The 114,126-nt window shown below is 58.2% G+C and carries 110 protein-coding genes, 2 tRNA genes, 3 rRNA genes and 1 riboswitch (2 of these 116 cut by a window edge); of the genes, 40 read left to right on the top strand and 75 right to left on the bottom strand.

The genetic code is table 11. The features are described 5' to 3' along the window. The 4 genes from secD to queA all read right to left on the bottom strand — a co-directional run. Positions 1-365 carry the beginning of a protein translocase subunit SecD gene (gene secD / locus BCF11_RS15230; RefSeq protein ID WP_098495473.1) on the bottom strand. Its footprint begins 1,501 nt before the window's first position, so the window shows 365 of its 1,866 coding nt (coding positions 1-365); its start codon is at positions 363-365; the stop codon falls past the left edge of the window. Positions 366-558: 193 nt separating this feature from the next. Beyond that, a complete protein-coding gene (yajC, locus tag BCF11_RS15225; RefSeq protein ID WP_061937298.1) occupies positions 559-912 on the bottom strand; it encodes a preprotein translocase subunit YajC in 354 nt (117 codons plus the stop codon). A 220-nt stretch (positions 913-1,132) separates the two neighbouring features. Continuing rightward, complete coding sequence (gene tgt, locus BCF11_RS15220) at positions 1,133-2,260, bottom strand: tRNA guanosine(34) transglycosylase Tgt (protein ID WP_061937295.1); 1,128 nt, start codon at positions 2,258-2,260, stop codon at positions 1,133-1,135. A gap of 24 nt (positions 2,261-2,284) precedes the next feature. Continuing rightward, positions 2,285-3,304, bottom strand: coding sequence for a tRNA preQ1(34) S-adenosylmethionine ribosyltransferase-isomerase QueA (queA, locus tag BCF11_RS15215; RefSeq protein WP_098495472.1), 1,020 nt, complete (start codon positions 3,302-3,304; stop codon positions 2,285-2,287). Positions 3,305-3,489: 185 nt separating this feature from the next. On the opposite strand from queA, the gene recG reads away from it, so the two are divergent. The 4 genes from recG (at position 3,490) to BCF11_RS15195 (ending at position 8,000) form a co-directional block, all read left to right on the top strand. Beyond that, positions 3,490-5,619, top strand: coding sequence for an ATP-dependent DNA helicase RecG (recG, locus tag BCF11_RS15210; protein WP_098495471.1), 2,130 nt, complete (start codon positions 3,490-3,492; stop codon positions 5,617-5,619). A 96-nt stretch (positions 5,620-5,715) separates the two neighbouring features. Next, positions 5,716-6,663, top strand: coding sequence for a LysR substrate-binding domain-containing protein (locus tag BCF11_RS15205; protein WP_098495470.1), 948 nt, complete (start codon positions 5,716-5,718; stop codon positions 6,661-6,663). Between the two features lie 91 nt (positions 6,664-6,754). Continuing rightward, entirely contained in the window at positions 6,755-7,609 is an 855-nt protein-coding gene (gene ubiA, locus BCF11_RS15200; protein ID WP_098495469.1) for a 4-hydroxybenzoate octaprenyltransferase, read from the top strand. A gap of 70 nt (positions 7,610-7,679) precedes the next feature. Then, a complete protein-coding gene (locus tag BCF11_RS15195) occupies positions 7,680-8,000 on the top strand; it encodes a YqjD family protein (RefSeq protein WP_098495468.1) in 321 nt (106 codons plus the stop codon). Positions 8,001-8,117: 117 nt separating this feature from the next. Here BCF11_RS15195 and proC read toward each other — a convergent pair whose 3' ends face one another. Together proC and BCF11_RS15185 are read right to left on the bottom strand one after the other, a co-directional pair. Then, positions 8,118-8,942: a pyrroline-5-carboxylate reductase gene (gene proC, locus BCF11_RS15190; RefSeq protein WP_098495467.1), complete on the bottom strand. Its 825-nt coding sequence runs from the start codon at positions 8,940-8,942 to the stop codon at positions 8,118-8,120. Between the two features lie 2 nt (positions 8,943-8,944). Then, a complete protein-coding gene (locus BCF11_RS15185) occupies positions 8,945-9,688 on the bottom strand; it encodes a YggS family pyridoxal phosphate-dependent enzyme (RefSeq protein WP_098495466.1) in 744 nt (247 codons plus the stop codon). A 185-nt stretch (positions 9,689-9,873) separates the two neighbouring features. On the opposite strand from BCF11_RS15185, the gene BCF11_RS15180 reads away from it, so the two are divergent. From BCF11_RS15180 to BCF11_RS15170, 3 genes are all read left to right on the top strand, one after another. Beyond that, positions 9,874-10,917 carry a type IV pilus twitching motility protein PilT gene (locus BCF11_RS15180; protein ID WP_098495465.1) on the top strand — a complete coding sequence of 348 codons (1,044 nt, stop codon included), beginning with the start codon at positions 9,874-9,876 and terminating at the stop codon, positions 10,915-10,917. A gap of 131 nt (positions 10,918-11,048) precedes the next feature. After that, entirely contained in the window at positions 11,049-12,185 is a 1,137-nt protein-coding gene (locus BCF11_RS15175; protein WP_061937269.1) for a PilT/PilU family type 4a pilus ATPase, read from the top strand. Continuing rightward, positions 12,182-12,682 (top strand): glutathione peroxidase, encoded by a 501-nt coding sequence (locus tag BCF11_RS15170; RefSeq protein WP_143751337.1) that lies wholly within the window; start codon positions 12,182-12,184, stop codon positions 12,680-12,682. Before BCF11_RS15175 ends, BCF11_RS15170 begins: the two co-directional genes overlap by 4 nt. 63 nt (positions 12,683-12,745) lie before the next feature. Here BCF11_RS15170 and BCF11_RS15165 read toward each other — a convergent pair whose 3' ends face one another. The 4 genes from BCF11_RS15165 to BCF11_RS15150 form a co-directional block, all read right to left on the bottom strand. After that, positions 12,746-13,459: an MIP/aquaporin family protein gene (locus tag BCF11_RS15165; protein ID WP_098495464.1), complete on the bottom strand. Its 714-nt coding sequence runs from the start codon at positions 13,457-13,459 to the stop codon at positions 12,746-12,748. A gap of 92 nt (positions 13,460-13,551) precedes the next feature. Continuing rightward, complete coding sequence (glpK, locus tag BCF11_RS15160; RefSeq protein WP_098495463.1) at positions 13,552-15,048, bottom strand: glycerol kinase GlpK; 1,497 nt, start codon at positions 15,046-15,048, stop codon at positions 13,552-13,554. 146 nt (positions 15,049-15,194) lie between these two features. Next, complete coding sequence (glpD, locus tag BCF11_RS15155; RefSeq protein ID WP_233212495.1) at positions 15,195-16,730, bottom strand: glycerol-3-phosphate dehydrogenase; 1,536 nt, start codon at positions 16,728-16,730, stop codon at positions 15,195-15,197. Between the two features lie 384 nt (positions 16,731-17,114). Next, on the bottom strand, positions 17,115-17,906 hold the full coding sequence (locus BCF11_RS15150; protein WP_098495462.1) for a DeoR/GlpR family DNA-binding transcription regulator: 792 nt from the start codon (positions 17,904-17,906) through the stop codon (positions 17,115-17,117). A gap of 172 nt (positions 17,907-18,078) precedes the next feature. Here BCF11_RS15150 and BCF11_RS15145 point away from each other — a divergent pair, with 172 nt between their 5' ends. From BCF11_RS15145 to BCF11_RS15115, 7 genes are all read left to right on the top strand, one after another. After that, positions 18,079-19,152, top strand: coding sequence for a LacI family DNA-binding transcriptional regulator (locus BCF11_RS15145; RefSeq protein ID WP_098495461.1), 1,074 nt, complete (start codon positions 18,079-18,081; stop codon positions 19,150-19,152). Between the two features lie 182 nt (positions 19,153-19,334). Further along, positions 19,335-20,684 (top strand): glucarate dehydratase, encoded by a 1,350-nt coding sequence (gene gudD / locus BCF11_RS15140; RefSeq protein ID WP_098495460.1) that lies wholly within the window; start codon positions 19,335-19,337, stop codon positions 20,682-20,684. 100 nt (positions 20,685-20,784) lie between these two features. Next, positions 20,785-21,672 (top strand): SMP-30/gluconolactonase/LRE family protein, encoded by an 888-nt coding sequence (locus BCF11_RS15135; RefSeq protein WP_158229204.1) that lies wholly within the window; start codon positions 20,785-20,787, stop codon positions 21,670-21,672. After that, positions 21,672-22,457, top strand: coding sequence for an NAD(P)-dependent oxidoreductase (locus BCF11_RS15130; RefSeq protein ID WP_098495458.1), 786 nt, complete (start codon positions 21,672-21,674; stop codon positions 22,455-22,457). Before BCF11_RS15135 ends, BCF11_RS15130 begins: the two co-directional genes overlap by 1 nt. A 160-nt stretch (positions 22,458-22,617) precedes the next feature. Further along, positions 22,618-23,895, top strand: a complete 1,278-nt coding sequence (locus tag BCF11_RS15125) for an MFS transporter (protein WP_098495457.1) — start codon at positions 22,618-22,620, stop codon at positions 23,893-23,895. Between the two features lie 22 nt (positions 23,896-23,917). Beyond that, the gene (locus tag BCF11_RS15120) at positions 23,918-26,389 is read left to right on the top strand and encodes a TIM-barrel domain-containing protein (RefSeq protein WP_098495456.1); all 2,472 of its coding nucleotides are present in this window, start codon (positions 23,918-23,920) and stop codon (positions 26,387-26,389) included. 16 nt (positions 26,390-26,405) lie between these two features. Beyond that, positions 26,406-27,587 carry a porin gene (locus BCF11_RS15115; RefSeq protein WP_098495455.1) on the top strand — a complete coding sequence of 394 codons (1,182 nt, stop codon included), beginning with the start codon at positions 26,406-26,408 and terminating at the stop codon, positions 27,585-27,587. Between the two features lie 31 nt (positions 27,588-27,618). Here BCF11_RS15115 and glcF read toward each other — a convergent pair whose 3' ends face one another. The 5 genes from glcF to BCF11_RS15090 all read right to left on the bottom strand — a co-directional run bounded on the left by glcF (position 27,619) and on the right by BCF11_RS15090 (position 34,294). Beyond that, positions 27,619-28,857 (bottom strand): glycolate oxidase subunit GlcF, encoded by a 1,239-nt coding sequence (gene glcF / locus BCF11_RS15110; protein ID WP_098495454.1) that lies wholly within the window; start codon positions 28,855-28,857, stop codon positions 27,619-27,621. A gap of 18 nt (positions 28,858-28,875) precedes the next feature. Beyond that, the gene (gene glcE, locus BCF11_RS15105) at positions 28,876-29,961 is read right to left on the bottom strand and encodes a glycolate oxidase subunit GlcE (protein WP_098495453.1); all 1,086 of its coding nucleotides are present in this window, start codon (positions 29,959-29,961) and stop codon (positions 28,876-28,878) included. 8 nt (positions 29,962-29,969) lie between these two features. Then, a complete protein-coding gene (locus BCF11_RS15100) occupies positions 29,970-31,493 on the bottom strand; it encodes an FAD-linked oxidase C-terminal domain-containing protein (RefSeq protein WP_098495452.1) in 1,524 nt (507 codons plus the stop codon). Between the two features lie 157 nt (positions 31,494-31,650). After that, a complete protein-coding gene (locus BCF11_RS15095) occupies positions 31,651-32,538 on the bottom strand; it encodes a LysR substrate-binding domain-containing protein (RefSeq protein WP_098497519.1) in 888 nt (295 codons plus the stop codon). A 346-nt stretch (positions 32,539-32,884) separates the two neighbouring features. Beyond that, entirely contained in the window at positions 32,885-34,294 is a 1,410-nt protein-coding gene (locus BCF11_RS15090) for an FAD-binding oxidoreductase (RefSeq protein WP_098495451.1), read from the bottom strand. Positions 34,295-34,394: 100 nt separating this feature from the next. Between BCF11_RS15090 and BCF11_RS28165 the strand changes: the two genes are divergently transcribed. From BCF11_RS28165 to BCF11_RS15070, 3 genes are all read left to right on the top strand, one after another. Beyond that, a complete protein-coding gene (locus tag BCF11_RS28165) occupies positions 34,395-36,191 on the top strand; it encodes a histidine phosphatase family protein (RefSeq protein ID WP_199110875.1) in 1,797 nt (598 codons plus the stop codon). A gap of 44 nt (positions 36,192-36,235) precedes the next feature. Next, positions 36,236-36,814, top strand: coding sequence for a cytochrome b (locus BCF11_RS15075; RefSeq protein ID WP_199110873.1), 579 nt, complete (start codon positions 36,236-36,238; stop codon positions 36,812-36,814). A gap of 196 nt (positions 36,815-37,010) precedes the next feature. Next, positions 37,011-37,568: a cob(I)yrinic acid a,c-diamide adenosyltransferase gene (locus tag BCF11_RS15070; protein ID WP_098495448.1), complete on the top strand. Its 558-nt coding sequence runs from the start codon at positions 37,011-37,013 to the stop codon at positions 37,566-37,568. A 54-nt stretch (positions 37,569-37,622) separates the two neighbouring features. Here BCF11_RS15070 and folE2 read toward each other — a convergent pair whose 3' ends face one another. From folE2 to BCF11_RS15050, 4 genes are all read right to left on the bottom strand, one after another. Continuing rightward, the gene (gene folE2, locus BCF11_RS15065; RefSeq protein WP_098495447.1) at positions 37,623-38,426 is read right to left on the bottom strand and encodes a GTP cyclohydrolase FolE2; all 804 of its coding nucleotides are present in this window, start codon (positions 38,424-38,426) and stop codon (positions 37,623-37,625) included. Positions 38,427-38,534: 108 nt separating this feature from the next. Then, positions 38,535-40,406 (bottom strand): 1-deoxy-D-xylulose-5-phosphate synthase, encoded by a 1,872-nt coding sequence (gene dxs, locus BCF11_RS15060; protein ID WP_098495446.1) that lies wholly within the window; start codon positions 40,404-40,406, stop codon positions 38,535-38,537. Between the two features lie 12 nt (positions 40,407-40,418). Next, entirely contained in the window at positions 40,419-41,354 is a 936-nt protein-coding gene (locus BCF11_RS15055) for a polyprenyl synthetase family protein (protein ID WP_098495445.1), read from the bottom strand. Next, on the bottom strand, positions 41,351-41,614 hold the full coding sequence (locus tag BCF11_RS15050; protein ID WP_061937211.1) for an exodeoxyribonuclease VII small subunit: 264 nt from the start codon (positions 41,612-41,614) through the stop codon (positions 41,351-41,353). The genes BCF11_RS15055 and BCF11_RS15050 overlap by 4 nt, the downstream gene beginning before the upstream one ends. Before the next feature lie 234 nt (positions 41,615-41,848). Between BCF11_RS15050 and BCF11_RS15045 the strand changes: the two genes are divergently transcribed. The 3 genes from BCF11_RS15045 to BCF11_RS15035 all read left to right on the top strand — a co-directional run bounded on the left by BCF11_RS15045 (position 41,849) and on the right by BCF11_RS15035 (position 44,935). After that, positions 41,849-42,952, top strand: coding sequence for an aromatic ring-hydroxylating dioxygenase subunit alpha (locus BCF11_RS15045; RefSeq protein ID WP_098495444.1), 1,104 nt, complete (start codon positions 41,849-41,851; stop codon positions 42,950-42,952). 145 nt (positions 42,953-43,097) lie between these two features. Beyond that, entirely contained in the window at positions 43,098-44,021 is a 924-nt protein-coding gene (locus tag BCF11_RS15040) for a DMT family transporter (RefSeq protein ID WP_098495443.1), read from the top strand. 47 nt (positions 44,022-44,068) lie between these two features. Further along, on the top strand, positions 44,069-44,935 hold the full coding sequence (locus BCF11_RS15035; RefSeq protein ID WP_098495442.1) for a sulfurtransferase: 867 nt from the start codon (positions 44,069-44,071) through the stop codon (positions 44,933-44,935). A gap of 77 nt (positions 44,936-45,012) precedes the next feature. On the opposite strand, the gene BCF11_RS15030 is transcribed toward BCF11_RS15035, so the two are convergent. The 3 genes from BCF11_RS15030 to polA all read right to left on the bottom strand — a co-directional run bounded on the left by BCF11_RS15030 (position 45,013) and on the right by polA (position 49,653). Continuing rightward, positions 45,013-45,756: a ZIP family metal transporter gene (locus BCF11_RS15030; protein WP_233212682.1), complete on the bottom strand. Its 744-nt coding sequence runs from the start codon at positions 45,754-45,756 to the stop codon at positions 45,013-45,015. Positions 45,757-45,956: 200 nt separating this feature from the next. After that, complete coding sequence (locus BCF11_RS15025; protein ID WP_098495440.1) at positions 45,957-46,841, bottom strand: dienelactone hydrolase family protein; 885 nt, start codon at positions 46,839-46,841, stop codon at positions 45,957-45,959. A gap of 40 nt (positions 46,842-46,881) precedes the next feature. Then, positions 46,882-49,653 (bottom strand): DNA polymerase I, encoded by a 2,772-nt coding sequence (polA, locus tag BCF11_RS15020; RefSeq protein ID WP_098495439.1) that lies wholly within the window; start codon positions 49,651-49,653, stop codon positions 46,882-46,884. Here polA and BCF11_RS15015 point away from each other — a divergent pair, their 5' ends adjacent. The 4 genes from BCF11_RS15015 (at position 49,654) to BCF11_RS15000 (ending at position 52,790) form a co-directional block, all read left to right on the top strand. Next, positions 49,654-50,391: a TIGR00730 family Rossman fold protein gene (locus BCF11_RS15015; protein ID WP_098495438.1), complete on the top strand. Its 738-nt coding sequence runs from the start codon at positions 49,654-49,656 to the stop codon at positions 50,389-50,391. A gap of 94 nt (positions 50,392-50,485) precedes the next feature. Further along, on the top strand, positions 50,486-50,923 hold the full coding sequence (locus tag BCF11_RS15010) for a hypothetical protein (protein WP_098495437.1): 438 nt from the start codon (positions 50,486-50,488) through the stop codon (positions 50,921-50,923). A gap of 101 nt (positions 50,924-51,024) precedes the next feature. Next, entirely contained in the window at positions 51,025-51,981 is a 957-nt protein-coding gene (locus BCF11_RS15005) for a homoserine kinase (RefSeq protein ID WP_098495436.1), read from the top strand. Between the two features lie 11 nt (positions 51,982-51,992). Beyond that, positions 51,993-52,790 (top strand): BPSS1780 family membrane protein, encoded by a 798-nt coding sequence (locus BCF11_RS15000; RefSeq protein WP_098495435.1) that lies wholly within the window; start codon positions 51,993-51,995, stop codon positions 52,788-52,790. A gap of 117 nt (positions 52,791-52,907) precedes the next feature. Here BCF11_RS15000 and BCF11_RS14995 read toward each other — a convergent pair whose 3' ends face one another. Continuing rightward, the gene (locus tag BCF11_RS14995; protein ID WP_098495434.1) at positions 52,908-55,187 is read right to left on the bottom strand and encodes a UvrD-helicase domain-containing protein; all 2,280 of its coding nucleotides are present in this window, start codon (positions 55,185-55,187) and stop codon (positions 52,908-52,910) included. A gap of 167 nt (positions 55,188-55,354) precedes the next feature. Here BCF11_RS14995 and BCF11_RS14990 point away from each other — a divergent pair, with 167 nt between their 5' ends. The 3 genes from BCF11_RS14990 (at position 55,355) to BCF11_RS14980 (ending at position 58,445) form a co-directional block, all read left to right on the top strand. Then, positions 55,355-56,566, top strand: a complete 1,212-nt coding sequence (locus BCF11_RS14990; protein WP_098495433.1) for an MFS transporter — start codon at positions 55,355-55,357, stop codon at positions 56,564-56,566. 186 nt (positions 56,567-56,752) lie between these two features. After that, positions 56,753-57,955, top strand: coding sequence for an ISL3 family transposase (locus BCF11_RS14985; RefSeq protein ID WP_098494061.1), 1,203 nt, complete (start codon positions 56,753-56,755; stop codon positions 57,953-57,955). Continuing rightward, the gene (locus BCF11_RS14980; protein ID WP_098495432.1) at positions 57,948-58,445 is read left to right on the top strand and encodes a Dps family protein; all 498 of its coding nucleotides are present in this window, start codon (positions 57,948-57,950) and stop codon (positions 58,443-58,445) included. The genes BCF11_RS14985 and BCF11_RS14980 overlap by 8 nt, the downstream gene beginning before the upstream one ends. A gap of 15 nt (positions 58,446-58,460) precedes the next feature. Here the strand turns inward: BCF11_RS14980 and thiE are convergent, their stop codons facing one another. From thiE to thiC, 5 genes are all read right to left on the bottom strand, one after another. Then, positions 58,461-59,075 carry a thiamine phosphate synthase gene (gene thiE / locus BCF11_RS14975; RefSeq protein ID WP_098495431.1) on the bottom strand — a complete coding sequence of 205 codons (615 nt, stop codon included), beginning with the start codon at positions 59,073-59,075 and terminating at the stop codon, positions 58,461-58,463. Between the two features lie 10 nt (positions 59,076-59,085). Beyond that, positions 59,086-59,895 carry a hydroxymethylpyrimidine/phosphomethylpyrimidine kinase gene (locus BCF11_RS14970; RefSeq protein WP_098495430.1) on the bottom strand — a complete coding sequence of 270 codons (810 nt, stop codon included), beginning with the start codon at positions 59,893-59,895 and terminating at the stop codon, positions 59,086-59,088. A gap of 14 nt (positions 59,896-59,909) precedes the next feature. Then, positions 59,910-60,722 carry a thiazole synthase gene (locus BCF11_RS14965; protein WP_098495429.1) on the bottom strand — a complete coding sequence of 271 codons (813 nt, stop codon included), beginning with the start codon at positions 60,720-60,722 and terminating at the stop codon, positions 59,910-59,912. 115 nt (positions 60,723-60,837) lie between these two features. Further along, complete coding sequence (thiS, locus tag BCF11_RS14960; RefSeq protein ID WP_098495428.1) at positions 60,838-61,038, bottom strand: sulfur carrier protein ThiS; 201 nt, start codon at positions 61,036-61,038, stop codon at positions 60,838-60,840. A gap of 7 nt (positions 61,039-61,045) precedes the next feature. After that, positions 61,046-62,968 carry a phosphomethylpyrimidine synthase ThiC gene (gene thiC, locus BCF11_RS14955; protein WP_098495427.1) on the bottom strand — a complete coding sequence of 641 codons (1,923 nt, stop codon included), beginning with the start codon at positions 62,966-62,968 and terminating at the stop codon, positions 61,046-61,048. Positions 62,969-63,063: 95 nt separating this feature from the next. Continuing rightward, positions 63,064-63,171, bottom strand: a riboswitch (TPP riboswitch). 248 nt (positions 63,172-63,419) lie between these two features. On the opposite strand from thiC, the gene BCF11_RS14950 reads away from it, so the two are divergent. Next, positions 63,420-66,254, top strand: coding sequence for a valine--tRNA ligase (locus BCF11_RS14950; RefSeq protein ID WP_098495426.1), 2,835 nt, complete (start codon positions 63,420-63,422; stop codon positions 66,252-66,254). 102 nt (positions 66,255-66,356) lie between these two features. Next, positions 66,357-66,791, top strand: coding sequence for a DUF2147 domain-containing protein (locus tag BCF11_RS14945; RefSeq protein WP_369827857.1), 435 nt, complete (start codon positions 66,357-66,359; stop codon positions 66,789-66,791). 150 nt (positions 66,792-66,941) lie between these two features. Here the strand turns inward: BCF11_RS14945 and BCF11_RS14940 are convergent, their stop codons facing one another. The 10 genes from BCF11_RS14940 to BCF11_RS14895 form a co-directional block, all read right to left on the bottom strand. Continuing rightward, on the bottom strand, positions 66,942-67,784 hold the full coding sequence (locus BCF11_RS14940) for a 2-keto-4-pentenoate hydratase (protein ID WP_199110871.1): 843 nt from the start codon (positions 67,782-67,784) through the stop codon (positions 66,942-66,944). A 150-nt stretch (positions 67,785-67,934) separates the two neighbouring features. Further along, positions 67,935-68,387 (bottom strand): YaiI/YqxD family protein, encoded by a 453-nt coding sequence (locus BCF11_RS14935; protein WP_098495423.1) that lies wholly within the window; start codon positions 68,385-68,387, stop codon positions 67,935-67,937. 43 nt (positions 68,388-68,430) lie between these two features. Then, positions 68,431-69,489, bottom strand: a complete 1,059-nt coding sequence (gene ruvB, locus BCF11_RS14930) for a Holliday junction branch migration DNA helicase RuvB (RefSeq protein ID WP_098495422.1) — start codon at positions 69,487-69,489, stop codon at positions 68,431-68,433. A gap of 92 nt (positions 69,490-69,581) precedes the next feature. Further along, positions 69,582-70,160, bottom strand: coding sequence for a Holliday junction branch migration protein RuvA (gene ruvA, locus BCF11_RS14925; RefSeq protein WP_098495421.1), 579 nt, complete (start codon positions 70,158-70,160; stop codon positions 69,582-69,584). 169 nt (positions 70,161-70,329) lie between these two features. Further along, positions 70,330-70,442 (bottom strand): 5S ribosomal RNA (gene rrf / locus BCF11_RS14920). 193 nt (positions 70,443-70,635) lie between these two features. After that, a 23S ribosomal RNA gene (locus tag BCF11_RS14915) occupies positions 70,636-73,508 on the bottom strand. 331 nt (positions 73,509-73,839) lie between these two features. Next, positions 73,840-73,915 (bottom strand) — tRNA-Ala (locus tag BCF11_RS14910). 9 nt (positions 73,916-73,924) lie between these two features. Then, positions 73,925-74,001: transfer RNA gene (locus tag BCF11_RS14905), tRNA-Ile, on the bottom strand. Between the two features lie 123 nt (positions 74,002-74,124). Continuing rightward, positions 74,125-75,657: ribosomal RNA gene (locus BCF11_RS14900) — 16S ribosomal RNA — on the bottom strand. Together the 16S, 23S and 5S rRNA genes with 2 tRNA genes alongside form the textbook arrangement of a ribosomal RNA operon. A 486-nt stretch (positions 75,658-76,143) precedes the next feature. Next, complete coding sequence (locus BCF11_RS14895) at positions 76,144-76,920, bottom strand: enoyl-CoA hydratase (RefSeq protein ID WP_098495420.1); 777 nt, start codon at positions 76,918-76,920, stop codon at positions 76,144-76,146. A gap of 232 nt (positions 76,921-77,152) precedes the next feature. Between BCF11_RS14895 and BCF11_RS14890 the strand changes: the two genes are divergently transcribed. After that, entirely contained in the window at positions 77,153-77,590 is a 438-nt protein-coding gene (locus tag BCF11_RS14890; protein WP_098495419.1) for a universal stress protein, read from the top strand. 129 nt (positions 77,591-77,719) lie between these two features. Here BCF11_RS14890 and BCF11_RS14885 read toward each other — a convergent pair whose 3' ends face one another. Both BCF11_RS14885 and apaG read right to left on the bottom strand, forming a co-directional pair. Beyond that, positions 77,720-78,916: a murein transglycosylase A gene (locus BCF11_RS14885; protein WP_098495418.1), complete on the bottom strand. Its 1,197-nt coding sequence runs from the start codon at positions 78,914-78,916 to the stop codon at positions 77,720-77,722. A gap of 184 nt (positions 78,917-79,100) precedes the next feature. After that, positions 79,101-79,475 carry a Co2+/Mg2+ efflux protein ApaG gene (gene apaG / locus BCF11_RS14880; RefSeq protein ID WP_098495417.1) on the bottom strand — a complete coding sequence of 125 codons (375 nt, stop codon included), beginning with the start codon at positions 79,473-79,475 and terminating at the stop codon, positions 79,101-79,103. A 315-nt stretch (positions 79,476-79,790) separates the two neighbouring features. On the opposite strand from apaG, the gene rpe reads away from it, so the two are divergent. The 3 genes from rpe to trpE all read left to right on the top strand — a co-directional run bounded on the left by rpe (position 79,791) and on the right by trpE (position 82,924). Beyond that, on the top strand, positions 79,791-80,456 hold the full coding sequence (gene rpe, locus BCF11_RS14875; protein WP_098495416.1) for a ribulose-phosphate 3-epimerase: 666 nt from the start codon (positions 79,791-79,793) through the stop codon (positions 80,454-80,456). After that, a complete protein-coding gene (locus BCF11_RS14870; protein WP_098495415.1) occupies positions 80,453-81,151 on the top strand; it encodes a phosphoglycolate phosphatase in 699 nt (232 codons plus the stop codon). Before rpe ends, BCF11_RS14870 begins: the two co-directional genes overlap by 4 nt. Positions 81,152-81,409: 258 nt before the next feature. Continuing rightward, positions 81,410-82,924, top strand: a complete 1,515-nt coding sequence (trpE, locus tag BCF11_RS14865) for an anthranilate synthase component I (RefSeq protein ID WP_098495414.1) — start codon at positions 81,410-81,412, stop codon at positions 82,922-82,924. Positions 82,925-82,979: 55 nt separating this feature from the next. Here the strand turns inward: trpE and BCF11_RS14860 are convergent, their stop codons facing one another. After that, entirely contained in the window at positions 82,980-83,180 is a 201-nt protein-coding gene (locus BCF11_RS14860; protein ID WP_098497518.1) for a DUF1059 domain-containing protein, read from the bottom strand. 802 nt (positions 83,181-83,982) lie between these two features. Here BCF11_RS14860 and BCF11_RS14855 point away from each other — a divergent pair. Next, a complete protein-coding gene (locus tag BCF11_RS14855) occupies positions 83,983-85,203 on the top strand; it encodes an integrase arm-type DNA-binding domain-containing protein (RefSeq protein ID WP_098495413.1) in 1,221 nt (406 codons plus the stop codon). A gap of 68 nt (positions 85,204-85,271) precedes the next feature. Here the strand turns inward: BCF11_RS14855 and BCF11_RS14850 are convergent, their stop codons facing one another. From BCF11_RS14850 to BCF11_RS28010, 9 genes are all read right to left on the bottom strand, one after another. Continuing rightward, positions 85,272-85,778, bottom strand: coding sequence for a hypothetical protein (locus BCF11_RS14850; RefSeq protein WP_098495412.1), 507 nt, complete (start codon positions 85,776-85,778; stop codon positions 85,272-85,274). Then, a complete protein-coding gene (locus BCF11_RS14845) occupies positions 85,775-86,368 on the bottom strand; it encodes a type II TA system antitoxin MqsA family protein (RefSeq protein ID WP_098495411.1) in 594 nt (197 codons plus the stop codon). Before BCF11_RS14845 ends, BCF11_RS14850 begins: the two co-directional genes overlap by 4 nt. Positions 86,369-87,114: 746 nt before the next feature. Next, positions 87,115-87,315 carry an AlpA family transcriptional regulator gene (locus tag BCF11_RS14840; RefSeq protein ID WP_098495410.1) on the bottom strand — a complete coding sequence of 67 codons (201 nt, stop codon included), beginning with the start codon at positions 87,313-87,315 and terminating at the stop codon, positions 87,115-87,117. 227 nt (positions 87,316-87,542) lie between these two features. Further along, entirely contained in the window at positions 87,543-89,510 is a 1,968-nt protein-coding gene (locus BCF11_RS14835) for a replication endonuclease (protein ID WP_098495409.1), read from the bottom strand. Continuing rightward, positions 89,507-89,845 (bottom strand): hypothetical protein, encoded by a 339-nt coding sequence (locus BCF11_RS14830; RefSeq protein WP_098495408.1) that lies wholly within the window; start codon positions 89,843-89,845, stop codon positions 89,507-89,509. Before BCF11_RS14830 ends, BCF11_RS14835 begins: the two co-directional genes overlap by 4 nt. A gap of 107 nt (positions 89,846-89,952) precedes the next feature. Continuing rightward, positions 89,953-90,171: a hypothetical protein gene (locus BCF11_RS14825; RefSeq protein WP_098495407.1), complete on the bottom strand. Its 219-nt coding sequence runs from the start codon at positions 90,169-90,171 to the stop codon at positions 89,953-89,955. Between the two features lie 2 nt (positions 90,172-90,173). Next, positions 90,174-90,572 (bottom strand): hypothetical protein, encoded by a 399-nt coding sequence (locus tag BCF11_RS14820; protein WP_098495406.1) that lies wholly within the window; start codon positions 90,570-90,572, stop codon positions 90,174-90,176. Positions 90,573-90,706: 134 nt separating this feature from the next. After that, positions 90,707-90,964, bottom strand: a complete 258-nt coding sequence (locus BCF11_RS14815) for an ogr/Delta-like zinc finger family protein (RefSeq protein ID WP_098495405.1) — start codon at positions 90,962-90,964, stop codon at positions 90,707-90,709. 10 nt (positions 90,965-90,974) lie between these two features. Further along, on the bottom strand, positions 90,975-91,127 hold the full coding sequence (locus BCF11_RS28010) for a hypothetical protein (protein ID WP_158229203.1): 153 nt from the start codon (positions 91,125-91,127) through the stop codon (positions 90,975-90,977). A 127-nt stretch (positions 91,128-91,254) separates the two neighbouring features. Here BCF11_RS28010 and BCF11_RS14810 point away from each other — a divergent pair, with 127 nt between their 5' ends. After that, positions 91,255-91,716, top strand: a complete 462-nt coding sequence (locus BCF11_RS14810) for a helix-turn-helix domain-containing protein (RefSeq protein ID WP_098495404.1) — start codon at positions 91,255-91,257, stop codon at positions 91,714-91,716. A 320-nt stretch (positions 91,717-92,036) separates the two neighbouring features. Here the strand turns inward: BCF11_RS14810 and BCF11_RS14805 are convergent, their stop codons facing one another. Genes BCF11_RS14805 through BCF11_RS14745 form a run of 13 tightly spaced genes read right to left on the bottom strand, consistent with a single transcriptional unit; the run spans position 92,037 to position 104,017 of the window. Further along, positions 92,037-93,302, bottom strand: a complete 1,266-nt coding sequence (locus BCF11_RS14805) for a contractile injection system protein, VgrG/Pvc8 family (RefSeq protein WP_098495403.1) — start codon at positions 93,300-93,302, stop codon at positions 92,037-92,039. Next, positions 93,302-93,829 (bottom strand): phage tail protein, encoded by a 528-nt coding sequence (locus BCF11_RS14800; protein ID WP_098495402.1) that lies wholly within the window; start codon positions 93,827-93,829, stop codon positions 93,302-93,304. Before BCF11_RS14800 ends, BCF11_RS14805 begins: the two co-directional genes overlap by 1 nt. An 11-nt stretch (positions 93,830-93,840) precedes the next feature. Next, positions 93,841-96,561, bottom strand: a complete 2,721-nt coding sequence (locus BCF11_RS14795) for a phage tail tape measure protein (RefSeq protein ID WP_098495401.1) — start codon at positions 96,559-96,561, stop codon at positions 93,841-93,843. Between the two features lie 9 nt (positions 96,562-96,570). After that, positions 96,571-96,687 (bottom strand): GpE family phage tail protein, encoded by a 117-nt coding sequence (locus BCF11_RS14790; RefSeq protein WP_098495400.1) that lies wholly within the window; start codon positions 96,685-96,687, stop codon positions 96,571-96,573. Between the two features lie 8 nt (positions 96,688-96,695). Next, positions 96,696-97,019 carry a phage tail assembly protein gene (locus tag BCF11_RS14785; RefSeq protein WP_098495399.1) on the bottom strand — a complete coding sequence of 108 codons (324 nt, stop codon included), beginning with the start codon at positions 97,017-97,019 and terminating at the stop codon, positions 96,696-96,698. Positions 97,020-97,075: 56 nt separating this feature from the next. Beyond that, complete coding sequence (locus BCF11_RS14780) at positions 97,076-97,585, bottom strand: phage major tail tube protein (protein WP_061943063.1); 510 nt, start codon at positions 97,583-97,585, stop codon at positions 97,076-97,078. A gap of 27 nt (positions 97,586-97,612) precedes the next feature. Next, positions 97,613-98,785: a phage tail sheath protein gene (locus BCF11_RS14775; protein ID WP_098495398.1), complete on the bottom strand. Its 1,173-nt coding sequence runs from the start codon at positions 98,783-98,785 to the stop codon at positions 97,613-97,615. Positions 98,786-98,812: 27 nt separating this feature from the next. Next, on the bottom strand, positions 98,813-99,403 hold the full coding sequence (locus BCF11_RS14770; protein ID WP_158229202.1) for a tail fiber assembly protein: 591 nt from the start codon (positions 99,401-99,403) through the stop codon (positions 98,813-98,815). Next, positions 99,403-101,562, bottom strand: coding sequence for a hypothetical protein (locus BCF11_RS14765; protein WP_098495397.1), 2,160 nt, complete (start codon positions 101,560-101,562; stop codon positions 99,403-99,405). The genes BCF11_RS14770 and BCF11_RS14765 overlap by 1 nt, the downstream gene beginning before the upstream one ends. A gap of 4 nt (positions 101,563-101,566) precedes the next feature. Then, positions 101,567-102,124 carry a phage tail protein I gene (locus BCF11_RS14760; protein WP_098495396.1) on the bottom strand — a complete coding sequence of 186 codons (558 nt, stop codon included), beginning with the start codon at positions 102,122-102,124 and terminating at the stop codon, positions 101,567-101,569. Continuing rightward, a complete protein-coding gene (locus BCF11_RS14755) occupies positions 102,121-103,011 on the bottom strand; it encodes a baseplate J/gp47 family protein (protein ID WP_098495395.1) in 891 nt (296 codons plus the stop codon). The genes BCF11_RS14760 and BCF11_RS14755 overlap by 4 nt, the downstream gene beginning before the upstream one ends. Further along, on the bottom strand, positions 103,008-103,343 hold the full coding sequence (locus BCF11_RS14750; protein ID WP_098497516.1) for a GPW/gp25 family protein: 336 nt from the start codon (positions 103,341-103,343) through the stop codon (positions 103,008-103,010). Before BCF11_RS14750 ends, BCF11_RS14755 begins: the two co-directional genes overlap by 4 nt. Beyond that, positions 103,343-104,017 carry a phage baseplate assembly protein V gene (locus BCF11_RS14745; RefSeq protein ID WP_098495394.1) on the bottom strand — a complete coding sequence of 225 codons (675 nt, stop codon included), beginning with the start codon at positions 104,015-104,017 and terminating at the stop codon, positions 103,343-103,345. Before BCF11_RS14745 ends, BCF11_RS14750 begins: the two co-directional genes overlap by 1 nt. A gap of 248 nt (positions 104,018-104,265) precedes the next feature. Here BCF11_RS14745 and BCF11_RS14740 point away from each other — a divergent pair, with 248 nt between their 5' ends. From BCF11_RS14740 to BCF11_RS14730, 3 genes are all read left to right on the top strand, one after another. Further along, positions 104,266-104,478, top strand: coding sequence for a Com family DNA-binding transcriptional regulator (locus BCF11_RS14740; RefSeq protein WP_098497515.1), 213 nt, complete (start codon positions 104,266-104,268; stop codon positions 104,476-104,478). After that, positions 104,423-105,217, top strand: a complete 795-nt coding sequence (locus BCF11_RS14735) for a DNA adenine methylase (protein WP_098495393.1) — start codon at positions 104,423-104,425, stop codon at positions 105,215-105,217. The genes BCF11_RS14740 and BCF11_RS14735 overlap by 56 nt, the downstream gene beginning before the upstream one ends. Positions 105,218-105,385: 168 nt before the next feature. Beyond that, positions 105,386-105,670: a hypothetical protein gene (locus tag BCF11_RS14730; RefSeq protein WP_098495392.1), complete on the top strand. Its 285-nt coding sequence runs from the start codon at positions 105,386-105,388 to the stop codon at positions 105,668-105,670. Between the two features lie 39 nt (positions 105,671-105,709). Here the strand turns inward: BCF11_RS14730 and BCF11_RS14725 are convergent, their stop codons facing one another. The 12 genes from BCF11_RS14725 to BCF11_RS14675 form a co-directional block, all read right to left on the bottom strand. Next, entirely contained in the window at positions 105,710-106,177 is a 468-nt protein-coding gene (locus tag BCF11_RS14725) for a phage virion morphogenesis protein (RefSeq protein ID WP_098495391.1), read from the bottom strand. Further along, positions 106,174-106,662 (bottom strand): phage tail protein, encoded by a 489-nt coding sequence (locus tag BCF11_RS14720; protein ID WP_098495390.1) that lies wholly within the window; start codon positions 106,660-106,662, stop codon positions 106,174-106,176. Before BCF11_RS14720 ends, BCF11_RS14725 begins: the two co-directional genes overlap by 4 nt. Continuing rightward, a complete protein-coding gene (gene lysC, locus BCF11_RS28330; protein ID WP_233212494.1) occupies positions 106,640-106,867 on the bottom strand; it encodes an Rz1-like lysis system protein LysC in 228 nt (75 codons plus the stop codon). The genes BCF11_RS14720 and lysC overlap by 23 nt, the downstream gene beginning before the upstream one ends. Further along, on the bottom strand, positions 106,761-107,183 hold the full coding sequence (lysB, locus tag BCF11_RS14715; RefSeq protein WP_098495389.1) for an Rz-like lysis system protein LysB: 423 nt from the start codon (positions 107,181-107,183) through the stop codon (positions 106,761-106,763). The genes lysC and lysB overlap by 107 nt, the downstream gene beginning before the upstream one ends. Beyond that, positions 107,174-107,638 (bottom strand): D-Ala-D-Ala carboxypeptidase family metallohydrolase, encoded by a 465-nt coding sequence (locus BCF11_RS14710; RefSeq protein WP_098495388.1) that lies wholly within the window; start codon positions 107,636-107,638, stop codon positions 107,174-107,176. Before BCF11_RS14710 ends, lysB begins: the two co-directional genes overlap by 10 nt. Then, positions 107,635-107,904, bottom strand: coding sequence for a phage holin family protein (locus tag BCF11_RS14705; protein ID WP_098495387.1), 270 nt, complete (start codon positions 107,902-107,904; stop codon positions 107,635-107,637). The genes BCF11_RS14710 and BCF11_RS14705 overlap by 4 nt, the downstream gene beginning before the upstream one ends. Beyond that, positions 107,897-108,253 (bottom strand): putative holin, encoded by a 357-nt coding sequence (locus BCF11_RS14700; RefSeq protein ID WP_098495386.1) that lies wholly within the window; start codon positions 108,251-108,253, stop codon positions 107,897-107,899. Before BCF11_RS14700 ends, BCF11_RS14705 begins: the two co-directional genes overlap by 8 nt. Positions 108,254-108,268: 15 nt before the next feature. Further along, a complete protein-coding gene (locus BCF11_RS14695) occupies positions 108,269-108,478 on the bottom strand; it encodes a tail protein X (protein WP_098495385.1) in 210 nt (69 codons plus the stop codon). Further along, positions 108,478-108,972, bottom strand: a complete 495-nt coding sequence (locus BCF11_RS14690; RefSeq protein WP_098495384.1) for a head completion/stabilization protein — start codon at positions 108,970-108,972, stop codon at positions 108,478-108,480. Before BCF11_RS14690 ends, BCF11_RS14695 begins: the two co-directional genes overlap by 1 nt. Before the next feature lie 113 nt (positions 108,973-109,085). Next, a complete protein-coding gene (gene gpM / locus BCF11_RS14685) occupies positions 109,086-109,799 on the bottom strand; it encodes a phage terminase small subunit (RefSeq protein WP_098495383.1) in 714 nt (237 codons plus the stop codon). A 1-nt stretch (position 109,800) separates the two neighbouring features. Continuing rightward, positions 109,801-110,805 carry a phage major capsid protein, P2 family gene (locus tag BCF11_RS14680; protein ID WP_098495382.1) on the bottom strand — a complete coding sequence of 335 codons (1,005 nt, stop codon included), beginning with the start codon at positions 110,803-110,805 and terminating at the stop codon, positions 109,801-109,803. A gap of 60 nt (positions 110,806-110,865) precedes the next feature. Beyond that, positions 110,866-111,681 (bottom strand): GPO family capsid scaffolding protein, encoded by an 816-nt coding sequence (locus BCF11_RS14675; RefSeq protein WP_098495381.1) that lies wholly within the window; start codon positions 111,679-111,681, stop codon positions 110,866-110,868. 239 nt (positions 111,682-111,920) lie between these two features. Between BCF11_RS14675 and BCF11_RS14670 the strand changes: the two genes are divergently transcribed. Both BCF11_RS14670 and BCF11_RS14665 read left to right on the top strand, forming a co-directional pair. Next, positions 111,921-113,654 (top strand): terminase ATPase subunit family protein, encoded by a 1,734-nt coding sequence (locus BCF11_RS14670; protein WP_233212681.1) that lies wholly within the window; start codon positions 111,921-111,923, stop codon positions 113,652-113,654. Further along, a protein-coding gene (locus BCF11_RS14665; protein WP_098495379.1) for a phage portal protein crosses the window boundary here: on the top strand, positions 113,651-114,126 show its start. Its footprint extends 589 nt past the window's final position; 476 of the gene's 1,065 nt are visible here — the first part of the coding sequence; its start codon is at positions 113,651-113,653; the stop codon falls past the right edge of the window. The genes BCF11_RS14670 and BCF11_RS14665 overlap by 4 nt, the downstream gene beginning before the upstream one ends.

The raw sequence follows: 114,126 nt of genomic DNA, 5'->3' as shown, positions 1-114,126 counted from the left end.
AGCCAGTGCGGCGTGTTCGGCACCAGGTTGAAGGCGACCACGTAGACCGGATCGGTCGGATCTGTATTCAGGTTTTGCTCCAGCAAAGCCTTGGCCTTGAACTGGGTGTCGGTATCGTGGAAACGGGCGCGCACCGTGCCTTGGGCGCCGGCGTTCTCAAACGTGACGCTGTCCGTCGGCAAATTGCCCTGCTTCAGCACTTGCGACACCCGGTCGGCGAGCGAACTGTCGACCTTGAGGGTCGATTTACCGCTGCTTACCTGTACCGCCGGCGATTCGCCAAAAAGATTCGGTATGGTGTACAGCACGCCAAACAGCAGCGCGATGACGATCAGAATATATTTCCAGAGAGGATAGCGATTCATATTGATTCAGCGTTCTGTGTGAGTCTCAGAGGGAGTCTCTTGCTTGCATGGTTAATGCAGCCGATGCCCTGCGTGCAATGTCTTGTAGTACTGCGCTTGGGCATTGCGCCGCCAGGCTCTTTTTTTATTCCGGACTATACATTTGAAGAGAGCACCCGCCTGGATGCTCTCGTTCCATCAGTCTGGCGCCTGCTTACAGTGCCGTCTTGATCGTGCCCTTTGGCAGCAATGTAGTGACCGAACCCTTTTGCACCACGACTTCAGTACCGCTGGCGATTTCCAGGGTGATGTAGCCGTCGGCAACCTTGGTGATCTTGCCCAGCATGCCGCCGGCCGTCACCACTTCATCGCCCTTGCCGAGCGCTTCCATCATTGCTTTCTGTTCTTTCTGACGCTTCATTTGCGGACGGATCATCAGGAAGTACAGCACCACGAACATCAGGATGATTGGCAAAAAGCTGGTCAGGTTGCCGCTCAGACCCAGCGGGCCGGTGGCAGCAGTAGCCGCAGGTGCAGTTTGCGCGTAAGCGCTAGAAATAATTGACACGAGTTGCTCCAGGTAATAGTTTGAAAATAGCCCAGCATTCTAGCATTGGGTAACGGCATGCAACCGTCCAGCCGCTCCCCGGCGCTATATATTGCCGGGAAAATCGGCCCAACCCGCCGCCACTATAGTAGCGCCAGTAGATTGGACCAGTGGGCTTAGAGCCGTTTACCGGAAAATAGTTGCAAAATACATACTTCCCATCAAGCAAATCTTATACGCCTTATACGCCGCGCGCCCGGTCCAGATGGAACTGGGTCACAAATACGCTGAACTGCCCCACATCCAGCGCTGCCCGGATATTTTTCATCAAATCCAGGTAGTAATGCAGATTGTGTATCGTATTCAGGCGCGCGCCAAGGATTTCGCCGGTGCGATGCAAATGATGCAAGTACGCACGCGAGAAGTTGCGGCAGGCATAGCAGCCGCAGGTCTCGTCCAGCGGCTTTTCATCGTCCTTGTAGCGGGCATTCTTGATCTTCAGGTCGCCGAAACGGGTAAACAGCCAACCATTGCGGGCATTCCGCGTCGGCATCACGCAATCGAACATGTCGACCCCGTTTTCGACGCCGGCCACCAGGTCTTCCGGCGTGCCGACGCCCATCAGATAGTGCGGCTTGTCGGCCGGCAGGCGCGGGCCGATATGTTCCAGCACGCGCATCATTTCTTCCTTCGGCTCACCGACCGACAGGCCGCCGATGGCGATGCCATGGAAACCGACATCTTCGAGGCCGGCCAGCGATTCGTCGCGCAGGTTTTCAAACATGCCGCCCTGGACGATGCCGAACAGCGCGTTCGGATTTTCCAGCTGGTCGAATTCGTTCTTGGAACGCTTGGCCCAGCGCAGCGACATGCGCATCGATTGCGCCGCTTCCTCGCTAGTGGCGGGACGGCCGTCGATTTCGTAGGGCGTGCATTCGTCGAACTGCATCACGATGTCGGAATTCAGCGATTTCTGGATCTGCATCGACACCTCGGGCGAGAGGAACAGCTTGTCGCCGTTGATCGGCGAGGAAAACTTCACGCCCTCTTCGGTAATCTTGCGCATCGCGCCCAGCGAAAACACCTGGAAACCGCCGGAATCGGTCAGGATCGGCTTGTCCCAGGCCATGAATTTGTGCAGGCCGCTGAACTTGTCGATGACGTCGGTGCCTGGCCGCAGCCATAAATGAAAAGTGTTGCCGAGGATGATCTGCGCCTCGATCTCGACCAGCTCCAGCGGCGACATCGCCTTCACCGAGCCGTAAGTGCCGACCGGCATGAAAATCGGCGTTTCGACCGTGCCGTGGTTCAGTTTCAGACGTCCGCGGCGGGCTTTGCCTTCGGTTTTTATCAGGGTAAATTCAAGCATGGATGGTATTTTCAACAATCAAAATTAAACGGTATAAGTAAGCAGCATTGCGTCGCCGTAGCTAAAGAAGCGATAGTGCTGGGCGATGGCATGGACATAGGCGGCACGTATGCGGTCATAGCCGGCAAAAGCCGAGACCAGCATCAGCAAAGTCGATTTCGGCAAATGGAAATTCGTGATCAGGCGGTCCACAGTCTTGAAGCGGTAACCCGGGGTTATGAACAACGCGGTATCGGCGCTGCCGGCCTGCAGGGCGCCGGATTGCGACGCCGATTCCAGCGCCCGCAGGCTGGTGGTGCCGACTGCGACCACTTTGCCGCCGGCCGCCTTGGTGCCGCGCACCGCGTCCACCGTGGCCTGGCTGATGGTGTACCACTCGCTGTGCATCTTGTGTTCCGCCAGGTTTTCGCTGCGCACCGGCTGGAAGGTGCCGGCGCCTACGTGCAGCGTGACATAGGCGAAGACTATGCCCTTCTGGCGCAATTGTTCCAACAATGCCTGGTCAAAATGCAAACCCGCGGTCGGCGCAGCCACGGCGCCCGCATGTTTGGCGTAGACGGTTTGATAACGGGTCTCATCGAAAGCATCGGCATCGTGCTCGATATACGGCGGCAGCGGCAAGCGGCCATGGGCCTCGATCAATTCGAACACATCGGCGGGAAATTGCAGCGTATAGAATTCGCCGACCCGCTCGCCCACCGTGACGTCGAAAGCATCGGCCAGGCGAATCCTGGCGCCGGCCGGCGGCGATTTCGAGGCGCGTACCTGGGCGTGCACGGTGCGGTCGTCCACCACGCGCTCAACCAGCACCTCGACCTTGCCGCCGGTTTCCTTGATGCCGAAGAAGCGCGCCTTGAGCACGCGGGTATCGTTAAACACCAGCAAATCGCCGGCATTCAGCTGTTCGACAATGTCGGTAAATTGACGATCTATCAATTGTTCGCCATCCAGGTGCAGCAGGCGCGAGGCGCTGCGCTCGGACAGCGGCGTTTGCGCGATCAGTTCAGGCGGCAGGTCGAAATCGTAGTCGGAAAGAGAGTGCATGCTCGGATAAATAATGAAAAATGACGCTCGGGTTGCCATTACAGCTATAGGCTTTACAATGGCAAACGCTGAAATCCGTCCATGACAAGGATACAGCGGCTTGATAAGCAAGCCAGTGAGCAAACCCGCTATTTTACGCCCTGCCAGCCTCAGCCCCCCGTTAACAGTTCGATAAACAGCCCGATATGCCAGCTCCAAAGCGAAAACCTGCTGCCAAACCCGCCTCCGTCCCAGCCGCGAACACCCGCGCCAGCAAGCTGGAGAAGCTCGGTTTGCGCACCGACATGGACCTGGTTTTGCACCTGCCGCTGCGCTACGAAGACGAAACCGAGATTGTCAGCATCCGGCAGGCCGGCATGATGGGCGCCAGCATCGCCCAGGTAGAAGGGGTAGTCAGCTCTTGCGAGATCCAGTACCGGCCGCGCCGCCAGCTGATCGTCACGATCGCCGACGACAGCGGCCAGCTGGTGATGCGCTTCCTGAATTTCTACGGCAGCCAGACCAAGCAGCTGGCGGTCGGCACGCGGGTCCGTGCGCGCGGCGAAATCCGCCACGGCTTTTTCGGCGCCGAGGTAGTCCATCCGAATTATAAAGTGGTGCTGGAAGGCGCGCCGCTGCCCGACGTCCTGACGCCGGTGTATCCGGCCGGCGAAGGCCTGTCGCAGGTGTTCCTGCGTAAGGCGATCGCCGACGCCATGCAGAACATCGAGTGGCGCGACACCTTGTCGCCGGCGCAGCTGGCGGCGCAGCAGCTCAGCCCGTTCGAAGACGCCGTGCGCCTGCTGCACAATCCGCCGCCCGAAGTGGATGAACACGCGCTGGAAGACCGTTCGCATCCAGCCTGGGTCAGAATGAAATTCGACGAGCTGCTGGCCCAGCAGCTCTCTTTGAAACGCGCCCAGGTTGCGCGCCGCGCCAAGAATGCGCGGGCCTTGCCGCTGGTCGGACAATTGTCGGCGGCCTTCCTCGCAACCTTGCCGTTTACCTTGACCAAGGCACAGCAGCGGGTGGTGGCCGAGATCAGCCAGGACTTGCGCGCCTCGTTCCCGATGCAGCGCCTGCTGCAAGGCGATGTCGGCAGCGGCAAGACCGTGGTGGCGGCGCTGGCGGCGGCGCAGGCCATCGACAGCGGCTACCAGGCGGTGCTGATGGCGCCCACCGAAATCCTGGCCGACCAGCATTTCCGCAAGATCGCTGCCTGGATGGAACCGCTCGGGGTGCAGGTCGCCTGGCTTACCGGCAGCCTGAAAAAGAAGGAAAAACTGGCGGCGCAAGCCATGATCGAATCCGGTGCGGCGCAGCTGGTGATCGGCACCCACGCCCTGATACAGGACAGCGTACAGTTCGCCAAGCTGGGGCTGGTGATCGTCGATGAACAGCACCGCTTCGGCGTCGGCCAGCGGCTGGCGTTGCGCAACAAGACCACTTCCGAGAACGGCGGCGAGGATGCCCCACCGGCAACGGTGCAAGCCGCGGCGGTGGTGCCGCATCAGCTGATGATGAGCGCCACGCCGATCCCGCGCACGCTGGCGATGACCTACTATGCCGACCTGGAAATTTCAGTGATCGACGAACTACCGCCCGGCCGCACGCCCATCGTCACGCGCGCGGTCGACCAGATCCGGCGCGATGAAGTGATCGCGCGCGTCCACGCCGCCGTGCAGGACGGCCGCCAGGCATACTGGGTCTGCCCGTTGATCGAAGAATCGGAAGCCTTGCAGCTGCAGACTGCCACCGAGACCTATGCCATGCTGGCGGAAGCGCTGCCCGACCTGCGCGTCGGCCTGGTGCATGGCCGCCTCAAGCAGGCCGAGAAGCAGGAAGTGATGGATGCCTTCAGCGCCGGCGAATGCCATGTGCTGGTGGCCACCACGGTGATTGAAGTCGGGGTCGATGTGCCGAACGCCTCGCTGATGGTGATCGAGCATGCGGAACGCTTCGGCCTGTCGCAGCTGCACCAGCTGCGCGGCCGGGTTGGACGCGGTTCTGCAGCCAGCGTATGCTTGTTGTTATACCAAAGCCCGCTTGGCCATATTGCCAAGCAGCGCTTGATGACCATGCGCGAGACCACCGACGGCTTTGAAATCGCCCGGCGCGACCTGGAAATCCGCGGTCCCGGCGAATTCCTGGGCGCACGGCAGTCGGGCCAGGCCATGCTGCGCTTCGCCGACCTGATGACCGACCAGTGGCTGGTCGACCGCGCGCGCGAGCTGGCGCATACGCTGCTGCAGGAACCGACGCCGGCCAACAACGCCACCGTCAGCGCCCATCTGGCGCGCTGGCTGGGCGGGCGGGAAGACTTTCTCAAGGTGTAGCGGAGGCTGCGTTTGCAGCAAGGATTACCGGAGCGCAGGAACGGCATTGAAACACGGAGATACATGCTCTCTTAAAAAATATGCGAAGATAACAACATGACTCTGACCGAACTCAAATATATCGTCGCGGTAGCGCGCGTAAAGCACTTTGGCCATGCCGCGGAAGCTTGCTTCGTGGCGCAGCCGACTCTCTCCGTCGCCATCAAGAAGTTGGAAGACGAGCTGGGCGTGGTGATCTTCGAAAGAGGCGGCACCGAGATTTCGGTGACGCCGCTGGGCGTGCAGATCGTGGCGCAGGCGGAACGGGTGCTGGAGCAAACCGCCACCATCCGCGAAATCGCCAACCAGAACAAGGATCCGCTGGCCGGACCGCTGCGCCTCGGCATCATCTACACCGTCGGTCCCTACCTGCTGCCGCCGCTGGTGAAAACCATGATCGAGCAAGTGCCGCAGATGCCGCTGGTGCTGCAGGAAAATTTCACCGTCCGCCTGCTGGAGCTGCTGCGCCAGGGCGAACTGGACGCCGCCATCATCGCCCTGCCGTTTCCCGAGCATGGCCTGATGGTGCAGCCGCTGTACGACGAACCGTTCGTGGTAGCGCTGCCCAAGCACCATGCCTGGGCCGAGCGCGCCAGCATCAGCGCCCAGGACCTGAAATCGGAAACCATGCTGTTGCTGGGCAACGGCCATTGCTTCCGCGACCAGGTACTGGAAGTGTGCCCGGAAATGTCGCGCTTCTCGACCGCCGGCGACGGCATCGCCCGCACCTTTGAAGGCTCTTCGCTGGAAACCATACGCCACATGGTGGCTTCCGGCATCGGCATCACCGTGCTGCCGCAAGCGTCCGTGCCCGACCTGGACGCCAAGGACGGCATGCTGCGTTATGTTCCGTTCACTGACCCCGGGCCTTCACGCCGGGTGGTGATCGTCTGGCGCAAGAGCTTTACCCGCCACGCCGCCATCGAGGCCGTGCAAAAGGCCGTGCTGGCCTGCGGCCTGAAAGGCGTGAGCCTGCTGCATGACGCGCTAGCCATCGAAGGCTGAAGCGGCCCCGGCCGCCGTCTTCAGCGAGACCTTTTACAGGTCTCTTTTTTTGATCATCCAGATCGCAATATATCGTCATGAATCTAGCGCAATGAATCGCCTCAAACTCTACTTCCAGCTGGTCCGCCTGAACAAACCGATCGGCATCCTGCTGCTGCTGTGGCCGACCCTGGCCGCCCTGTGGCTGGCGGCCGGCGGCAAGCCGGCCTGGACGCTGGTGGCGATCTTCTGCGCCGGCACCGCGCTGATGCGTTCGGCCGGCTGCGCCATCAACGATTACGTCGACCGCGACTTCGACAAGCATGTCAAACGCACCGCCGAACGGCCGCTCACCAGCGGCAAGATCGCCGCCTGGGAAGCCGTCATGGTCGCGCTGCTGCTGACCTTGCTGTCGCTGCTGCTGATCCTGCCGCTCAACACGCTGACCAAGGAATTGTCGGTGATCGCGGTGATCGTCGCCGGCAGCTATCCCTACTTCAAGCGCTTCTTCGCGATTCCGCAAGCCTACCTTGGCATCGCCTTCGGCTTCGGCATCCCGATGGGCTTTGCCGCCGTCCAGGGCACGGTGCCAATGGCGGCCTGGCTGCTGCTGGTCGCCAATGTATTCTGGGCGGTGGCCTACGATACCGAATACGCCATGGTCGACCGCGACGACGACCTCAAGATCGGCATCCGCACCTCGGCGATCACTTTCGGCCGTTACGACGTGCTGGCGATCATGCTTTGTTATGCGGCCAGTTTGGGTTTAGTATTTGCTGTAGGCTGGCAATACGGCCTGCGCGGCTGGTTCTGCGCCGGCGTGCTGCTGGCGGCCGCTTGTGCGCTCTATCACTACCGCCTGATCCGCAACCGCGACCGGGACGGCTGCTTTGCCGCTTTTCGCCACAACAACTGGCTGGGGGCGGCGGTATTTGCAGGCATTGCGCTGGACTACGCCCTGCGCTAAGAACCCTGCGTTATTTTATGTGATATATTAGACAACATCTTTCCCCGCAATCCACATTGAAGAGGCAAACATGGCTACTACCGATAACGTTACAGAAATGCGCGACAATCTGGCAGGCGAACTCAAATCGGTCATCAAGGATGCAGAAAACCTGCTCGACGATACCCATGAGCACGCTGAAACCAAGTACAACCAGGCTCGCGCCAAGCTGAAAGCGGCGCTGGAAACCGCCAAATCGGAATTGCCGAAAGCGACCAAGAAAGCGGTGGAAAAGACTAGGCACGCAGCCCACGTGACCGACGAATACGTTGGCGACAATCCATGGAAGGCCGTCAGCGTGGCAGCCGTTATTGGCTTGCTGGCCGGCCTGGCGATCGGCCGCAACAGATAAGATCCCCTGCTTTCAGCAGTACCCTAAAAAAAACAGCGCCCATCGCAATACGATGGGCGCTGTTTTTTTGTGGAGTGAGCAGGTTTTTCGCCCACGCGTGGGACAAATGCCCCTACGTCAGTCGCGCCCGAACTCGTCACCCAGCTCCTGCCCGCGCGCCGCCGCCGCCTTGATGGCGTTGACGATGGCTTGCTTGACACCGGCATGCTCCATGCTGGTCAAAGCAGCGTAGGTGGTGCCGCCTTTCGAAGTCACCCGCTCGCGCAGCAGGGCAACCGGCTCCGTCGATTGCGCCGCCAGCTGCGCCGCGCCGGTAAAGGTGGCCTTGGCCAGTTCGATGCCCTGCTCCGCGGTCAGTCCCAGTTCCTGGGCCGCCTGCTGCATCGCTTCGATGAAATAGAACACATAGGCCGGGCCGCTGCCGGACACCGCCGTCACCGCATCGATCTTCGCCTCATCGTCCAGCCACACCGTGCTGCCGACTGCCTGCATGATCAGGTCGGCGGTTTCGCGCTGCTGCGGCGACACGCCGGCGCCGGCGACCATGCCAGTGATGCCCTTGCCGATCAGCGCCGGCGTATTCGGCATGCAGCGCACGATGACGTCATGGCCGCCCAGCCAGCGCGACATGTCGGCGGCGCGGATGCCGGCGGCGATCGACAGCACCATTTGCGTAGTGAGGTAGGGCCGCAGCTGGCCGATCACCTGCTTCATCTGCTGCGGCTTGACCGCCAGCACGATGACGTCGCTGACGCTGACCATGGCGTCGATCTCGCTGGCCGGCGTGACGCCGAAGCGCTGCGTCAAACTCTGCAATGCCTCCAGGTTGGGATCGATGACATGGATATTGCCGCCGTCGGTGACCTTGCCTGCCAAGCCGCCGATCAGTGCGGCCGCCATATTGCCGCCGCCGATGAAACTGATGTTCAACTGTTTTTTCATGTTCATGATTGAATGGTCCGCTCACGTTGTCCAAAAATTGCACTGCCGACGCGCACGATGGTGGCGCCTTCTTCGATCGCCACCGCCATATCGGCCGACATGCCCATCGATAGAGTATCCAGTTGCGCGGCATGCGCCGGCAACCCGGCTTGTAATTGCTGCAGCAATTCGCGCGTCTGGCGGAACGCCGCATGCTGTTTCTGCAGATCCTGGGTCGGCTCGGGAATCGCCATCAGGCCGCGCAACGCCAGCCGCGGCAATCCGATGATGGTGCGTGCCGCGTCCAGCACCTGGTCCGGCGCCATGCCGCTCTTGCTGGCTTCGCCGCTGATATTCACTTGCAGGCAGATATTCAGCGGCGGCAGGTGCGGCGGCCGCTGCTCCGACAGGCGCTGGGCGATTTTTTCACGCTCCACGGTATGGACCCAGGAAAAATTTTCCGCGATCGGGCGCGTCTTGTTGCTTTGGATCGGACCGATAAAGTGCCATTCCAGCAAGGTCTCGGCCGCAGAGCCGCGCTCAGCCTGCAGCGTGAGATCGACTGCCGCCATCTTGGCCACGGCTTCCTGCAGATAGTTTTCGCCAAAGGCGCGCTGGCCGGCGGCGATTGCCTCCAGCACCATGTCGGCGCCGAAGGTCTTGGACACCGCCAGCAAGGCGACACTGTCAGGCCGGCGCGACACCGCGGCGGCGGCAGCTTGAATACTGGCATGGACGGCTTGCAACTTCTGGGACATTAAGGACATAATCGGAGACTTTGGAAATTGCCGTAAAGAACTACTAACTTGTACCACCAAACACCGGCAGTTGGCTTGTTTGGAAACTTTTTTCAGGATTTTGCCGCTGGCGAGATCGAGAAGAAAGCGCTACAAGGTAGCACGCGGCTCCAAAGATGCCTTTCAACAAACAAAATTCAGCACAGGGATTATAAATGGACATTTCCGAACTTCTGGCATTTTCGGTGAAGAATAAGGCATCCGATTTGCATCTATCCGCAGGCTTGCCGCCGATGATCCGGGTTCATGGAGATGTACGCCGCATCAACCTGCCGCCGCTCGAACACAAAGACGTGCACTCGATGATCTATGACATCATGAACGACGGCCAGCGCAAGGCTTACGAAGAACACCTGGAGTGCGATTTCTCATTCGAAATCCCGGGCCTGGCGCGCTTCCGCGTCAATGCCTTCAACCAGGACCGCGGCGCCGCCGCCGTGCTGCGGACCATTCCTTCCACCGTGCTGACGCTGGAGCAGCTCAATGCGCCGCGCATCTTTGCCGAACTGTCGCTCAAGCCGCGCGGCCTGGTGCTGGTCACCGGCCCGACCGGTTCCGGCAAATCGACCACGCTGGCAGCGATGGTGAACCACGTCAATGAAAACGAATACGCACACATCCTGACCATCGAAGACCCGATCGAATTCGTGCATCAGTCCAACAAATGCCTGATCAACCAACGCGAAGTCGGTCCGCATACCCATTCGTTCAGCAATGCGCTGCGCTCGGCCTTGCGGGAAGACCCGGACGTGATCCTGGTCGGTGAGTTGCGCGACCTGGAGACCATCCGCCTAGCCATGACTGCAGCAGAAACCGGTCACCTGGTGTTCGGCACATTGCACACTTCGTCCGCCGCCAAAACCATCGACCGTATCGTCGACGTCTTCCCGGCGGAAGAAAAAGAAATGGTGCGCGCCATGCTGTCGGAATCGCTGCAGGCGGTGATTTCGCAAAGCCTGCTGAAAACCAAGGACGGCTCCGGCCGCGTCGCCGCCCATGAAATCATGCTGGGCACGCCGGCGATCCGCAACCTGATCCGCGAAAGCAAGATCGCCCAGATGTATTCGGCGATCCAGACCGGCAGCAACATGGGCATGCAGACCCTGGATAGCAACCTGACCGATCTGGTCAAGCGCAATGTGATTTCGCTGGCGACAGCGCGTGCCGCGGCCAAGACGCCGGATAATTTCCCTGGCTAAAAATAGCTTGCCGCTGGCGGCGCTGGCCACCCGTTGCAGCCGCCACGCAATGTAATTAAAAAAGGCGGATGATGTGTCATGCAGTTCACACCGCTCCGCCCTGACACTGTTATTGTTTTACTAGGATAGACATGGAACGCGATCAAGCAACCAAATTCATGCACGACCTGCTGCGCCTGATGGTCAGCAAGCGAGGCTCCGATCTGTTCATCACCGCAGACTTCCCGCCCGCCTTCAAGATCGACGGCAAGATCACGCCGGTCTCGAACCAGGCGCTGACCGCCGTCCACACGCTGGAACTGGCGCGCGCCATCATGAGCGACAAGCAGGCGGCGGATTTCGAAGAAACCAAGGAATGTAATTTCGCCATCAGCCCGGGCGGCCTTGGGCGCTTCCGCGCTTCCGCCTTCATCCAGCAGGGCCGGGTCGGCATGGTGTTGCGGACGATTACCACCGACATCCCGAAATTCGAAGACCTGGGCCTGCCGCCAACGCTCAAGGAAGTGGCCATGACCAAGCGCGGCCTGGTGATCATGGTCGGCGCCACCGGTTCCGGCAAGTCGACCACGCTAGCGGCGATGATCGGCTACCGCAATGAAAACAGCTACGGCCACATCATCACGATTGAAGATCCGGTGGAATACATCCATCCGCACAAGAACTGCATCGTGACCCAGCGCGAAGTCGGCGTCGATACAGAAAACTGGGGCGTGGCCCTGAAGAACACCCTGCGCCAGGCGCCGGACGTGATCCTGATCGGCGAAATCCGCGACCGCGAAACCATGGACTACGCCATCGCCTTCGCCGAAACCGGCCACCTATGCCTGGCCACCCTGCATGCCAACAGCTCCAACCAGGCGCTCGACCGCATCATCAACTTCTTCCCGGAAGAGCGCCGGCCGCAGCTGCTGATGGACTTGTCGCTCAACCTGAAAGGCATCGTTTCGCAACGCCTGGTGCCGCTGAAAACGGTGAAGGGACGCGCGGTCGCAGTTGAGATCCTGCTGAATTCGCCATTGATTTCCGACCTGATCTTCAAGGGCGACGTCCATGAAATCAAGGAAATCATGAAGAAGTCGCGCGAGCTCGGCATGCAGACTTTCGACCAGGCCCTGTTCGATTTGTATGAAGACGATAAAATCAGCTATGAAGACGCTTTGCGCAACGCCGATTCGGTCAATGACCTGCGGCTTTCCATCAAACTGCGCGGCAAGGACGCAAAAGACCGCGACCTGTCTGCCGGCACTGAACATCTGGGGATCGTATGAGCAAGGACACTAGCGGCACAAAGATCTATGACTTTACCGTCAATCAGCTGGACGGCAAGCCCAGCTCGCTGGAAGCTTACCGCGGCAAGGTGCTGCTGATCGTGAACACCGCCAGCAACTGCGGCTTCACACCGCAGTACAAGGGCCTGGAAGAGGTTTACCAGAAATACCATGCGCAAGGTTTTGAAGTGCTGGGTTTTCCCTGCAATCAATTCGGCGCGCAGGAACCGGGTACCGCCGAAGAGATCGGCGCTTTTTGCGAAAAGAACTTCGGCGTCACTTTTCCCTTGTTCGAGAAAATCGACGTCAACGGCGACCACGCCGCACCGCTCTACCAGTACCTGAAGAACGCGGCGCCCGGCTTGCTGGGCAGCGAAGGCATCAAGTGGAATTTCACCAAGTTCCTGGTGGACAAGGACGGCGCGATTGTCGACCGTTTTGCGCCGCAAACCAAGCCGGAATCGCTGGCTGCGGATATAGAAAAGCTGCTGGGATAAAAAAACAGCCTGGGTCAGAACTGTCTGACCCAGGCTGCATTCTGTTGCGTTCGACTGGCCTTCTTAGTGCGCCATCTGCAGGCCGTACACCAGCGCCGCCAGCACCCCGCCGCAAATCGAACCGAGCACCGGCACCAGGGCATAGCCCCAGTCGCTGTCGCGCTTGCCTGGAATCGGCAGCAAGGCGTGCATCAGGCGTGGTCCCAGATCGCGCGCCGGATTGATCGCGTAACCCGTGGTGCCGCCCAGTGAAACACCGATGCTCATCACCAGCAACGCTACCGGCAATGCATCCAGCGCGCCTAGGCCCATCTTCGGCGACGCGATATTCAATACGCAATACACCAGCACGAAGGTACCGACCACTTCCGACACGATGTTGCCGAATTTGTTGCGGATCGCCGGCGCGGTGCAGAAAGCCGCCAGCTTGAGATTGCCGTCCTCGGTTTCGGCAAAGTGATTGCGGTACACCAGCCACACCAGGAAGGCGCCCATCATGCCGCCCAACATTTGTGACAGGATATAGCCCGGTACGGTACCCCAGGCGAACTTGCCGGCCACCGCCAGCGCCAGCGTCACCGCCGGATTCAGGTGGGCGCCGCTGGAAGACGCCGCGACGAACACGCCGACAAATACCGCCATCGCCCAGCCGACGGTGATCACGATCAGGCCACTACCGTGGCCGTGGGTTTTACTCAACAAGACGTTGGCAACCACACCGTTGCCAAGCAGGACAATCAGGGCAGTGCCCACGAATTCAGCTAAAAAGGGAGTCATGACGAACTCTTTCGGTAATAGGAGGGGGAGGAACAGAGCAATTCCTTGCTCTGTCCTGCTGCTCATTCAATAACGGGAAATCCGGTTTCAGGTCAGGAATCTGCCCACACCGTGGCCGCTGCAATCGCGCGCTGCCAGCCTTTGATGCTGCTCTGCACTTCTTCCGCCGGCAGCGCCGGCTTGAAACGCTGGTCGAGCTGCCACTGTCCTTGCACATCGGCTGTGCTGCTCCAGTAGCCGACTGCCAGGCCAGCCAGATAGGCGGCGCCGAGCGCAGTGGTTTCCGTGACTTTCGGACGCACCACATCGACACCAAGGATGTCCGACTGGAATTGCATCAACAGGTTGTTGGCTGTGGCGCCGCCATCGACCCGCAGTTCCGGAATCACGATACCGGCATCGGCTTCCATCGCCTTCAGCACGTCCATGGTCTGGTAGGCGATGCTGTCCAGCGCCGCGCGGGCGTAGTGGGCTGACGTGGTGCCGCGGGTGATGCCGAAAATGGTGCCGCGCGCATGCGGGTTCCAGTGTGGCGCGCCGAGACCGGCGAAGGCCGGCACCAGGTAGACGCCGTCGCTGCTCTTGACGCTGCGCGCCAGTGCTTCGATTTCGGTGGAAGTCTTGATGATGCCGAGGCCGTCGCGCAGCCACTGCACCACCGCGCCGCCGATGAAGATGCTGCCTTCCAGCGCATAGCTGACTTCGTTGCCGATCTTCCAGGCCACCGTGGTCAGCAGGTTGTTCTTGGAAATGATCGGCTTGGTGCCGGTGTTCATTACCATGAAGCAGCCGGTGCCGTAAGTATTCTTGACCATGCCAGGCTTGGTGCACATCTGGCCGAACAGGGCAGCTTGCTGGTCGCCGGCGATGCCGGCAATCGGAATTTCCGAACCGAAGCCGGACACTTCCGTGTGACCATAGACTTCGCTGGAAGAACGCACTTCCGGCAGCATGCTGCGCGGCACGCCCATGATTTCCAGCAGTTCGTCGTCCCACTGCATGGTGTGGATATTGAACAGCATGGTGCGCGAAGCATTGGAGACGTCGGTCACATGCAGTTTGCCGCGCGTCATGTTCCATACCAGCCAGGTGTCCACCGTACCGAACAGCAGACGGCCCTGGTCGGCCAGTTGCTGGGCGCCTTCGACATTATTCAGGATCCAGCGGATCTTGGTGCCGGAAAAATAGGAATCGACCAGCAGGCCGGTCTTGGCGCGGATGGAGTCCGCCAGACCGTCAGCCTTCAGCTGGTCGCAGAAAGCGGCAGTGCGGCGATCCTGCCAGACGATGGCGTTGTAGATGGCCTTGCCGGTTTCGCGGTCCCAGACGATCGTGGTTTCTCGCTGATTGGTGATGCCGATGGCGGCGATCGAAGTGCCGTTGAGGCCGACGTTGGTGGAAGCTTCGGCAGCAACGCCAACCTGGGTCGACCAGATTTCCTGCGGATCATGCTCGACCCAGCCCGGCTGCGGATAAATCTGGCGAAATTCTTTCTGCGCTGAAGAAACGATATTGCCCTGGCGATCGAACAGGATGGCGCGCGAGCTGGTAGTCCCTTGATCCAGGGCTAAAATGTATTTATCTTTCAACTTGTCTACTCCAAGGTTGGTAAATCCGCCTGTGCGGATCGGGGCGACTTTGATCCGGCCAAGCGGCTGGATCCGTCTGTTTTATCTACCGGCTGCGCAAGCAGTAATGCTGCCTGCAGCGCCGGGGCAATACCGGGGGTGAATCGTCAGGCTCGCATGGCGGCAACCGGCGCCGGCACTTGCGTCTGCTCCTGCAGCCACGTACGCAGCCTGTCTACAGCTACAGCATCAAGGCGCAATCCCAGCTTGGAACGACGCCACAGAATATCTTCCACCGTCAAAGCCCATTCATTGCGCATCAGGTAGCGCACTTCCGCTTCATACAGGTCGGCGCCGAACAGTTCGCCCAGCGCGGCGACGTCGTGAATGCCGTCCAGCAGGCGCGCCGTGCGGGTGCCGTAGGCGCGCGCATAGCGGGTCGCCAGCGAGGCCGGCAGCCAGGCATGGCGCTGCTGGAAAATCCGCAGGAACTCTGCAAAGTCGGCGTTGGCGATATCGCCGCCCGGCAGCGCTTCATGCGCGGTCCAGTGCGATTTCATATAGCCGAACAGCGGCTGCAGGTGCTCCATTACTTCTTCCGCCAGCCGGCGGTAAGTGGTGATCTTGCCGCCGAATACCGACAGCACCGGCGCCAGGCCGGGTTCGTTTCTCAGTTCCAGCTTGTAATCGCGGGTGACGGCGGATGGATTGGCGACTTCTTCTTCCAGCAAAGGACGCACGCCCGCATACGACCACACTACTTGCTGCGGCGTCACCGCCACTTCGAAATAGCGGTTCACGGATTCGCACAGATAGGCGGTTTCTTCCTCGGAAATCCCGACCTTGCCCGGATCGGCGCTGTATTCCACGTCGGTGGTGCCGATCAGCGTGAAGTCGTTTTCGTAAGGAATCGCAAAGACGATGCGCTTGTCCGGATTCTGGAAAATGTAGGCGTGGTCGTGATCGAACAAACGCTTGGTGACGATATGGCTGCCCTTGACCAGGCGAATGTGATGCTGCGCCGGCGTATTCAGGGCGCCGTTCAAAAGGCTGGCGACCCATGGGCCGGCGGCGTTGACGATGCAACGCGCCCGCACTTCGCTGGTCTCGCCGGTCTCAGTCGACAACAGAGTGGCGTCCCAGTACTGGCTGCCTTGGCGCGCCTGGATCATGCGGGTCCGGGTGAGGATGGTGGCGCCGCGCTCCTTGGCGTCCATGGCGTTAAGCACCACCAGGCGCGCGTCTTGCACCCAGGCGTCGGAATAGACGAAGCCCTTGGTCAGGGACTTCTTGAGCGGCGCACCGGCCACGTGCTTGCGGAAATCGATAGTGCGCGACCCCTCCAGCAATTCACGCTTGCTGAGGTTATCGTACAGAAACAGGCCGGCGCGTATCATCCAGGCCGGCCGCAGGCTCGATACATGCGGCATGACGAAGCGCAGCGGCGCGATGATATGCGGCGCCATGCGCAGCAGCAGCTCGCGCTCCTGCAGGGCCTTGCGCACCAGGCTGAATTCGTAATGTTCAAGGTAACGGAGGCCGCCGTGGATCAGCTTGGTGCTGGCGGAAGAAGTGTGCGAAGCCAGATCGTCCTGCTCGCAAAGCAACACGCTGAGGCCGCGGCCGACCGCGTCGCGCGCAATCCCGGCGCCGTTAACGCCGCCGCCCACTACCAGCAAATCTACAATTTCACCTGATGCCACAGCTATCTCCTTGTGTCGGTAACGCACTCATCGGACAAACACCGTATTGCTATTTAGCAAAGCCAGCATGTTCGCAATGTCACCGCACATCATAAAATATTTATATTCGAAAGTATATTGTTCGAATTCGAACATAGATAATCATTTATATTTATCAATAGTAATTATTTGATAGAGATAAACTTAAACAAGGATAGTTAATTTCAATCTCGCCTATGGCGGCGCCGAGGCGTTGAGACGTCAAACCGCGGACCAAGGGCTAGCGGATCCAGACCGGCTGGACCGCTACATCGAAGTCGAAAATAAAGGGAAGTAGGAATGTCGCCGCCACGCAACAGCATCAGCGATGAGCGGGCTTGCCGCCAGGGCGCTTGGCCAGGTCAGCTAGGAGGCGTTGCTGCCGGCTACGAACACATCGATTTTCGCATCGGCAAAGATGCTGCTCATTTCCTCCGGCACCGGCTGGTCGGTAAACAAGGCGTTGACCTTCGATATGTCGCCCAGCCGCACCAGCGCCGGCCGGCGGAACTTGGAATGGTCGGCGACCAGGAAAACGGTGCGTGAATGTTCGATGATCGCTTCCGATACGCGCACCTCGCGATAGTCGAAATCGCGCAAGGTGCCGTCGGCCTCGATGCTGGAAATACCGATGATGCCGAAATCGACCTTGAAGCGGCGGATGAAATCGATGGTTTCTTCGCCGGTGATACCAAGGTCGCGCGCGCGCACCACGCCGCCGGTGATGATCACCTCGCAGCCGGGATAGCCGCTCATGATCGCCGCCACGTTCAGGTTATTGGTGATGACGCGCAGGTTGCGGCGCCGGCTCAGCGCCTTCGCCACCTCTTCGTTGGTGGTGCCGAGATTGATGAAGAGCGTGGCCTGGTCGGGAATATGCTCGACCACCAGCGCGGCGATGCGGCGCTTCTCTTCCGAATACAAACCCTGGCGCGCACCGTAAGCGATGTTCTCGGCGCTGGACGGCAGGCCGACGCCGCCGTGATAGCGCTGCAGCAGGTTCAGCTCCGCCAGCAAGTTGATGTCGCGGCGGATGGTTTGCTGGGTAATCTGGAAACGCGTGGCTAGATGTTCCACCGTCACGAAACCGTCGCGCTGTACGTAGCTCAACAGTTCTTGCTGACGGCCATTCAGCTTTAGCGTGGATATTTCTGGCATGAAACCTGTCCCGAGCGTATTTTTTCAAAGGTTTTTATTATGATTGGAATTCCCCGGCATGGGGGAATCCATGCCGGGATTGTAGCGGACTAATCCTTGGAGACGCGATAGATTTGCATGACAGCCTGCAAAATGGTAACGGTATCATTTTCATTGATGTTAGAATTTCACCATGGAAAAAGAAACCCTGATGGATGCAGTCGTTGCCGACGTCACCGCGCGCCGCAAAGGCGGCCGCAAGACCGGCGGCTTTACCTTGCGCGACGTCGCCAAGCTGGCCGGCGTCGCGCCGATCACCGCTTCGCGCGCATTGAACACGCCGGATGCGGTTTCCACCAAGGTGCTGCAAAAAGTCCAGGCCGCCGTCCAGCAAACCGGCTACGTGCCGAACCTGCTGGCCGGAGCGCTGGCGTCGCAGAAAAGCCGCCTGGTGGCGGCAGTGGTTCCCACCCTGTCCGGCCCGATGTTCCTGGAAACCGTGGAGGCGCTGACCGATACCCTGGCCTCAGCCGGCTACCAGGTCATGCTGGGCCAGAGCGGCTATGAAAATTCACGCGAGGATGCCTTGCTGGACGCTATCATCGGCCGCCGTCCCGACGGCATCGTGCTGACCGGCATCAACCGCTCGGCGCAGGCGCGCCGGCGTTTGCTGGCGAGCGGCATTCCAGTAGTCGAAACCTGGGACCTGACGCCGACGCCGGTCGACATGCTGGTCGGCTTTTCCCATGAAAAGATCGGCATCGCGGTGGCCCAGTACCTGCACGCCGCCGGCCGCCGCCGGGTTGCCGCCATCGGCGCCAGCGACGACCGCAGCCGCCGCCGCGTCAGCGCTTTTTCCCAAGAAGCAATCCGGCTCGGCATGGCGCCGGCGCAGGCCAGCGACATTCCTTCCTGCGAAGTAGCCGCGCCCACCACGCTCGGCAACGGCCGCAGCGGACTGAAACAACTGCTGGCGCGCGCCCCCGATATCGACGCTGTGTTCTGCAGCTCCGACATGCTGGCGCTGGGCGTCATGATCGAGGCGCAAGCCAGCAACATCTCCATTCCACAACAACTGGCGGTGATCGGCCTGGGCGACCTCGGTTTTTCGCGCGACCTGCAGCCGCCGCTGACCACTGTGCGCATCGACGGCACGGTCATCGGCAGCACCGCCGCGCGCTTCATCATCGCCCGCTCCGAAGGCAAAACTGTTGCGGAACCGGTCTGCGACATCGGCTTCACCATCATAGAGCGCGCCAGCGTTTAAGCCTCTTTTTTACAAAAATAAGCATTGACAGTCAAAAATGGGACCGCTACCATTTGAATTGGTAGCGGTCCCATTTTGTAGAAACACCGGGTTGAAAGCAGCGCTGTACACACGGTGGAACACGACGCCGATGCAGGCAGCATCACCCGCTTCAACATTCATCCAGTCACAGGCAGCCACACATGACACCATCGAGCACACAGGTCCCGGGCAGTCCCCTCATCGTCGACATGCGCGTCGTGCCGGTCGCCGGCCGCGACAGCATGCTGCTCAACCTGAGCGGCGCGCACGGCCCCTATTTCACCCGCAACATCGTGATCCTCACCGACAGCGCCGGCAATACCGGCGTCGGTGAAGTGCCGGGCGGCGAACGCATCCGGCAAACACTGGAAGATGCACGGCCGCTGCTGCTGGGCAAAGCGATCGGCAACTACCAGGCCATTCTCAACAGCGCCCGCAGCGCATTCAGCGAACGCGACGCCGGCGGCCGCGGCTTGCAAACCTTCGACTTACGCATCGCGATCCATGCCGTGACGGCGCTGGAAGCCGCCCTGCTCGACCTGCTGGGAAAGTTCCTCGGGGTACCGGTGGCGGCGTTGCTAGGCGAAGGCCAGCAGCGCGAGGCGGTAAAGATGCTGGGCTATCTGTTCTACATCGGCGACCGCACCGTCACCGACCTGCCCTACGCCAGCGAACCGGATGCCGGCGACGACTGGCTGCGCCTGCGCCATCAGCCGGCGCTCGACGCGCAAGCAGTGGTGGCGCTGGCGGAAGCGGCCTATCATCGCTACGGTTTCAACGATTTCAAACTCAAGGGCGGCGTGCTGCGCGGCGAAGATGAAATGGAAGCCGTGACGGCGCTGGCGGAACGCTTCCCGCAGGCGCGCATCACGCTCGATCCGAACGGCGGCTGGCTGCTCAAGGATGCCATCCGCCTGTGCCGCGACCAGCATGCGGTGCTGGCCTATGCCGAAGATCCCTGCGGCGCCGAGAACGGCTTTTCCGGACGCGAAGTCATGGCCGAATTCCGCCGCGCCACCGGCTTGCAGACCGCTACCAACATGATCGCCACCGACTGGCGCGAAATGGGCCACGCGATCCAGCTGCAATCGGTCGACATTCCGCTGGCCGATCCGCACTTCTGGACCATGCAGGGCTCAGTGCGGGTGGCGCAGATGTGCCATGAATGGGGCCTGACCTGGGGTTCGCATTCCAACAATCACTTCGATATCTCGCTGGCGATGTTCACGCATGTGGCGGCAGCCGCGCCCGGCAACATCACGGCCATCGATACCCACTGGATCTGGCAGGATGGCCAGCGTCTGACCACGGAACCGTTGCAGATCGTCGGCGGCATGATCGATGTGCCGAAAAAGCCGGGCCTAGGCATCGAACTCGACCTGGTGCAGCTGGAAGCCGCGCATCAGCTGTATCGCAACATGGGACTAGGCGCGCGCGACGATGCCGTCGCCATGCAATACCTGATCCCTGGCTGGAAATTCGACAACAAGAAGCCTTGCCTGCTGCGTTAGCAGCAACAGCAGCAGGTGGCGGCGACAAAGATTCCGTAATAGCCGCATCATGCAAATCCGTATGCCCATCCATCGCATGACCAGCAATGAGGTAAGCAACATGATTCAGCAATTTGATTATCCTGTCCGCGTGATCCGCGCCGAGAGCGCCATCGTCGGCGAGTCGCCGGTGTGGTCGCAGCGTGAACAGGCTTTGTACTGGGTGGATATCCTGAAGCCGGCGCTGTATCGCTTTGATCCTGTTTCGGGACAACAGCGCAGCTGGAGCGCTCCCGCCGCCATCGGCTCGATCAGCTTGGCGCAGAACGGCAAGATCGTCGCCGCCCTGCGCAGCGGCTTCCACTGGTTTGACCCGGCCGACGCCAGCTGGACCCTGATAGCGCATCCGGAACCGCATATTCAGAATAACCGTCTCAACGACGGCAAGACCGGTCCTGACGGCGCCTTCTGGGCCGGCACCATGGACGACCGCGCCGACAAGCAAGCCTGCGCTTCGCTGTACCGGCTGGCGCCGGACGGCAGCATCAGCGCCCACGGCAACCAGCTGGTGGTCTCGAACGGCCTGGCATGGAGCCCTGACGGCCGCACCATGTACCACTCCGATTCGCGCCGGGCGGTGATCTACCGTTATGATTTCGATGTCGCCGGCGGCACGCTCGGCCCGCGCCAAGTGTTCGTGCAGATGCAGCCGGAATGGGGCCGTCCCGACGGCGGCGCTGTCGACGCCGAGGGCTGTTACTGGGGTTGCGGCATCACTGCCGGGCGCATCAACAAATTCTCGCCGCAAGGCCAACTGCTGGGATACCTGCCGCTGCCGGTGTCGCGTCCAACCATGTGCGCCTTCGGCGGCGCCGACCTGAAAACGCTGTACGTCACTTCGCTCACTGAAAACATGAGCAACGATGAACTGGCGCGCGAGCCGCTGGCCGGCGCGCTGTTCGCGGTCGACATGCCGGTAGCGGGCACGCCGGTCGCGGAGTTCGGCTGATGAAAACCATCGTGCTTACCGGCGCCGCCGGCAATATCGGCAAGGTCCTCCGGCAGCAATGGTCGGACGGGCGCTATCAGCTACGGCTCAATGACATCAAGCCGCTCGGCCCGATGGCCGCCCATGAAACGCAGCACAGCGGCGATCTGCGCGACGCCGCTTTTTGCGCAGAGCTGCTGGCAGGCGCGGACACCGTCGTTCACATGGCAGGCATCGGCACCGACCTGGAACTTGATCTGCTGATCGAACATAACCTGAAAGCCCTGCTCAGCGTGTACCAGGCTGCCCGTACCCATGCAGTGCGCATGATCTACGCCAGCTCCAACCACGCCATCGGCATGTACTCCACGGAATTCGAGATCGACGAATACGCCGCGGTGCGGCCGGACAGCCTGTACGGCATCAGCAAAGTATGGGGTGAAGGCATCGCCCGGCTGTACTACGACAAGCACGGCGTCGAATCGGTCTGCCTGCGCATCGGCTCCTTCGAAACCGAGCCGTTCGAGCGGCGCCATTTGCACTCATGGCTGTCGCACCCCGACATGCAGCACCTGGCCGAATGCTGCATCGAAGCGCCGCAGGTTGGATTCCAGATCATTTATGGCGTATCCGCCAACAGCCGGCGCTGGTGGCAACAGACAGATAATCCGCTCGGTTACCAGCCGCAAAGCAATGCGGAAGACTTTGCCGCACGGATTGCCGATATTCCAAACAGAGGCGGTCCGCTGGCCGAGCAGTTCCAGGGCGGTGGCTTCGCGGCGGCAGACTATTCCAATAAAAAATGAAAGCAAACCGGCAGGCGGGCAGACGGATGCCGGCGGACAGGAGCCGTCCAGGCTTTCATCTGCGCATGCGACCACCTGGATTTCTTGAGAGTGCAGCAGTTCCGGAATCACCATGACGCCACCAAGGCGATCAGTTAAAAAACTAACCGAGACAACAAATATGAAACGCATCAAAGGCCTGCGCTGGTGGATTATTGCCCTCGTCTGTTTTGGCACCATCCTGAACTACATCTCACGCAATTCGCTGGGCGTGCTGGCAGATACTCTAAAGCATGACCTGGGGTTCAGCACCAAGGAATATTCGTATGTGGTGGCGGCTTTCCAGGTGGCCTATACCATCATGCAACCAGTGTGCGGCTATATCATCGATTTCCTCGGGTTGAAGGTTGGCTTTGCCTTGTTCGCCGCGGCCTGGTCGGTGGTGGGCATGCTGCATGGCTTCGCCACCGGCTGGATCTCGCTGGCGTTCTTCCGCGGCCTGCTCGGCCTGACCGAAGCGGCGGCGATACCGGCAGGCATCAAGGCGGTGTCGGAATGGTTTCCCAAACAGGAACGTTCGGTGGCCGTCGGCTATTTCAACGCCGGCACTTCCATGGGCGCTGTGATCGCGCCGGTGCTGGTGGCCTGGCTGCTGTACAAGCACAGCTGGCAAGCCGCCTTCATCGTGACCGGAGCAATGGGCTTCATCTTTGCCGGCCTGTGGTTCTTCTTCTACCGTGCCCCTAAGGACCACCCGAGCTTGTCCGATACGGAACGCGCCTACATTCTCTCCGGTCAGGAAAGCATCGCCGAAAGCCAGTCGCACGCCAAGCCATCCGTCAAAACAATCGTCGGCACGCGCCGCTTCTGGGGCATCGCCATCACCCGTTTCCTGGCCGAGCCGGCCTGGCAAACCTTCAATTTCTGGATTCCGCTGTACTTCATTTCGGTGCGCGGGATGAACCTGAAAGAGTTCGCCATCTTCGGCTGGATGCCTTTCTTCGCCGCCGACATGGGCGGCATCCTGGGCGGCTACCTTTCGCCGTTCCTGATGAAGCATTTCAAGTTCAAGCTGGTCAATTCGCGCATCGCCGGCATCGCCACCGGCGCGCTGCTGATGACCAGCGTCGGCTTCGTCGGCTATGTTGAGAGTCCCTATACAGCGATCGCCCTGTTCTGCATCGGCGGCTTCGCTCATCAGATGATTTCCGGCCTGGTCAACACCATGACCACCGACGTCTTCAACACCAGAGAGGTCGGCACCGCCAACGGCCTGACCGGCATGATCAGCTGGATCGGCGGCCTCTCTTTTTCATTGCTGATCGGGCAGCTCGCCGAATCGATCGGCTATACCCCGCTGTTTGCGGCCCTGGGCATGTTCGACGTGGTGGGCGTCACCATCCTGTTCCTGCTGTATCGCGGCTACCAGGACAACAGCGCCGCAGCGTCCAGAACCTGAACCAAGCACCTTGGAGATTTGCATGTCGGTTAACCATATTCCTGAATTCCATCTGGCAGAAAAGAATGGCGCGGCGCTGATGCTGAAAAGCGCCGACGGCCATGTGGCCCATATCTTCGTGCTGGAGCAAGACATCATCCGCGTCATGGTGCTGCCGGATGCGCAGATGCATTTTCCGCGCAGCTGGGCGATTGCGCCCGGCGCCCAGCAGCTGCCGCTGGAGGGACGCGAGCGTCTTTCGCTGGCAGGCTTTTCCCTGCCCGACTACACCCTCAGGAACCTTGACGGCGCCTTGCAGATACAAACCGAAAAGATCCGCCTGACGGTGCAGCTGAAAGGCCTCTCCTGCAGCTGGGAAACCCGTCCCGCCGGCGAATGGAAAGAGCTGGCGCGGGACCGCGGTACGCAAGCCGTCAATTTCGGCTACTGGGACGACAAGGTCTATCATTACCTGAAGCGCGATGCCCAGGACGAGATGTACTTCGGCCTCGGCGAGCGCTGCGGCGACACCAACCGCCATGGCCGCAGCTATTCACTGAAAACCATCGACGCCATGGGCTACAACGCCAGCAGCACCGACGCCCTGTACAAGCACATTCCCTTCTACATCACCTGGAGCAAGCGCCAGCAAGCCGCCTTCGGCCTGTTCTACGACACCCTGTCAGAAGGCAAACTCGACATGGGCTGCGAGCTGGACAACTATCACGGCCACTACCGCTACTTCGTCGCCGACCATGGCGACCTGGATTACTACTTCATCGCCGGCGACAGCATGGAACAGGTAGTGCGGCGCTATACCTGGATGACCGGCAAGCCGGCGTTTACGCCGAAATGGGGGCTCGGCTATTCCGGTTCCACCATGACGTATACCGACGAGCCGAACGCACAGGAAAAGATGAATGAATTCCTGGCCGGCTGCGAACAGCACGACATGCTGTGCGATTCATTTCATCTGTCGTCCGGCTACACCTCGATAGCCAACAAACGCTACGTCTTCAACTGGAACCGCGACAAATTTCCCGATCCCAAAGCCTTTGCCGAACATTATCTGGAACACGGCGTGCGCCTGTGCGCCAACATCAAGCCTTGTTTGCTGCAGGATCATCCGCGCTTCAGCGAAGCCGAGAGCCTGGGCCTGTTCATCAGGAACCAGGACGGCAAGCCGGAAATGGTGCAGTTCTGGGGCGAAGTCGGCGCCTACCTGGATTTCACCAATCCAGACACCATCGACTGGTGGAAACGGGCCGTGACCACATCCCTGCTGGAATACGGCATCACCAGTACCTGGAACGACAACAATGAATTCCAGGTCTTGAATCCGCAAGCCACCGCCAACGGCTTCGGCCAGCGTTTCAAGGCGGTCGAAGCCAAGGGCTTGCAAACGCTGCTGATGATGGCTGCATCGCAGCAAGCGCAGACTGAATTCACGCCGCACAAGCGGCCCTACTTGGTGTCGCGCTCGGGCGCCGCCGGCATGCAGCGCTATGTGCAGACCTGGTCGGGCGACAACTACACCTCGTGGCAGACGCTCAAGTACAACATCAAGATGGGATTGGGCCTGGCCATGTCCGGCATCTCCAACACCGGCCATGACGTCGGCGGCTTCAGCGGTCCGGCGCCGAGTCCGGAACTGCTGTTGCGCTGGGTCCAGTTCGGCATTTTCATGCCGCGCTTTTCTATCCATTCCTGGAACGACGACAAGACCGTCAACGAAGCCTGGATGTATCCAGAAATCACCGGCGCGATCCGTAACCTGCTCAAGCTGCGCGCTTGCCTGACGCCGCATTTCTACGATCTGCTGTGGCGCTACCACCAGCACTACGAACCAATGATCAAGCCGACTTTCCTGGCTTTTCCTGACGATCCGAAATGCTTTGCAGAGAACGACGACATGCTGATCGGTTCCAGCCTGTTGCTGGCGGCGGTGGTCGAGCCAGGCCAGAACAGCCGCAGCGTCTATCTTCCCGCCGGCGCCGGCTGGTACGACTTCTGGAGCGGCGCCCATCATCAGGGCGGACAAGAAATCGTCTTGCCTGCGGTGGGCGAACAGCCGCCGCTGCTGGCGCGCGCCGGCAGCGCCATCGCCATCAACGTCGCCGAGCAGCACTTCAACCGGCCCGCGTACCAGCAAGGCTTCATGGTCTTTCCACATCAGCAGGACGGCGCTTTCGAAACAGAATTCTTTGACGATGACGGCGACAGCAATGCCTACCTCGACGGCAAAAGCAGCCTGTGGAAAATCCGTGTGCAAAGCAGTGTGGAGACGCTGGACATCGATCTTGAATGCACAGGAATCCAGCCGGCATCCGAGCTGCTTACCCTGCTGCTGCCCCAGCATGAAACGCGTCAGGTAGTACTGAGCGCCGCCGCCATCCTGGGCGACGCCATCGTCAATCAACGGCGTGAGATCCAGTTGAAAATCAAGCTGCAATCCGATCCCAAGCTATCCATCAAGCAGAAGATCGTCAGCATTCTCAAACGATTCAATAAATAAAACCCAAGAGGGAGACATGAAAAACACAACACTAAAATTATTTCTTGCAACTACATCGCTCACCGGCGCTGCTTACACCCAGGCGCAAACCAGCGTTACGATCTACGGTACGGCCGACGCCGCGATCGTGCATTCCAGCAATCAGCGCGGCAATTCAAACACCTATATGAACAGCGGCAATTTGAATGCCAGCAAGCTGGGCTTCAGCGGCAGCGAAGACCTGGGTAGCGGCAGCAAAGCGATATTCACGCTTGAGCAAGGCTTCAGCATTAACAACGGCGTCCAGAGCGATGCCAGCAAAGCCTTCAACCGCCAGGCTTTTGTCGGCCTGAGCGATGCCCGTTACGGCACCTTCACCCTCGGCCGCCAATACACGCCGTATTGGCGCTACGTCGGCGGACTCGGACCGACGGGAGTGCTGACCGGCGCCACCGGCGCCCATCCAGGCGATCTCGACGGTCTCGACACCACTATCCGGATCAGCAACTCCCTGGTGTATGCATCACCTGTGATTGCCGGCTTCCAGGCCGGCGCCTTGTACGGCTTTGGCGAAAACGCCGGCGCCATCAGCGCTGGCAATTCTTTCAGCACGGCGCTACGCTATGACTACAACGCCCTGAGCGTAGCGCTCGGTTATCTGAAACTGAACAACAACAATCTCAAGGGCTTCGCGCAGTGGGATCCGAACGTCACCTCAGGCAGTTACGCCCAGTCGCCGGTGAACGCAGGCTATGCTTCGGCCAGGTCGGTACAGATGATTGCCGCGGCGGCACGCTATAACGTTTCGGACAGTCTGATGCTGGGCTTGAATTTTTCCAATGTGCAAATGGCGCCGGGAGCGGCTTCGCTGTTCACCCATCAAGCTACTTTCAATACCGGAGGCCTGATTTCCACCTATAAGCTGACAACCGCGATCACCCTGGCGGCCGGCTACAGCTATACGCGCGAATCGGCAGCAAACGGCATCAGTGATCCGGCGCATTACCAGCAGTTTTCGTTTGAGCAGACTTATGATTTTTCCAAGCGGACGGCGCTTTATTTTCTGGAAGCCTATCAGAAGGCCAGCGGCCAAACCCTGGGAGCGAATGGAGTGACGCCGGTCAATGCAGTCGCGGTAGTCGGCGATTCACAGAACGGCTCGCCGTCTTCCAACGGCAAGCAATTCGTCGCCGTGGTCGGGATCCGTCATCAATTCTAATCGATGACGGATTGCTGGATCAGGCCACCGGTCAGGACGACAGCGCCTGATCCAGCAGTTCTATCCAATGCCTGACGGGAGTCTCGGTGCCTGACTGCAGATGCGTCAGGCAGCCGATATTGGCCGAAACGATCATGTCCGGCCGGCTTGCCTGCAAATTCTCCAGCTTGTTGTCGCGCAAGCGGTATGACAGTTCCGGCTGCAGCACCGAGTAAGTACCGGCCGAGCCGCAGCACAAATGGCTGTCGGCGCACAGCTGCACATCGACGCCGACGCCGCGCAGCAAGCCTTCCACCTTGCCGCGGATCTGCTGGCCATGCTGCAGGGTGCAGGGCGGGTGATAGACCACGCGCTGAGGAAATTTTCCACTCAACTTTTGCTGCAGCTCGATTTCAAATTCAGGTAGGATTTCACACAAATCCTTGGTCAAGGCCGATATGGCTTTTGCCTTGACGGCATACTGGGGATCCGCCGCCAGCAGGTGGCCATACTCCTTGACCGTCACGCCGCAGCCGGAGGCGGTCATGACGATCGCTTCCACGCCCTGGCCATTGCTGCCGATCACATACGGCCACCAGGCATCGATATTGCGCCGCATGTCTTCCAGGCCGCCGCTCTGGTCGTTGAGGTGGTAGCGGATGGCGCCGCAGCAGCCCGCTTTCGGCGCCACCAGCAGCTGCACTTCCAACGCATCCAGCACCCGCGCCGTGGCGCTGTTGATGTTGGGTGACATGGCCGGCTGCACGCAGCCGTCCAGCAGCAGCATCTTGCGCGCATGCTGGCGCTGCGGCCTGGCACCGGCATCCTGCCTGGCGGGAACCTTGTTCTTCAGCTTGCGCGGCAGCAGCGGCCGCAGCAATTGTCCCGCGGCCATGGCCGGTTTGAACAGCCATTTCCGCGGCAGGAATTCTTTCAGCACCGTGCGCGTCAGTTTCTCGCCAAATGGACGGCCGACCTGGCGCTCCACCACTTTACGGCCGATATCCAGCAAGCGTCCATATTCCACGCCGGATGGACAAGTCGATTCGCAATTGCGGCAGGTCAGGCAGCGGTCCAGATGCAACTGCGTCTTGACGCTGGCCGGCTTCCCTTCCAGCACCTGCTTGATCAGGTAGATGCGGCCGCGCGGTCCATCCAGCTCGTCGCCCAGCAACTGGTAGGTGGGGCAAGTAGCAGTGCAAAATCCGCAATGCACGCAGGCGCGCAAAATGGCGTCGGCTTCCTTGCCGTCGCGCGTGTTCTTGATGAAATCGGCTAGATTGGTTTGCATGGTTGCGTGTTTCTTGTGCTAGAAATCCGGATACATACGGCCGCGATTGAAAATTCCCGCAGGATCAAAACCGGCCTTCAAATTACGATGGATTTGCGCGACGGCTGGCGCCAGCGGCTGGAACACGCCGACGCTCTTATCGCCACCACGGAACAAGGTGGCGTGACCGCCGGCGGCACTCGCGGCTGCTCGGATAGCGGCGGCATCCGACGCCGAATTTTCATCGGCCAGCAGCCAGCGCTGCGCCCCGCCCCATTCGACCAGGGTTTCTCCTGCCAGCCCCAGCGGCTCCGCAATCGAGGGCAGAGACAAGCGCCACAACGCCTTGCCGGCAGCAACGCCGGCAAAGAAGGGATGCGTTTGTTCGCGCAGCGCCTGCCAGAATTGTTCGGCATACGATACGGCTTCGCCACCCAGCTTGTGTTCCGCCGCAAGTACCGCTGCCTCCGCCCCGGCCAGCCTTATCGTCAGCATGCCATCGTGCCAGCAACTGCCGGAAAGCGGCAATGGCAGGCCGCCCCATTGGTTCAAGCTGCGGATCGCCTCAGCCTGGTTCATCGCAAAACGCCGGCTGCTGACGGCAACCGGACGCGGCAGCACTTTAACCGACGCCTCCAGTATCAAGCCCAGCGTACCAAGCGAGCCCGCCAGCAAACGCGACACATCGTAACCCGCCACATTCTTCATGACCTGGCCGCCAAAGTGCAGAACCTCACCCTTGCCATCCATTAGCACCGTACCCAGCACGAAGTCGCGCAAGGCGCCGACCGCTTGCCGCGACGGTCCCGACAGGCCGCTGGCGACCATCCCGCCCAGGGTAGCGCCGCTGCCGAAATGAGGCGGTTCGAAGGCAAGCATTTGCTGATGCCGCGCCAACAGCGCTTCGATCTCCGCCAATGGCGTGCCGCAGCGGGCGGTGATCACCAGTTCGGTCGGCTCGTAGTCGATCACGCCGCTGTAACCGCGCGCATCCAGCAGTTCGCCCTGTACCTCTTGCCCATACCAGTGCTTGCTGCCGCCGCCGCGAATTTCCAACGCACCGCGCTGTACCGCAGCGCCGAGGATCTGCGTCCTTGCCTGCTCTTTGAAATCTTGTGGGTCCATATCTTGGCTCAAAACCGGGGTAGATCGGGAAACTTCATGACGCCGCGCTGTATATGCATTTTTCCGTATTCGGCGCAACGCTGCAGAGTCGGAATCGCCTTGTCCGGATTCAACAGGAAGGCCGTATCGAAGGCGCGCTTGACGCTGAAGAAGGCCTCGCGCTCCAGCGGCGAAAATTGTACACACATCGAATTGATTTTTTCGATGCCGACGCCATGCTCGCCGGTGATGGTGCCGCCGACCGCTACGCACAACTCCAGGATTTCAGCGCCGAACTCTTCGGCGCGATGGAATTCACCGGGAACATTGGCGTCGAACAGGATCAGCGGATGCAGATTGCCGTCGCCGGCATGAAACACATTGGCGCAGCGCAAGCCGTACTTGCTTTCCATTTGCGCTATGCCGAGCAGCACCTGCGCCAGGTTCTTGCGCGGAATGGTGCCGTCCATGCAGTAGTAATCGGGTGAAATGCGGCCAGCTGCCGGGAAGGCATTCTTGCGCCCCGACCAGAAGCGCAGGCGCTCGGCTTCCGACGTCGAGACTTCGATGCGGGTGGCGCCGCTGGCGCTCAGGACCGCGCTCATGCGTTCGATTTCCTCCTCCACCTCTTCGGTAGTGCCGTCCGATTCGCACAGCAGGATGGCGGCGGCATCGGTGTCGTAGCCGGCTTTGACAAAGGGTTCCACCATGCGCGAACTGGTGCGGTCCATCATTTCCAGCCCGGCCGGAATGATGCCGGCGGCGATCACGTTGGCGACCGCATTGCCGCTGGTGACGACGTCGTCGAAAGAAGCCATGATGACGCGCGCAGCCTGCGGCTTCGGGATCAGCTTGACCGTCACTTCGGTCACCACGCCGAGCATGCCTTCCGAGCCGATGAACACCGCCAGCAGATCGAGACCGGGCGCATCCAGCGCGCCGCCGCCCAGTTCGACGATCTCGCCGTCGATGGTCACCATCCGCACCCGCAATACGTTATGCACCGTCAGGCCGTATTTAAGGCAATGGACGCCGCCGGAATTTTCGGCAACGTTGCCGCCTATGGTGCAGGCGATCTGCGAAGAGGGATCCGGTGCGTAATACAAGTTGTGCGGCGCCGCCGCCTCGGAAATCGCCAGGTTGCGCACGCCAGGCTGCACCACCGCCGTCCGCGCATAGGGATCGAGCTTGATGATACGGGTGAATTTGGCGGTGGACAGCACCACGCCGTCGGCGATAGGCAAGGCGCCGCCGGACAAGCCGGTACCGGCGCCGCGCGGCACGATAGGGACTTTCAGGTCGCGGCAGGTCTTGAGTATGGCCATCACCTGCGCCTCGCTTTCCGGCAAGGCCACCACCATCGGACTCTGGCGGTAAGCCGCCAAGCCGTCGCATTCGTAGGGGCGGGTATCTTCGTCGTTGTACAACAAGGCATGCGCCGGCAGCAATGCGCGCAGCGCCGCCACCACTTGCTGCTGGCGGGCTGGATTAAAGGTCGATTCAGCGGCGCCTGTGGCTGACGCCGAGGCTGGCACTGGGTCTGAAAACGTCATGCTGGCTTCCCGGCTCTGGTTTGATGATTGAAAAGTCTCTCAGCGAGTATAAGGCCAATGCGAGGCCATTGCGAACCCTGCAAAATGCTTTCCTGCCAATTCCGCCTGAAAAGCTTGCAAGCCAGCGGTGAAATGTTTTCAGGTCGGGCCTGCGCTCTCAGATGCTGCTGAAGGTAGTCTTCATCCAGTCGATGAAGGTAGTCACTTCCGGCCGCTCCTGCGGCTTTTGCTGGTACACCAGGTAATAGGCGTGCGGCGGCGAGGTCAGGCTGATGTCGAACAGCTGCACCAGCTTGCCCTGCTCGATCAGTTCGCGCGCGAAATGCTTGCGGGTCAGGCCGACGCCGTGGCCGTGCCGCACCAGCTCCAGCAGCAAACCCAGGTCGTCGGCGCGCAAACCCGAGGAAGGCTCCGGCCAGTCGAGGCCGGCCGCCTGGAACCAGGGTTGCCACGGTTCCAGCGCCGAACGCAGCAGGCTCGCCTTGCGCAGGTCGGCCGGCTTGTCTAGCGGGCCGATTTTCTTCAGGTATTCCGGGCTGGCGACGGCAAAGGTAGGCTCCTCGAATAGCTTCTCGGTAGTGGTGTTGGGATACTTGCCGGCGCCGAAACGGACTTCCAGGTCGCTCTCGGTCAGGCTAAGGTCGTACAGCGGCACCGACAGGAATATTTCCACCACGATCTCAGGATGGCGGCTGACAAAATCCTGCAGATGCGGGATCAGCAATTGCCGCGCAAACGTCGGCGGCGCGGTGATCTTGACGCGCGGCTGCACTTGGGCGTGGCGCTGCGGCAGCGGAAATTCGGTCAAGGTACGCAAGGCGCTGCGCACCACTTCCAGATAGCGGTGGCCGAATTCCGACAAGGCCACCGTACGCCCTTCGCGCGAAAACAGGCGCTCGCCGACAAAATCCTCCAGCAGGCGGATCCGGTGCGACAACGCCGACGGCGTGATGCAAAGTTCTTCCGCCGCGACTGCAAACGAATGATGACGCGCCGCGGCTTCAAAGGCGGACAAGGCGTGCACCGGCGGCAGGCGATTGACCAAAGGGGCTTTATTCGACATGGCTGACCTGCTTGCTGACTTATTAAGAATTTTATTAAACACGACAAAGCCGTAACTCGGTTTTTGGTCGCGCTTAACACACGCAGCTAACTGGGGTCAGAGTGAACTTTCTGCGCGTTTTTTGCAGAAACTTCACTCTGACCCCACTTAGCGGGCTACGGAGTACATGCTTCGCCGCTGAAAAAAACCATGTAGCACGCTCTGTCTTTCTCCGAATCCGTCATGTGGGGTCAGAGTCGAGTTTCGCGAAAAAGCGCCGCGAAAGTCGACTCTGACCCCAGATGACTCCCTGACCCCAGATGACTCTGCCCATGAATAGTTGCGCGACTTACCACAGGATGATCTTGCCGGGATTCATGATGTTCTTGGGATCGAAAGCATGCTTGAGTGCGCGCATGGTGGCGATCGCTTCGACGCCATGTTCTTCGATCAGGAAATCCATCTTGTGCAGGCCAACCCCATGCTCGCCGGTACAAGTGCCGTCCATGGCGATGGCGCGGCTGACCATGCGCGCATTGACGCCTTCGGCGCGCGCGATGTCGGCGACATTGCCGGGATCAACCAGCATCTGCGTATGGAAATTACCGTCGCCGACATGGCCGATGATCGAATACACCAGGCCGTTCGCTTCGCAGTCGGCCTTGGTATCGAGTATGCATTCCGCCAGGCGCGAAATCGGCACGCAGCAATCGGTAGATATCGCCCGGCTGCCCGGGCGCAGCTGCAGCAAGGCGAAATAAGCGTTGTGGCGCGCGGCCCACAGGCGCGAACGGTCTTCCGGCCGCGTCGCCCACTCAAAACCGGTGGCGTGATGGTCGGCTGCCAGCTCCTGCACGATTTCCGCCTGTTCCTTGACGCCGTTCTCGCTGCCATGGAATTCAAACAGCAGCAGCGGCTGCTCAGGCAGCGCCAGTTTCGAATGCGCATTGATGGCGCGCACGCCGTTTTCATCCAGCAGCTCGACCCGCGCGATCGGCACGCCCAGCTGTATGGTCTGGATCACGGCATTGACGGCGTCGGCGATATTTTCAAACGAGCATACCGCGGCGGAAATCGCTTCCGGCTGCGGATAGAGCTTGACCGTGATTTCGGTGATGACGCCGAGCGTACCTTCGCTGCCGACAAAGATCCGCGTCAGGTCGTAGCCGGCCGCCGATTTCCTGGCGCGGGTGCCGGTCTTGATGATGCGGCCGTCGGCCGTCACCACGGTCAGCGCCAGCGTGTTCTCGCGCATGCTGCCGTAACGCACCGCGTTGGTGCCGGAAGCGCGGGTGGCGGCCATGCCGCCGATCGAGGCGTCGGCGCCGGGGTCGATCGGAAAGAACAGGCCGCTATCCTTGATTTCGTGGTTCAGCTGCTTGCGGGTGACGCCGGCCTGCACCGTCGCCGTCAGGTCCTCGGCGTGGATCGCCAGCAAGCGGTTCATGCGCGACAGATCGACCGAAATCCCACCTTTCAGCGCCAGCACATGGCCCTCCAGCGAGGTGCCGCTGCCGAAAGGGATCACCGGCGCCTGGTGTTCATTGCACAGTTTGACCAGCGCCGCGACTTCTTCAGTGCTTTCGGCGAAGACGACGGCATCCGGCAGCATCGGATCGTAAGAGGATTCATCGCGGCCATGCTGTTCGCGCATCGCCTGGGTGGTCGAGAAACGCTCGCCAAACAAGGTTTTGAGAGACGCCAGCAGGGTTTCCGGCAGCGCCTTCTTCAAAGCCGCGAGATCGGTGATGTGATTCATGGGCAGGTCTCCTTTTTCATGAATTTTACTCGGCAGCAACGCGCCCTATTTTGCGCAAACCCTGCAAATTATTAAATCCAAATCCATGTAAGGAATGACAATGTTATTCGACAAACAACTATCATCAATAGATCGACCCGGAATGATGGAGAAAATATATTCCGCATCGTACGTCACCTATTGGCCATACGCAAAATTGTATGACAAGCAAACACCGTTGCAACGGTTTGCATTCAACAGTTTTACATCCCAACATCAATCTGACAAGAAGCTGGAACACATGACTCTATACTTTATTCGCCATGGTGAATCTATTGCAAATGAACAGAATTATTTTGCAGGCACACTGAATTCCCCGCTAACCCGCTTGGGTCGTCGGCAAGCACAGCAGGCAGCACAACATATTCGCAGGCTCAATCTGGTCTTCGATGAGGTGCACGTATCGACACTGGAGCGTGCACAAGCGACATCGCGCATCATTCTTGAGGCCGAGACTGCATACCGGCCAAAAGTCGTACATACCGATGCGCTTATTGAGCGAAATTTTGGCATTTTCTCTGGCGAGAATAAGACCATGATCAAAAAATCGATTGGGTACACGCTATACGATTACTTCTTTCACGATATCAAAGGCACCCCGCCACAAGGGGAAAGCTGGATGGAAATGTATGCGCGATGCAAGACATATTACGATGAAGTACTCGCTCCGCTTGACCAGCAAGGTAAGCAGGTTCTTGTGGTTGCTCACAAATACATCGTGGAAGTGTTTGCTTTACTGGCATCCGGCTTATCACCAGACAAGTACATCGACTTCAAGCTGCCTAATTCCCGACCACTGTCGTGGGATGAGTTAAAGCGTCTCACGACAAATAGTTCATCGACATTGAATTACGTGGGAGAGCATATTGAAATTTACTTGCCACAGTGGACGCTAGGAGCCGCATTCGCGGGGGGGATTCTTTCGCTGATTGGCGTCTCGCTGCCATCGACGTGGAGTGGCGTCATGATTGCGCTCCTACTTGCCGTCAATTCACTTTTCCTCGCATTGCGAATCGATGTCGGTTCATTACGTTCACGATTTGGTCCGCAATCGATAGCACTAGTTGCATTGAGCTTCTTTCGCTTAGTCTCCGGCGGAATTCTATTGACCCGTTTTCATAGTGAATGGCTACATCTGATCGGGTTATTACTCATTGTTCCTCCTGCACTATCGGTACCAACGTTCTCTCTTGCCCGAGGTGGTGATTATTTTTTTGCAGCGCGTAACACCATCGTATTATCGATTCTGTCCCCCGTAGCATTGTTGATCGCCACGGTTATCGATCCTGAAGTAATCAGCAATGTCGAAGGCTTGCATCGTTTCTATATGATTTTGCTGGTTGCATTAGCCATACCCGCACTACTTGCCCAGACATGGCGTTACATACGGCCAATTGCTGCGGGAAGCGTCAGCACCAATTATGGCTGGATAGGTTCACTCATGATGATTCCATTAGCTCTCCTGACCGCCATGCGGGTGAATGGATCCACGATGATCGACGCGTTACGATCGGACACCTTGCGCGCATCAATGTGGCTGCTGCTACCACTTGCCGTGCTTATCGCAGTACGCATAGTCAGCGAGCTATATGTGCGATTGCAGTCGTTGATCGTTAAAAAAACCATTCATGCATCTATGGCTAGCGATTTATATTTGCTGCAAACCTCCCCTAACATTTTCTTGTGGCTGAGCCTGTTGATGCCAAGCACGGTGCACCATGCCCCCATGCTGATCACTGGCACATTACTGGGCTTCTTTGCCTTCATGTTCTTCGAAGAAGCCATTCTGGTAGGACGCTTTCGTTTTCGTATCAAATCATTGATCGAAACAGCAGGTCTGACTGTCGCAAAAGCGTAAACGAGTTCTAACAAACATCATCCCGTATTTCATCGAGAAAAACCATGCAACACAACGTAGTCAATGCCCCCAATATACCTACTAGAAATGATGTGATGTCTTCCACTACTTCTGTGTCATTGCGTTACGACTTATTTACTCGCAGCCTTCACTGGGTAATCGCCGCTTTTATTATTTACACGATGATCGAAGGATATGCGCTCAATATCATCAGTAATGAAAAATATCACCATTTTTTTTCATCTCTGAATATGTCCATTGCTACAGTGATAGCGCCATTGATGGTGATTCGCTATCTTTGGAAATTTTTTAGACCGGAGCTAGCTTATCCCGAAAATTTCCCACAAATCCAAAAATCGATAGCGCATTTATGCCATGAAATTTTTTACTTAGCGATTTTCATGTTGCTCGCAACGGGTTTTTTGATGCTTGAACATGGCTATTTTTTGTTTGGAATTATTCCTGTTGCAAGACCACTAAACGATCCCGATGCCAATCGTTTATTCTTTCATGCACATCGTTTCTTGAGCGCTTTCGTGGGAATAATGCTAATTTTTCATATTCTTGCGCTGCTCAAACATCACGTCATAAACAAACGGGATATTTTGCGGAGGATGCTGTAAGTAGTTTGCACAGACGGTCCGGCATAGCGCATGCGCAATTTCCAATGCTCCGACATCCTCCGCTGCTTGCGCGTCGGTCAGAACCGATCCGTACAAGCCGTTCGGATCGTCGTTTTGCGATCTGACAGAGCCAGGAGAAAGAAGTGGATTGAATTATCCGTTACCATCAGCGAATCATTTAACTTAGAGAACTGACATGGGCAACCGACTTTCCAAGATCGCCACGCGTACCGGCGACAAAGGCAGCACCGGCCTCGGCGACGGCAGCCGGGTCGATAAGGACAGTCTGCGCATCCAGGCCATCGGCGACGTCGACGAACTGAACTCGCAGCTCGGCTTGTTGCTATGCGATCAATTGGATCCGGCGCTGCGCGAGGCCTTGCTGTCAATACAGCACGACCTGTTCGACCTGGGCGGCGAACTGTGCATTCCCGGCTACACGCTGGTCAACGATAGCCAGGTAGCGCGGCTTGACGCTCTGCTGGAAAAATACAATGCCGACCTGCCGCCCTTGAAAGATTTCATCCTGCCCGGCGGCAGCCACGCCGCCGCACTGGCGCACGTGTGCCGCACGGTTTGCCGCCGCGCCGAACGCAGCATAGTCAGCCTGGGCAAGAGCGAGACAGTCAGCGAGCCGGTGCGACAGTATGTGAACCGCCTGTCGGATCTGCTGTTCGTGCTGTCGCGGGTGCTGAACCGCATGGGTGGCGGCAGCGATGTGCTGTGGCAGAAGGACCGAGTGCGGGACACATGAAAAAAGGGCGCGGCGTTTTCGGCGCCACGCCCTTTTAGCGGTAAAGCTGCAATCTTACTGGCTGCGCTTGTCGTGCTCGATCAAGGCATACGCCGAGTGGTTGTGGATGGATTCGAAGTTTTCCGCTTCCAGCACATAGGCCAGCACACGCGGCTCCTGGTTCAGGGCCACCGCCACATCGCGCACCAGGTCTTCGACAAATTTCGGATTCTCGTAGGCGCGCTCGGTCACGTATTTTTCATCCGGACGCTTGAGCAGGCCGAACAGTTCGCAGGAAGCCTGGGCTTCGATGCGGGCGATTAACTCATCCACCTGTATCTCGCCGTCCAGCACCGCATTGACGGTGATGTGCGAGCGCTGGTTATGCGCGCCGTAGGCTGAAATCTGCTTCGAGCATGGGCACAGGCTGGTCACCGGCACCATGACTTTCAGGGTGATTTCCAGTTCGCCGCGGTTGATCTCGCCGGTCAGGCCGACCTCATAATCCATCAGGCTCTGGACGCCGGAAACCGGCGCGGTCTTGTTGATGAAATAGGGGAAGCTCAGTTCGATGCGGCCGCGCTCGGCGTCCAGCAGGGTCACCATCTTGCGCATCAGCGCGCCGAAGGAAGCCACGTCCAGCGGTCCGTCCAGGCCTTCCAGCAAGGCGATGAAACGCGACATGTGGGTGCCCTTCTGCTGTTCCGGCAGATGCACATACATATTCCAGCTGCCGACCGTGGCTTGCGCCGTCGCCGCGGTACGCACGGTGAGCGGATAGCGCACGCCTTTGACGCCGACGCGCTGGATCGCCAGGCGGCGGGTGTCGACGCTGCTTTGCACGTCTGGAATAGTCAGGTTGTTGTCACGGGTATTCATAGCTGCTTACCTTTGAATGAACGAATGAACGTAGGGCGGGCACAGCGTACCCACGCGGATGCGGACTACGCTGCCAGCGCGTGGGCATTGCATGCCCACACTACTCTGTTAGTTTTGATTGACGACCAGGCGCGGCTGATCCTTGCCAAAGCGCTGGCGTATCGAAGCCGCTATGCCTTCGGCATTCAGGCCGCACTGCGCCAGCAGCAGGGTGGCGTCGCCATGATCGATAAATCGGTCCGGCAAGCCCAGATTCAAGAGCGGCTTGACGCATCCTGCGGCAGCCAGCGCTTCCGCCACCGCGGCGCCGGCGCCGCCCATGATGCAGCCCTCTTCCACCGTGACCAGCGCATCGTGGCTTGCGGCCAGTTCCAGCACCAGTTCCACGTCCAGCGGCTTGATGAAGCGCATGTTGACCACCGTGGCGTCCAGCAATTCGCCGGCGGCAACACTAGGAGCCAGCAATGAGCCGAAAGCCAGGATCGCGACATTATGGCCTTTACGCTTGATTTCGCCTTTACCCAGCGGCAGAACCGTCAGCGCCGGATCGATCGCCGCGCCGGTGCCGGCGCCGCGCGGATATCGCACCGCAGCCGGACCGTTGTACTGATAAGCGGTGGTCAGCATCTGGCGGCATTCGTTTTCGTCGGAGGCAGCCATCACCACCATGTTCGGAATGCAGCGCAGGTAAGCCATATCGTAGTTGCCGGCGTGGGTGGCGCCGTCGGCGCCGACCAGGCCGGAGCGATCCAGCGCGAAGGTGACGTCGAGGTTTTGCAGGGCGACGTCATGGATCAGCTGATCGTAGGCGCGCTGCAGGAAGGTCGAATAGATCGCCACCACCGGCTTCAAGCCTTCGCAAGCCATGCCGGCGGCGAAAGTGACGGCATGCTGCTCGGCGATGCCGACGTCATAGAAGCGTTGCGGATAGCGCTTGGCGAAGGTATCCAGGCCAGAGCCGCCGGACATCGCCGGCGTGATGCCGATCAGCTTGTCGTCTTGCGCCGCGGTGTCGCACAGCCAGTCGCCGAACACCTGGGTATAGGTCATCTTGCTGACCGCGGCCGGCTTGATGCCTTCGGCCGGATTGAACTTGCCCGGGCCGTGGTACAGCACCGGATCGGCTTCCGCCAGCTTGTAGCCCTGGCCCTTCTTGGTCACCACGTGCAGGAACTGCGGTCCCTTCAGGTGCTTCAGGTTCTGCAAGGTCGGGATCAGCGATTCCAGGTCATGGCCGTCGATCGGGCCGATGTAGTTGAAACCGAATTCTTCGAACATGGTGGCCGGCACCACCATGCCCTTGGCGTGTTCTTCAAAGCGTTTGGCCAGCTGGCGCATCGGCGCCGGCAGGATCGACTTGCCGACATTCTTGGCCTGAGCGTAGAACTGGCCGGACATCAGGCGCGCCAGGTAGCGGTTCAAGGCGCCTACCGGCGGCGAGATCGACATGTCGTTGTCGTTCAGGATCACCAGCATGTTGATGTCGTCGTACACGCCGGCGTTGTTCATGGCTTCGAACACCATGCCGGCGGTCATGGCGCCGTCGCCGATCACGGCAATCGAGTGGCGCTCGGTCTCGCCCTTGGTCTTGGCGGCCAGTGCCATGCCCAGCGCGGCGGAAATCGAGGTCGATGAATGCGCGGTGCCGAAGGTGTCGTATTCGCTTTCGTCGCGGCGCGGGAAACCCGAGATGCCGTTCATCTGGCGCAGGGTGTTCATGCGCTCACGCCGGCCGGTAAGGATCTTGTGCGGATAGGTTTGATGGCCGACGTCCCAGACGATACGGTCTTCCGGCGTATTAAAGACGTAGTGCAAGGCAATCGTCAGCTCTACGGTGCCGAGGTTGGACGACAGATGGCCGCCGGTCTGCGACACCGATTCGATGACAAATTCGCGCAGCTCGTCCGCCAGCGGCTTGAGTTGCGCCCGCGACAACTTGCGCAGGTCTGCCGGGCTGTCGATTGTGTTGAGTATTTCCATATGCCCTAAACCCTAAGCTTTCCGTTGCACGATCAAATCCGCCAGCTCGCGCAGGCGACGTGCCTTATTCCCAAACATCGCAAGCGCCCGGTGGGCATCGTTGCGTAATTTTTCTGCCAGCGCCTGCGATTCCGGCAAACCCAGAATCGAGACGTAGGTCGGCTTGTTGTCGGCGGCGTCCTTGCCCGCTGTCTTGCCCAGCGTGGCAGAATCGGCAGTGGCGTCGAGGATATCGTCGACCACCTGGAACGCCAGCCCGATCGCCGTGCCATAGGCTTCCAGCGCATCGGTCTCGTCCTGCGCCAGGGCTTTGCCGCCCCATGCGCCCAGCAACACCGAAGCACGCAGCAAGGCGCCGGTCTTCAGCTTGTGCATCTGTTCCAGCTCAGCCAGCGACAGGCTCAGGCCGACGCTGGCCAGGTCGATGGCCTGGCCGCCACACATGCCGAGCGAACCGGAAGCCTGGGCCAGCAACCGCAGCATGACGATCTGCCGCGCCGCATCGAAGCCAGCGGCACCGGTCTCGGCCAGCACCACGAAAGCCTGTGCCTGCAAGGCGTCGCCGACCAGCAAGGCGGTGGCCTCATCATACTGCACGTGCACGGTAGGCTTGCCGCGGCGCAAGGCGTCGTCGTCCATGCAGGGCATGTCGTCGTGCACCAGCGAATAGGCGTGGATCATTTCGACTGCCGCCGCCGCCCGCTGCACAAGCGCTGCCGGCGCGGAAAATAGTTCCCCGGCAGCATATACCAGCAAGGGCCGCACACGCTTGCCGCCGTCCAGCACCGCGTAACGCATGGCCTGATGCAGCTTGGCCGGTGTAGTATTTTCTGACGGCAAGAATTTACCAAGCGCCGTCTCCATCTCGGACTGCACCTGGCGCATCCATTCGCCGAACGACTGTTCTGCAGCTGGCGTCGTGGCTGCTAACTGAGCGGCTGCCGTCATTCGTCGGCTCCGCTGTGATCGTTCAGGGCTTCACCGACGAAGGGCTTGAGCATGTCGCCTTCCAGCACCTTGACCTGGCTGTCGACCTTTTCCAGTTGCGCGGCGCAAAACTTGACCAGCTCAGATCCTCGCTTATAGGCGGCAACCGATGCTTCCAGCGGCAATTCGCCGGCTTCCATTTGGGCTACCAGTTGCTCCAGTTCGGCCATTGCTTGTTCAAACGAGGCCGGGCTGCTGGCGGAAATCGGATTCTTTGGCATAGTAGGTGTAATTAGATTAGACCGCTATTTTAGAGCAAACCTCTGTAAGCCGTTGAATTTAGACAGCAGTTTTGAAGCTTTGACTCGATAAAATGCCCGAAACGACGCCAAATCCGGCTTTTTTGTGGGATAATCCTCGGTTCTGTCCAAAATTTCCGTTTCATATTATTTGAACACAGGTTTTTGCGGATTCTTTCTCTCTTAGGTTGATACAACACATTTGGGGGTGGAGGGATGTCCGATCTGGCTTCTATTACCAAGCTCGCGCGCTCCGATGCGCAACTTCCGGTCAACGTCTACTTTGACGAAGCGCTGTTAAAGCGCGAAATCCAGCAACTCTTTCAGAATGGCCCGCGCTATGTCGGCCATGAGCTGATGGTGCCCAACGTCGGCGATTACGCCACGCTGGCTTCTGAAAACGAAGGCCGCATGCTGGTGCGCAATCCGCAGGGCATCGAGCTGATTTCCAACGTCTGCCGCCATCGCCAGGCGAAGATGTTCGACGGCCGCGGCAATACCCGCAATATCGTCTGTCCGCTGCATCGCTGGACTTACGATCTCAAGGGCGAACTGATAGGCGCGCCGCATTTCGGCGAGACGCCTTGCATGAACCTGTCCAAGACGCCTTTGCAAAACTGGAACGGCTTGCTGTTCGAGCAGAACGCTTTCCATGTCGGCGAAAAGCTGGCGCAGCTGGGCGTGGCCAAGGATCTCGATTTCAGCGGCTACCTGTTCGATCACGTCGAAGTGCACGAGTGCGACTACAACTGGAAAACCTTCATCGAGGTTTACCTGGAGGATTATCACGTCGAGCCCTTCCATCCCGGCCTCGGCAGCTTTGTCAGCTGCGACGATCTGCAATGGCAGTTTGGCAAGGATTACAGCGTACAGACCGTGGGCGTCAACCACGGCCTGGCGAAATCCGGTTCGCCGGCCTACAAGAAGTGGCAGGAACAGGTCCTCAAGTTCAACAACGGCCAGGCGCCCAAGTTCGGCGCGATCTGGCTGACGCTGTATCCGAACATCATGGTGGAGTGGTATCCGCACGTGCTGGTGGTGTCGACGCTGTGGCCGCGCGGCCCGCAGAAGACCACCAATGTGGTGGAATTCTACTATCCGGAAGAAATCGCCCTGTTTGAGCGCGAAATGGTCGAAGCGGAACGCGCCGCCTATATGGAAACCTGCGTCGAGGACGATGAAATCGCCCTGCGCATGGATGCCGGCCGGCGCATCCTGATGGAGCGCGGCGTCAGCGAAGTGGGTCCTTACCAGTCGCCAATGGAAGACGGCATGCAGCATTTCCATGAGTGGTACCGCAGCCAGGCCGGCCTGGTCTAGGTCCTGCCAAATCTGTACCCGGGGCCGGAGCCGGTTCGCCACTGACAGCGAATCAGCTCCGGCCTTTTATTTTTTTGCGGACACACGTAACGGCGCGAGAATCAGTCAAAATGACTGTAACACGGCCCCTTGCTAGACTTTTCCCATGCAATCACTCTGGATGCTCTTTGCCAGCCTCATGTTTTCCCTCATGGGGGTCTGCGTCAAGCTTGCTTCAGAACACTACTCAACTTCTGAAATCCTGTTCAGCCGCGGTGTGATCGGCATGCTGTTCATCGTCGCCCTGGTCGTCCTCAAGGGCGACACCCTGAAAACCCCGTTGCCGCGCGAGCATATGCGGCGCGGCGTAATCGGCGTGATTTCCCTGGCCATGTGGTTCTATTCGTTCAGCCTGCTGCCGGTAGCCACCGCCACCACTCTCAACTACACCTCATCGATATGGCTGGCGGCGATCCTGTTCGGCGTGGCATGGTGGCGCAGCAATGCGCGCTTTGAATGGGGCATGGCAGCCACCATCTTGCTCAGCTTCGCCGGCGTCATGCTACTGTTGCGGCCGTCGTTCGCCCCTGAACAAACCACGGCGGCCCTGATCGCCCTCGGCTCCGGCCTGATTTCCGCGATCGCCTATCTGCAGGTGCGGCGCCTGGGCCAGCTGGGCGAACCGGAATATCGGGTGGTGTTTTATTTTTCCGCCATCAGCGCCCTTGCCGGCCTGGCCGGATGCCTGGGCTTGCCGGGCGGCAGCTTTCCTTTCATGCATAGCCACAATCTGGCGGGATTCGGTTTGCTGATTGCGCTCAGCATCACGGCCACCATCGGCCAGATTGCGATGACCCGCGCCTACCGTCTCGGCAACCCGTTGCTTACAGCCAACCTGCAATACACCGGCATCGTTTTTTCCAGCATCCTCGGCATTCTCATCTGGCAAGACCAGCTCGGCTGGCGCGGCTGGCTAGGGACAACGGTAATCCTTATCGGCGGTTTGCTAGCAACGTTTTATAATCAAAGAAAGGCGCGTCCACCGACAGCGCTGCAGGCAGATAAATCGTTGGCTGACGACACTGCCTGAAATTGTTTCCTGTAGTGTCCTGATCAACACTTACCAAAAGGAATGCCATGTCTCAAGCACATCCCTACACCACGCTGATTTCTGCGGCGAACCTGCAGCAGAATGCGCAGAACCCGGGCTGGGTCATCATCGACTGCCGTCATGACCTGATGGATCCGGCGGCGGGAAGAAGCGCTTACGACGCCGGCCATATCGCCGGGGCACGCTTCGCCAGCCTGGATCAAGACCTGTCCGGCGCCAAGCAGGCGGCCGACGGCAGCTTCAAGGGCCGCCATCCGCTGCCGGCGCAGGATGCGCTGATTGCGACGCTGCGCCGCTGGGGCATCAGCGACGACACCCAGGTAGTTGCCTACGACGCCCAGGGCGGCATGTATGCCGCGCGCCTGTGGTGGTTGCTGCGCTCCATCGGCCACGCCTCGGTGGCGGTGCTGGATGGCGGTTTGGCGGCCTGGCAGGCGGCCGGACAAGGATTGACGACGGCAGAACCGGCGCCGGCGCCCGGCAGTATCAGCGTCAAGCCGCCGCTGACCGCCAGCGTCAATGCGCATGACATCCTGAGCAACCTGACCAACCTGCGCCGCACCATCGTCGATGCGCGCGCGCCGGATCGCTTCCGCGGCGAAAATGAAACCATCGACCCGGTCGGCGGCCATATTCCCGGCGCCAAAAACCGCTTCTTCAAGGACAATCTGCAGGCCGACGGCCGCTTCAAGCCGGGCCATCAGCTGCACGAGGAATTCGGCGCGCTGATCAGCGAACCGCAAACCGCCGTCATGCAGTGCGGCTCCGGCGTGACCGCCTGCCATAACCTGCTGGCGCTGGAAATCGCCGGCCTGCATGGCGCCGCGCTGTATCCGGGATCGTGGAGCGAATGGTGTGCCGACGCCACGCGGCCGGTGGCCAGGGGCGCATAAGGAAGCAGCCGCCCAGGAATTGAAACGGGGGAGTTGCGCTGCTGCGCACTCCCCCGTTTTTTTCATCCGGTCTTTCCTTAGTGCTGATGAGCGTGGCGCGTCAGGAACAAGACAATGGCGACGCCGGCGCCGATCAGCAGGATCTGCGGAATGGTTTCGCGCAAGGTGGCGCGGCGCTGCATCTGCGGCATCAGGTCGCTGACGGCGATATAGATGAATCCGGACGAGGCAAACACCAGCACGTAGGGAATCCATTCCATGCCGCGCTCCAGCGTGAAGTAGCCGAGCAAGCCGCCCAGCACCGCCATCAGGCTGCAGATCAGGTTATACACATAGGCACGGGTGCGCGAAAAGCCGGCATTCAGCAGCACGATGAAATCGCCGATTTCCTGCGGGATCTCGTGCACGATGATGGCCAGGCCGGTGATCAGGCCAAGGTGCGGATCGGCCAGGAAGGCGGCGGCAATCAGGATACCGTCGGTAAAGTTGTGCAAGCCGTCGCCGACCAGGATCATCCAGCCGGCCTTGCCCGCCTCTTTCTTGTCATGGCCATGATGATGGCCGTGGCCGTCATCCTCGTGATGGTGGGAGTGGCGCAGGATGGCAAATTTTTCCAGCACGAAAAAGGCTAGCAAGCCACCCAGCAGCACCGCGAACAGCGTATGGCTGTCGGCCTTGGATTCAAAGGCTTCCGGCAGCGCATGCAGCAGGGAAGTAGCCAGCATGATGCCGACCGACAGGCTGACCATGCGCTCGACCATCTTGGACAGCAGCGCGAAGGAAAAAATGGCAGCGGCAGTAATGCTGAAAACGCCGGCGATAGTAGTCGCCAGGAGAATTGAAACGAGTGTGGAATTAATTTTTGGCCCCAGCTAACAAACTTCAAATGCAACAATGTTGCAAATTAAAACACAGCTGCTGCATTTCGGCAAATTTAACTGTCATTTATCCCGCTGAGGGGTGGGAATTTTGTATCCAGATGGCCGCATCCGGATACAAATAGCCATGATGCCTGCCTGGTTCAGCTGACGCCATGCTCCTTGAACCAGGCCAGGGTGCGCTTCCAGCCGTCCTTGGCGTCGGCCTCGACATAGCTGGGACGATAGTCGGCATTGAAGGCATGGCCGGAATTCGGGTAGACCACGATTTCCGACCTGCTGCTGCCCTTGGCTAGCGCCGCCTTCATCTGCGCCACGTGATCCTGCGTAATGCCCTGGTCCTTGGCGCCGTACAAACCCAGTATCGGCACTTTCAGGGTCGGCGCGATATCCACCGGCTGCTTCGGCATCAGTTCGTTCTTTTCGCCGACCAGGCTGCCATACCAGGCGGCAGCGGCTTTTACCTTGGGATTATGGGCGGAATACAGCCAGGTGACGCGGCCGCCCCAGCAGAAGCCGGTGATCGCCAGCTTGTCGGTATTGCCGTTGTTTTCCTTGGCCCAGGCCACGCAAGCATCGACATCGCCCAGCACCTGGTCGTCCGGCACTTTGGAAATCACGTTCTTGTACAGCTCTGGAATGGTGGCGAAGGCGGCCGGGTCGCCCTGGCGCTTGAACAAGTCCGGCGCGATCGCCAGGTAACCCAGCTTGGCGAAGCGGCGCGCGATGTCGGCGATGTGCTCGTGCACGCCGAAAATTTCCGAGATCACCAGCACCACCGGCAGATTGGTCTTGCCCTCAGGCTGGGCGCGGTAAATCGGCACGCTCAAGCCGTTAATCTGGATTTCCAGCGCACCGGCGGTGAGGCCGGCGCTATCGGTCTTGATCACGGTCTGCGCGCATACCGGCAGCACCGCCGCGGCGAAGCCGGTGCCCAGCGTGGTCTTCAAAAAAGTACGGCGGTCAACATTGTCAGACAAACTGGTTTTTGCAACCAGGCTATCGAAATCTTCTTTCAAATTCGCCATCAAAGCTCTCCTTTAAGGTTAACCACCGGACATCACGCCATCAGTGCGCTTCGTCCCAATTCTTGCCCACTCCGACTTCGGCAATCAGCGGCACTTTTAGTTCAGCCACGCCAGCCATCAGTTGCGGCAGCTTTTCCCGCACCAGCGCCAGTTCGTCCTGCGGCACTTCAAGCACCAGTTCATCGTGCACCTGCATGACCATCTTGGATTTTAACTGTTCTGTTTCAATCCAGTTTTGCACCGCGATCATCGACAGCTTGATCAGGTCGGCAGCCGTGCCTTGCATAGGCGCATTGATCGCCGCCCGCTCAGCGCCCTGGCGGCGCTGGCCGTTCGGCGAATTGATTTCCGGCAGCCACAGACGGCGTCCGAACACCGTCTCGACGTAGCCTTGCGACTTGGCCTGCACCCGGGTCATGTCCATGAACTGCTTGACGCCGGCGAAGCGCATGAAATATTTTTCGATATACATTTGCGCCGCCGCGCGCTCGATGCCGAGATTGCCGGCCAGGCCGAATGCGCTCATGCCGTAGATCAGGCCAAAGTTGATGACCTTGGCGTAGCGGCGCTGCTCGCTGGTGACTTCCGCCGCGGTCGTCCCGAAGATTTCAGCGGCGGTGGCGCGGTGGATATCGACGCCTTCGGCGAACGCGCGCAGCATGTTTTCATCGCCCGAGATGTGGGCCATGATGCGCAGTTCGATTTGCGAATAGTCGGCTGAGACGATCACGCTGCCGGCCGGCGCCACGAATGCTTCGCGGATGCGGCGGCCTTCGGCGGTGCGGATCGGAATGTTCTGCAGGTTGGGATCGTTCGACGCCAGGCGGCCGGTGACCGCCACCGCCTGCGCATAATTGGTGTGCACGCGGCCGGTGTCCGCATTGACCATCTTCGGCAGCTTGTCAGTGTAGGTGGATTTCAGCTTGGACAGGCTGCGGTAGTCGAGCAGCACCTTCGGCAAGGGATAGTCTTCCGCCAGTTTCTGCAGCACTTCTTCATCGGTGGAGGGCGATCCGGACGGGGTTTTCTTGACCACCGGCAGCTTGAGCTTTTCAAACAGGATTTCACCCAACTGCTTGGGCGAACTCAGGTTGAACGGCTGGCCGGCCAGGTCATAGGCTTGCTGTTCGATTTCCAGCATGCGCTTGCCCAGCTCGTTCGATTGCGTCGCCAGCAGGCTGGCGTCGATCAGCACGCCGTTGCGCTCGATCTTTTGCAGCACCACCGAAGTCGGCACTTCGATTTTTTCGTAGATGAAACGCAGCTTGGCGTCGTCGACGATATGCGGCCACATGGTCAGGTGCAGCTGCAGGGTGATGTCGGCATCTTCCGCCGCATATTCGGTGGCGCGGCCGATCTCGACTTCATCGAAACCAATCTGCGAAGCACCCTTGCCGCATACTTCCTGGAAGGTGATGGTCTGGTGGTTCAGATGGCGCAGGGCCAGGCTGTCCATGTCGTGGCTGCGGTGCGATTCGAACACATACGATTCCAGCAAAGTGTCATGGACGATGCCGCGCAGGCTCACGCCCTGGTTGGCGAAAATATGGCTATCGTATTTGAGGTTCTGGCCGACCTTAGGCTTGCTGTCGTCTTCCAGCCACGGCTTCATCTTTTGCAGCACCAGTTCGCGCGACAGCTGCGCCGGCGCATCCTGGTAGCGATGGGCTACCGGAATATAAGCAGCGCTGCCGACTTCGCAGCACAGCGAGATGCCGACCAGCTGCGCGGTCATCGGTTCCAGCGAAGTGGTTTCGGTATCGACCGCGGTCAAGGCCGCCTTATCGATGCGCTGCAGCCAGGCGTCCAGCTGGGCCTCGGTCAGCACGGTTTCATAGTGCCGTTCGACGGCGTCGAACAGGCTACTCTGCGCCGGAGCGTCAGCCGCGGCGGCGGCAACGGCGGCCGTCGACACAGGCGCGCCGCCAGCGGAAGCGGAGGCCGCCGCCGCTGGCGCGCTCAATTCGCGCAGCCAGGTCTTGAAGTTGTAGCGCGTGAACAAGTCGATCAGGGTGTCCTTGTCCTGCTCCGGCGCGATCAGCGATTCCGGGATCGACACCATATGCGCGCTGAGGTCGCAATCGGTCTTCACCGTCACCAGTTCCTTGGCCTTCGGCAGCCAGTCCAGCACCTGCCGCAGGTTCTCGCCGACGGCGCCGCCGATGCTGGCGGCGTTGGCGATCACGTTGTCGACCGTGTCGTACTGCGCCAGCCATTTGACCGCGGTTTTAGGGCCGACCTTGGAGACGCCGGGGATGTTGTCGACGGTGTCGCCGATCAGGGTCAGGTAGTCGACGATGCGCTCCGGCGGCACGCCGAATTTGGCGATCACGCCGGCACGGTCGAGGGTCTCGTTGTTCATGGTGTTGATCAGCGTGACGTCGTCGTTGACCAGCTGCGCCAGATCCTTGTCGCCGGTCGAGACCACTGCCTGCATGCCGTGCTGCACCGCCTGCACCGTCAGAGTGCCGATCACGTCGTCGGCCTCCACCCCCTCCACCATCAGGATCGGCCAGCCCATGGCGCGCACGGCGGCGTGAATAGGCGTAATCTGTTTAACCAGGTCCTCCGGCATGGAGGCGCGAGTGGCCTTGTAGTCGGCGTACATATCGTCGCGGAAAGTTTTACCTTTTGCATCGAACACACAGGCAAGGTAAGCTGCGGGGTAATCAATGCGTAAACGACGCAGCATATTTATGATGCCGTACAGAGCGCCGGTCGGCTCATTGGCGGCATTGCGCATGTCGGGCAAGGCATGGAAGGCGCGATACAGATAACTCGAACCATCAACTAACAGCAGGGTTTTTTGCATATGGAATTGAACGGAAAAAATGTGCCGCGTTTGCGGCAAGTGACGGATATCGAACGCGCAACATCGAAAAAGGCGCGCGAATCGTGGCATATGTTCACGATTATGGCAGAATTTATCGAGTCGACCGAACGCCTTTCCGAGTTGCATCCAGCGGTATCCATCTTCGGCTCGGCGCGGATCAAGGAAGACAATCCGTATTATCCCCTTTGCAAGGACATTGCACGGCGCTTTTCCGACGAAGGTTTTGCCGTGATTTCAGGCGGCGGACCGGGCTTGATGGAAGCCGCCAACAAGGGCGCTTTCGAAGGCAAGTCGCCTTCGGTCGGCCTGAACATTGAATTGCCGCATGAACAAAGCGGTAACAAATGGCAGGATATTTCCCTCAGCTTCCGTCATTTCTTCGCCCGCAAGGTCGCTTTCGTGCGCTATGCCGACGCTTACATCGTGCTGCCGGGCGGTTTCGGCACCATGGACGAGCTGACCGAGGTCCTGACCCTGATCCAGACCGGAAAATGCCGCCATATCCCGATCATCCTGGTCGGCAGCAAATTCTGGAGCGGTCTGCTGGACTGGTTCCGTACCCAGCTGGTGGGCGACGGCATGATTGCCGCCAAGGACATGGACCTGATCCAGGTGCTGGACGATCCGGCCGAGATTCTTGCTGCCGTGGTGAAATTCTACGAGGCCGGCGAAACCGTCATGGCCGAGTCCGACCGCCATACCGGCGTTTTGCTGTAAACACCGCGCATGCCGGCCCCTTATCGCCTATAGGGGCCGGCGGTTTGTTACAATGCAGGCATAGTCTTGTCCCACTCAAGGTAGCCAAATTCACATGAATAAATCCAAAGTCTGGCCATTGCTGGCAATTTGTCTTGCCTCTCTCGCAACACCCTTGCTGGCAAGCGCCCAGCAAGCGACGCCGCCCGCCAAGACCACTGCCCCGCCGCCGCCAGAGCTGCAAAAGCTGGAAGAAGGCGAAGCGCCGCCTGTCACCATCCGCAAACCGGGTGAAGATAACGGCAACATCACGCAAACACGCAAGCAGGGCCGGGTTGATGAAGTCAAGGTCACGAGCGGCGGCAGCACCTACTACGTGAAGACGCCATCGCAGGCCGGTACTTTAGGGCCGACCGATGCGCCGCCGCGTGGCGCGCAATGGCAGGTCAAGGAATTTGACCTGGGCCAGAAAGCCCACAAGCCGGGTGAAGCAGTGCAGTCCGACAGCGATGCCGGATTGCCGCCGCCGGCGCTGCCCGCGACCAAGAACTAGTCCGGCACTCCCTTAAGCAGCCATGCGGCCAATGCGCGGAACCACCGCGTATTAGCCGCATATTTATTCCGACGAACATTGTCTTTCCCCGGTTTTTTCTCATGGCAGTATTTACCCCCGTCACACTAGACGATCTCACCCAGTGGATCCCCCCGTTTTCCTTAGGCAAGGCACTCGCCATCAGGGGCATTTCATCCGGTATCGAGAACAGTAATTTCTTCATCGACACCGAGCGCGGCGAATATGTGCTGACGATCTTCGAGAATCTCAGTTTTGAACAGCTGCCGTTTTACCTGGAACTGATGCGCCACCTGGCGCGCCGCGGAGTGCTGGTGCCGGCGCCGGTCGCCAATCAGCAGGACCAGATCATCAATCCGCTGCACGGCAAGCCGGCGGCGATCGTCACCAAACTGGAAGGCGCTTGCCAGATGGCCCCGGCGCCAGTCCATTGCGCAGCGGTAGGCGCGATGCTGGCGAAAATGCATCTGGCGGCGCAAGACTTTCCAATCCGGCAACCGAATCTGCGTGGCCTGCCGTGGCGGCGCGAAACCGCGCCGGTGGTGCTGCCCTACCTGCCGGCGGACGGGCAACAACTGCTGCGCGACGAAATGGCTTTCCAGGAGGCGTTTGCCGCCTCGGAAACCTATCGCCAGCTGCCCAACGGCCCGGTGCATGCCGACCTGTTCCGCAACAATGTGATGTTCAACGGCGACCAGCTGAGCGGTTTTTTCGATTTCTACTTTGCCGGCTGCGACACCTGGCTGTTCGACCTGGCCGTCACCGTCAACGACTGGTGCATCGACCTGGCGACCGGACAGCTTGACATTGCCAGAGTACGCGCCATGCTGGATGCATACCATGCCGTGCGGCCCTTCAGCGCGGCAGAGCAAGCCGCCTGGCAGCCGATGCTGCGCACCGCCGCCCTGCGCTTCTGGCTGTCGCGGCTGTATGACTTTTATTTGCCACGCGCCGCAGAAATGCTGACGCCGCACGATCCCGGCCACTTCGAGCGGATCCTGCGGCAGCGCGTCGCCCACCCGGCACCGAACCTGTACTGATTAAATAAACAATGGAAAAACTGCCTGCCAAAACCGGATGGATATGGATCAAGGAGGGGTTTGCGCTATTCCGCAAGCAGCCGGCCGAGATCTCCACCTTATTCCTGGCCTACATGTTCCTGATGCTGGGACTGAACCGGGTCCCGGTGCTGGGACAGATCATGCCGGTGATCCTGGTGCCGGTATTCGCCATGGCCTTCATGCAGGCTTGCCAGAATATCGAACAAGGCAAGCGCGTCTACCCTAACCTGCTGCTGGTCGGCTTCCGTTCGCCCGCACTGCAAAAACTGCTGATCCTGGGCATGCTGTACATGGTCGCGGCCGTCATTGCGATTGCCGCCTCGGCGCTGGTCGACGGCGGCGTGTTCTGGCAAACGGTGACCGGCCAGACTACGCTCGATCCGAAGGAGATACAGGATTCCAGCATGTCGCTGGCAATGATGTTCTCGGCAGTGGTCTACATCCCGGCGGCGATGGCGTTCTGGTACGCAGCGCCGTTGATCATGTGGCAAAAGATGGGTGTGATGAAAGCCATTTTCTACAGCTTCTTCGCCGTCTCGCGCGAGATGAAGGCATTCGCAGTCTACGGCCTGGCGTGGGCCGCCATCGGCGTAGTGCTGCCAGCCATCGTCAGCGTCCTGATCGCGGTGGTGATCGGCAATGCCTCTGTCACGATCATGGTCCTGCTGCCGCTGTCGATTGCCTTGACGGTGGTGATGTACTGTTCCTTCTACCCGACTTATACCCACATTTTCGGCAGGCCTGAGATGGATCTGCCGACGCTCGTGGAAACCCCTACGCAAGAGTAAGAATGTAGGGTGGGCACTCCGTGCCCACGCGGGAGTTTCCTCAACGTACATGCTTTCAGTGCAACGCCAGTCTGAACTCCGGTTATCACGGTCACGCGTGGGCACGGAGTGCCCACCCTACGCGACCTTCTCCAGCTTCGCCACACTCAGATCCAGCAGTTTCATGCCATGCTTGCCGAAATTGATGTGGGCGCGCGCATTGCCGCCGCTACCTTCGATATTGACAATCACACCTTCGCCAAACTTCAGGTGGGCGACGTTCTCGCCGATGCGCCAGCCGATATCGCGCCGGCCGAAGTTCTTCGAGATATTGTTGGCAGCTTTCTCGGGCGCTTCGTCCCAGGCTGACTTGGTATTGGCAAACCAGCTGTGCTGCTGCACCTTCGGCGACAGCCACTTCAGCGCGTCTTCCGGCAACTCGTCAAAGAAGCGCGAACGCATGTTGTAGCGGGTCTGGCCGTGCAGCATGCGGGTCTGCGAGAAGCTCATGTACAGGCGCTTCTTGGCGCGCGTGATGGCGACATACATCAGCCGCCGCTCCTCTTCCACGCCGGCGTCTTCCTTCTGCGAATTCTCGTGCGGAAACAAACCCTCTTCCAAGCCGGTAATAAACACCGCATCGAACTCCAGGCCCTTGGCCGAGTGCACCGTCATCAGCTGCAAGGCTTCCTCGCCCGCCTGGGCCTGGTTGTTACCTGCTTCCAGCGATGCGTGCGAGAGGAAGGCCGACAAGGGCGACATCACCGCAGACAGCGGCGCATCGGCGTCGAACACCTCGATGCCGTCGGCAGTCGTGATGGACGCTCCTGACACGGCTTGCGCCTTGGGGCCAAGCAAGGCCGGCGCATCGATACCGAATCCTTCTTCCGACACAAACAGGGTCGCGGCATTCACCAGCTGCTCCAGATTCTCGATGCGGTCCGCGCCTTCTTTTTCATTGCGGTAGTGCTGCATCAGGCCGCTCAGGTCGAGCACCACCTGCACCATTTCCGGCAGCGGCAGATGCTGGGTTTCAAAGCGCCCGCCTTCGATCAGTTTCAAGAAGGAACCGAGCGTGGCGCCGGCCTTGCCAGCGACGTAGGGCACCGCTGCGTACAAGGAAATGCCGTATTGCTTGGCCGCGTCCTGCAACTGTTCCAGCGAACGCGCGCCGATGCCGCGCGCCGGGAAATTCACCACGCGCAGGAAGGCTGAATCGTTATGCGGATTGTCCATCAGCTGCAGATAGGCGATCGCGTGCTTGACTTCGGCGCGTTCGAAATAGCGCTGGCCGCCGTACACACGGTACGGAATACCCGACGCCACCAGGGCATGTTCGATCACGCGCGACTGCGCATTCGAGCGGTACAACACGGCGATTTCGCTGCGGCTGCCGCCATCGTTGATCAGGCTCTTGGTTTCTTCGACGATCCACTGCGCTTCCTGCAAATCGCTGGTGGCTTCATAGATCCTGACCGGCTCGCCATGGCCGGCATCGGTGCGCAGGTTCTTGCCGAGGCGCTTGCTGTTGTTGGCGATCAGGGTGTTGGCGCTGTCCAGGATATGGCCGTGCGAACGGTAGTTCTGCTCCAGCTTGATCAGGTTCTCGACCCGGAATTCATGTTCGAAGGCGGTCATGTTGCCGACATTGGCGCCGCGGAAAGCGTAGATGCTCTGGTCGTCGTCGCCCACCGCGAATACCGCGCCGCGCTGGCCGGCCATCAGCTTCAACCATTTGTATTGCAAGTCGTTGGTATCCTGGAACTCGTCCACCAGGATGTGCTGGAAACGCGACTGGTAATGCTCGCGCAGCGGCTGGTTGCGGCTCAGCAGTTCATAGGTGCGCAGCAGCAGCTCGGCAAAATCGACCACGCCTTCGCGCTGGCATTGCTGGTCGTACAAGTCGTACAGCTCGACGAACTTGCGGTTGTAGTCGTCATTGGCTTCGACTTCATTGGCGCGCAAGCCCTGGTCCTTGGCGCCGTTGATGAAGTACATCAAGTTACGCGGCGGATATTTCTCATCGTCGACATTCATCGCCTTCAGCAGCCGCTTGATGGCCGACAGCTGGTCTTGCGAATCCAGGATCTGGAAGGTCTGCGGCAGGGCTGCATCGCGATAGTGCGCGCGCAGCAAGCGGTTGCACAGGCCATGGAAGGTCCCTATCCACATGCCGCGCGTATTGATCGGCAGCATCGCCGACAGGCGCGTCATCATTTCCTTCGAGGCTTTGTTGGTGAAGGTCACCGCCAGCACGCCCGACGGCGATACCTGGCCGGTCTGGATCAGCCATGCGATGCGGGTGGTCAGCACCCGCGTCTTGCCGGAGCCGGCGCCGGCCAGGATGAGTGCGGATTGCGCAGGCAAGGTGACTGCCGCGAGCTGTTCTGGATTGAGGTTATGAAGAAGATTTTGCATCCCCACATTATAAGCTGCGGGCGCGCCTGCCTGAGGATCGCTCGCGATATCAGCGTAAACTTATGCCGGATGGCCGGCGCCAGCAGTATCCGGGCTGGAAGGGTAAAATACCGCATTGCATCATCAGCAACGCCTCTGTATCCATCTCACCTCAACCAAGTCCCATCATGTCAGAAGAAGTCCGTCTCGACCGCGCCAGCCTGCCGCTGTCCGAGAGCGCAGTAACATTCCACATCGTTTCCACCGCTTTTTTTACATTTATTTGCTACTTGGCAATAGGCATTCCACTGGCGGTGCTGCCAGGCTATGTCCACATCGACCTCGGCTACAGCTCGGTGCTGGCGGGACTGGCGATCAGCATGCAGTATCTGGCGACCCTGCTGAGCCGGCCGCTGGCCGGACGCATGGCCGACTCGGTCGGGCCCAAGACCGCGGTCCTGCGCGGCTTGATCGGCTGCAGCATCAGCGGCGTGTTCCTGCTGATCGCGGCATTCTTTACCCATATGCCGGCGCTGAGCCTGGCGATCCTGCTGAGCGGCCGCCTGGTGCTGGGCTGCGGCGAGAGCATGGTCGGCACCGGCGCCATTACCTGGGGCATAGGACGGGTGGGCGCGCAGCACACGGCCCGCATGATTTCCTGGAATGGTATCGCTACCTACGGCGCGCTGGCCATCGGCGCCCCGCTCGGCGTGGTGATTGCCCACGCCTGGGGCTTGGCGGCGGTGGGCGTCACCGTCACCGTGCTGTCGGTCGCAGGCTTCTTGCTGGCACGCATGAAAGCGGCGACCGCGGTGGTGCGCGGCGAGCATTTGCCGTTCGGACGGGTATTGCGCAAGGTTTTCCCGCATGGCATGGGGCTAGCCCTGGGTTCGATCGGCTTCGGTTCCATCGCCACCTTCATCACCTTGTTCTATGCCAGCCACCAATGGCCGAACGCGGCTTTTGCGCTGACCTTGTTCGGCACTTTCTTCGTCGGCGCGCGGCTGCTGTTCGCCCATACCATCTCGCGCTTCGGCGGCTTCCGTGTTTCGATTGTCTGTTTTTCGATAGAAGCCTTTGGCCTGCTGTTGCTGTGGCAAGCCGGTTCGCCATTTTTTGCACTGTGTGGCGCGGCCCTGACCGGCCTCGGCTTTGCCTTGATATTTCCGGCGCTCGGCGTCGAAGCGGTGAACCTGGTGCCGGCCAACAACCGCGGCAGCGCGCTCGGCGCCTACTCGGTGTTCCTGGACCTGGCGCTGGGCGTCACCGGCCCATTGGCAGGCTTGATCGTGAGCGAATTCGGCTATGCCGAGGTGTATTTGTTTGCCGCCGCGGCATCGCTCGCCGCAGTGGCGCTGACGGTCAGCATGTATCGCCGCTCGCAGGCCGCCGCCAGCTAAGACTGAATTGACATAAAATCGTGGTGCAAGTCTCTCGTTCAACCGTCATCGTTAGAAGGAGCCGCACCATGGTAAAAAAGAGGTTCTTCACGGATTATCGGGAAGTAATCTAGAAATGGGAAAGCGGTGAAGTAAGTTTAAACTTGTTGTGCGACCAACAGTTTCTACCCAACCCCACCGCTTTCAATGACGGATAATAATCTTGACCTCCCATTCTGGGAAGGCTTTCGCGTCTGGAATTTTGACCGACGCGACGACGGCACTTGGATCAGCCTTGTGCCCACTGACGGCGCGCCAATGATTTGCTCCGGCTGTGAGCAATCTTGTTCCCAAGTTCACGAGACCTACTGGCGCACCATACGTGACATGCCGATGCTCGGCGATTCTGTGTGGCTGCAGGTGAATCTTCGGCGGCTGCGCTGCGATTCCTGTGGCACACGCACCGAGCGTGTGAAGTGGCTGGATCGGCACGCACGCATTACTCAGCGTCTGGCCCAATTCGTTGGTCTATGGTGCGAGAAGCTACCTGCGGCTCACGTCTGCAAGCTGTCCGGGCTGCACTGGGAAACGGTGCGCAAGATCGACCGACAACGCCTGGAGGGTAAATTGGCTGAGCTGCCTGACGCCCAGCCAACCAGGCTAGTGATGGATGAATTCGCGCTGTTCAAAGGACATCGCTATGCCACGGTTGTCCTCGATGCCGACACGCGCCGCGTTCTCTGGGTTGGCGAGGGTCGTAGCAGAGAGGCAATTCGCGTGTTCTGTGAATGGCTAGGGCCGGCGCGTTGCGCCGATATAAAGGCAGTGGCCATGGACATGAATACGGCTTTCGACCTCGAAGTCCAGCTGCATTGCCCGCAAGCCAGAGTGGTCTACGACCTGTTTCATGTGATTGCCAAATACGGTCGGGAGGTGATCGACAGGGTGCGCGTGGACGAGGCCAATCGCCTTAAAGGCGATCTCCCTATGAGGCGTGTCGTCAAGCGCGCCCGATGGCTGTTGTTGCGCAATCGCAGCAACGTGCCGTCCGAGCAGCAGCCGAAATTGGACGAACTGCTAGCTGCAAACAAAGCATTGATGACGGTCTACATTATGAAGGCCAGTCTGAAGGAACTATGGCAGGCCACTAGCGCTTGGCATTGGCGCAACGCCTGGCGCGCCTGGCTAAAGATGGCCCATGACAGTAGCATCGAGCCACTACAGAAATTTGCCAAAAAGCTCAAAATCTACTGGCGTGGAATCATAGCCAGGGTACGCTGGCCGATGCACACAGGGCAGCTCGAAGGAATTAACAATCGCATCAAAGTGATGAAGCGCATGGCATACGGATACCGGGATAGCGCCTTCTTCTTCCTGAAGATTAAAGCCGCCTATCCCGGTAATCCGTGAAGAACCAAAAAAGAACGTCGCAGTCATCGATATAGGCATCAGCGACAAGGATCGCAAGAAGATCGCCGACGGCCTCAGCAAACTGTTGGCCGACACCTACACCCTGTACCTGAAAACCCATAACTTCCACTGGAACGTGACCGGGCCGATGTTCAATACGCTGCATCTGATGTTCGAGACCCAGTACAACGAACTGTGGCTGGCGGTGGACCTGATCGCGGAACGCATACGCGCGCTCGGCTATCCGGCGCCTGCAACTTACAAGGCGTTCGCCAAGCTGACCTCGATTTCGGAAGAAGAAGGCGTGCCGAATGCGACCGCCATGATCCAGCAGCTGGTGCAAGGACAAGAGTCCGTGACGCGCACGGCCCGTTCGATCTTCCCGGTGGTGGACGCCGCGGCCGATGAACCGACCGCGGACTTGCTGACGCAACGCATGCAACTGCATGAAAAGAATGCCTGGATGCTGCGCAGCCTGCTGGAGACCTGAAGCTTCCGCGATTGCTTAACGGTTGTTGAACAAGGCCGCGAAACTGCTCGCCGCGGCGACCGGATCCGGTGCCAGATAAACACTGCTGATGGCCGCCACCATGTCGGCGCCGGCGGCGATCAGCGGCACCGCGTTCTCTTGCGTCATGCCGCCGATCACCACATTCGGCAAGGCGATTTCTGCATTCGAGCGGGTGATGATGTCGACTGGCGTGGTCACTGGATATTTCTTCACACGCGACGGATAGAATCCACCGAAGGCGACATAGCTGGCGCCGGCGCGCTGCGCCGCGTGCGCCAGTTCCAGATCACCGTAGCAGGAAGCGCCGACGATCTTGTCCGCACCAACCCGTGCCCGCACTTCCGCCACGCTGGCGTCGGTGCCGCCGACGTGGATGCCGTCGGCATCCAGCGCCAGGCACAGCTCGACATAGTCGTTGATAATGAAAGGACGCTGGTAGCGCCGGCACAGCGCCAGCAGGGCTTCCGCCTGCTCCTGGCGCAAAGCCGCATCAGCAGTCTTGTGGCGATACTGCAGCAATGCCGCGCCGCCTTGCAAGGCTTGCTCGCTGACTTCCAGCAATCTGGCGGTGTCATCCCAGTCGGGCGTGACGATGTATAAACCCTTCATGGCTTCTTCCTTAAGTGTTCAGAAACGGCAGCGTACGGTTCGGTATGCGCTGGCCGGCGGCGATTGAATACGATGCCGCCAGGGTCCGCTGGCAGTAGGTTTGCGCGGCGGCGATCGCCGCTTCCATCCCCAGCCCTTGCGCCAGCAGCGCTGAGAGCGCCGCCGCCAGGGTGCAGCCGCTGCCATGGAATCCACCCGGCAGGCGCGGCCAGCTCCAGCTGCGCGACTGGCTGCGGCTGCTCCAGCGATTCAAGACCTGGCCCTGTTCCGGACCGTGGCCGCCTTTTAGCAACACGTTCCGGCAGCCGCGTTCCAGCAGCAGCCGGGCCTGTTGCTCAGGATCGGTTTCGCTGCCGCACAGGCGGTCGGCCTCGAGCCGGTTCGGCGTGATGACCGTGGCCAGTTCAAACAAGGGCGCAACGGCGGCAATCGGATCTTCGCTGGCCAGGCTGTCGCCATGGCCGTTCGCCAGCACCGGATCGAACACTACCGGTAAATCAGGCTGCCGCACACGCAGCTGACGGATGATGGCGGCGATCACTTGGGCATTGTCGCGATTGCCGACGATGCCTAACTTGACCGCGGAGATATCGATGCGGTCGACCAGCGCCTGCGCCTGCTGCCGCACCAGTTCGGCGGCCACCGGATAAACGCCGAATACGCGTTCATTGTCCTGCACCGTCAGCACCGTGACGACCGACAGCGGATGGGCGCCAAGCGTAGCGATCGCAGTAATGTCAGCTTGCATGCCGGCACCGCCGCTCGGGTCCGAGCCGGAAAACACCAGCACGCAAGGCGGCGCCACGGCGCCGCTGCGCATGTCGCCAGTCACGGTCACTTGACTCGTCCGGCCATTGGTGAAGACGGCGAGGCAGCGAAACGCTTCGGAATCCTGCCTGCCAGGAAGGCTTCGCGTCCGGCTTCGATTGCCAGCCGCATGGCGCGCGCCATGCGGATCGGATCCTGGGCGCCGGCAATCGCGGTATTCATCAGCACGCCGTCGCAACCCAGTTCCATCGCAATCGCTGCATCTGAAGCGGTGCCGACACCGGCATCGACCAGCACCGGCACCTTGGCCTGCTCGATAATCAGCGACAGATTCCAGGGATTCAGGATGCCCATGCCGGACCCGATAAGCGACGCCAGCGGCATCACCGCGACGCAGCCGATCTCCTCCAGGATGCGGGCCTGGATCGGATCGTCGCTGCAATACACCATGACGTCGAAACCGTCCTTGACCAGCGCTTCCGCTGCTTTCAGCGTTTCCGGCATGTTCGGAAACAGCGTGCGTTCATCGCCCAGCACTTCCAGCTTGGCTAGCTTGTGGCCGTTCAGCAGTTCACGCCCGAGCTGCAGCGTATAAATCGCGTCGGCCGCCGTATAACAACCCGCTGTATTGGGCAGTATGGTGTAGCGCGACGGCGGTACAACATCCAGCAAATTCGGCGCGTTGGGATCCTGTCCGATATTGACGCGGCGGATCGCCACCGTGATGATTTCCGCGCCGCTGGCTTCGGTGGCGGCACGGGTCTGTTCCAGGTCGCGGTACTTGCCGCTGCCGACCAGCAACCGCGAGCTGTAAGTTTTGCCGGCGATGGTCAGGCCGGTGTCTGCTTGCCCCGTCTCGGGGGAGGAGTTCAGATTCATGACAAATCCTCTAATAAAGAAAATTGTAGGGTGGGCACTCCGTGCCCACGCCGGATACGGCCCAACCGGACGCAGCCCATCTTCCGCGTGGGCACGGAGTGCCCACCCTACGGTTTCAGCCGCCGCCGATGGCGCGCACGATGTCTACCTTGTCGGCTGCCTGCAAGATACGCTGCGGCCACAGGCTGGCCGGCACCACCTGCCGGTTGACCGCCACAGCCACCGCCTTGCCGGCCAGTTCCAGCGCCGCGATCAGCTGCTGCAGGCTCTCGCCGTCAGTCAGCGGATGGGGTGCACCGTTGAGTACGATTTCCATCACGGCCTCACTGCTTGCTGTAGATTTCCGCGCCGTTCTTGACGAACTCGATGGCTTTCACTTCCATCCCCTGCTTCAGCGCGGCGATGTCGGAAATGCCCTGCGCAGCAGCGTATTCGCGGACTTCCTGGGTGATCTTCATCGAACAGAAATGCGGACCGCACATCGAACAGAAATGCGCCACTTTGGCAGAATCCTTAGGCAAGGTTTCATCGTGGAATTCACGCGCCTTGTCCGGATCGAGGCCGATGTTGAACTGGTCCTCCCAGCGGAATTCAAAGCGTGCTTTCGACAGCGCATTGTCGCGGATCTGCGCGCCCGGATGGCCCTTGGCCAGATCGGCGGCATGGGCAGCGATCTTGTAGGTGATGATGCCGTCCTTGACGTCGACCTTGTTCGGCAAGCCCAGATGCTCCTTCGGCGTGACGTAGCACAGCATCGCTGTACCGTACCAGCCGATGGTGGCGGCGCCGATGCCAGAAGTGATGTGGTCGTAGCCCGGTGCGATGTCGGTGGTCAGCGGTCCGAGCGTGTAGAACGGCGCTTCGTGGCACTGCTCCAGCTGCAGGTCCATGTTTTCCTTGATCAGATGCATCGGTACGTGGCCCGGGCCCTCGATCATGACCTGGACATCGTGCTTCCAGGCGATCTGGGTCAGTTCACCCAGGGTCTTCAGTTCGCCCAGCTGCGCTTCGTCGTTGGCGTCATAGATCGACCCCGGACGCAGGCCGTCGCCGAGGCTGAAGCTGACGTCGTAGGCTTTCATGATTTCGCAGATGTCTTCGAAATGATCGTAGAGGAAGGATTCGCGGTGATGCGCCAGGCACCACTTGGCCATGATGGAGCCGCCACGGCTGACGATGCCGGTCAGGCGCTTGGCGGTCATCGGCACGTATTGCAAACGCACGCCGGCATGGATGGTGAAGTAGTCGACGCCCTGCTCGGCTTGTTCGATCAGCGTATCGCGGAAGATTTCCCAGGTCAGGTCTTCCGCCTTGCCGTTGACCTTTTCCAGCGCCTGATAAATCGGCACGGTGCCGATCGGCACCGGCGAATTGCGGATGATCCATTCGCGCGTTTCGTGGATGTGCTTGCCGGTCGACAGGTCCATCACGTTGTCGCCGCCCCAGCGGATCGCCCAGGTCATTTTTTCGACTTCTTCGCCGATCGACGACGTCACCGCGGAGTTGCCGATATTGGCGTTGATCTTGACCAGGAAATTGCGGCCGATGATCATCGGTTCGATTTCCGGGTGGTTGATGTTGGCAGGAATGATGGCGCGGCCGCGGGCGATTTCGTCGCGCACGAATTCTGGCGTGACGAAATCACCTGCGGCCGGCAACGAAGCGCCGAACGACTGGCCCGGATGCTGACGGCCCATCAGCTCGGCCAGCTTGTTGCCCATCGGGCCGGAGGCTTTCAGCTCTTCCAGGTATTCCTTGCGGCGCATGTTTTCGCGGATCGCCACGAATTCCATTTCCGGCGTGACGATGCCCTGGCGTGCATAGTGCATCTGCGAGACGTTCTTGCCGGCCATGGCGCGGCGCGGCTTGCGGTGCAGGTTGAAGCGCAGTTCCGCCAGCTTCGGATCGTTGAGGCGCTCGATGCCGTATTCCGAGCTTGGGCCTGGCAGTTCTTCGGTGTCGTCGCGTTCCATGATCCACGGCAGGCGCGGCGTCGCCAGACCGGAACGGATATCGATCTTGACGTCCGGATCGCTGTACGGTCCGGAAGTGTCGTAAACATAGATAGGCGGATTCTTTTCGGCGCCGAACGAAGCCGGCGTATCGGACTGGCTGATCTGCCGCATCGGTACGCGGATATCAGGGCGCGAGCCGGTGACGTAGATCTTGCGGGAATTCGGCAGGGGGTGGATTGCAGCTTCATCCACCGTTGCTGTGGCGGACAGGAATTTTGGGTTGGCGTTCATATTGGCTCCTTTGCTTGTATTTCATGGCTTGGAGCCAGCAAAGGAGTTTTCGAGCCTGACGGTGGAATCACAGCAAAAAGCGGTAAATCGGCCGACAACATTCTCGACAGCTTCCCTTCGCTGGCATTACCCAGATCAGGTTCGAGGGTATTTCTCACCCGATTGCATTAGCATTTCAGCAATCAGGACCCCTAGCGTTGCGTTGCCCCGGTGTTTGAATCCCGAGGCAGCGGAAAGGATTTTACACCCGCAATCGACTTGCGGTATATCGAAAATCCGGGTTTCCTTATCCCGGATCAAGTATAGAAGGCGGCTTCCGTGGCAAATCCGTCCACACGATTGTCTTTACGTCAAAAAACCATGCCTCCCGGCCGCCAATGTTAGGAGCCATCCGGCTGCGTACTTTATAATCATCGTTTTAGATCGCTTTAGCAAAGAACCCCAATAAATCATGGAATTAGCCAAGTCTTTCGACCCTGCCGAGATTGAACAATTCTGGCGCACGGAATGGGAAAAGCGCGGGTACTACACCGCCACCACCGACGCCGACAAGCCATCCTTCAGTATTCAGTTGCCGCCGCCCAACGTGACCGGCACGCTACACATGGGGCACGCCTTCAACCAGACCATCATGGATGGCCTGACCCGTTATCACCGCATGCGCGGCTATAACACGGCATGGATTCCCGGCACCGATCACGCCGGCATCGCCACGCAAATCGTGGTCGAGCGGCAGCTCGATGCGCAAAAGGTATCGCGCCATGACCTCGGCCGCGAGAAATTCGTCGAGAAAGTCTGGGAGTGGAAAGAAAAATCCGGCTCCACCATTACCGGCCAGATGCGCCGCATGGGCGCCTCCACCGACTGGAGCCGCGAATACTTCACGATGGACGACAAGCTGTCCGGCACCGTGGTGGAAGTGTTCGTGCGTCTGTTCGAACAAGGTTTGATCTATCGTGGCAAGCGCCTGGTCAACTGGGATCCGGTGCTGGGCACGGCGATTTCGGAACTGGAAGTGCTGTCGGAAGAAGAAGACGGTTCGATGTGGCATATCCACTATCCGTTCGCCGATGGCAGCGGCCATCTGACAGTGGCGACAACACGTCCGGAAACCCTGTTGGGCGACGTCGCGGTAGCCGTCGATCCGACTGACGAACGTTATATCCACCTGGTCGGCAAGATGCTCAAGCTGCCATTGACCGACCGCGAAATCCCGATCATCGCGGATAGCTATGTCGACAAGGAATTCGGCACTGGTTGCGTGAAGATCACGCCGGCCCACGACTTCAACGACTATGCAGTAGGACAACGGCATCAACTGGCGCAAATCACGATCCTGACGCTGGACGCGAAGATCAATGAAAACGGCCCCGCCCAATACCAGGGCATGGATCGCTTCGTAGCGCGCAAACAGATCGTTGCCGATCTGGATGCCCAAGGTTTGCTGGAATCGGTCAAGCCGCACAAGCTGATGGTGCCGCGCGGCGACCGCACCGGCGTGGTGATCGAACCGATGCTGACTGACCAGTGGTTCGTGGCGATGAGCAAGCCGGCGCCGGAAGGCACCCACTTCCCGGGCAAATCGATTACCGAAGTGGCGCTGGAAAAAGTCGCCAACGGCGAAATCCAGATGATTCCGGAAAACTGGAACAACACCTACAACCAGTGGCTCAACAATATCCAGGACTGGTGTATTTCGCGCCAGCTGTGGTGGGGCCATCAGATCCCAGCCTGGTATGCCGACGACGGCAAGATCTATGTCGCCCGCAATGAAGCGGAAGCGCAGGCCAAGGCTGCTGCTGCCGGCTATACCGGCGCGCTGAGGCGCGACGACGATGTGCTGGATACCTGGTTCTCATCGGCGCTGGTGCCGTTCTCGACCCTCGGCTGGCCGGAAGAAACGCCTGACTACAAGATGTTCCTGCCGTCGTCGGTGCTGGTCACCGGCTTCGACATCATCTTCTTCTGGGTGGCGCGGATGGTCATCATGACTACCCACTTTACCGGCAAGGTCCCGTTCAAGACCGTGTATGTGCACGGCCTGGTGCGCGACGGCAATGGCCAGAAAATGTCCAAATCGAAGGGCAATACGCTCGACCCTATCGACCTGATCGACGGCATCACGCTGGAAGACCTGGTCGCCAAGCGCACCGTCGGCCTGATGAATCCGAAGCAGGCAGACAGCATCGCCAAGGCCACCCGCAAGGAATTTGCCGACGGCATTCCGGCCTTCGGCACCGATGCGCTGCGCTTCACTTTCGCCTCGCTGGCGACGCTGGGCCGCAACATCAATTTCGACCTTGGCCGCTGCGACGGCTACCGCAACTTCTGCAACAAGCTGTGGAATGCCACCCGCTTCGTGCTGATGAACACCGAGGGCAAGGACTGCGGTTTCGAAGGCCATACGCCAGGCGTGTGCGACAAGGAAAACCTGCAATTCTCGCAAGCCGACCGCTGGATCGTGTCGCTCCTGCAGCGCACCGAAGCCGAAGTCGCCAAGGGTTTTGCCGACTACCGCTTCGACAATATCGCTTCGTCCATCTATAAATTCGTCTGGGATGAATACTGCGACTGGTACCTGGAAGTCGCCAAGGTGCAGATCCAGCAAGGCAACGAAGCGCAGCAGCGCGCTACCCGCCGTACCTTGCTGCGCGTACTGGAAGTGGTGCTGCGCCTGGCGCATCCGATCATCCCCTTCGTCACCGAGGCATTGTGGCAAAGCGTGGCGCCGCTGACCGGCAAGACGTTGGATGCGGCCGGCGATTCCATCATGCGCCAGCCTTATCCGGAAGCGAACTTGGAAAAGATCGATGACAGCGCGGAAGCCTGGATGACCCAGCTGAAGTCGCTGACCGATGCCTGCCGCAACCTGCGCGGCGAAATGCAATTGTCGCCCGCAGTGCGCGTGCCGCTGATCATCGCCGGCTCGGCGGAACAGCAGGCAACCTTGCTGTCGTTTGCACCGTACCTGCAGGCACTGGCGAAATTATCAGAAGTGCAAGTAGTAGAGACTCTACCCGAATCGCCTGCGCCGGTCTCGATAGTTGGCGATGCTAAGCTGCTGCTCAAAGTAGAAATTGATGTTGCAGCTGAACGGGAACGTTTGGGCAAGGAAATCACTCGTATCGAGGGTGAGATGGCGAAGGCCGAGACCCAGCTGAGCAATGAGAGCTTTGTGGCAAGAGCACCGGCACAGGTGGTTGCGCAGATGCGGGAACGCCTGGTCAGTTTTTCGAGTACCCTTGAGAAACTGCGCGAACAGTTTGCAAAATTAAAAGTATCTTGAGTTCTTAATAATAGGATGACGCCGGCGGCAGCATTGCAGCCGGCGCTACAGCTAACAGATACCAGGAGACGATGCATGAACAAACTTTTGATGCGGCTTGTAATGACGGCAATCGCCAGCGGCGCTTTGCTGGCCGGCGGCGCCTTTGCCCAGGGCGCCAGCTCGGCGGTGGGCCTGTGGAAGAATATCGATGACCACACCGGCAAACCAAAGGCGCTGATACGCATCACCGAATCCAACGGCGTCCTCAGCGGGAAGATCGAAAAACTGCTGCGCGATCCGGACCAGGACCAGAATCCAAAATGCGTCAAATGCGAAGGCGAGCTGAAGGATCAGCCTATCCTCGGCATGACCATCATCACCGGCATGCAAAAGGATGGCAACGAATACAACGGCGGCAAGATTCTCGATCCGGATAACGGCAAGCTCTACAAGAGCAAGATGACGCTGCAGGACAATGGCGCGAAACTGGATGTGCGCGGCTATATCGGCGTACCTATGCTGGGTCGTACGCAAACCTGGCTGCGTCAGGAATAAATTCTGTTCGAATCATTTTGCGTCCCGCGACGCTGAAAAAATGCCGTTCCAGCTTTAAGCTGAACGGCATTTTTTATTTGCTGGGATTGATGGATATCGACAGGTCGACAAGCCGATAGCGCTATCAGTACTGCAATCAGACGGGGTCGCCTAGACGAACGACACCGTCAGTCCCGGCAAGGCGATGCCGGAAAACGCCGTGACCCAGGTCTGCCCCGCCTGCACCGGATAGGCATCGGTCCAGGTACCGGTGGTGATGATCTCGCCGGCATGCAAAGGCGTGAATTCAGGATGGGCGTTAAGCACCTGGTGCAGATGCCACAAGGCGTGCACCGGGCTGTCCAGCACATCGCTGCCGAACCCGGCGCCGCACAGGGTGACCGAATCCTCCGTACAGCAAGAAAGCGAAACGCTGGCGTTGGCCAGCATGCTGGCCAGGTTGCGCCGGGTCGCGCTCGACAGTACATGCGGTTCGCCGACGATCAGGGTGCCATGCAGGCCGAATGCCGCAATGGCGTCGACCGCTTCGAATTTCCAGTCGGGGAAAGGGCAGACGACGATTTCGAAGGCATGCGCCATCCATTCGATGCAATCGGCGATTTCTTCCAGGCTGGCGTCGGGCGCCGGCGTCCTGCCGAGGCTGAAAACCACTTCCGGCTCAATGCGCGGCTGCACCGCTCCTTCCAGACTCTGGATGCCGCGGTTGTCTTCGGCGTAGCGCACCGTGGTGTCGAATATATGCGCCCAGATCGGCGCGCTGATCGATTCGGCGATGCCGTATTTCTGCCAGATGTTGCGGTTGCAGAATCCGAGCTTGCGTCCGACCGGATTGGAACCCTGGCCGATGCTGGCATCCAGGATCCGCTTGCCGATCTCATAGCCATCCATGACTGACAGGGCGTCGGCCTGGGACAGCAGGGGCATCAGTTTGGCTTGCGCTCGCGCGTCCAAAAGCTGATGGGCATAACGGCTAGCTTTGGTAGACATAAGCATGGTTGACTTGCACACTATTAGTGAAGACTATCGTATTGTCTGTGACGTTTAATTTTTACACAAGCAGCGAAATATTAGCATTTCGACACCTGCATCGCGGGACGGCACGATGCCCGCGCATATGCGGCTATCAGCCGCGATTAGAATCGATCATCGAATTCGCGATTTCTGCAAAAACTGATCAAGCTGTGATGCGAACAAATGGCGGTCGCCTTGACTGAAGGTCGTCGGACCGCCGGTTTCGACGCCGCTGCCGCGTAACTCCTCCATGAAATTACGCATCGTCAGGTGCTGCTGGATGTTGTCCTTGGTGTAAAACTCACCCCGTGGATTCAGTGCTTTGCCGCCTTTTGCCAGAACATCGGCCGCCAGCGGAATATCCGCGGTGATGACCAGGTCTCCGGCTTGTAATAATCGAACAATTTCATTGTCGGCGACATCAAAGCCGGCCGGCACCTGTACGGCCTTGACGAAACGCGAAGGCGGCACGCGCAATAATTTGTTGGCCACCAGCGTCACCGTGATCTGCAAGCGCTCGGCTACCCGGTACAGGATTTCCTTGATAACGTTTGGACAAGCATCGCCGTCAACCCAGATCTGCATGGCGGCGGGCGCCGGCGTTGCTCCACCGGTGATTGAGGGGATATTAATTTTGTCCCCACAACTCGCCGTTCGGTCCGGTTCTCGGCGCACTGACGCCAAAATGCGTATAAGCCGCCGGTGTGGCAATACGGCCGCGCGGCGTCCGTTGCAAATATCCTTGCTGGATCAGATACGGCTCCAGCACGTCTTCGATAGTGTCGCGTTCTTCGCCGATCGCCGCCGCCAGGTTGTCCAGGCCGACCGGACCGCCACCGAACTTGAACAGCACCGCTTCCAGCAGTTTCCTGTCCATGACGTCGAAACCGACCGGATCGACGTCCAGCATGACCAGCGCGGCATCCGCCATCGCCTTGGTGATTTCGCCATTGCCTTTGACCTCTGCATAATCGCGCACGCGGCGCAGCAGCCGATTGGCGATACGCGGCGTGCCGCGGCTGCGCTTGGCGATCTCGAAAGCGCCATCGTCCATGATGGGCGCGCCCAGCAGAGAGGCGCTGCGGGTGACGATCTTGCCCAGCTGCTGCGGTGTATAAAATTCGAGGCGGGCGACGATCCCGAAACGGTCGCGCAAGGGATTGGTCAGCATCCCGGCCCGCGTGGTCGCACCCACCAGGGTGAAAGGCTGAAGGTCGAGGCGCACCGAGCGCGCGGCGGGACCTTCGCCGATCATGATATCTATCTGATAATCTTCCAGCGCCGGGTACAGGATTTCTTCAACGACCGGCGACAAACGATGAATCTCGTCGATGAACAGGACATCGTTGGCTTCCAGGTTGGTCAGCAGCGCCGCCAGGTCGCCGGCGCGCTCCAGCACCGGACCGGAAGTCTGGCGCAGATTGACGCCCATTTCACGCGCGATAATGTGCGCCAGCGTAGTCTTGCCCAGACCCGGAGGGCCAAACAACAAAGTGTGATCGAGCGCCTCGCGCCTTTGGCGCGCGGCGGTGATGAATATCTGCAGCTGATCGCGTATCTTTTCCTGGCCGACGTACTCGTCCAGCTGCTTCGGCCGCAAGGCGCGTTCGATCGCCTCTTCGTTCGGCGATGCCGGCGTGGCGGAAATGATGCGCTGTTCGGTGAAATCGTCGGTTTGGATACTCATGTTCGGATTGTAGCCAGTGTGCGGCGATTAAATATATAAAAAAACCACGCTACGCCAATAAAAGACAAATCATCCTGCTTTGTGCCGCCACCCTACAGCTTGGAGAGCGCTTTCAATGCCAGTTTGATACCTTCCGACACGGTAGCCTCGGGCGGCAGCTGCTTGAGCGCCAGCATGGCTTCCTTGTCCGAATAGCCGAGCGCGATCAGGGCATTCAGAATATCGCCGCTGGCATCGCTGCCATGAGGGCTGCCGATCGGTCCCAGATCCGCGCCCAGCTTGCCTTTCAGCTCCAGCAGCAAGCGCTCCGCGGTTTTCTTGCCGATGCCGGGCACTTTGGTCAGCCGTCCGGCTTCCTGCAAGGTGACGGCCTGGGCCAGATCCTGCACTGACATACCGGACAGGATCGAAAGCGCAGTACGGGCGCCGACGCCGCTGATCTTGATCAACTGCTTGAAGACGTTGCGTTCTTCGGCTGTGCCAAAACCGTACAGCACATGAGCATCTTCGCGTATCGCCAGATGCGTCAGCAAGGCGATTTTTTCGCCGAGTCCCGGCAGATTATAGAAAGTGCTCATCGGCACCCCAACCTCGTAACCGACGCCGTTGCAGTCGATCAGCAGTTGGGGTGGATTTTTTTCGAGCAGAATGCCTGAAAGACGACCTATCATCGCGGTATGGCCTTAATGTGAATCAATGAATCATACAGGACAACTGGTTAAAAACACAGTAGTTTTCTTGCGGGAATGCGGAAATTGCAGGAAATGAAGAGAAACGCATAATTTCCGCGCAAAGCAAAAACCCTCTGCAAGGTAAGTTGCAGAGGGTTTTTTAATAAAAGCCTGACGATGACCTACTTTCACACTGGTTGCAGCACTATCATCGGCGCAAATTCGTTTCACGGTCCTGTTCGGGATGGGAAGGGGTGGTACCAAATCGCTATGGTCATCAGGCATAACTTGTAACCGCTGCTTGTTCTCCAGTAGGAGCAACAAACAACGCAATCTAGAAGAAGTAGTTTTTTATACCGAGCTCACTAGGGTGAGTGAGCCCGGTTGGGTATGAATGTCCAAACGGTGTTGCTATCTTTGATGGATAGTCACCTAGGCAAACAAAAAAGCTCATCATATAACCTGCTAAGGTTATAGGGACAAGCCTCACGGGCAATTAGTATCAGTTAGCTTAACGTATTACTACGCTTCCACACCTGACCTATCAACGTCCTGGTCTCGAACGACCCTTTAGGGGAATCTAGTTCCCGGGAAATATCATCTTAAGGCAAGTTTCCCGCTTAGATGCTTTCAGCGGTTATCTCTTCCGAACTTAGCTACCCGGCAATGCCACTGGCGTGACAACCGGTACACCAGAGGTTCGTCCACTCCGGTCCTCTCGTACTAGGAGCAGCCCCCTTCAAATTTCCAACGCCCACGGCAGATAGGGACCAAACTGTCTCACGACGTTTTAAACCCAGCTCACGTACCACTTTAAATGGCGAACAGCCATACCCTTGGGACCGGCTACAGCCCCAGGATGTGATGAGCCGACATCGAGGTGCCAAACTCCCCCGTCGATATGAACTCTTGGGAGGAATCAGCCTGTTATCCCCAGAGTACCTTTTATCCGTTGAGCGATGGCCCTTCCATACAGAACCACCGGATCACTATGTCCTACTTTCGTACCTGCTCGACTTGTCAGTCTCGCAGTTAAGCACGCTTATGCCATTGCACTATTAGCACGATGTCCGACCGTACCTAGCGTACCTTCGAACTCCTCCGTTACACTTTGGGAGGAGACCGCCCCAGTCAAACTGCCTACCATGCACTGTCCCCGATCCGGATAACGGACCAAGGTTAGAACCTCAAACAAACCAGGGTGGTATTTCAAGGTTGGCTCCACGAGAACTAGCGTCCCCGCTTCAAAGCCTCCCACCTATCCTACACAGATTGGTTCAAAGTCCAATGCAAAGCTACAGTAAAGGTTCATGGGGTCTTTCCGTCTAGCCGCGGGTAGATTGCATCATCACAAACATTTCAACTTCGCTGAGTCTCGGGAGGAGACAGTGTGGCCATCGTTACGCCATTCGTGCAGGTCGGAACTTACCCGACAAGGAATTTCGCTACCTTAGGACCGTTATAGTTACGGCCGCCGTTTACTGGGACTTCAATCAAGAGCTTGCACCCCATCATTTAATCTTCCAGCACCGGGCAGGCGTCACACCCTATACGTCCACTTTCGTGTTTGCAGAGTGCTGTGTTTTTATTAAACAGTCGCAGCCACCTTTTTATTGCAGCCCTTTCGTCCTTCTGGCGCAGGCCAGTCAAACTACCGGGGCGTACCTTATCCCGAAGTTACGGTACAAATTTGCCGAGTTCCTTCTCCCGAGTTCTCTCAAGCGCCTTAGAATACTCATCTCGCCCACCTGTGTCGGTTTGCGGTACGGTCTCGTTAGACTGAAGCTTAGAGGCTTTTCTTGGAACCACTTCCGATTGCTTCACCAATAAATTGGCTCGTCCCATACCCTTGAATTACGCTGCCGGATTTGCCTAACAGCCTTCTGTGATATAGGAACCGGGACTTCCAACACCCGGACAACCTTCCGCGATCCGTCCCCCCATCGCATCTAACGACGGTGCAGGAATATTAACCTGCTTCCCATCAGCTACGCATCTCTGCCTCGCCTTAGGGGCCGACTCACCCTGCTCCGATGAACGTTGAACAGGAAACCTTGGGCTTACGGCGTGGGGGCTTTTCACCCCCATTATCGCTACTCATGTCAGCATTCGCACTTCTGATACCTCCAGCATCCTTTACAAGACACCTTCGCAGGCTTACAGAACGCTCTCCTACCATATCCTTACGGATATCCGCAGCTTCGGTGACTGGCTTAGCCCCGTTACATCTTCCGCGCAGGACGACTCGATCAGTGAGCTATTACGCTTTCTTTAAAGGATGGCTGCTTCTAAGCCAACCTCCTGACTGTTTTAGCCTTCCCACTTCGTTTGCCACTTAGCCAATCTTTGGGACCTTAGCTGGCGGTCTGGGTTGTTTCCCTCTTGACGTCGGACGTTAGCACCCGGCGTCTGTCTCCCAAGCTCGCACTCATCGGTATTCGGAGTTTGCAATGGTTTGGTAAGTCTCGATGACCCCCTAGCCATAACAGTGCTCTACCCCCGATGGTGATACTTGAGGCACTACCTAAATAGTTTTCGGAGAGAACCAGCTATTTCCAAGTTTGTTTAGCCTTTCACCCCTACCCACAGCTCATCCCCTAATTTTTCAACATTAGTGGGTTCGGACCTCCAGTGCGTGTTACCGCACCTTCATCCTGGCCATGAGTAGATCACTTGGTTTCGGGTCTACACCCAGCGACTGAACGCCCTATTCGGACTCGATTTCTCTACGCCTTCCCTATACGGTTAAGCTTGCCACTGAATGTAAGTCGCTGACCCATTATACAAAAGGTACGCAGTCACGGAACAAGTCCGCTCCTACTGTTTGTATGCACACGGTTTCAGGATCTATTTCACTCCCCTTCCGGGGTTCTTTTCGCCTTTCCCTCACGGTACTGGTTCACTATCGGTCGATATCGAGTATTTAGCCTTGGAGGATGGTCCCCCCATGTTCAGACAGGATTACACGTGTCCCGCCCTACTTGTTGCAAGCTTAGTTCCACAATGATCATTTCGTATAAGGGGCTATCACCCTCTATGGCCGACGTTTCCAAGTCGTTCTACTATGTCCACTGCTAAAACTTGCGGCTGTTCCCATTTCGCTCGCCACTACTTTGGGAATCTCGGTTGATTTCTTTTCCTGCAGCTACTTAGATGTTTCAGTTCGCCGCGTTCGCTTTGCAACCCTATGTATTCAGGTTGCAATGACCACTAGGGCCGGGTTTCCCCATTCGGAAATCTGCGGATCAAAGCTTGTTTGCTAGCTCCCCGCAGCTTATCGCAAGCTACTACGTCCTTCATCGCCTGATATCGCCAAGGCATCCACCATGTGCACTTATTCACTTGTCCCTATAACTTTAGCCTCTAGCTGCGTTCACAGCTAAAAAGCGGTTATAGAGGTATTTCTATGAGTTTAGCGTTTGCCGTATCCAAAGTGTTATCGCATTCTCCATGCAGCTTGCGCCCATGGAGTCTTTTGAGAACTCTTTACATACTTTTTGATTTGATACAATCATACCCATCCACAACAATGTCTTGTCATGGACGAATCTTTACTACTTCTTCTAGATTGTTAAAGAACGGTAAAACCAGTGATCTTAAAAAGACCAAACCTAAATCCCAGCGCGCTACTGCGCCGACTTAGGTTTGATATTTCTTGCTTCTTCTCACCAAGGAAACTTGGTGGAGGTTGACGGGATCGAACCGACGACCCCCTGCTTGCAAAGCAGGTGCTCTCCCAGCTGAGCTAAACCCCCGAAACTTTATGGTGGGTCTGGTTGGGCTCGAACCAACGACCCCCGCGTTATCAACACGGTGCTCTAACCAACTGAGCTACAGACCCGCTTGGATCAGTACGAGCCTACCATCAACTCCAGCGCTTTCACGCCGCAGCCTTTGACCGATACCTGTTCTTCTTTATTAACAGACGATAAGTGTGGACGCTTAACTTTCATGCAAACTCTAGAAAGGAGGTGATCCAGCCGCACCTTCCGATACGGCTACCTTGTTACGACTTCACCCCAGTCACGAATCCTACCGTGGTAAGCGCCCTCCTTACGGTTAGGCTACCTACTTCTGGTAAAACCCGCTCCCATGGTGTGACGGGCGGTGTGTACAAGACCCGGGAACGTATTCACCGCGACATGCTGATCCGCGATTACTAGCGATTCCAACTTCATGTAGTCGAGTTGCAGACTACAATCCGGACTACGATACACTTTCTGGGATTAGCTCCCCCTCGCGGGTTGGCGGCCCTCTGTATGTACCATTGTATGACGTGTGAAGCCCTACCCATAAGGGCCATGAGGACTTGACGTCATCCCCACCTTCCTCCGGTTTGTCACCGGCAGTCTCATTAGAGTGCCCTTTCGTAGCAACTAATGACAAGGGTTGCGCTCGTTGCGGGACTTAACCCAACATCTCACGACACGAGCTGACGACAGCCATGCAGCACCTGTGTTACAGTTTTCTTTCGAACACTCCCAAATCTCTTCGGGATTCTGTACATGTCAAGGGTAGGTAAGGTTTTTCGCGTTGCATCGAATTAATCCACATCATCCACCGCTTGTGCGGGTCCCCGTCAATTCCTTTGAGTTTTAATCTTGCGACCGTACTCCCCAGGCGGTCTACTTCACGCGTTAGCTGCGTTACCAAGTCAATTAAGACCCGACAACTAGTAGACATCGTTTAGGGCGTGGACTACCAGGGTATCTAATCCTGTTTGCTCCCCACGCTTTCGTGCATGAGCGTCAGTGTTATCCCAGGGGGCTGCCTTCGCCATCGGTATTCCTCCACATCTCTACGCATTTCACTGCTACACGTGGAATTCTACCCCCCTCTGACACACTCTAGCTATGCAGTCACAAATGCCATTCCCAGGTTAAGCCCGGGGATTTCACACCTGTCTTACATAACCGCCTGCGCACGCTTTACGCCCAGTAATTCCGATTAACGCTTGCACCCTACGTATTACCGCGGCTGCTGGCACGTAGTTAGCCGGTGCTTATTCTTCAGGTACCGTCATTAGGACATCGTATTAGGACATCCCGTTTCTTCCCTGACAAAAGAGCTTTACAACCCGAAGGCCTTCTTCACTCACGCGGCATTGCTGGATCAGGGTTGCCCCCATTGTCCAAAATTCCCCACTGCTGCCTCCCGTAGGAGTCTGGGCCGTGTCTCAGTCCCAGTGTGGCTGGTCGTCCTCTCAGACCAGCTACTGATCGAAGCCTTGGTGAGCCTTTACCTCACCAACTAGCTAATCAGATATCGGCCGCTCTATGAGCATGAGGCCCTTACGGGTCCCCCACTTTCATCCGTAGATCGTATGCGGTATTAGCTAATCTTTCGACTAGTTATCCCCCACTCAAAGGTACGTTCCGATATATTACTCACCCGTTCGCCACTCGTCAGCGGAGCAAGCTCCCTGTTACCGTTCGACTTGCATGTGTAAGGCATGCCGCCAGCGTTCAATCTGAGCCAGGATCAAACTCTTCAGTTCAATCTCTGTTTTGTGGCATTGCTGCCTAGCATCTCTGCTATCGCTCACTCAAAATACTGACAGGCCACTTCTTTGCAGAAGCGCCTATTTTCTTCTTTTGTGAACATTTAATGTTTTAAGTTATACGCTCCTGATTTACATCAGCAGCGCTGCACTTCCATCAAACGCCCACACTTATCGACTGTTAATTGTTAAAGAACCTTCTACTTCGCGTCACCGTCTTACCGGTTCGCGTCGCTGTCAAATCGTTTTGTTTGTCAGCAGCAGAGAGATGAGATTATGTAGCGTTTCAAGTTTTTCGTCAACTACTTTTTTACTTCTCACCGAAAAACTTTTTACTTCCAACACAACCTGCAACCCGCTTTTTTCCCCTCAAACTTCGCGCTCAAATCAGCCTCAATTCCTTGCTGCTGCTTCGCTTCTTTCGCGTCGTTCTCAACGGGAGGCGAACTATAGCAACCCCTCCCGTTGGTGGCAAGCACTTTGTTAAATATTTTTAAAAACAGGCAGACGCTTGCCCAGGAACGCTTGCATGCCTTCCTTCTGGTCTTCTGTAGCGAAGGTGCTGTGGAACAGGCGGCGCTCATAATTGATGCCCTCCGCCAGGGTGGTTTCATAGGCGCGGTTGACCGATTCCTTGATCATCATCACTGCCGGCAGCGACATCGAGGAAATCACGATCGCCGCTTCCAAGGCTTCCTGCAGCAGCCGTTCCAGCGGCACCACGCGCGACACCAGGCCGGCGCGCTCGGCTTCGGCGGCATCCATCATGCGGGCGGTCAGGCACATGTCCATCGCCTTCGACTTCGATATGGCGCGCGGCAAGCGCTGTGTACCGCCGGCGCCGGGGATGATGCCCAGCTTGATTTCCGGCTGGCCGAACTTGGCGTTGTCGGCGGCGATGATGAAATCGCACATCATCGCCAGCTCGCAGCCGCCGCCCAGAGCGAAACCCGCTACGGCAGCAATCACCGGCTTGCGCACGCCGCGGATCTGTTCCCAGTTGCGGGTGATGTAATCGCCTTTGAAGACATCCATATAGCTCAGCTCCGCCATGCCGCCGATGTCGGCGCCGGCGGCGAAAGCCTTGTCGCTCCCGGTCAGGACGATGCAGCCGATATCGGGATCGGCATCGAACTTGAGCAAAGCCTGGCCCAGCTCGGTCATCAACTGGTCATTCAGGGCGTTCAGGGCTTTCGGGCGATTCAGATGGATCAGACCAACTTTTCCTTGGGTCTCAACCAGAATGTTTTCGTATGTCATTACAGATCCTATCTTTATGTATGTTGATTACGCATGTTGAATCGGCTTAATTGTAGCGCCGCTAAGTCAGATAAGGTTTAGGATGGCTATATTGCAAATCCACAATGCGGCCGCCCTAAGGAATCTTTCAATTTGTGCATTGTCTATACTATATATGCGTAGGAAGTAGCTATATTACCGACGAGATCGCCAGATTTTGACCGACACCCCTTTTACTGGAAGGAGGCAAGCCATGTTCAAAACCATTCTTGTACCCACCGACGGCTCTCATTTGTCGGAAAAGGCCATCAATACAGCGATTGAATTTGCAAAATTCAGCGGTGGCAGGATCCTCGCCCTCTCGGTTGCCGAACCTTATCCATTCTCGCCGATGGCGGAAAGCAGCATGGCGACCGACCCCGGCACTTATGAAGAAAACATGCTGGCGCTGGCCAAGCTGAATGTACAGAAAGTCGCCGACGCCGCCAAGAACGCCGGCGTATCCTGCGAAATGCTGACGGCCCAGGCTTTCAATCCCGACGAGGAAATCATCAGCGCCGCCGAAAAACACCATTGCGATGCGATTTTCATGGCTTCACACGGGCGCAGCGGCCTCAGCCGACTATTTCTTGGGAGCAAAACCCAGCGGGTGCTGGCGCATTCAACCATTCCGGTGCTGGTATTGCGTTAAGGCTTGCATAACCCGTGCTCACCAACAACGCGGCTGCATCAGCATAATTAAGCGATTAGCCGGACTTGATCGCCATTGCAGCAAGTCCGGCTCCACATTGATTAGCCCTCTCTCTATATAGAGAACAATTTAGCGCGCCGGCGCCCCTTTTGGCAGCAACAGCCACATCGTGCCGCGCTGCTTCATCCTACCGGCCTTGTCGCCGGCTTCATTGCCAAAGCCCCAGAAGAAATCGGCCCGGACCGCGCCCTTGATCGCGCCACCAGTATCCTGCGCCACTACCAACTGTTGCAAAGGCGTATTGCTGTTCGGCTGGGTGGTCGCCAGGAACACCGGCGTCCCCAGCGGCACGAATTGCGGATCGACCGCGATCGAGCGCAGCGGCGTCAGCGGCACGCCCTGCGCGCCTTTCGGCCCCTGGCTAGCATCCAGCACTTTTTCCTCTTTGAAGAAAACGTAGCTCGGATTGGCGTTCAACAATTCTTGCTGGCGGCTCGGATTGGCTGCCAGCCAGCCTTTGATGCCCTGCGCCGAAGCCTGCGCCAGCGTTAATTCGCCTTTATCCACCAGGTAGCGGCCGATCGAGCGGTAGGGATAACCGTTCTGGTCAGAATAAGCGACCCGCACAATGCTGCTGCCGTCATTCATCTGCACCCGGCCGGAACCCTGCACCTGCAGGAAGAAGGCATCGATGGGATCGTCCACCCACAGGATTTCCTTGCCGGCCAGGGCGCCGGACTTATCCAGCTCGGCGCGGCTTGGATAAGGCAGCACCTTATTGCCGACCAGGCGGCCGCGCAGGCGCAAGCCTTTCAATTCCGGATAAATGCTGGCCAGGTCGACCGTGATCAGATCATCCGGCGCGCGGTAGAGCGGCGTCTGATAAGGACCGCCGCGCTTGCGCGAACCCTTCAGTAGCGGCTCGTAATAGCCGGTGACCAGGCCATTGTCGCTGCCATCGGCATTGATAACCTGATAAGGCGTAAAGAAGGACTGGAAGAAGGTGCGGATGTCTTTTTCATTGCCGGCATCCAGTCCGGCCGCGATGGCGCAAGGCTCTTTCCAGTCGGCTTTACGCGCCTGCGTGGAGCATGACGTCAGGAAAGCCGGCAGCGCCTGGCGCAAATCATCGCTGCCCCAGCCCGGCAGGGCGGCGAAAGTAGTGGCGCGCAGGTTGGCGCCAGGGGCGGCCGATGGCACGGCGGGCGCTACGCCCGGGCGCGGCGTTTCCTGCGGCGGAGGAGTAAGGGACGTGGTGGTGCAGGCAGCTAAACTGAATCCGATAATCAATACAGAAACGGGTAAACTGAGACGTTTAAATAGCATTTAGGATTCTTTATGTGGTTAGTGGCTCTCGAAGCTTGCTTCGCCTTCTTTGTATTCGCATTCATTGTCTGGTGGACCATGTTTTCCGGCCGTAAACCGGATCAAACCCCGGATCAAAAGCCGCCGAGCAAATCGCTACCGCCAAAAGACGACAAAAAGGACCAATAGTTCAAAACGCCATGCCTCAATGCAGGGTGCGTGGAAGCGACAGGATGAATTCCGGAATGCGCGCCTCGAACTGTTCGCCGTCTTCGGCTACGCAGAAATACTCGCCCAGCATCGAGCCCTGCGGCGTCGCCAGCGAGGTGCCGCTGGTGTATTCGAACTGCTCGCCCGGTTGCAGCAGCGGCTGATGGCCGACCACGCCCAGGCCGCGCACTTCTTCCACGTGATTGTTGGCGTCGGTGATGACCCAGTGCCGCGAAATCAGCTGCGCGGCGACCTGGCCTGTGTTCTTGATCGTGATCGCATAAGCAAAGACATAGTGCGAACTGTCAGGCTGTGATTGCTCTTCCAGGTATTGGGTTCTGACAGTGACGGTGAGTTCATAGGCGGCCATGCTGATTTCCTCGGTTGATGCTTATATATAAGATTTAGATATAGCGGACGGCCCATTGCACACGAATTTCTGCCCTGACGCAAGCTGCAAGGGCGCCTGATGCTAGTGTAGTGTTTCGCATGTAATGGCGCTTAAGAAATGGTGTATTTTCGTGCCAGGCTAGGCGCAAACCGGAGCGATAGCGGGCTATCGCGAGGATTTGCAACGACGCATGGCGCGAAAAGACGCCGTTTATTAAGTGTCATTATGTGTGAAACACTACACTAGGCTAAAGGGTAAAATAGCGATCTTTTGCGCCTTTCCCTGGACAGCCTCATGCCAACCTACCGTATTGCTCCAAGTATCCTCTCCGCCGACTTCGCCCGCCTGGGCGAGGAAGTACGCAATGTTGTCCGCGACGGCGCCGACATGATCCACTTCGATGTCATGGACAACCATTACGTGCCTAACCTGACGATCGGCCCGCTGGTGTGCGAAGCCATCCGCCCGCACGTGCAGGTGCCGATCGACGTCCACCTGATGGTCAAGCCGGTAGACCGCATCATTCCCGACTTCGCCAAGGCCGGCGCCAACATCATCACTTTCCACCCGGAAGGTTCGGAGCACGTCGACCGCTCGCTGCAGCTGATCCGCGACCACGGCTGCAAGGCCGGCCTGGTGTTCAATCCCGCCACTTCGCTGGAATACCTGGACTATGTGATGGACAAGATCGACATCATCCTGATCATGTCGGTCAACCCCGGTTTCGGCGGCCAGTCCTTCATTCCGCAAGCGCTCAAGAAAATCGCCGAGGTGCGCCGCCGTATCGACGAATCGGGGCGCGACATCATGCTGGAAGTGGACGGCGGCATCAAGATCGAGAATATCGCAGCGGCCGCCAAGGCCGGCGCCGATACTTTCGTGGCCGGCTCCGCCATCTTCGGCAAGCCCGACTACAAGGCCGTCATCGACGACATGCGCGCGCAGCTGGCAACCGTATGAAGACAACGGCGACTGCCCCGACAGCGCTGAGCGGCATCGCCGCCGCCATCATCGACCTGGACGGCACCATGCTGGACACGGCGCCGGATTTCCACGCCGCCGTCAACCGCATGCGCGCCGAGCTGGACCTGGCGCCGCTGCCGCAGCAAACCATTGTCGACTTCGTCGGCAAAGGCAGCGAGAACCTGATCCGCCGCGTGCTCGGCGTCGATTATCAGGCAGCCGAGGTCGAGCAGCATTTCGAAGCAGCGCTGGATTCCTACCAACGCCACTACGCCGTGGTCAACGGCAGCCTGGCCACCATCTATCCAGGCGTGGTGGAAGGCTTGCAAGCCATGCGCGAGCGAGGCTTGCGGCTGGCCTGCGTCACCAACAAACCCCTGGAGTTTGCCGTGGCCTTGCTGGAAAAAGCCGGCTTGCGCGATTATTTCGAAGTGGTTTACGGCGGCGATTCTTTTCCGAAAAAGAAGCCGGACCCGATGCCGCTGCTGGCCGTGTGCGCCGATTTCCAGCTGCAACCGGCGCAGGTGCTGGCCATCGGCGATTCCAGCAATGACGCCCAGGCTGCCCGCGCGGCCGGTTGTCCGGTGTTTAACGTGCCTTATGGATACAATCACGGCGAGTCTATACAAAATGTCGATTCCGATGGTATAGTCACCTCGCTGCTTGTTGCAGCACAAAATATAAGCCACTGAATCGACTTATTTAAAAACGCCCTATCTCTCATGTTTTTCAACAAAAAACTTCATGTCCTCCTAGCCGCCCCCGGGGCCTGGCTATGGCGACGCTGGCAATCCTGGGCTAACTGAACCCACCGATAGCTGCTGCCTGAGTACTTGCGGACAAAATGTGGCCACACTGTGACGACACATCCCCTCCCCGAGATTTAAAATTCAGGCAACGTTTTTTGTAGTGAACCACCGCTGTTCTACAATAGCGGCCTGGAGAGAAACATGACCGAACTCGAATTCAAATCGCTGGCCACGCAAGGCTACAACCGCATCCCGCTGATCGCCGAAGCCTTTGCCGATCTCGAAACCCCGTTGACGCTGTACCTGAAGCTGGCGCAAACCCAGCAGACCGGCAAGAACACCTTCCTGCTGGAATCGGTAGTCGGCGGCGAGCGTTTCGGCCGCTACTCCTTCATCGGCCTGCCTGCGACCACGCTGCTGCGCAGCTACGGCACGCGCATCGAAGTGCTCCAGCACGACAAGGTCATCGAAACCCGCGAAGGCAATCCGCTCGATTTCATCGCCGAATTCCAGGCGCGCTATAAAGTTGCGCTGCGCCCCGGCCTGCCACGCTTTTGCGGCGGCCTGGCCGGCTACTTCGGTTACGACACGGTGCGCCACATCGAAAAACGGCTGGCGCACTCGACGCCGAAAGACGATCTCGGCCTGCCTGACATCCAGCTGCTGCTGACCGAAGAGCTGGCGGTGATCGACAATTTATCCGGCAAGCTGTACCTGATCGTGTATGCCGATCCGACCCAGCCGGAAGCTTTCTCCAAAGGGCGGCAACGCCTGAAAGACCTGCGCAACATGCTGCGCCGTCCGGCCGACGCACCGGTTACCTCTGCTTCGGTACGCACCGAAATCATCCGCGAATTCAAGCGCGAAGATTATTTGAAGGCCGTCGCCAAGGCCAAGGAATACGTGATGGCCGGCGACCTGATGCAGGTCCAGATCGGCCAGCGCATCAAGAAACCTTACGTCGATTCACCGCTGATGCTGTACCGCGCCTTGCGCTCGCTGAATCCGTCGCCGTATATGTACTTCTATAATTTCGGCGACATGCAGATTGTCGGCGCCTCGCCGGAAATCCTGGTCCGCAACGAACAAACCTCGGCTCCCAAAGCCAACGGCGAAGCCAAGCGCACCGTGACCATCCGCCCATTGGCCGGCACCCGTCCGCGCGGCAGCACCCCGGAACAGGATGCGCAGCTGGCCACGGAACTGCTGGCCGATCCCAAGGAAATCGCGGAACACGTGATGCTGATCGACCTGGCTCGCAACGACATCGGCCGCATCGCCGAAACCGGCAGCGTCAAGGTCACCGACCAGATGGTGATCGAAAAATATTCGCATGTGCAGCACATCGTTTCGAATGTCGAAGGCGAGCTGAAATCCGGCCTGTCCAACCTGGATGTGCTGAAAGCCACCTTCCCGGCCGGCACCCTGTCCGGCGCGCCGAAAGTGCGCGCAATGGAAATCATCGACGAGCTGGAGCTGACCAAGCGCGGCATCTATGGCGGCGCCTGCGGCTACCTGTCGTTCGGCGGCGAAATGGATGTCGCCATCGCGATCCGCACCGGCGTCATCAAGGATGGCATGCTGTACGTGCAGGCAGCGGCCGGCATCGTCGCCGATTCGGTGCCCGAGATGGAATGGCAGGAAACCGAAAACAAGGCGCGCGCGGTGTTGCGCGCGGCGGAACAGGTACAAGACGGCCTGGATGGTGAAATCTGATGCTGGCCATGTCCTTATGGCCAGCACAAGAAACCAAGCGCTGATGCGGCCGCCGTCAGATTTTTAGCGGCGGCGTACCCTCCTTGAATAACTGTCCAAGCTGGCTACGCAATTCGGGGGTGTCCTGGTGGCCGTGAACGCTGACCGCATGCTGGACCGCTGCCGCCAGCAATTCTTCATCGTTATCGGCAGCGATCGCCACTGAACACTTGGTATCACTGGGATATTCGCGGCAGTCGATGTATTTGCGTGACATGGTGAACTCCTTCATTGCAGCAATATGATTGCTCAAATCCGATGCACACAAACGGCCTGCTGCGAGCTCGCTTGAGAATAAATCTTAGGAATCAAAGAAGCATTTGTCAACGCGGTGCCGATGCAAATCTTGACGTTGCCGGAAGGCGCCGGAAAAGCTGATTTTCCGGCATGCTTTCCTAGGAAGAACTTTGTCGCCAAGCCTCAGTTCAGGCTGGTCGGCAGCAGGTTTTCCTGTTGCCAATATTGGGGATTAACAAGCAAGGCGACCCGCTGCTGTCGGGCGCGCCATTTGAATAAAATCGAAGCAGTTCCGATATTTCCGTTCAAGACTATGATTATTGCTACACTTTGCCGTCACGAAGCTATACTGACAACGACCTATGCTTGCGCTGATATTTGCCCCCATGGCATGAAGACATCCCGCCTCACCGCCGACTTTATTCAGCCCGCGACCCCGCAACTGCGATGGCGTCCCTAGACTAAGGTTAGTGGAAAGCCGAAACCACGCTAGTGTCGCCTGCCAGATTTTTGTGTTTGCGCCGCCACAACAGGACAAGCTGCAAGGCAGCCAAGCAAGCACCCCGCAGGCAAAATTCCCAAACAAAATCAATGGGTTAGAACTATTATGCTGCTAATGATCGACAACTATGATTGGCGTTCGGTAGCATTCACACTCGTTCAAACTCTCCCGCTACAGCTATATAAAATCTAGGCTTCTCGTTCGTCATCGTTCGGCCAAGTTTACTGACAGCCACAAAAAAACCGGATAACCTACCGTATACAATTCAGTGTTATCCGGTATGCCATCACTCACAGACACCAAAATCCGCAACGCCAAACCGACCGACAAGCCTTATTCATTACAAGACGGCAGCGGTCTATTCCTTCAAGTTCGACCTTCTGGCGCAAAATTCTGGCGCTACCGGTATTGGCTGACACCGGATAAAGATGGCCTCTATACTATCGGGGAATACCCCGCAGTTTCGCTATCCGAAGCCCGCCGCGAACGGGAGCGCGCCCGTGAACTGGTCAAGCAAGGGATCAATCCAACGCACGAAAAGAATACCGAGAAATTACGGCAGGCGGTATCACGCGCAAATACCTTTGAAGCGATCACTCGAGAATGGCTAGAGATAAAGGCCACCAAAGTTGTGCCTTATACGCTTAAGCAGATGACAAGCGCATTTGAGAAAAACGTTTTCCCCAAAATCGGCCGCTTGCCAATTCGAAATGTGACCGCTGCGCACTTACTCGATATTCTACAAACGATGGAAAAACGTGGCGCAGCGTCGTATGCGATCCAGCTAAGACAGTGGTGTTCAGCTGTATTCCGCCGAGCTGTTGTGACGTTGCGTGCCGATGGCGATCCAGCTGCTGCACTCGCGGGCGCACTCCATCGCCGAAAGATCAATCACAGCAAACCTATGTCCGAGGACGAAATTGGCGATTTCCTCGCCAGGGTCCGGCAATACGGAGGCAACCGAACAACGGTTCTTGCGTTGCGCCTCATTCTCTATACGTTCGTTCGCACAGTGGAATTACGTAAAGCGTCGTGGGCTGAGTTCGACCTGGTAGCTGCAGAGTGGAAAATTCCCGCCGAGCGCATGAAAATGCGGCGGGTACACTCTGTACCATTGCCCAAGCAAGTCGTGGCTATATTGGAAGAATTGAGAAAAATTACGGGCGCCGGCAATTGGTTATTCCCAAATTTTAGACGCCCTGACGACGTCATGAGTGCGACCACGATCAACCGTGCACTAGAAAATATGGGTTACAGCTCCGGGCTATGGACTGGTCACGATTTCCGCGCCACTGCTTCCACGCAGCTTTATGAGATGGGCTATCGCACGGAATGGATTGAACGACAGCTTGCGCACGCCGAAGACAACAGGACGAAAGCTGCCTACAATCACGCCGAATATATAGCAGAGCGACGACAGATGATGCAAGCGTGGGCGGATTGGATTGACAAAATACCTGAAAAAATCATAAAAAAACTGGACACTATAAATCAGCCATGACCTCGTTAACGACTACCTTTTTGACGTATACGTCGGTAGTACGTTGTTGTGTATGGTGCCAAGCTTGATCATTGCTCAGCTTTTCGCACTATTTCATCATTTTTTTGAGGAAACTTAGCATCCATAAAGCTAACTGTCGGCAAGATAAAAGCCCCCCACTTCATACGAGAAGTCAAATTGGAAAGCGTCTCTCTCATTTGTCCATAAAGGAGGCTATATGAATATTGTGCCGCCGAATCGGCATTTTCAGCGTCGGTCTTTCCTTCAATTGGTTCCGCATGAATGACCCCAGAAATAACAATTTCAAATGAATACGGAATTTGCTTAACAGAGTCATCCGTTGTTCTCAAACCGAGTATGGCAAAGTAGATTTTTTCGTTGGACTCATCTTCGGCAGAACTCTTTTTAGAGTCTTGAGATTGCAGCTTGATCTGAGCGAACTGCTCAATTTCAAACATATCCTTTGGCCTACGAATTACGCTCACCCCTTCCTTATGAAAAGGATTTACGGGATTTTCATCAACGTGAATCTTTATAAGCCGACTATGCAAAAGCTGGAATGGACTTAGTTTCATGCACATTCCATCATTCGTGAGGTCTTCCAAGTAGATTCACTCTCTCGGAACTCTGCCATGTTGGCAGCCTCAATGAACGAATCATTTGAATTCAGTAGCATCAACGTTACCTTAGAAAATGGGCGTTCATTTTCATCCCACATATCATCCAATGTAGGCAACGAAATACTAACCCCTTCTTCGACTGCTAAATAGCGTGCGGCTTCAGGCACAGCCAAAGCCACGCGAATAAGCTTCGCAGTAGGAGTAGACAAGTGATGCCCAGACTCATACTTGCCAAATGCGCCTTTCCCTGCACCGATGAGGCGACCAGCCTCCCTCTGCGACAACGAATATTTTTCTCTAAAATCTCGTAACATCGCTGGAGTTATATATCCGGCCTTATGATTTTCAGCATCGCGAACAAGCTTCTCGTTATGCGTGTACTGTTGGGCGTCCGTCATGACCGACTCACATACATCGCATTGCCACTGCAATATACCTTTAACGACTAGCTTCGCACGACCGCTCTTTATGTGCTCATCAACGCTCACTTCAACCATACGTCCTGCATCACAATATTTGCATGCAATACGCTTTGAGGTGTTCATCAAAAATTCTCCATTAAATTTAACAACTACTTTTTCTCGGGATGGATCGAAAAAATTTCAATCGTATTTCCAGCGCTACTATAAGAAAATTTGAAATAGTTCCATGGATTTTCCTCCTGCCATTCTAGTTTACGAATTCTGTTATATCCCATTATGTACACGTCTGCGGCATAAGGAATTGTGGCTTTTGCTGACGCATAACACCACTGCGAGTATCGATAATGACAGCGCTCCAAGCAATTTATAAATCCGCAAATATCCCGCAGATCCCAGCGAAGTTCATGGCGTAGATCTGACACCGCTTTCGCCGTAACAATGTTGATAGCATCTGTATTTTTTTGGCTTACAAAATCTTTGACGTCCTGCAACGAATATACGGGTCCACCATATATGTACCGATCTTTGTCTTCCAGACTCCCCAAGTCTTCAGGGGCCGGCGTAAGGTTCGCACGTGGTCGTATCGGCATAAGAAAGTGGATGATACCTTAAAGATAGCACTATTGTTTGTAATTTATAAGGCTACTTTTTGTTTACTTTGGGCAATTTACAACTTGCATTAACATTAACATATCTCAGCGATTGGTAGTTGCTCAGTATGATTTCAGTCGCTCAATCATCAATTGAGCCCCCCAAAGAAGCAATATGCAGCCTTTAATTCACTCATGTCACATGGCAACCAAACTTGAAGCATACGCGATCAATCACGTTTCCATAGATCAAATTCAGATTTATCAAACTGATTGATATTATGAAAAATTGCCTCGGCTCCGTTGAATTTGCAAATTGACCCATGCCTGCACTTCTGCTTCGACCCAACCGGATATACGTCCAAGCTTTACCTGGCGTGGAAATGTCCCCTCCTTGATTTTTCCGTAAACCACGGTCTTGCCAAGACCAACAATTCCCAGTACTTCAGGCAACCGAATAAACCGTTGATTCATTTGCATTTTTCCTTTTCTGCGATTTTCTTCAATAAATTATTTACCACGCTCGAGAGGAATGTCTTATCTATAGAAAGCCCCTTGAAGCATGCCATGCATCAAGGCTAAAAATCCAACGGCCGACCATCCGATGGTTGCTACCAATGAGGTGCGGAAAATCACGTGAACCAACCGGCCAAGGCCGAAATACGCACAGATCAACAAAATGGTCAGGCACAGATACATTGAGATTTTCATAGGTCCCTTTCAGTAATAAAAATTCGTGGATATGGGCAGGCGCCGAGAGCGGCCCAGGACGTGACAAGACGCTTGCGTGCCGCCATGTCGTTTTTTTCGTAAGCGGCGGCTTCCTGCCGGCGCGTCTCTTCACACTGCGCATTCATCGCGGTGGCAAATTTGTCTGTTTCCCGTTCTAGGTCTTTCGATTTTTTATCTATCGCCGACCAGTCGGTCGGCTGATAAGCTGGTTGTGGATTTTTTTCGATGAAATCAGCAAGCCGAACGGCTGTTGCTGCTATTTCTTCCGGCGTTAAAACCGAAGTAGAAATTTTCTTTTTAGATTTTTTCGTACAGTTATTTACACCAGTCCAAGGTAGATCAAAAGCCACAGCCTTGGCGGCGCCGACGACCGTCCACTGATAACGGACCGATTCGTACACCGCGTGAGGATTCCATGCGTGATAAATCCCGCACGGCTTGTCCATCTCATAGGTTGCGTACTTACCTTCGACCACGGTGCTGCGCGTGGCGATCTTGACCAGGCCCTTGCGCCCGACCGTGGGGCCGCCCTGGGCCAGCAGGTAATCGCGGTAAGAGGCTTGCTTGATGGTCTTGACGGTTTTGACACGCTTGCCATCGACCACATTGATTTCCGTGGCCTTGATGCTCTGCGCGGCCTGCCACGCCGATTTCACTGCTTCCGGTGCATGCAGGATGCTTTCGCTTTTGACGCGCCGTAACTCGCGCCAGGGACCGACAGGCGCGCCGCCGACTTGCTGAAATTGCCGGATGCCCCAAGTCTGCGCCCAATAGCACACACGCTGGCTAGGTTTGATCAGTTCATCGCCGACCAGGTCTTCCACCAGAATATGCTTTTGCCCATTTTCGATGACATGGTGTTCGTCCAGATTCTTGCCATCGGTGTTCTTGGTGACATACTTGATAATGTAGCCAGCGGCAGTACCCTTGCCAGCTTCGATGCGGACCAGCTTGACACGGTTCTTCTTGGCCCCGCATTCATCACCATCTTCACGCATGGCATAAGCCGTCATGACTTTCTCGTAGCGCTCCAGGTGTTCGGGCGCGACGAACATCAGCATGTGCCAGTGCGGACAGCCGTCATGGTGCGGTTCAGCAATACGGAAGCCGTAGGCATGGATGCCGTCACGGTGCAGCTTGGAACGGATCTTCTTCCACACGTCACACAGATAGGCTTGCGCATCACGCGGTGTGGGTTCGCCAAATGCCTTGTATTTCGGGTTAGGTTCGCCGCTCTTGCTCAGGACAGCATGGTATTTACTCGGGGCAGTGATGGTGGCAAAGATGCCGACATGACCCAGGTCGAAGGCGATTTCTTCAAAGCCCCGAATCCGTGTCATCAATTCACTGTGCCGAATGGACTTGTTGGCCGTACCGAGGGCGGCTAACGCTTCCAGGTTATAGATTTGACCGTTTTCGTTCTGTATCTCTATGGAGGCCAGCAGCTTGGCATTCTGCTTATTACGACGCTGCTGACGATAGGCTGTCTCATTGCTAACATAAGCACCGGCCTTGAAATGAGTAAAGCCCAGGCGGATCGCCATATGTTCGCAGCGGCGCGCATGGGCCTTGCGGATGCCGCGCAGCCACCAAGCCTTGTCCAGCGCCCGGCGGATGATTTCGGCTTCTTCTTTACCGGCTGGCGCGGCAACGCCGTGGCGGTCGCAGTGTTCATGAATGGCTGACACAATCGCGTCAAGTGATTGCAGGTCGGCACAGAACTGGTAACAGGCGCGGGCAGCAGTGTCGGCGGCGCGATACAGCGCCTCATCTGGCGCATCTGGCGGCAAAATGAAATGGTCGGCAGACCAGATCTCATCAATGACATCGACCTTGTGTTCGTGCTTTTCGTAACCGTCGCGGGCGAACAGGTCGCGCAGGGCGCGGCCCATTCGCTTGGGCAAGCCGGTGATGGCCTCGGAGGAATAGAAACGATAGCTCATGCAGCGATACCGTCCGATTCGTGACCTGCTGCCGGAAACTGGCTGGGCAACTCGCCGCCTTGCGCACAGCGCAGGACGATTTCAAGTTGCTTGATAAGCCGGCGGGCTTCGAAATGCAGCTTGCCGCGCTCCAGGGCGTTCAGCGATTGCAAGGTGGTGTCACCCTTCTTGCTGCCAATGCCGGCCATGTGCGCCAGCATCTGTCGGTCACGCGGCGGGATGCCATTCCAACGGCCAGCGCGCACACTTTCCTTGTCGCCGGCCAGCATGATGTAGGCGTGTGTCAGGTGTGTGTACGCAATGTCCTGGTGCGTTTGTTGGGAGCGGGTCGCCATGGTTTAACCTCCAATGACGCCGGTGGCTTGCAGCAATGGGCCCGCCATCATGAGAAGGCAGCCGAGCGTGATCACGCCCAGGTCGAGAAGAATGTTTTTCAATTTTTTCATGCTGTCACCTCTTTATTGGTAATCAATTCGCCCATAGCCAGCGCGTTCAGACCGGCATCAAGATGAAGACGCAGCGTGTGCAGACTGTCGTCATGAAAATGGAAATTAACTTCTTGCGTGGTGTACATCCCTACGGTCGGATCTGAGTGCCGACGCGTTACTGCTGGATTCACCGTGATGCGCTTTATCATGGTGAGAGTCGTTTGCGCGGCCATGATCAAAGCGCCTCGGCTGGTTCGAAGATATATCTAGGTTGTCTGAAAATCGTCTTGTAGACGTACTTGCGGGCGTAGTGAACCAGCTTGCCCCGGCTGTTATTGGTGTAATTACAGGTTGGCATTGCACGGAGGTCGTTGAAGCTCATGCCAGAAAATGCGACCAGAGGATCGATCTTGCAGTCTTGCAGGAAGATGAACCGGAAGCCGTCAACTGCGGTGCCGGCAAAGGCGGCTGAAAAATCATCTTCATCTGTCACCACAAGCGCCAGATCGCGCCTGCTTTCCAGTGGGATTTGCAGCCACTCGTTGAATACGCAATCGTTCAATTGATCGACCTGGACGCGGTCGGCGATGGTGAAACCGAGGCCGAGCCAAAGTAGTGTGATGGTGTTTTGCATAGTGATTTCCTTATTTCAGGGTGAACGAATCCCGCATGCCTGAAATCAGGCATTGCAGGGTGCAACGGGAGGGGCGAAACGAACTAGCGGAGGATTACGGTGGAGCCAAGATGCAGAAGGTAGTCATGCGTGCCTCAATCATTCTTGAATAGCGCCAACTGATTGGCACAAGCGTTGCGGACATGTTGGGAAACATGGATACGAATATCAGGATTCGGGATTGCCGACATAGACAAGGTGCGCAGCACTTCTAGGCTGGCGACGAAGCTATGACCGCAATCAGGGTTCTGGCACATGTACGTGATCTCTTTCATCAGCTCGGACATAGTGCGGCTTTTAGCAGCGCGCACGCGGTGGCGGCAATGCGGGCAAGGAATGCTGATGACTCTCATGCGAGATCGATTATTGTGATTTAAAGGCTAGTTCGCGCTTGTAGCTTTCAAGGCCGCGCAAGACCATGACGCGCAAGAACCAGGTATGTGATTTCTTTTCGTTGGCAGCGTACTGCTTGATCTCAACCATTTCATCGGTCGTGATGCGCACGTTGCGTGGCATGGAAATCGTTCCATTGGGAAGACGTCTATCTTTTGGCAATATTTGCATGGTGATATGATGTGTAGTGACTAGGATTGCCTCAATTTTAGTATGCAATCGTATACATGTAAATAGAAAATGGAAATAAATGAATTCATTTGGCGATAGGCTGCGAGAAGAAAGAAAGAGATTAGAACTGAGCCAAGACGCGATGGCGGCGGCTGGCGGGGTCCAACGGCTTTCTCAAATTAATTACGAAGCTGGCAAAAGAAGCCCCGATTGGGACTATCTCGCTCTTGTCGCGGCAGCGGGTGTGGATGTCCAATACGTGCTGACGGGTAAGGTGTCATCAGCGGAACTGTCGACGGATGAAGACGAATTACTGCGGGGATATCGATGCCTCGATATCCGAGGGAAAGTTAGCGTACTCGGAATGGTTGACGGCTTGGGGACTGATCCATCCACTGCCGTGCGCGAAAAACAAGCACAACTCGTCCATACGATTACGGGGAAGAATGCCCAAGTAATTCAAGGTGGCACTAATCACGGCACGATATCGAGCGGAAAAATAGTAAATAAAATCGGCGGTAAAAAAAAGGACCCTCTATAAAAGCAGGCGACGTCTGTCCCGCCTGACCGTTTCATTCAGGGTTGCCGTCGATAAGTCGAAACGTAAGAAGAAATTGCGTTGCAAGGGGAAGACCGGTAAAACAACCGGGAGCGGGATGATACAGGTTGCTGATAAAAAAATCACCCCTCGCTGGCGTTTTCCGAGATTATTTCCAGTCGTTCCTGAATCTTTACCCACGCAAGTTTTGCTGAGCGCACAGCCGATTGCTTACTTGTATAAATATGCGGTAGTGTTTTTAGATGACTTCGAGATACTGCAAGCTATTCCCCTTGTTTCTTGCTGACCTAGCAGCAGCGACACTACTGACCTTCGCTGTTTTCTTTGATGATCTCGCGCCGCTCCCGAATCTTTCCCCATTCGAGTTTTGCGGCGCGTGCGGCGGTCTGCTTGTTGGCGTAGACATGCTGCAATGTCTTTGTGCTGGCTGTCGCGCCGGCGGCCGGCGCCGTATGCTTGCCCTTGCCGGTCGAGGGTGCGAATTCCTGGCCGGTCTTCTTCGTGGCGACGTTGCGCCATTTGGCGTACACGCCGGTAATGCCGGGATCTCGGTCGACCTCATCCTCGCGCTCGACTTCAGCTTCCTCGGTGCGTGTCTCCAGTTCGATGACGCTGGTAAAGCCGGCGTCGCTGATGCTGTGCCGGACCTTGGCCGTCAGCCAGTCCTGATTATCGATATCGGTTTTGAATCCGACGACTTCCACAGGCGATTGCGGCATCAGCGCCGGGTCGCCAATTGCCAGTGATAATTCCAAGGTTGCGGCGCCGCGCTGGATGCGCTGCCACTCGGCGACGGCAGCGGCGCGGGCGTCGGCCTCATTGGCATAGGTCGTGCGCAGCCGCTTGCTGTTGCCTGGCGTGCCGGCTACGACGCTGCGGCGCAGGCCGTGCCGGTCATCATGCCAGAACACGCGCACGCCGCTGTAGCTATCGCGCTCGGCGCTGTGGTAGCGATGCCTGTCGCCCAGGTTGCGCGTGATGCGGATCAGCGGCAGATCGCGGCCCGACGCCGTCTTGCTACGGCCCGCCGGCATGAACAGTAGCGTGTCGTTTTTCACGGTCGCGGCAGCATCGTATTTCTTCCCAAGCCGGCGCAGGAATGCCGCGTCGCTCTCGCGGGTCTGGTCCAAGTGCGCAATCTTTACGCTCCGTAGCGCCTCGGCAATTCCGGCTTTCAGCTCCTGCTGAAACGCGATCACCTCAATCACCGCGCCCAGGGTCGTGTCGTGGAAACTGCGCTCGACGGGCTGGCGGAAAGTATCGATCAGGCTGGCCGTCCTGGCCCGCAAGGTCAGCACATCCGGCGCGCCGCTGTGCTCGATTTCATCAACGGTAAATACGCCCTTGTCGACCAAGCCGGTTTCCTGCCAGCCGATCTGGACGTTGATCCTGGCGCCCTTGCTTGGTATCGCGAGCTGGCCATCCGTATCGGACAGGGTAATGCTCAGTTCGTCGGCGCTGTCGCTACGGCACTCGGTCAGGTCGAGACTGACCAGGCGTGGCGCGAATTTCCCCGTAATGTCCTGGCCGTCCAGCGTGATTTTGAAAGCAGGGATCGGGTAGTTCATCAGAACAGGCTCCGCACACTGTTGGCGACATTATTAAACGTCGATACGCCGGTATTGATCGCGTTGCTAGCGCTGTTGCTGATGCCCTCCAGACTGAGCATGTTCTTGATGCTGCCCAGGTCGCCCAGAGTGTTCAGCAAGCCAAGTACCGATTCGTCGGTACGCTCCAGCGTGATGGAGAATTCGATCTTGCCGGCGTCGCCGTCCTGTCCCAGCACCGTGCGGCCCTCGGTCATGCCGGTGATGACGTAGGACCCCAGGATGCGCCCGGTTCCCGCAATCAGAATCCACGATTTACCGGTATCGGCCATCAGGCGCAAGGCATCCAGCGAATACCCGCTGCCGGTCAGCTCCGGCGCGATCCAGCCGGACAGCGTGATCGTGTCGTCGCCTTTGCCGGTGTACTGGCGGGCGTTACGGGCGCCGACTCGCGACGTACTCGGGTGCTTCCAATCGGTTTTGCGCTGCAGCTCCTGGTAAGCCAGGGTCGGCAGGCTAAAGACAAACATGCCCAGGGCCATCATCATGATAAAAATCCTTAGTAGTGATTGTCGGACAGGCTGGAGCGAAGCCGAGCTGATTTTTCCCGGTCACGCTGTTCCATCGCCAGCATGACGGCGCGGGCAATGGCCTGGTCATCCATGCCAGGCTGTGTTTGAACGATGATCTGGATCGTGTCGCCCTGGACCACGACGTCGGCGCCAGCGGTACGCGGCGCAATGGGTGGGCGCGTATCGAAGGACAGCGCCGGCATGGCCGTCGCACCGATGGCGATGCCGGCGCCGAGCTGGGTCAGCCGCTTGGCAAGACCGCTGACCTGGTTGATCGGCGCATCCTGTCCGTTCTCAATACCCAGCGCTAGCCCCTCAGTGATGAAGCCACCGAATCGGCTAAAGACTCGGCTAGGGCTGTGGATCTCTTGCTCCTTCGCAAAGGTCATGCCGACCATCCCCGCCAGCTGCTTGATCTTCTCCTTCAAGAAACCGAAGCCGGACGAAATCCCATTGACCAGACCCTGAATGATGTTGGCGCCGAACTCGGTAAATGTCCCCGGCAGCTCCACACCGAACCAGCTCATGACTCCGGCAAATGCCTTATAGAACAGTCCCAGCGGCGACCAGTTCATGATTAACTCGCTGACGCCGCCGATTCCGCCGTCGAATGCCGTTTTCACATCCGCCCACAGGCCGCCGGCAAAGGTCTTGATGGTTTCCCATACACGATTAAACCGCTCGGTGATGCCATCCCACAGATCGCTAAAGAAAGCCTTCAGGGGTTCCCAATTTTTATAGATGAGGTAGGCCAATACCGCAATGAGGGTAATCAGCAACACAATCGGGTTCGTCAGCAAGGCGCGACCTAGCCACAAGACGGTTTTGCCGACCGTCATCAAGCCGCCGCTAATGCCGCGTAAGATCGGCGTGAGTACGCCGCCGGAGACGCCCATCTTGGCGAACAGCACATGCAACATGGCATAGGGACCGATCAAGGCGGCCAGGCTCAGCATCAACGGCCCCAGCACCACCAGGATGGCGGCGAGTATGCCGAAACCGACAATCATCGCTTTGGCCGTGGCCGGGTTGCGCTCCATGAAGCCGTTCAGGCTTTCCAGGGCTTTCGTTACGGTCTCGATGGCGCTGGAATACAGCGGCAGGATTTTTTCGCCCATGGTCAATTGCAGGTCGGCCAGCTTGGCATGCGCGTCCATTTCCTTGCCGGCGGCCTGTTCGCGGGCCAGCGGTTCCAGCTGGTCCACATCGTAGGCGCCTTCGTTTAAATTCCGATTCTTGTGGATCTGGGCGCGCTGCAGGTACATGTTCGCCATCAGGTCGCCGGCCTTACGATTGGTAAACAGGCTGCCGATGGTATCGAGGATCTTGTCTTTGCCGGTAATGCCGTTTTTTGCCAACTGTGGCAACAAGACCTTTTCCATCCACTCGAATTGGCTTTTCTTGAACAGGTCCGAGCCCAGCAGCGCGCCGGGGTTCAGCTGGGCGGTCTGGCCGACCTTGTCCGGCACGACCTTGGTGTGATCGCCAATCAGGCCCAGCTTGTCCAGATTGATTGCGGCCCGCTTGCTGGTGCGTCCCTGGTACAGATTGTTATAGCTAGACATCAGGCCGTTACCGACGCCAAAGCCGCCCAGCTCCTGCACCAGCGGCTCCAGCTCGTAGTAAAACGACTTTTCGTCCATGCCCTTGGCAGCGATGCCGCCGGTCTTGATGAGGTTCAGCCACTCGGTAGGACCGACCCGGCCGCCCGTGGCGGAAATGACTTTCTGCACCATGTTGGCCTGTTCGTGGAATTTCTCCGAGCTGGCCGTGCCGCCGCGCACCTCGATGACCTTGAGCATGTCCATGAACTTGCGTTCGTTCTCGCCGCCGGCTTCCTCGCCATAAAACGCTTTATTTGCAAATTTCATCTTCGCCAGCATGGGCGCGACCATCTGCGCGTGCGGCAGATCGCCAAACACGGACATGCTGTCGCGCACTAGCTCCAGGTTTTCGGCATGGCTGGTGCCGTAGGTCTGCATGCTGCGGGCGTAGCTCTCGGCGTCGGCGCTGACCTTCGGTCCCAGGCCCAGGGCAGTAATGCGGCCCTTCTCAGTCTGGTAGTGCTTCGCCTCTTTCAAGCCAGTGACCAAGGGCGCGCCCACGGCGGCGCCGGTGACAGTCGCACCGATGCCGGCAGCAGCGACATTGCCGGCGGTGGTACGCAGCTTGTCGGCGTGCTGGCGGGCGCCAGCAATTTTTTGCTGTTGCGCGCCGACTGCGGCCAGCTTCTTCTGTTGTGCTGTTAATTCGGCATTGGTAAAGGCGATGCTGTTTTTCAGCCAGGTCTGTGCCGTGCCGAGCTGGCGCGTATCGATGCCGGCGCCGGACAAGCGGGTGCGTAGGATCTGCATTTGTTCGCCTTGCCGCTGGCCGGCCTGTTTCAAGGCGCTGGCGGATTTGACGGCGGCGTTCCATTCGCGGGTCATGGCGCGCGTGGGTTCCTCCGTTTGACGCATCCTCTGCGCCAGGGCGGCAATCTGCTGTTGTGTCTCGCGCAGCTTGCCGGAGCTGGCCTGCAAGCCGGCGTTCAGTTCGCGGAAGCGCCCAACATCTTTTTGCTGGGCGTTCAGTTCCTTCAGCCTGTCGTTATTGGCCTTGATGGCTTTGCCCAGGGCGGACGACTCGCCGGTGATTTTTTTTAGGGGACCGGTCAGCTTGTCCAGCGCCGCGAAGACCACCTGTAGCCGCAATTGCTTCTCACTCATCCTAGTTTCCTATTCTTCAGCGCCGCTGCGCACCCTGGCGCGTTCGCGCCAGGCCATCAAGTCCGATACTTCCAGCTCATCCATGGCCTGCGGCGGCCAGTGAAACACCACCGCAATATCCGCCATCGGATCTTCTACTCGGTCCGGAAGGCCGCCAGCCGATCGGCTTTCTTCACCAAAAAAATGGCAACCTCCGCGCCGATCTCGGTCAAGTCCGCCGGGTCCATGCCGGCGACTTCGTGCGCGGTCAGGGTCGGTTGTGTGATACGCGGCAAGACGGTCTGCAAGGCGGCCACGCTGAGATTGCCCAGCTCCATCAGAGACACGCCGCGCAACTCTCCCGCTTTCGGGCGGCGGATGGTGATTTCGCTGATGAAGTCGTCGCCGCGCTTGATCGGTTCGTCCAGAGTGATCGACTTGGAGATGGCGGTCTTGGAAACGGTAGATGTGTTTTTCATGGTGTGGTCCTAAAAGTAAAAAAATAAAAAGGGGTTGGGGTTGTTCTTGACCTGGCTTACAGGCCGATAGCGCGACGCAGATCCGCGTTGCGGTCCACACCGCCGATTTTCTCGACGCCGTTGACGAAATCGAATTCGTAGATCGGTTTGTTGTCGATGGTCAGCTTGTAATAGCTGCAAGCGGTGCTGTATTTCTGGTTCGTCTCTTCTGTCGACTTGGCGCTGCCCATATCGATTTCCTTGTGGCGCCCGCGGACGACGATTTCCACGGTTGACACAGTGCCGTCATCGTCATTTTCATAGCCGCCGGAGAAGCGCAGCTGGGTGGCGTTGTGACTGCGGGCGCCGTACTGCAGCAAGGCATCGATCAGGATGCCACCGGCTGTCCACTCCAGCGTGATCGCCTCATTGCCGAAGTCCACCGATACCGGGCCGGTCATGCCGGCGGCGCGGTATTCCTCCATCTTGCGCGACAGTTTCGGCAAGGTGATTTCCGTGACCTGGCCGAAGTAGGAATTTCCGCTATCGAACAGATTAAACAGTTTCAATTTTTTAGGCATGCCCATGGTGTGATGCTCTCTTTCTGTAATTGGTTAGGCTGCAACAGCAGCGGCGAAGTCGGCCAGGTAGCGGTCAGTGATGCGTTGCTGGAACATCAGATTTTCCAGCGGTGGGACCGGGGTATAGTCGTAATCGATGGTCAGCTGGCCGTTCTTCAAATTTTCCTTGCTGTTGAACTGTTCATCGCACCAGGCGCTGCCGCCGATCAGATAGCCGCGCTTGACCAGGTCACGGAATTTGGCGTTGATGCTCTCGACCAGGTCTTTCGCCAGGGACGGGTGTAATGGCTTATCGGCATAGGTCATATGCGCTTCTGCAATGGTGTCGGCCAGCACCTGGGCGGTGCGCGTGTAGTTCTCAAAATAGAAAAATTCCGGCGTTTCGCAAGTGCGCGAACCCCAGAAGCGGAAGCCGCCGCTGTTAATCAGCGTGGTGACTTCCTTGGCGTTCAGGAAGCCTGCATCGGTGGCTGGATCTTGCAGATCCCAGAACACGTCCGCCGAAATGCCGGTCGGGCCGTTGACGACGATATTGGACAGGGACTTATGCCAGCCGATCTCTTCGTCCAGTTTGGCGCGCAGGCCCAGGGCGTAGGCCACTGCCGAGATATTGGCGTCGGCATTGGTGGCGGTATCCCAGCTCACAAAATCCGGCCAGATCAGCATCAGTTCGCGCTGGCCGAAGTCCTTGCGATACAGCACGGCGTCTTCTTTCGTTAGGCAGCCATGTGCCGACGCATAGACAAAGCCGCGCAGCTTCTGGGCGACGGCGACCAGGGCGTTCGTCACGGCCTTGGTGTCCAGACCTGGTGCGCCCAGGATGCGCGGTTTGATCCCCAGTTTGCTTTGGGCTGCCAGCAGCGCCTTGATGCCGGTGTACTTGCCGGCCGCGGTTGTGGTGCCGATCACATTAGAGGTGGTTTCGGCTTCGTCCTTGCCCTCGGCCACGCGCACTACCACGGTGAACGGCTTGGTTTGCGCGCCGATGGCGTCCAGGGCGCGGCGCAACGTCCCTTTGATGCCGGCTTTGCCGATAGCGGCGGGCACGTTGGTCAGCAAGACCGGCGTGTCGAGTGGGAAGGCAATCGGGTCGGCATCCTCGGCGGTGGCGACCAGGCCGATGACGGCGGTGCTGATGGTGCGGATCGGGCGGGTGCCGTCGTTCTTTTCGATGACGCGCACGCCATGGTGGTAATCAGTAGGCATTTTTTCTCCTGTAAATGAGGTAAATAATTAAATGGTGGTAGTGTCGGGTGCGACCGGCCAGGTGAGGGAATGCGGGAACCCTTCTTGCTCGGATAGGCGGTTCAAGCCGACCCGGTAGGTTTTCCAGGCACGCAGCAGCGCCACATCGGCGGCGCTGGCGTCGTCCACGTCGACGCGGTCCTGGTATTTGGTCACTTCGACATTGGCGCGGCGCAGCTCACGAGAGGCGCGCTCTTGCACGGCCTCCAGCAACTCGCCATCGGTCGGGAAGTAATTCGGCACTTTGGCGACCTTCATTGACGCGCATGCTGCATAGATCGCCCGGCCGTGTTCCTCGATATCGTCAGCGCGAGCCAGAAAGGTCGCGTAATCGTCCCAGGCGTCAAATTTGACGGAACACTGGAAACCGATCGGCAGACGAATCACATCCTTGATGTCGCTAAAGGCGAACGGGTGGGGTGGTTCCGGTTCCTCGGCTGGCACAAAGGCCGGCGCCGGCAATGAGTCGATCAAGACCGGCGGTGGCAGATTCGGCAAAGTGAATTCTGGTGCCGTCGCTTGTTCTTCGATGCTATCGACGACTACGTCCGCCGAACTGGTTCTTTTCTTCGTTACCATTACGCTACCCTTTGCCATAACACTGCACTTGATTCATTACCTTCCACCGCACCCGACCCATAGTCGTAGACCTGGCCGCGTTGTTCCCATGCACCCGGCAGGCCGCTGGTGCTCTTGTTTTTAATCAGAACGTAACCGCCGACCCCGCCATGTTGTAGGCCTTGGCCGGTCAGCTGATGGGCATACACCGACGTCACGCTAGATGACACGGCCATCGCAGCGCGGTTGTAGATAGAAAACACGCTGGCACCGGCTTCTATGCCAAGCACGTAATAGGGTTGATTGGCTGGCGGATTCTCGGCAAAGCGCAATGGAAAACCGCTCCAGGTCCGCGCATTGCCGACGTTGAGATTGCTGGTCGCGCAAAGCCGTGCGCCGGTTGGGCCGTCACTGCCCCAGACATAGGTTGTTTGTCCACCTGGATCGGACCAGCTCATCCGCATATAGCTATTGCCATTACTGATGTTTTCCGCATTCGATGCGCCGCCGGCACTGCCCGCATACGCCACTCTGAAAGCGGACGGGTTGTAGACATTGATCTCCCCTGGCGTGTTACCGCCCAGCATCCAGGTCGGCTGTCCATCTTGCCCCGACCAATGCAAAGAAAATCCCGGGCCGGTGGCTTTACTGCCAGGATCGAAATTGCGGCTGGTCCACGCCTCTACCCACGCACTCCATTTATCCGCGCCGGCGCCAATATTGACCCGTGTGAGCGTCTGGTTATCAGTCGTCATGGCGCGTTGCATCAGCCAATTGCCATTCGAGGGCGTTGCGGCTCCGGTGAGCGATGAAGTAAATACCTGGCCATAGGCGCTTGGCCTATTGGCTGTCGCCTCTTGCGTGTACGTTGACCAGCCCAGGGGAGGCATATTCAAATCCGTCGCCGTCGGCATCGGTCCATCTGGCAGCGTGCCGTTCTGACCTGCGTGGAGCAAGCGCTGATACTTCTCCCAGGCGTTGCTTTTGCCGGTACGGTGAAACAGGTTGCCATTGGCAGTAAAGCCCAGTTGATGCGCTGGACCGCCGGAAAAATCGTCGTCCGCTCCCCATTGCCGGAACGTGATCACGCCATGCTGGGCGCCACCCTCCGAAAGATTGCCGGCATCATTGTTTCGAAAGTCGAAATAGACGCCTTGATTGCGCTCCTTTGGCGCGTAGCTAGTCGCACGGTCATCGGCAACGATCACACTGTTCAACCGGTCTCCGACCGCCTGGGCAGGTTTGTAAGCCAGCGTGTCCTGCTTGGACGCAGGATCAAACGTCACGGAGTCCCACAACAGCTTCCAGTCACTGCCTTTAAATGGCTGTGCGGCGCCCAGGTAGCCGGCTCGCTGCCAGGTACGGTGCTTAATCGATGCCTCCGTATAGACCTGGTGCACGAACTGGCCGCCGTTCTCGGTGGTCAAGGTGCCATAGCCATCGGCGCCCATCGGCAGCCTGGTGGCGGCGATGACGCCGCGGTCATTGGCGACCGATACGTCGCGCACGCCGGTATCCAGCAAGGTGTCGCAATCGGTATCGCTACTGGTATAGGCCGGCAGCTTATGGAAATACAGCGCGTTGCCGCGTTCCGGTGTCAGATATTGCTGATGCGGATCGGCTGCCGCCAGGTGCTTGGCGATGGTCTGCGCCAAGGCAGGCGTCAAACTGGCAGGCGTCACTGCGCGGGTGCCATCCGTACCGGCGACAGTCTCATCACCAGTTGCCAGTTCGGTCACGCCCTGACGGTCCACGGTGGCAGGCGGGTTCGTGAAATTGGCGTTGCCGAAGGTCAGCGAGGTGGCTTTGATATCCGCAAAAACCACGTCAGCAGCCAGCAACATCATCGATTGCGTGGATTTCTGCAAGATCGGTTCCGGCTGGCTATAGACACCCAGGAGAACGCCATTGCTCAACCAGTAACCGATACCGCGTATGGTGTAGGTATCGCTGCTGTCGTCGCGGACGGTGACGTGGATGGTATCGGGCGAAACGACTTCGCCGGAAATGGTTTTGATGCGCTTGATTTCACCTGGCAAGGCGATCGTTTCTTTGCCGGCGGTGAAAACTGCAGCAGTAATGCCGATTTCAGTAATCTTGAGCGGCGCCGTACCATTGTGTTCGGCATTGACCAAGGCGGCGCGGCCTGCGTTGGTGATGATGATTTGGAGTCCAGGCATAGTTTTACTTTGCTTCAGTCAGGTTCAAACGGGCATAAATCACAGGGCGGGCCGCGCCAACAACAGCAATCGCAGCTTGTGTCTCGATGCCCTGGGTAAACGTAAAGTGGCTACGGATCGATTTCGTGCGGTGGACCTCGGCAATCACATCATCGACAAATTCAGCCGTCGCAGACTGGCCGCCGGCGCCGGATAGCGTCATGACCAGGTCGAAGGTGTACGGTTCGCCCATCGGCGTTTTTTGCCACCACTCGCGCAGCAGGATGGAGCCGCCAAAGGCCGCCACCACATCCTTGACCGCCTTGGCCGTTCCCTTCTGACGGTGGATCTTCATGGCATTGCGCACGCGGGCGCGCCGCACCTCTTCCGTCCAGTAGGGTTTCCAGCTATCGACTGACCAGTGCCAGGCCAGCCAGGGCAACAGATTGATATCGATCTTGTCCGGGTTGTGCAGTGTGCGCAGCGGAACCGGTACGTCTGAGATTCGCGCCGTGGTCGCTTCCAGCGCCCGCTCCAGCGGCGTGGAATTCGGCGGCAGCAAGGATTTGAATTTCTTGCTCATGCGTTGCCCCAAATGCCGGCGTACTCAATTTGCATGTCTTCGCAATAATGCGCCACCAGCTTGGATATCTCTGGATCTTCGGTCGGCGTACTCAGGATGGCGCGCTCAACGCCTGGAACGACAATGGCGGCGTCGATGCCGGAACGGGTCGGTACGCGGCCAAGCTGGTGCGCTTCCTTGGCATATTTCTGCATGCGCTTGATAGCTTCGGCCAGGACCACGGTCGGATCTGGGCCGGAGAAGCTGTACAGCTTGGCGCGCACCTGGTAGCGGACAATTTGCGCGGCTCGGACTTCAACATAGTCGGTCAGCGGGCGAATGCCATCTTGTGCCATGCGAGTGGCGACAATATCCAGCAGCTCCTGCGACGGCGTGCCGTCGCCCTCATGCGACAGAATCGTGACGATAACCTTACCTGGCGTTGGGCTGGTGGCCGTCGCATTGCGCACGCGGCCGTTCGCGCTCAGGGCGTGGAAAATATAAGCGCCTTCTGGGCCGGCGACGGACATGCCTTGCGGCGCCAGCTGGATGCGCCGGCGGTAGTCTTCGTCCGCCTCCATGACGGCAGCCGTTCCCTTGTCGGGATCTGCCGGCCAGATCTGCAAGCGCGGGACGTCCATGTTGGCGCCGATCTGGTCCAGGTCGGTCCCCATCGCGTAAGCCAGCATCAAAGCGCGCGCGGCTTCGTTGATGCGTTGACGCAGTTTCAGCTCACGGTAGGCGCTCAGTTGCACCACCTTAATGGCAGGATCGGATTCGGTCAGTTCGTCCAGATCCACGCCTTGCGCTTCCAGGTCAACCAGGTGTGCGGCCAGGATGGTTTCATAGTCCAGCGGCTCAATGACATTCGGCGCCGGCAGTTGCGACAGATCGATAGCGGCGCTCATGATGCCGCCCCTGAGCCGACAGGCACATCCAGTTGGACGCTCTGTTCATTGGTGACGCCGTCCAGGAGCAACGCGGCCTGTCCATCAGCGCCACGTTGTAACTGCACGCCAGTCAAGGCAATGCGGCGTTCCCAGCGCAGGACAGCGTAAGCGGTCGCGGCATAGATGCGCAGGACCGTGGCGCCGTTCAGCGGCTGGTCGATCAGCTCCGGTACTTCGGAACCATAGTCGCGGCGCATAACGCGGGAACCGATAGGCGTCGTGAGAATGTCGGCCAGGGATTGGCGAATGTGGGCCAGCCGCGTCATGGTGCGGCCTGTACGGGCATTCATCATTTCGGGCCACCTGACTCTTCTTCGCCCTTTTTGACGCCACCGTGCGGGTGTTTTAGCAGGCTGATGGCGCCGGCGAATACGTCGACCGTGGCGCGCATAATCCCCTGGATCACCGCCGCCGGACCACCTTCCTTGCCGGCTTGGACGTTCATCCCCGCATTTAAGGCTGTCATGCCGTTGACCGTCAGATTCTGGTTAACGACCAGATTCTTTTGTACCAGCAGGTTGCCGGTGCATTCCGTATCTTCGGCATTGGAGGTGACTTTGCTCGGCGCCAGGGTGACGCTGGTGCCGTCCGATAGCGTGGCCGTTAAGGTGTGCGCGGCGCTGTCGTACTGGACGACCGTCCCATCCTTGTAGCGGGTTGTGTGGTGTGCTGGGTCGGTCGACGGCGATGTGTATTTGTCGGAATAGAGCGCCGGCAAGATCGTGGCTTTGGTGAGTTCGCCCTCGGGCGATAGCACGATGACCTGTTCACCCACGGAAGGTGGGAACCAGGTTTGTGCATCGCCTGCGCGACTGGTGCTCCAGGGGCGCCAGTCGGTATCGTTCTTGCCGACCTTGACGCGCACGCGCTGGGTGTCGTAATCGATCTCGGCAATGGTGCCGATCTGGATCAGATTCAGGATTAAACGCAGCAGTTCGGAGTAGTCAGCAGTCATGCGTTGCATGTTGCCGGGTTGCCGGATTCGGCGCACCTGGTAGCGGGTTGATATCCGCGTTACCAACTGCCAAGGGATGTTTTGTTGCGAGGTGAAGTACTAAAGTGCCGGTCTGGAAAAAGAACGCGGCGACGCGGTCGGTGCTGATAACACTCGACCGCGCCACCGTGCCAGCAGCCTATCCTGCAAGCAAGGCCAAGGCCGCGCCACCTGTACAGGTAGGCCGAAGGCTATCATATTTGCGCAGGTATACCCAAATGCAAGAAATCCGTTGTGGTAGTTGTTCCCGAAAATTAGGAGAGGGTGAATACATCGCCCTCTCTATTAAGTGTCCGCGATGCGGCACATTGAACCACCTGAGAGCCACGCGCCCCGCACCAGCATGCCGTCGAGCATCTGACATTGGAGCAGTACGTGCAAGCAAGTCCGATTATTCCTTGGATAGGTGGCAAGCGCCGTCTGGCCGATAAACTCATTCCACTCTTTCCGCCGCATGACTGCTATGTTGAGGTGTTCTGCGGCGGCGCCGCGCTGTATTTCCTGCGGCCGGTGCCGGCGCGCACCGAAGTCATCAACGATATAAACGGCGAGCTGGTCAACCTGTACCGGGTGGTGCAGCACCATATGGAAGAATTCGTGCGGCAGTTCGAGTGGTGGACCACCAGCCGGCAACTATTCAAATGGCAGCAGGATGCGCGGCTGGAGAGTTTGACCGATATTCAGCGCGCCGCCCGTTTCTATTACCTGCAGCAGCACGCCTTCAGCGGCAAGGTCTCTGGGCAGAACTTCGGTACTGCCACTACCGCGCCGGCTATCGATCTGACCAGAATCGAAGACAATCTGCGCGCTGCCCGCTTGCGCCTGGCGGGAACCTACGTAGAAAACCTGCCGTGGTTGGAGTGCATGCAGCGCTACGACCGGCCACATACATTTCAATACTGCGACCCGCCGTATTGGCAGACTGAAGGTTATGGCGTCGATTTCGGCATTGAGCAATACGAACAGATGGCAGAATTTATGCGGATCTGTAAGGGTAAGGTAATGGTCAGCATCAACGACCATCCTGATATACGCCGGGTGTTTGACGGCTTTACGATGATGGGGCTGGATATCAAATACAACATTAGCAGCACGCATGGCAAGCCTGATACCAGTCGCGAACTGGTCATTGCCAATTGGAATGTCGATGTCGTAACGCAACTTTTTTAACGGCTTTGATGTCGATACAGAATACTGCGGCGACATTGCGCCGTCGCAAAAGATTGCTATATGCTATTTAATAAATCTTGTGAACTATTCAAGAACATCGACCTGTGTCATCCTGATGTCAAAGCTGAATTGTGGTTATTTTTTCGACATATTTTTTGAAAGTCGTCAATGCAATCTAAGGTCGATTGTGGCTTGGTTCTGCAATACGTCAGAAAAATTCAACTGCTGGCAATGACAGCAGATTTTGGCGTTGATGTTAAGCCCGAGATTGAAGCAATCGTCAACGATGCTTGCAAATATTTTTTAAATACAGCTGGCGATGATGCATGCACCAATATTCGGATACTTAAAAATGAATTAACGTATCAAGCCAATCTTGCAAGGAAGACTCGGCATGAATACCAGAATGCGCTTAACTATGCGATTGCACTTGTTGGGTTGAGCGAAGTTTAAAACGACCATGTCGGATTGGCTACATGCAACAATTCTTTCTCAAAATCCGTTGAGATGGCGCAACAATGAATCTCGGATCAACGCTTGATCGGTAGCGCTGAAGCCAAGTAAAGGCCGGGCCGGATAGTGATATGCCGGCCCTTTTTTTGCGACTTTGTCGGTCAATCCCTCCTGGTGCACGCGGGCAATCCGCGCCACGCGCCCAAAGAAGCCGACCGATAGCTGGTTTTCGTCCTGCTCGATTTTGAGATTTTTTAGCGTACGGATCTTCTCAAACATGGCGGCCTTCTGCCGTTTGATTCTCCCTTTCTTGCCCCGTAAATTCTTGCGCTGCTTGCGCGCAGCAAAGGGCGCGCCGTCCGGCGCTTGTTGGCTGGCGATGCGCAGCGCCTGGCTGCGGCGCAAGTCCTGGGCAATGCGGCGCGTGACGATGCGGCGCTGACCTGGTTGGAGCTGGGCCAGCAGTGCGCCGGCCCAGGCTTCCAGGGCGTGCAGATCGTCACTCATTCGGGATTAGCTGGCGTCTGCCATTCAGCCAGGAGCGCGTCGCCCGCATAGGCTTGCCAGAATTCGGCGGTATATGCGGGGGTGGGCTGCGGTTCGGCCAGGTGCAATACTTCCAGCCGGCCGGCGCCGGCTGGTTTCACGGCCACTCGCTCGGTCAGCGCCAGCGTGATTTCCAGATCAATCGATTCGGAATTGTTGAAATCGACATTAAAGCCGATACCGGTCTTGCGCAGCTCGGCATTGTCCAGCAGGTCGCGCTGGTGCACCTGCACCCAAGCCAACAGCGGGACCATGAGCGCATCTTCGCTACCGCTGTAGTCGGTGATGATGATGTTCAGCTTATAGCGATACTCAAACGACAGGGAAGCCGTGCCGGTCGCCACGGCGTTGCCGCCGTCCGCAAAGATCAGCAGCTTATCGGGGTTCTGCTGCAATTCGGCGCTGGCGGCGGTCAGGTGCGATCTAAGGCTTTTTGGTTTGTACATGCTCGGCGTCCTCCTGGCAATCAACAGCGGCGTCTACCTTGGCCGCACACATGCCCCACGCGGCCTCTGCGCGCTCCAGGGCAAGAAGCAAGGCGCCGTTAGTTCTGGGCGCTGCCGCCGGCAGGTTGCAGCGCGTGAGCGCTGGGCAGGCGTTGGCGGTAATCGTCGGCGCCGGTGACGGCTGGATGCTCCCACAGGCGGGCAACAGCGTCAGGCAAAGCAGTATCGGCCCAAGTGCGGATCGTTGGATCATCATGTTGAAGGCTTTCAATTAGGTTTTCTCGTTCGGTGAGGGTTGCCGCGATATTGTCGCGGGCGGCTTGCAGCTTGGCGGCGGCCTTCTTGTTCCTGGTCGCCGCTTCCATCAGGGTCTTGAGCGTGTCGTCGCGGTCACGTGTGGCCTGTTCGGCGCGCGCGGCCCGCTCCTTCGCCGCTTTCAGATCGTTGCATTGCACATAGATGACCAGGCCCATCGCACCGACAAGTAGAGCTGATATCAGGCTTTTGACGATCAATTCCATAGGCCGACCCGAGTTCCGCGGCTGTCGATCGTCAGCACCTGGCGGCGTGGCGTCTTGCCTTCGACTGCAATGCCCAGGTGTACCCACACGGCGCCGCCGACGCGCTCATAGATCAGCTGGTCGAATTGCAGATAGGATTTTTCCAGCGCCTGGCAGATCTCCATCGGCGTGCCGAATGCCGGCGCCGTAAAGTCGCAGGCCAGGCCGTCCAGGTGCGCGCTGTTGCCGGCGCCGCCGACTGCCCGGTTCAGCGACTGGCAGCGGTAGCCGCTGGAAATGATGATTGCCGCGCCGGCCAGCTCCAGTCGCACCAGCTCGTTAAACTTCGCCAGGCGCCGCAGGTTGGCGACGACGGCCGGCGCCGGCGTGTTGTCGATAGAGAGGGAGCGCGCCTTATCGCTGCGCGTGAATTCTTCCAGCGTGAAATGCGTGGTCAGTGGTGTGGCGGTTGTCATTGAAATCCCCGAATAATGTTAGCGACGTTGCCCTGAGCGCGATGCACCAGGATGCATAAGGTCAAAGCGATAGCGGTTTGACCGAAGGAGGGATGACCTTGGCCCAGCAGGATCTCCAGGGCGCTGGTGCCGGTGGCAACAATCAGCAACCAGGCCACCAGGGAAATATGCAAGCGGTGGTTCGCCAAGCCACGCCGGTAGCACAGCAACCGCAGGCAGGTGCTGGCGTAGGAAAGCAGAGCCAGCAAGGTCAAATATTTAGTCATGGCCGCCACCTTTGCGCAGCCAGGCCGGCAGCTCAATGGTTTTAATCAGGTCGATACCGTGCAGCGTCAGGGCAATGGCGGCCGCCGACGCGAAGAAGGCGGCCACGCCCGATTGCTTCAACGGGGTATTGCTGATGACCTCCGGCGCGGCCAGGTAGCCAATTGCCAGGGAAATGACCATGTACGCCAGGCGTTGCAGGACCGGCAGGTTCTTGCTGGAGATCGCCACCAGCGTGGCGCCGGCGAAAGCGCCAATCAGCGCGTTACCGTCGATGCCAGGAAACAGCGTCGACAAGCCGATGCCGGCGGCGCTGGTGACGACCAGGGTGGTGGTGCTGGGTTCTGCCATAGGTAAATGCTCCAATCAATCCCAAAGGTTCACGACTTGGGCGGTTTTAGTAGGGGTTGCGGTAGGTTCTGGCAGGGTTACTAGGAGGCCGTGCGGCAGGATCGGCCCCAGGTCGGCCAGGCCGGGATTGAGTTCCAGCGCTGCCTCGACCACGTTGGCGGTGGCGCCCAGGTGGCGCCAGCACAGCAGGTCCAGCGTGTCATGCTGTTGGGCGCGCACCTGCATCAGATCAGTTCCACCGTAACGTGAGGCCGGCCAATGATGTCCGCGATGGCCCAATGGGCATTACGGCGCTGTTCTTCTGGCGCGTTATCCAGCGCTTCCATCATCTTTTTATCGGACATGGACGACGCGGTGCTGTCAAAGTCGCGGTAGTGCTCGGTGAGATCTGCCTTGGCCCAGCAGTAGACGGCTCGCCGATAATGGGCAATGTTGACGCTTTCACGATTGACCCGGTCCGCCGGCACGGCGGCCAGGCCCGCGAAGCCGGCGGCAATCTGTAATAGCTTCCAGTCGCGCAGCTCCGCATTGACATGCAGGACGGCGGCCACAATCGCCTGGACCAGTCGCGGGCTGGTAACGGTGCCGTCCAGGCGCATGTTGTTGCGCATGTCCTGCAACACAATGTCGGGATAGAAGCCGTCGTTTTCGACGCTGCCCACTTCCGGCAGGGAAGTGCCGGCGCCGGCGGAAGGTGACGCGATAGCAATAAAACTCATTGGGTTAAAAGTAAAAAGTCATCCGTCAATAAATCGGCGGTGGGCGGGCGTCAGAAAGAAATCGCAATGATTCGATCATCGACCCGCGCCGCCGTGCGCCAGGGGGTGCTCGTTTAGCCGGGGACGGCTTTAATCATGCGGGCGCGCAAGCGATCCATCGTTTGTTTCACTCCCACGCCGGGAAACAAGGTCACGGCCCGGTCCATCAGCGCGTGGGCCGCTTCGGCATAGGGCAACTGTGATGCCTTCAATAGTTCGGCGTCGTCACGGTCAAGAACGGCAAGAATCGCGTAAGCATTGGCCTTCAGCAGCTTGGCGCGTGCCTGGTCCGGGGCGTCGCAGTGTTCCGTCAGTTGCTGCACCTGGGCCAGAATCTCGACGGCGGCCACCGGATCGCCGGCCAGCTTGCCCTTGAGGAAGGCGGCGGAAAACTCATCCATCAACATCGTCGGAATATCGCGGTTGAACTGGTCCGGCAAAGTCAACCTGTGGGCGACGGCATAGCGCGCCATCTCGACCGCCCGCGCATACTCGCCGCAGTCGATATGCCACACCAGGAGCGCGGTAAAAACATCGTCCTGGCCGCCGTTGCCCTTTGCCAGTACGCCGTCAATCCAGTCCTGGTACTCGGGTAGCAATGTGGCTTTGACTTCGATCTTGCGTTCCATGGACTGGATCGCGCTCAAGCTGCGGCGGTCGTTCGCCAACTTGTAGAGCATCATTTCGTAGGCGCTGCCGCCGGTCATGCCGCCAGGGGCGGCATCGGCGGCGGCGCGCTCGGCCAGGATGCGGGCCTTGTGGCGCTGTGCAGGAGAAAGATTGTCCACGTTAGGCCACCAGGACGATATTTTCCAGCACGGCGCCCAGGCCCAGATCCTCGACCACATACGCGTCGTTAGACGACTCGTAGTTTTCGATACGGTCGCGCTCGGGCTTCTCGACCACCCGGCGCCGGCGCGCCGACTCTTGCCAGTAAATCGACAGGTTATCGAGGCGGGTAGTAAAAATCGTGTTGTCCGGAAAGAACGGCACGGCGATGGCCGGCAGGCCGCCAATTCTCTTCTGGCTGATGACGATATCGGCCGCTAGCGTCTCGGTCGGTGCCTGCTTGGTGTTCACCAGGGGGAAATACTTGTCGTGCATCAGGTTGCGGCTGACGATCACCACCAGGCCGGTATCTTTCTGATACCAGGGATCGAGCAGATTAATCGCGTCGTACACAGCCGCGTCCAGATTCGCATAGTCGCCGCCGGCGCCGATGACAAGCTTGCCGGCTTCTTTACCTTCATGCATGACGCGCTGCGGCGCCTGTTCGCGGTAATGCTGCAACCAGCCTTTGTTGACGTCCTGGAGCATCGGATTTTTGTCGATATCCGTATCGGCCGCAACGGTGCGACCATGAAAGCCGATCATCATGCGGTCCAGCGCCTGGCGTTGCAAAATGGCGTTAGCCAGGCGCTGCTGGAAATCGGGGAACTTGGCCCAGGCGTCCAAGGTTTGATATTTGACATGCGTATCGAAGTTCGTTTTTTCGCAACGATAGCCCTTGCCGTCCAGGGCGGTCAGGTCGCGGGTCTTGCGGTCGCCCTTGTCGGTATTGGTGCGGCTGGCTGTCGGGCCGGAAACGCCCAGGCCGATCTTTTCGCCCTCCTGTTCGGATACGCCGATGACATTGATGCTCTTCAAAAATTCGCTGGATTCCTGGATTTTGGTTTCCAGCTTTTGCTGCACGCTGGGCGCGACGCCAAAGGTCTTGGCGACGTTGCCGGTGTCGTTCAACTGCGCCAGGCGGGCGGTGTATTTATCGAAGTGAACGCGGGTATTTTTTTTCATGCGGGTGACTCCTGTATGTATGGGGCGGTGTTCGTGTTAGGACGGATTGCCAGGCGCTAATTAAAAGTCGGTTTCCACCAGGTTGTCGCCGCCAGTTGCAGCAGGCCGGTGTGAGTGATTCGCATCGGTGGATTCGACCTGCTGCCGGAATGCCGCGAAGTCTTCGGTCGTCTTCTTCAAGGCGGCTTCCAGCACATCGATGCGGGTCTTTTCTGTCGTGAACTGGTCGGCGCTGTATATGGCATGGGTCGCCAAGGTTTCGACAGTGTCGTTCAGCTCGGTGAAGCGCGCATCGTCGCCGGCGGTCTTGTTAGTAAAGCGGCTCAACAGATTTTTAAGGGTGTCGGACAATTTGATTCCTTCGGTTTCAGGTTGGGGGGCTTCCTCGAATTCCAGCGTTGTTTCTTCCGCCGCCGAAAACAGGTTGCCGGTGTTCTTGGTGGCGAACGATAAAACCTCAGTGCCGAGGCTGGCGGGACTGTCGGTCACGGCCAGGCCGACCAGGTAGGCTTCGCCGGTGTCGGAGAATTTCGGATTGATTTCGATGCTGGTGTAGATTTTCTGGCGCGCCTTGTTCATGGCGACCAGTTCCGGCGTGGGCGAGATCTGCGCATACAACGCCAGCTTCTTGACGCCGCCCAACTCGACTTCCTCGGCTTTGACTGCCGTTACATCGCCATAGGCTTTAAAGGCGCCATCGGCCCAGGTGCTGCGCAGGTGCTCGACCCAGATGCGGGCGCCATACACCTGTGGGTCAAAATTGGCGGCCATCTGTTCAATGAAAGCGCGGTCGATGACACGGCCGTCGGTGGTGGCGCCTTCGACGGCGACGCGGAAGAATTTGGATTTTGGAGCGGTGGAAGTCGTCTTTGCCATGGTGTCGGTATTTGGGAAGTTCGAATACCGCCATGGTCGGCGTTGCTGCGCGTGGAAACAATCGGCAGCGGGTTGATAACAGTCTTACCGACTTTCCGACAGAGGCTTTTACAGGCGTTGCCCTCTACGCTTGCGGCATGTTAATCAAACCTGTCCAAATTAAGCCAGCCAAACGCAGCGCCACGCGCGCGCCAGGCACGCTTGCAAAGCTGGCTGCCGTTACCAACGATCCTGCCGCCATGCGCGACGCCGCCCGCAGCCTGTACTGGCAGGGCTGGCGTATCTCCTCGATTGCCAAACATCTAAAGATCAAACGCAGCACCGTCGCCAGTTGGAAAGAGCGCGACAAGTGGCACTTGTCCACGGCGATCGATCGCGTGGAAGGGCAGATCGAAGCGCGCATGGTCCAGCTGGTCGGCAAGGAAGTCAAGACCGGCAGCGATTTCAAGGAAATCGACTTACTGACGCGCTCCCTGGTGCAAATGTCGCGCAAGCGTCGCTATGACGGCGGCGGCAACGAGGCGGATCTCAATCCGAACCTGGACAAGCGTAACGCTGAACCAAAGAAGAAGCCGACCCGCAACGAATTCAGCGAAGAACAGCAGAGCCAGCTACTCGATGCTTTCCGCGATTCGCTGTTCGATTATCAGAAAGTCTGGTATCGCAACGGCCATGAGCGCACGCGCATCATCCTGAAATCGCGCCAGATCGGCGCGACCTGGTATTTCGCCCGCGAGGCGCTGGCCGACGCGCTGGCGACCGGCCGTAATCAGATTTTTCTATCAGCATCGAAGGCACAGGCCCACGTCTTCAAGCAGTACATCGTCCAGTTCGCCAAGTCGGCGGCTGGCGTGGAGCTGTCCGGCGACCCGATTGTGCTGCCGAACGGCGCGCACCTGTATTTCCTGGGGACCAGCGCCAGGACCGCCCAGGGCTATCACGGCAATTTCTATTTTGACGAATTTTTCTGGACCCACAATTTTACCGAGCTGAACAAGGTGGCGTCAGGGATGGCGATTCAGAAGAAATGGCGTAAAACCTATTTTTCGACGCCGTCATCGATGAATCACCAGGCGTACCCGTTCTGGACAGGTAAGGAATTTAGCGACCGGCTCCAGAAGGCAAAAAAGGCCAAGATCGATATCTCACACCTGAAGCTGTCCAGCGGCTTTACGGGTGAGGACAAGATCTGGCGCCAGATCGTGACCATCCTGGACGCCGAGGCCGGCGGCTGCAATCTGTTCGACCTCGATCATCTGCGCGACTACGAATACAGCCCCGACCAGTTCGACAACCTGCTGATGTGTAATTTTATCGACGACACCAAGTCGATATTTCCGCTGGCCGAGCTGGAAGCCTGCATGGTCGATTCCTGGGAGGTGTGGGAAGACGTCAAGCAGTTTGCAGAGCGGCCGTTTGGCTATCGGCCGGTCTGGATCGGCTACGACCCCTCGCTGTCGGGTGACAGCGCCGGCTGCGTGGTGCTGGCGCCGCCGCTGGTCGCCGGCGGCAAGTTCCGCGTACTAGAGCGCCACCAATGGCGCGGCATGGACTTTGCCGCCCAGGCGGAAGCCATCCGGCAAATGAGCTTGCGCTACAACGTCGAGTATATCGGCATCGATACCACCGGTATGGGTATCGGCGTTTTCCCCATCGTAAAACAGTTCTTCCCTGGCGCCACCGCGATCAACTATTCGCCCGAAGTCAAAACCCGCATGGTGCTGAAGGCCAAGGACGTCATCAGCAAGGGCCGTCTCGAATTCGACGCCGGCGCCACCGACCTGTCGGCGGCCTTCATGGCAATCCGCAAAACCATTACCGCCAGCGGCCGGCACGTCACTTTCGACGCCGGCCGCACCGCCGAGACAGGTCACGCCGACTTGGCCTGGGCTTGCATGCACGCGCTCGATCACGAACCGATAGAAGGCGTATCGGAAAGCACCACCTCATTTATGGAGATTTTTACATCATGAAGAAACAGCGATTTAAACAGGTACGGCAGCACGCGACGGCGCCGCCGGCGGCCGCCGTGCCAGCGGCACAGGGCGCCCCATCCGTCGAAGCGTTTTCGTTTGGCGACCCGACGCCGGTGCTGGATCACGCCGACATTATGGAAAGCTTGGAGTGCTGGCTCAATGGCAAGTGGTACGAACCACCCATCAGCTGGCAAGGGCTGGCAAAGTCGTTTAACGCCAGCGTCCACCACAGCAGCGCCATTCACTTCAAAGTCAACATCTTGTCGTCCACATTTGTGCCAAACAAGTATCTGTCGTTGGCGACATTTAAACGCCTTGCGCTGGATTTCCAGATCTTTGGCAATGCCTATCCAGAAAAGCGCAGCAGCCGCACAGGGCGGCTGGTGGAGCTGAAGCATTCCCTTGCGAAGTACACGCGGCGCGGGCGGGATCTGGATAACTATTTTTTTGTGCCTGGCTGGCAGCAAGA

The sequence above is a fragment of the Collimonas sp. PA-H2 genome (assembly GCF_002564105.1).
GTDB lineage: Bacteria > Pseudomonadota > Gammaproteobacteria > Burkholderiales > Burkholderiaceae_D > Collimonas.
Note: the sequence above shows the minus strand (reverse complement) of the source record. Positions and strands in the feature narration are given on the sequence as shown.

Coding starts and splice junctions, on each gene's coding strand:
- tgt (WP_061937295.1), bottom strand. CDS start 2,260: ATGCTTGAATTTACCCTGATAAAAACCGAAGGCAAAGCCCGCCGCGGA.
- queA (WP_098495472.1), bottom strand. CDS start 3,304: ATGCACTCTCTTTCCGACTACGATTTCGACCTGCCGCCTGAACTGATC.
- recG (WP_098495471.1), top strand. CDS start 3,490: ATGCCAGCTCCAAAGCGAAAACCTGCTGCCAAACCCGCCTCCGTCCCA.
- BCF11_RS15205 (WP_098495470.1), top strand. CDS start 5,716: ATGACTCTGACCGAACTCAAATATATCGTCGCGGTAGCGCGCGTAAAG.
- ubiA (WP_098495469.1), top strand. CDS start 6,755: ATGAATCGCCTCAAACTCTACTTCCAGCTGGTCCGCCTGAACAAACCG.
- BCF11_RS15195 (WP_098495468.1), top strand. CDS start 7,680: ATGGCTACTACCGATAACGTTACAGAAATGCGCGACAATCTGGCAGGC.
- proC (WP_098495467.1), bottom strand. CDS start 8,942: ATGAAAAAACAGTTGAACATCAGTTTCATCGGCGGCGGCAATATGGCG.
- BCF11_RS15185 (WP_098495466.1), bottom strand. CDS start 9,688: ATGTCCTTAATGTCCCAGAAGTTGCAAGCCGTCCATGCCAGTATTCAA.
- BCF11_RS15180 (WP_098495465.1), top strand. CDS start 9,874: ATGGACATTTCCGAACTTCTGGCATTTTCGGTGAAGAATAAGGCATCC.
- BCF11_RS15175 (WP_061937269.1), top strand. CDS start 11,049: ATGGAACGCGATCAAGCAACCAAATTCATGCACGACCTGCTGCGCCTG.
- BCF11_RS15170 (WP_143751337.1), top strand. CDS start 12,182: ATGAGCAAGGACACTAGCGGCACAAAGATCTATGACTTTACCGTCAAT.
- BCF11_RS15165 (WP_098495464.1), bottom strand. CDS start 13,459: ATGACTCCCTTTTTAGCTGAATTCGTGGGCACTGCCCTGATTGTCCTG.
- BCF11_RS15150 (WP_098495462.1), bottom strand. CDS start 17,906: ATGCCAGAAATATCCACGCTAAAGCTGAATGGCCGTCAGCAAGAACTG.
- BCF11_RS15145 (WP_098495461.1), top strand. CDS start 18,079: ATGGAAAAAGAAACCCTGATGGATGCAGTCGTTGCCGACGTCACCGCG.
- gudD (WP_098495460.1), top strand. CDS start 19,335: ATGACACCATCGAGCACACAGGTCCCGGGCAGTCCCCTCATCGTCGAC.
- BCF11_RS15135 (WP_158229204.1), top strand. CDS start 20,785: ATGATTCAGCAATTTGATTATCCTGTCCGCGTGATCCGCGCCGAGAGC.
- BCF11_RS15130 (WP_098495458.1), top strand. CDS start 21,672: ATGAAAACCATCGTGCTTACCGGCGCCGCCGGCAATATCGGCAAGGTC.
- BCF11_RS15125 (WP_098495457.1), top strand. CDS start 22,618: ATGAAACGCATCAAAGGCCTGCGCTGGTGGATTATTGCCCTCGTCTGT.
- BCF11_RS15120 (WP_098495456.1), top strand. CDS start 23,918: ATGTCGGTTAACCATATTCCTGAATTCCATCTGGCAGAAAAGAATGGC.
- BCF11_RS15115 (WP_098495455.1), top strand. CDS start 26,406: ATGAAAAACACAACACTAAAATTATTTCTTGCAACTACATCGCTCACC.
- glcF (WP_098495454.1), bottom strand. CDS start 28,857: ATGCAAACCAATCTAGCCGATTTCATCAAGAACACGCGCGACGGCAAG.
- glcE (WP_098495453.1), bottom strand. CDS start 29,961: ATGGACCCACAAGATTTCAAAGAGCAGGCAAGGACGCAGATCCTCGGC.
- BCF11_RS15100 (WP_098495452.1), bottom strand. CDS start 31,493: ATGACGTTTTCAGACCCAGTGCCAGCCTCGGCGTCAGCCACAGGCGCC.
- BCF11_RS15090 (WP_098495451.1), bottom strand. CDS start 34,294: ATGAATCACATCACCGATCTCGCGGCTTTGAAGAAGGCGCTGCCGGAA.
- BCF11_RS28165 (WP_199110875.1), top strand. CDS start 34,395: ATGTTATTCGACAAACAACTATCATCAATAGATCGACCCGGAATGATG.
- BCF11_RS15075 (WP_199110873.1), top strand. CDS start 36,236: ATGCAACACAACGTAGTCAATGCCCCCAATATACCTACTAGAAATGAT.
- BCF11_RS15070 (WP_098495448.1), top strand. CDS start 37,011: ATGGGCAACCGACTTTCCAAGATCGCCACGCGTACCGGCGACAAAGGC.
- folE2 (WP_098495447.1), bottom strand. CDS start 38,426: ATGAATACCCGTGACAACAACCTGACTATTCCAGACGTGCAAAGCAGC.
- dxs (WP_098495446.1), bottom strand. CDS start 40,406: ATGGAAATACTCAACACAATCGACAGCCCGGCAGACCTGCGCAAGTTG.
- BCF11_RS15055 (WP_098495445.1), bottom strand. CDS start 41,354: ATGACGGCAGCCGCTCAGTTAGCAGCCACGACGCCAGCTGCAGAACAG.
- BCF11_RS15050 (WP_061937211.1), bottom strand. CDS start 41,614: ATGCCAAAGAATCCGATTTCCGCCAGCAGCCCGGCCTCGTTTGAACAA.
- BCF11_RS15045 (WP_098495444.1), top strand. CDS start 41,849: ATGTCCGATCTGGCTTCTATTACCAAGCTCGCGCGCTCCGATGCGCAA.
- BCF11_RS15040 (WP_098495443.1), top strand. CDS start 43,098: ATGCAATCACTCTGGATGCTCTTTGCCAGCCTCATGTTTTCCCTCATG.
- BCF11_RS15035 (WP_098495442.1), top strand. CDS start 44,069: ATGTCTCAAGCACATCCCTACACCACGCTGATTTCTGCGGCGAACCTG.
- BCF11_RS15025 (WP_098495440.1), bottom strand. CDS start 46,841: ATGGCGAATTTGAAAGAAGATTTCGATAGCCTGGTTGCAAAAACCAGT.
- polA (WP_098495439.1), bottom strand. CDS start 49,653: ATGCAAAAAACCCTGCTGTTAGTTGATGGTTCGAGTTATCTGTATCGC.
- BCF11_RS15015 (WP_098495438.1), top strand. CDS start 49,654: ATGGAATTGAACGGAAAAAATGTGCCGCGTTTGCGGCAAGTGACGGAT.
- BCF11_RS15010 (WP_098495437.1), top strand. CDS start 50,486: ATGAATAAATCCAAAGTCTGGCCATTGCTGGCAATTTGTCTTGCCTCT.
- BCF11_RS15005 (WP_098495436.1), top strand. CDS start 51,025: ATGGCAGTATTTACCCCCGTCACACTAGACGATCTCACCCAGTGGATC.
- BCF11_RS15000 (WP_098495435.1), top strand. CDS start 51,993: ATGGAAAAACTGCCTGCCAAAACCGGATGGATATGGATCAAGGAGGGG.
- BCF11_RS14995 (WP_098495434.1), bottom strand. CDS start 55,187: ATGCAAAATCTTCTTCATAACCTCAATCCAGAACAGCTCGCGGCAGTC.
- BCF11_RS14990 (WP_098495433.1), top strand. CDS start 55,355: ATGTCAGAAGAAGTCCGTCTCGACCGCGCCAGCCTGCCGCTGTCCGAG.
- BCF11_RS14985 (WP_098494061.1), top strand. CDS start 56,753: ATGACGGATAATAATCTTGACCTCCCATTCTGGGAAGGCTTTCGCGTC.
- thiE (WP_098495431.1), bottom strand. CDS start 59,075: ATGAAGGGTTTATACATCGTCACGCCCGACTGGGATGACACCGCCAGA.
- BCF11_RS14970 (WP_098495430.1), bottom strand. CDS start 59,895: ATGCGCAGCGGCGCCGTGGCGCCGCCTTGCGTGCTGGTGTTTTCCGGC.
- BCF11_RS14965 (WP_098495429.1), bottom strand. CDS start 60,722: ATGAATCTGAACTCCTCCCCCGAGACGGGGCAAGCAGACACCGGCCTG.
- thiS (WP_098495428.1), bottom strand. CDS start 61,038: ATGGAAATCGTACTCAACGGTGCACCCCATCCGCTGACTGACGGCGAG.
- thiC (WP_098495427.1), bottom strand. CDS start 62,968: ATGAACGCCAACCCAAAATTCCTGTCCGCCACAGCAACGGTGGATGAA.
- BCF11_RS14950 (WP_098495426.1), top strand. CDS start 63,420: ATGGAATTAGCCAAGTCTTTCGACCCTGCCGAGATTGAACAATTCTGG.
- BCF11_RS14945 (WP_369827857.1), top strand. CDS start 66,357: ATGACGGCAATCGCCAGCGGCGCTTTGCTGGCCGGCGGCGCCTTTGCC.
- BCF11_RS14940 (WP_199110871.1), bottom strand. CDS start 67,784: ATGCTTATGTCTACCAAAGCTAGCCGTTATGCCCATCAGCTTTTGGAC.
- BCF11_RS14935 (WP_098495423.1), bottom strand. CDS start 68,387: ATGCAGATCTGGGTTGACGGCGATGCTTGTCCAAACGTTATCAAGGAA.
- ruvB (WP_098495422.1), bottom strand. CDS start 69,489: ATGAGTATCCAAACCGACGATTTCACCGAACAGCGCATCATTTCCGCC.
- ruvA (WP_098495421.1), bottom strand. CDS start 70,160: ATGATAGGTCGTCTTTCAGGCATTCTGCTCGAAAAAAATCCACCCCAA.
- BCF11_RS14895 (WP_098495420.1), bottom strand. CDS start 76,920: ATGACATACGAAAACATTCTGGTTGAGACCCAAGGAAAAGTTGGTCTG.
- BCF11_RS14890 (WP_098495419.1), top strand. CDS start 77,153: ATGTTCAAAACCATTCTTGTACCCACCGACGGCTCTCATTTGTCGGAA.
- BCF11_RS14885 (WP_098495418.1), bottom strand. CDS start 78,916: ATGCTATTTAAACGTCTCAGTTTACCCGTTTCTGTATTGATTATCGGA.
- apaG (WP_098495417.1), bottom strand. CDS start 79,475: ATGGCCGCCTATGAACTCACCGTCACTGTCAGAACCCAATACCTGGAA.
- rpe (WP_098495416.1), top strand. CDS start 79,791: ATGCCAACCTACCGTATTGCTCCAAGTATCCTCTCCGCCGACTTCGCC.
- BCF11_RS14870 (WP_098495415.1), top strand. CDS start 80,453: ATGAAGACAACGGCGACTGCCCCGACAGCGCTGAGCGGCATCGCCGCC.
- trpE (WP_098495414.1), top strand. CDS start 81,410: ATGACCGAACTCGAATTCAAATCGCTGGCCACGCAAGGCTACAACCGC.
- BCF11_RS14860 (WP_098497518.1), bottom strand. CDS start 83,180: ATGTCACGCAAATACATCGACTGCCGCGAATATCCCAGTGATACCAAG.
- BCF11_RS14855 (WP_098495413.1), top strand. CDS start 83,983: ATGCCATCACTCACAGACACCAAAATCCGCAACGCCAAACCGACCGAC.
- BCF11_RS14850 (WP_098495412.1), bottom strand. CDS start 85,778: ATGAAACTAAGTCCATTCCAGCTTTTGCATAGTCGGCTTATAAAGATT.
- BCF11_RS14845 (WP_098495411.1), bottom strand. CDS start 86,368: ATGAACACCTCAAAGCGTATTGCATGCAAATATTGTGATGCAGGACGT.
- BCF11_RS14840 (WP_098495410.1), bottom strand. CDS start 87,315: ATGCAAATGAATCAACGGTTTATTCGGTTGCCTGAAGTACTGGGAATT.
- BCF11_RS14835 (WP_098495409.1), bottom strand. CDS start 89,510: ATGAGCTATCGTTTCTATTCCTCCGAGGCCATCACCGGCTTGCCCAAG.
- BCF11_RS14830 (WP_098495408.1), bottom strand. CDS start 89,845: ATGGCGACCCGCTCCCAACAAACGCACCAGGACATTGCGTACACACAC.
- BCF11_RS14825 (WP_098495407.1), bottom strand. CDS start 90,171: ATGGCCGCGCAAACGACTCTCACCATGATAAAGCGCATCACGGTGAAT.
- BCF11_RS14820 (WP_098495406.1), bottom strand. CDS start 90,572: ATGCAAAACACCATCACACTACTTTGGCTCGGCCTCGGTTTCACCATC.
- BCF11_RS14815 (WP_098495405.1), bottom strand. CDS start 90,964: ATGAGAGTCATCAGCATTCCTTGCCCGCATTGCCGCCACCGCGTGCGC.
- BCF11_RS28010 (WP_158229203.1), bottom strand. CDS start 91,127: ATGCCACGCAACGTGCGCATCACGACCGATGAAATGGTTGAGATCAAG.
- BCF11_RS14810 (WP_098495404.1), top strand. CDS start 91,255: ATGAATTCATTTGGCGATAGGCTGCGAGAAGAAAGAAAGAGATTAGAA.
- BCF11_RS14805 (WP_098495403.1), bottom strand. CDS start 93,302: ATGAACTACCCGATCCCTGCTTTCAAAATCACGCTGGACGGCCAGGAC.
- BCF11_RS14800 (WP_098495402.1), bottom strand. CDS start 93,829: ATGATGATGGCCCTGGGCATGTTTGTCTTTAGCCTGCCGACCCTGGCT.
- BCF11_RS14795 (WP_098495401.1), bottom strand. CDS start 96,561: ATGAGTGAGAAGCAATTGCGGCTACAGGTGGTCTTCGCGGCGCTGGAC.
- BCF11_RS14790 (WP_098495400.1), bottom strand. CDS start 96,687: ATGGCGGATATTGCGGTGGTGTTTCACTGGCCGCCGCAGGCCATGGAT.
- BCF11_RS14785 (WP_098495399.1), bottom strand. CDS start 97,019: ATGAAAAACACATCTACCGTTTCCAAGACCGCCATCTCCAAGTCGATC.
- BCF11_RS14780 (WP_061943063.1), bottom strand. CDS start 97,585: ATGGGCATGCCTAAAAAATTGAAACTGTTTAATCTGTTCGATAGCGGA.
- BCF11_RS14775 (WP_098495398.1), bottom strand. CDS start 98,785: ATGCCTACTGATTACCACCATGGCGTGCGCGTCATCGAAAAGAACGAC.
- BCF11_RS14770 (WP_158229202.1), bottom strand. CDS start 99,403: ATGGTAACGAAGAAAAGAACCAGTTCGGCGGACGTAGTCGTCGATAGC.
- BCF11_RS14765 (WP_098495397.1), bottom strand. CDS start 101,562: ATGCCTGGACTCCAAATCATCATCACCAACGCAGGCCGCGCCGCCTTG.
- BCF11_RS14760 (WP_098495396.1), bottom strand. CDS start 102,124: ATGAGCAAGAAATTCAAATCCTTGCTGCCGCCGAATTCCACGCCGCTG.
- BCF11_RS14755 (WP_098495395.1), bottom strand. CDS start 103,011: ATGAGCGCCGCTATCGATCTGTCGCAACTGCCGGCGCCGAATGTCATT.
- BCF11_RS14750 (WP_098497516.1), bottom strand. CDS start 103,343: ATGAATGCCCGTACAGGCCGCACCATGACGCGGCTGGCCCACATTCGC.
- BCF11_RS14745 (WP_098495394.1), bottom strand. CDS start 104,017: ATGCAACGCATGACTGCTGACTACTCCGAACTGCTGCGTTTAATCCTG.
- BCF11_RS14740 (WP_098497515.1), top strand. CDS start 104,266: ATGCAAGAAATCCGTTGTGGTAGTTGTTCCCGAAAATTAGGAGAGGGT.
- BCF11_RS14730 (WP_098495392.1), top strand. CDS start 105,386: ATGCAATCTAAGGTCGATTGTGGCTTGGTTCTGCAATACGTCAGAAAA.
- BCF11_RS14725 (WP_098495391.1), bottom strand. CDS start 106,177: ATGAGTGACGATCTGCACGCCCTGGAAGCCTGGGCCGGCGCACTGCTG.
- BCF11_RS14720 (WP_098495390.1), bottom strand. CDS start 106,662: ATGTACAAACCAAAAAGCCTTAGATCGCACCTGACCGCCGCCAGCGCC.
- lysB (WP_098495389.1), bottom strand. CDS start 107,183: ATGGAATTGATCGTCAAAAGCCTGATATCAGCTCTACTTGTCGGTGCG.
- BCF11_RS14710 (WP_098495388.1), bottom strand. CDS start 107,638: ATGACAACCGCCACACCACTGACCACGCATTTCACGCTGGAAGAATTC.
- BCF11_RS14705 (WP_098495387.1), bottom strand. CDS start 107,904: ATGACTAAATATTTGACCTTGCTGGCTCTGCTTTCCTACGCCAGCACC.
- BCF11_RS14700 (WP_098495386.1), bottom strand. CDS start 108,253: ATGGCAGAACCCAGCACCACCACCCTGGTCGTCACCAGCGCCGCCGGC.
- BCF11_RS14695 (WP_098495385.1), bottom strand. CDS start 108,478: ATGCAGGTGCGCGCCCAACAGCATGACACGCTGGACCTGCTGTGCTGG.
- BCF11_RS14690 (WP_098495384.1), bottom strand. CDS start 108,972: ATGAGTTTTATTGCTATCGCGTCACCTTCCGCCGGCGCCGGCACTTCC.
- BCF11_RS14680 (WP_098495382.1), bottom strand. CDS start 110,805: ATGAAAAAAAATACCCGCGTTCACTTCGATAAATACACCGCCCGCCTG.
- BCF11_RS14675 (WP_098495381.1), bottom strand. CDS start 111,681: ATGGCAAAGACGACTTCCACCGCTCCAAAATCCAAATTCTTCCGCGTC.
- BCF11_RS14670 (WP_233212681.1), top strand. CDS start 111,921: ATGCGCGACGCCGCCCGCAGCCTGTACTGGCAGGGCTGGCGTATCTCC.